Below are 115,343 nucleotides of genomic sequence, written 5' to 3'. Positions count from 1 at the left end.
GTGCCTTTTGGACCTTTAATTAATTCAACTACATCATCTAAACGCCAGCCAATGACATCAACAAATTTGTCATCACCTTGAGCAACACCAATTATGCGATCATTTGATTTAATTTTTTCTGACTTATCAGCAGGGCCGCCAGGGACCAAGCTACGGATAACTGTGTAATCTTCGTCATAACCTAATACAGCGCCAATTCCTTCAAGTTCAAGATCCATATCCATCTTGAATTGTTCAGCACGGCGTGGTGATAAATAAGACGTATGAGCTTCGATGCTACGAGCAAACGAATTCATTGCAATTTGAAAGGCATCTTCGCTATTAGTTTGAATCAATCTTTTTAACGTATAACTATAACGCTTTTCTAAAACTGTTTTAATTTCTGACCAATCTTTTCCGGTTAGCTTTAAACGTAATGCATCATATTTTACTTTTTGACGCCATATTTCATTTAACTCATCGGTGGTTTTAGGCCAAGGCAAGTCTTCACGATCAAATAGGTAGTCATCAGCTTTATCAAAAGTCATTTCATTTTCGAGTAATGCTAACGAATATTGATAACGCTCAAAACGGCGTTTTAAACTCAGATTAAATATATCAAAGGCAAAATCAAGCTTACCTGTGCTTAACGCATTATCGACAGAGGTTCGATATTTCTCAAAACTATCAATATCTGATTGTAAAAAAACACGGCGGTTATAATCAATCGATTCGATATAACGGTCTAAAATTTGAGAGGAAAGCTCATCATCTAGTTGGATGAGCTTATAATGAGCACGAGTAAAAAAGTTTGTCACCCTTTTGCTAGCGGTACTATGTTGACTTTCTTGTTTTAAAACAGGTAAATCAGCGAACGTAAAAGTGTCTACTTTGGCAAAAACATTAAATGCCAAAAAAGCGGCTGCAATAGGAATGAGTTTTAACTTTTTACTCATACATCATCTCCTTAGATTGAATACAGACTATCTGCCTTAATTTTAACCTGCATACCAGTAGCAAGAACTACGTGAATCTCTTCCTTATTGATTTGCGTAATTGTACCGTTAACTAAGGCCTGGCCTAATTTAACTTTTACTAAGGCGTTCACTTTGATATTTTCAGCTGGTAGCGCTTCTATTTTTGTACTACGTTTTGCAGGTTTGTCTTCTTTAGTCTTACTAGGAGCTACTTTAGTTCCTTTTGCTGCAGATGTATCTGCGTTAAAAGGTTTCTTTTTGTAAGATTTTTTGTCAGCGTCAGGTTTTGGACGTTGTTGTTTTTTACGCTGTGCAAATTTAGCACGGCTTTCTTCTAATGCTTTAACTGCGTGATCAATATGTTCTTGCTCAACTTTTTCACAGTCATTACCATCTAAATCGATACGAAAAGCATGTTTAGTCACAGCTTCAAGGTAACGCCAATTTGAAGTATATTTACGAAGAGCTTGACGAACTTGTGTTTTACTAACACGTTCATCACCTTCGATACGCTCAGCGACATCTTTAAAAATACCGACTTTTAAAGGCTTAATACCTTCTTTTTCAAAGAAACAGTTTGGAAACTGCTCATATAAGTAACTTAATACTTCGGTAACATCTTTTAGCTTGTTAATGGTGTCCATCATAAAACCTTTAATCACATTTTCTCATCAAGTGATGTGAAAACATATTGTTTAACCCAATCGATCAATTCTTCGAAGTCAGCTTCAATGATAGCAGTGTCACCACGAAGAAAATCCCAAATACCAGAAATTATCTCTTCAATTGTTTCGCACGGAGTGTCCTCAGGAATTTCTTGCCAAGCAATATGAATGAGTTCATTCAAATTTTCGGCAACCTGTTCTTCATCCCCTTCCCAATCACCCACATCGTGACTAGAATGCAAAAAATCTTGAACGTTTAATAAGTCTTTCATTAAAGTTGTTGCTCAAACAGTCGTATTAACGCTTCAAGCCCTTGCTGATCTTCTAAGTCAAAACGTGACAGTTGTGGGCTATCAATATCCAATACCGCCACTACTTTACCTGATTTGTGTACAGGGATCACTATTTCCGAATTAGAAGCTGCATCACACGCTATATGGCCATCAAATTGGTGAACATCCGCAATGAGTTGTGTTTCATCCAGAGCTGCAGCAGTACCACATACTCCTTTTCCCATTGGGATCCGAATACATGCAGGCTTACCTTGAAATGGGCCTAAAACTAATTCTGAGTCAGAATCAACTAAATAAAACCCAGCCCAATTAATATGCTCTAAGCTCATAAATAAAAGAGCACTAATGTTTGCCATATTGGCAATTACATTAGTTTCACCTGAGATCAAACCTTGCGCTTGTTGATTTAGCGACTGATAGAACGTATTTTTATCCATACGATACAACTTTTAAAAAATCATACAGTCGCTTAAGGTACTCTTTCGAGATAATAAATGAAACCTTTAAACGTGAAAAAATAGTATTTTTCATCGCTCTTTCTCACTCATTGACTATTTCTCAATCAAGTCAGCATCTATTGACTACAATTTTGAATTTAAATCATAATTTCTGAGGAGTTGTTCTTCGAAGTGTATATAAAAATAAACCAGCAGCGAATAAAGACATAACCGTATTAACTAAAAATATCTCCCCCATATTTGCGCTTAAAAAAGCCGAAAATACAGCGCCTCCTAACATGCCTACAGTTAAAATACTGGAGTAAGTTACTTTTTGGCGTTTTGCTAGATACAAATACAGCGGTACAACACACACAGCCATCGTTAGTCCGACAATATGCGCATTTGATAATGCAGTCATTAGAATACTAAAAAATAATTTACTATCGGCATTTTCAATACTTAAGCAGTAATAGATACCTATTACACTTCCAATAATTAGCGGGGATAATAGCGAAAAAAGAATACTTTTTAAAACAGATGATTTCATAGATTGCTCACTTTACATCAATAATTACTTGAGCATGACTGAGCTGATTGAATTTGAATACTCGACCAAAGTAGCAATTTTAAAACAGAAAAAACGAAAAAACCGCATTAAATGCGGTTTTTTCGTTTTGTAATAAGTGGCGGAGAGATAGGGATTTGAACCCTAGATAGGCTACAAACCTATGCCGGTTTTCAAGACCGGTGCAATCGACCACTCTGCCATCTCTCCGTCGTTTGCTTTACAGCAAAATTTTTATTTAAGTCGTTATTTTCCAACCACTTAAATTAAATAAGTGGCGGAGAGATAGGGATTTGAACCCTAGATAGGCTACAAACCTATGCCGGTTTTCAAGACCGGTGCAATCGACCACTCTGCCATCTCTCCGCTGCGGTGTGCATATTAGTGAAGTGATTTGCTTTTGTGAAGCATTTTTTTATTATTTTTGTTTGAGTGCTCAAATTTCGACTCATTTGACCAATAACACAACAATTTACTGTGTAAAATTGAACTCTGTTAAGTTTTATTCATCAAATAATTGACGAACAATCGGCTTTTATTGCTCGAGCGTGAAAGTATTGTTAGTCTAAGCACTGTTCACATAACACTATGAAACTGCCACAGGAACGAGTTTCAAACAAGGAGTCCTATTATGGGGTTTAATCATACTTATAGTAATGAACGTTCTGTTCATTCTGTTGTAGAAACGAATAAAGTTTTACGCAATACCTATCTTCTGTTAGGCATGACATTAGCATGTAGTGCTGTAACAGCCGGGATCTCAATGGCTTTACAACTTCCTTATTTTATGGGGTTGGTGTTTAGTATTATTGGGTTTGGTTTATTGTTTGTTGTAAACAAAAAAGCCGATAGCGCATCTGGGATTGGTTGGATTTTTGCTTTTACTGCCTGTATGGGCGCAGGCCTTGGCCCATTATTAAACCACTACGCTGCAATGCCAAGTGGCCCCATGTTAATAATGCAAGCATTAGGCTCAACTGCATTAGTATTTTTTGGCCTTTCGGCTTACGCTATGACCACTAAGAAAGACTTCTCTTATCTTGGAGGATTTTTAACAGTTGGTTTATTAGTGGTAATCGTCGCAAGCTTAGTGAATATCTTTTTAGGTAGTAGTACAGTGTTTCTAGCCGTAAATGCTGCTGTTATCTTCATTATGTCTGGTTTTATCTTGTTTGATACAAGCCGCATTATTAATGGTGGTGAGACTAATTATATTCGCGCCACTTTGTCGCTTTATTTAAATATCTATAACCTGTTTGTTTCAATCTTGCAGTTATTAGGTTTTGCAAATAATGATTAATTGCTAATTTCTGTTAAACTAGCCTCGATTATTCGGGGCTTTTTTATAGGTGAAATTTGGCCAGTTTTGTACTTTCGCTACACAGTAGCCCATCTCATAGTAATTCTGTGATTAATCTGGTGCAGTTTGCAAACACATGCTTGCAGCAAGACCATGAAATTAAAGCTATTTTTCTTTATCAAGATGCAGTTTGGCATGCCAGTTCAAATTTTATGATCCCCACTGATGAATATCAGTTTACAGCGCAATGGCACACATTAAGTGATGCAGCCATTCCGTTGCTTTTATGCGTGACAGCTGCGGAAAAAAGAGGGTTAGATTTGAGTAGCTGTAGTCCATTTCAAGTAGCCGGACTTGCTGAATTTGCAATGACGGCTGCAACAGCCGATAAATGGGTGCAATTTAAATGAAAAATGTATTGGTGATCAATTCAAGTAGTCCATTCTTACATTTAAATGGACGCGAAGCACTCGACATGGCGCTCATTTTTGCAGCAATAGATCAAAATGTTGCCCTACTCTTTCGAGATGCAGCGGTTTTGTGTCTTAAAACCACACAACATCCTGAGCAAGCTCATTTAAAAAATTATTTTAAAACCCTAAAAACACTTGAGTTATATGATGTTGATCAACTCTATGTCTGTGAGCAGTCTCTGAAAGAATTTGGTCTCAACCCTGATGAATTATTACTTGATGTTGAAATATTAGATTCAGATTCACTTCATCGTTTATTTAAACAATACGAACACATAGTAACATTATGACCCTTCATATCTTTAACCAAGCACTATCAGCTATTGAATTAAATAAAGTAAAATCTTTAATTAACGAAAAAGATACTCTGTTACTGACTCAAGATGCGTGTTACAGCGCAAAGTATTTTAAGTCGCTTCATTGTGAGCAAATGCTCCTATTAGCAAGTGATGCACAAGCTCGACTAAATCAGGATGAACTTGTTTCTCTTAGTTTAATCGAATTTTCTGACTGGGTTGAACTCACCCTAAGTCATCAATCTATTATTACGTGGTAAGCATGCTAGTTTTTAAAGAACAAATGATAGCAACCGATAAAGAAGGTTATCTACTTAACTCTGATGAATGGTCTAAAGAATTAGCGCCTCATATTGCCATGCTTGAGCAAATTGAATTAACAGAGCCACATTGGGAAGTAGTGATGTTTGTGCGAGACTTCTATCTTGAATTTAATACCAGCCCAGCCATTAGAATGCTAGTCAAAGCGATGGCAAAAAAATTAGGTGAGGATAAAGGAAACAGTATTTATTTGTATAAATTGTTCCCTAAGGGCCCCGCTAAACAAGCAACTAAAATAGCTGGTTTACCAAAGCCCGCTCGCTGCATTTAACTTTTATTTTAAAGCACTTTTCATAGCAAAAAAGCGCCAATGGGCGCTTTTTTATTGATGGTGAGGCGTCATTATTTACTAATAACGGTTACGCCACCCATATATCCTTGCAATACTGTAGGCACTACTATTGAGCCATCAGCTTGTTGATAGTTTTCTAAAATAGCAACTAACGTACGGCCAACCGCTAAACCTGAACCATTTAAGGTATGTAATAATTCTGGCTTTTTCTCGCCTTGACGACGAAAGCGTGCTTGCATACGACGAGCTTGAAAATCAACCATGTTTGAACATGATGATATTTCGCGATAGGTATTTTGTGCAGGTAACCATACTTCAAGATCATAAGTTTTAGCTGAACCAAATCCCATATCTCCGGTACATAAAATAACTTTACGATATGGTAATTCAAGGGCTTGTAGAATTTGCTCTGCATGCCCTGTTAATTCTTCAAGTGCTGCCATTGAGTCTTCTGGTTTTACCAATTGCACTAATTCTACTTTATCAAATTGGTGCTGACGGATTAAACCACGAGTATCGCGGCCATAGCTGCCCGCTTCACTACGAAAACAAGGTGTATGAGCAGTTAACTTGATTGGTAAATCTGCTTCATCATAAATTTCATCACGCGCGCAGTTTGTTAATGGCACTTCAGCTGTTGGGATAAGACTAAAGCCATCTTGTTCAACACCATCGTCGTTAACTAAGCCTTTGGTATGAAATAAATCTTCAGCAAATTTTGGTAATTGACCAGTTCCGAATAAGCTGTCTTTATTAACTAAATATGGTACGTACATTTCTGTATAACCATTTTTGTCGCTGTGAGTGTCTAGCATAAACTGAACAAGTGCGCGGTGCATCCGGGCAATTTGACCACGCATAACCGTAAAACGTGCACCACTTAATTTAACACCAGCTTCAAAATCAAGCCCTTTGTTTAAGCTTTCACCTAAATCAACATGATCTTTTACTTCAAAATCAAACTGTTTTGGCGTGCCCCATTTTAGTACTTCAACATTGTCTGACTCGTCTTTACCTGATGGTACAGAGCTATCTGGTAGGTTTGGTAATGACGCAGAGATATCATGTAATGTTGCAAGAATTTGGTCCTGAGCAATTTTCGCGGCATCAAGTTCATCACCTAAATGACCGACTTGCGCACGTAAAGGTTCGATATCTTCACCACGCGCCTTTGCCTGACCAATGGCTTTGGAGCGAGTATTACGTTCATTTTGCAAATCTTGAGTTTTGATTTGTAGCGCTTTACGTTGTTCTTCTAACGCATTTATTTGAGCAACATCAAGCGTGAAACCACGGCTCGCTAAACGTGCTGCGGCCTCATCAATATCTTGACGTAAGTATTTTGAATCCAACATGTTTTATTATTAACCTTTTTGCAAAACTAACTGTATGCCCAACCAAGCAACAAAAATACAGCAAACTAAATTCAATGTGACATTTAAACCCATTTTTAACCATTGTCCCTGCTGCATCAGCAGTAAAGTATCAAGGGAGAAAGTCGAAAATGTAGTTAATGCACCTAAAAAACCAATTCCAATTAAGCTTTTGGCAGGGCTAATGGCGATAATTTCTTTTTCAATTAAGCCATACAAAATGCCCATCATTAACGAACCCAGAATATTAACTGTCAAGGTGCCAAAAGGGAATCCCTTACCGAGAAGTTTTATCATTGAGTCGCTAATAAAATAGCGTAAACACGCCCCTGTTGCTCCGCCCATCGCAATAAAAAAATACAGTTTAATTGCTGTCATAGCGTTTATTTTCACTCTGATTATTTTGACTGGCTAAGTAATCCAATTTGTCTTTAATTTGCTTTTCAAGCCCGCGATCTGTTGGCTGATAGTAGTGTTTGGTTTTAAGTATTTCAGGGAAATAATTTTCACCTGCAGCAAAAGCACCCACTTCATCATGCGCATAACGATACTGCGCACCAAATCCGAGCTCTTTCATGATTTGAGTCGGTGCATTTCGTAAATGTTCAGGTACAGGATAACTTGGCAAATGTGCTGCATCGTGTTTAGCCTGATTAAAAGCGGTGTAAACCGCGTTACTTTTAGGGGCTGAAGCGAGATATAATGTTGCCTGCGCGATGGCTCGTTCGCCCTCAGACGGTCCAACTCGTTGAAAGATATCCCATGCATTAAGTGCCACTTGCATCGCGCGAGGATCGGCATTACCAATATCCTCAGTTGCAATAGCAAGTAACCTTCTGGCAACATATAAAGGATCCCCCCCACCCGCTAAAATACGACAGTACCAATAAAGTGCAGCATCGGGCGCAGATCCCCGAACAGACTTATGAAACGCAGAGATTAAATCGTAAAATTCATCTCCACCTTTGTCGTATTTTGCAAAATGACTGGGTAATACATGCTCAAGCACTTGGCTATCAATCACTTTTTTACCAGCAATGGATTGCGCTAAATCTACGGATTGTTCGAGTAAATTTAACGCTTTTCGAGCATCCCCTTGCGCGGCTGCGCACAACGCCCCTTTGGCTTTTTCATCCATGCTTATTTGCAATGTAGAAAGTATTGGGTCTTGTATTAAAGCCCGATTAATCACTTGCAATAAATCATCATCTGTCAAAGATTTTAAAACATAAACACGGGTGCGAGATAAAATAGCGTTATTGAGGGCAAAAGAGGGGTTTTCAGTTGTCGCTCCGACAAATAAGAATGTGCCATCTTCTATGTGTGGTAAAAAAGCATCTTGTTGCGACTTATTAAAGCGATGTACTTCATCAACAAATAAAAGCGTCCTTTGCCCATGTTGGAGCGAATTTTTTGCCTGCTGGACACTTTCACGAATTTCTTTCACGCCAGCGGTTACCGCTGAAAGTTGAATAAATTGTGCGGTTGCATGATGTGCAATCAGTTGCGCTAGCGTCGTTTTTCCGGTGCCAGGCGGGCCCCATAAAATCATAGAATGGCAATGGCCACTCAAAATAGCCTGATATAAAGGTTTATCTTGTGCCAATAAGTGCTGTTGACCGCAATATTCGGCCAATACATTGGGTCTCATTCGCGCCGCTAATGGCCTAACATCAGGGGCGAAATTAAAATCGAAATTACTCACCTTGACTTTGATCGTCTACCGCAACCCCTTCAGGGATTGTAAATTGAAACAGGCTGGCATCTAAAGGGGTATTAACTTTATTTTGCTCAAAATCAAACTGCGTTTGCTGACCAGTAGAATCTAAAATTAAGATTGTTTTAAAACCCAAGCCATTACCATCAAATACGAGTGTTAACTTCTCAACTTGGCTTTGTTGACCAAGTGCAGGCGTCAGTTCATAACTGCCATTAACCGCTGTCACATTATAATTATTCCACAAGCTCATATCTTGATGATGAGTTAATAAAACAAACGGCGTGCTATCAATTAAACTCTCGGTATTCATGATGGTCACTTGTTCAGCGAAAGCATCAAAAAAATACGTTTTTTCGCCGTGTGACACTAATAAAGTATCTTCTTGTTGCCAACGCATTTGGTTTGGTTGCTGCAACTGTAATTGCCCTTTAGCATGTTGCAGAGGCTGCTTTTGCTCATCAAACACGGTTTGCTTAAAATGGGCATCAAAACTGGTTAATTTGCTTAATTCTTTTTGTAAATCAAGCTTTGCGTCAGCCAATAAAAAAGGGCTAAAAAACAACATTGAAGACAATAATATTTTTTTCATTTAATACCTTAACTAATGCGCGCCATTATTTGGCGATAATACTTCGCGTGTCCCGTTGTGACCTGGCGAGCTTACAATTCCGGATGCTTCCATTTGTTCGACTAAACGAGCGGCGCGGTTATATCCGACTCTCAAACGTCGTTGTACACTTGACACCGAGGCTCTGCGGCTTTCAATAACAAATGCAACAGCTTCGTCATACAGCGGGTCGCTTTCGCTGTCGTCACCTTCTGCTACTTCACCCGGTAGCAATACTTCGTCACTGGCATCACCATTTAAAATTTCCTCAATATAATTTGGCTTACCGCGCGCTTTCCAATCATTCACAACCGCATGCACTTCGTGGTCGTCAACAAATGCACCATGAACACGAACCGGCACGCTTGTGCCTGGCGGTAAATACAACATATCACCCATACCTAATAAATTTTCGGCCCCTTGCTGATCTAAAATAGTTCGAGAATCAATTTTAGAAGACACCTGAAACGCCATTCGAGTTGGAATATTAGCTTTAATCAAACCAGTAATTACGTCTACCGATGGACGTTGTGTTGCGAGCACTAAATGGATCCCTGCCGCACGGGCTTTTTGGGCGATACGGGCAATCAGCTCTTCTACTTTTTTACCTACTATCATCATCATGTCGGCAAATTCGTCTATCACAACAACGATTGCAGGTAACTTACCAAGTTCCGATGGAAACTCCGCCATACTATCTGATTGCTTAAACAGAGGATCTAAAATGGGTGTACCTGCAGCAATCGCATCCGCTACTTTTTGGTTGTAGCCTTTTAAATTTCTAACACCAAGTGCTGACATTAACTTATAGCGGCGCTCCATCTCACCAACGCACCAACGCAATGCATTTGCAGCCTCTTTCATATCGGTGACCACTTCACACAACAAATGCGGGATCCCCTCATACACTGACAGTTCCAGCATTTTTGGGTCAATCATAATGAGGCGCACATCTTCAGGAGTCGACTTGTATAACAAGCTAACAATCATCACATTAACGCCCACTGACTTTCCTGAACCCGTGGTACCAGCTACAAGTAAATGGGGCATTTTAGCTAAATCAACAACGACAGGCACACCAGCAATATCCTTACCTAGCACCATGGCAAGAGCTGACTCGTTTTCTTCAAATTTAGGTGCGCAGATAACTTCAGAAAGTCTCACTACTTCACGGTATTTATTCGGCAATTCAATGCCAACGTAGGTTTTACCTGGAATAACCTCAACCACACGTACACTAATTGCAGATAATGAACGGGCTAAATCCTTTGATAAGCCAGATATTTTTGACACCTTAATTCCAGGAGCTAGGTCAAGCTCAAAACGGGTAACAACAGGGCCTGGATAAACGCCAACCACTTTAGCTTGCACTCCAAAATCGAGTAATTTTTCTTCAACTAACTGAGAAACAGCATCTAGTTCTTCTTGCGAAATAGGATTCATTTTCTTATCTGGTCGGTCGAGCAAATCAAGCGTCGGTAAACGGCTCATTGGCGGCTTTTCTTCAAGTAACGCTTCGAATTTTTCTTTTGCTGTTTGTGGCACGTGGGCCTGAGCTTTAACCGCAGGCATAGGTACAGCTTCAGATTGTTGCATCTGTGTAACTGGTTCTTGAAAATGAGAGACCACGGGTGATTGCTCAGAATGATGTAACTCATCTAATGCATTGAGGGCTGATTTTGTATCAATCGGCTCTTCATCAACCGCGCTAAACGATAAATCATCGTCCAAAAAGTTATCAAACTCTTGGTGGGCCGGATGCTGTAAACTTGGTTCCACACTTTCATTTTGCCAAGCAGAAGGAGCCAATTTAGCCGCAGCTTTTTGTTCATCTTTATTATGTGACTGAGGTTCTGCTTTAACCTCTAAAGCTGGTTTTTGAGTATTTTCAATGCGATGCTGAGCTTTGGCTAACTGATAATCTTGCCAACGCGCAGGTTGACGGTGCAACCATAACGCTGCTTTGACCACTAAACCACCTAAATAATCGACAAACTCAACCCATGAAATTCCTGTTAACAGGGTCAAACCGGCAAAGAAAAAACATAACAATAGAATGGTCGTACCAGTGAAGTTAAAGGCAGGCATCATAGCGTTCGCTATAACATCCCCAACTACCCCACCGGATGAAAAATAAAAAATATCATCAAAGTTAATACTGCTAATTGCTGATGCCGCACTGACAAAAAATACCATACCTAACAGGCGTAAGCCCAAGGTCATGTAATCAAGTTGCAATAATTTATGTGGTTTTTTAAAAAACAGATAGCCAAATAATTGAATCGCCGCAGGCACAAAAAAAGCGAGCCAACCAAAGGTAAATAATAAAATATCTGCGAACCAAGCACCGGCCGTACCGGTGATATTCTTGACTTTAATAAATTCACCGGTTTGTGACCAAGAAGGATCGGCAGGATCAAAACTAATTAAAGCACATAAGATAAAAGCAGCCAAAGCTGTGCTTATAATCAAACCCGTTTCTAATAATCTTTGCACACCATTTAGGCGCATAGTCTGTCTATCCCCATGCATTTATTAACTTTTATTCTTATCATGATACCTTATCAGGAAATGGCTTACCTTGCACCGGCTTTTAACGGTGACATATCCTCGTTTTTGACTTCTTCCATCACAACATAGGTACGGCTTTCACTCACTGCAGGCAATGTTAGCAAGGTATCGCCTAACAATTGTCGATAAGCAGCCATATCTGCAACACGTGTTTTTAACAAAAAGTCGAAATTACCTGAAACTAAGTGACATTCTAGTATTTCATCGTGCAACTTTACCGCTTCACTAAAATCTTTAAACACATCCGGTGACGTTTTTGTTAGTGTTATCTCAACATAAACTAATAATGACGCACCTATTTTTACAGGGTCTATAATCGCTTTATAACCTCGGATAAATTTTTCACGTTCAAGCTTTTTTACACGCTCTAAACACGGTGTTGCACTGAGCCCAATTCGGCGTGCAAGTTCAACGTTCGAAATTCGAGCGTCTTTTTGTAATTCCGATAAAATTTTTTTATCGATACGGTCTAATAGATGAACGCTTGACTCTTTAACCATACAAAACACTACCAATTAACATTTAACAGGATTAATCACTAGATTTTAACTCAAAATCAGTGAACAAATAAAGCATTTAACTAATATACTAGTCGAATACAAAACCATGTTCAAAGAGGCATTTTTATTATGATTATCGGTGTACCTAAAGAAATTAAAAACCATGAATACCGTGTAGGTATGGTACCTGGCAGCGTGCGTGAGCTAATTAACCACGGTCACAAAGTATTTGTTGAGCACAACGCAGGTATTGGCATTGGTTTTACCGATGATGATTATCAAGCAGTTGGTGCAGAAATTTTAGCTACTGCTGCTGAAGTATTTGCTAGCGCTGAAATGATCGTTAAAGTGAAAGAGCCTCAAGCTGTTGAGCGTGCAATGCTTCGTGAAGATCAAATTCTTTTCACTTATTTACACCTTGCTCCAGATTTACCACAAACTGAAGACTTAGTGAAAAGCAAAGCAATTTGTATCGCTTACGAAACAGTGACTGATGCACGTGGTGGTTTACCATTATTAGCTCCTATGTCTGAAGTTGCTGGCCGTATGGCGATTCAAGCTGGCGCTCAAGCACTTGAGAAATCAAATAACGGTCGTGGCATGTTATTAGGTGGTGTTCCAGGTGTTGAGCCAGCTAAAGTTGTCGTTATCGGTGGCGGTATGGTGGGTGCAAATGCAGCACAAATAGCTGTAGGTATGGGTGCAGATGTTGTTATTTTAGACCGTAACGTTGATGTACTGCGTCGTTTAGATGCACAATTTGGTAACAAGATTAAAGCGGTTTATTCTACTGCCGATGCGTTAGAAAAACACGTTCTTGAAGCTGACCTAGTGATTGGTGGCGTATTAATTCCAGGTGCTGCCGCACCAAAATTAGTTACCGCTGATCATATCAAACGTATGAAGCCAGGCTCAGCAATCGTTGATGTTGCAATTGACCAAGGTGGTTGTATTGCAACGTCAAAAGCCACCACACATGCTGAACCAACATTTATCGTTGATGACGTTGTTCATTACTGTGTTGCGAACATGCCAGGTGCTGTACCGTTAACATCTACCTTTGCTTTAAACAATGCTACATTACCTTTTATCATCAACTTAGCGAACAAAGGCTATAAAAAAGCCTTACTTGATGATGTACATTTCCGTAACGGATTAAACGTTTATAAAGGTCATGTAACATTCAAAGAAGTAGCTGAAGGTTTCAACATGCCTTATGTTACTGCGTTAGACGCACTAAACGCATAATTTAAAGCTCCCATAAAAAAGCAGCCTAGGCTGCTTTTTTTGTTTTAACGTTTTATTTGAATTAAATAAAACGTTTGATAATAAAATCAACTTTGACGCGTTTAGCTTGTCCTAAAATCTTTTTAACCGGATCTGGATAGTTATCAATTGTTTCAACATCAGCATAACTGGTCAACTGAGTGCAATGCGCTAAAATTTGCTGCTTTTCTTTTTCTAAATCAGGCTGTAACAGACCTTCTTTATCAGCTAATAAAATACCATTTTCTAAATCTAAGCCCCACGCTCGTGGATTCAAATTATGGCCTGTTAGCAAATGCAGTTGTTTATCGACACTTACGCCTTTTAAATGAAATGAATTATTATCATCTTTCCAAAGATAAACATTAAGTTGTTTAGATTCTATATACTGATGTTTACGCTCTAAAAAACGATGCAAAATGGTTTCATATAAATAAGGTAAGGCGCCAATTTTACTAAAGGGTTCTTCTGGCGGAAGATAAAAATCGTTGGCGGTTTTATCACCGACCACGATCGTCACTTTAACGCCCTGCTTTAATTTTTTTGCTAAGGTGCGAAGTAAAGGCGCAGGAAAATTAAAGTACGGTGTATATAAAATCAGTTCTGATTGAGCTGATTCAAACAACTGCTTAATAGTTCGGTTAAGTTGATTACCACGGCGAGCTAGTCCACAAAATAATCGCGCTTTAATTTTGCCATCAACTGCTGAATTAACATTCTCATACTGAAATGTTTTTAAATGCTTCACTAACTGCTTATGTGCTGCTTTCATTTCAACTAAACGCGGAATAGGACGAAGATCGAGCCGCGGCACAGCATCACTTTGCACAAAATTTTGCTCTAAAAATCCAACCATCGCATCAGCAAGCTTTTGTTGCTTTAATATAAAATAGCGATCAAGGCGATAACGTTGTTCTTGCTGTAAATACACGTTATTTAAACTAGCACCGCTGTATAACACGGTATCGTCAAATACAAATCCTTTAGCATGCAGCACCCCAAAAAGCTCTTTTGCTTTAACAGGCACCCCAAATATTTGCACATTCGAATCAAACTCTTTGGCAAAGTCGAAATAAAATTTAGCATTGCCCTCTTGTGAAGAGGCACCTATTAATCCTCGTTGCGCACGGTGATAATCGACAAAAACTTTGACTTCCATTTTCGGATTAGCTAATGAAGCTTCATGTAATGCAGTTAAAATTTCGCGGCCTGCTTCATCATCTTGCAAGTACAGTGCCGTTAAATAAATGCGGGTAGTTGCTTGCGCAATTAAAGAGAGCAAGCGCTGCTTATACTGCTTCGCACTAAAAAGCACTTCAATATCTGTTGAATTTAAACCAAATGCGGGCATTTGCTGCCATAAAACGTTTTGCACTGAATAATACCTTTGCTTACATAACTGTTTGTATTCAAACTATGATCAACAACATATCAAAAAAAATGCAGCGGGTCATGAAATAAAGTGAAAACCCTGTACAGCCGTTCAAATATAATACAATTATCAAGGGTCAGTTCAGTATTTAAGTACACTAATTTGCACACCCTGCTAATTTTACAAAAAAAGAATTTCGTAAAAAATTTTACATCCGCCTTGTTTTTCATAAAATCGGGCGCATTAAATCAGCCATAGGCAATTAGGAAACATTTCAATGAGCACTGCAAAACACTGTAAATTACTTATTTTAGGTTCAGGTCCTGCTGGATACACGGCTGCAGTTTATGCAGCACGCGCAAATTTAAATCCAGTTTTAATTACGGGCATGCAACAAGGTGGTCAATTGACCACAACAACTGAAGTTGAAAACTGGCCTGGTGATGCGCATGGCTTAACAGGTCCTGCATTGATGGATCGCATGAAAGAACATGCTGAGCGTTTTGAAACTGAAATTTTATTTGACCATATCCACACTGTTGATGTTAAAAACCGTCCATTTACTTTAACCGGTGACAACGGCGTTTATACCTGTGATGCGCTTATCATCGCCACAGGCGCTTCGGCAACGTATTTAGGCCTAGAGTCGGAAGAGAACTTTAAGGGCCGTGGTGTGTCTGCTTGCGCAACCTGTGATGGCTTTTTCTATCGCAATCAAAAAGTAGCTGTTGTCGGTGGCGGTAATACCGCGGTTGAAGAAGCGCTTTATCTATCTAATATCGCATCAGAAGTACATGTTATTCACCGTCGAGATTCATTCCGCAGTGAAAAGATTTTAGCTGAGCGCTTAAAAGACAAAGCGGCTAATGGCAATGTTGTACTACACCTAAATCGTACATTGGACGAAGTATTAGGCGACCAGATGGGTGTTACCGGGATCCGCATCAAAGCAACAGATTCTGATGCCACTGAAGAACTTGATTTAGCAGGTGTATTCATTGCTATCGGTCACAAACCAAATACTGATATGTTTGTTGATCAACTGGAAATGAAAGATGGCTACTTAGTTGTGCAATCGGGTTTACATGGCAATGCAACTCAAACCAGTGTTGAAGGTGTTTTTGCTGCAGGTGATGTTTGCGATCATATTTATCGTCAAGCTATCACATCTGCGGGTACGGGTTGTATGGCTGCGTTAGATGCTGAACGTTACTTAGATAACCTCAAAGCCTAACATGAAATTCAAGCACTTATTTTTACTTAAAATAAGTGCTTTTCCTCCATTACAAAAATCTGTCCAAGCTTTAGGGTTTTGTTATCATTAACATTACAATACCCAACAAAAGCAACTATGAATCGCATTTTATATCAGCTGTCAAACCATACTGTTGAATTTCCAGATCCTACTCTTGCATTGGAAGATCCTGATGGCTTACTTGCTATTGGAGGAGATTTATCAGCCACTAGACTCATTAACGCATATCAACATGGGGTCTTCCCTTGGTTCAATGATGACGATCCCATTATGTGGTGGAGCCCATCTCAGCGAGCCATTATCGAGCTTGAAGAGTTTCATGTTAGCCGCAGCCTAAAAAAAAGCTTAAACAAGCACCCTTTTAAAGTATTCATCAACCGAGATTTTGCAGAGGTGATGTATCAATGCCAGCGCCAACGCATTCACCATGAGGGTACATGGATAAGTGATGAGATGTTAGACGCTTATACAACGCTTCATAAAATGGGTCATGCCCACAGCATTGAAATATGGTTAAATGATCAGCTAGTTGGTGGATTATATGGCATTATGTTAGGCGCTGTTTTTTGTGGTGAATCAATGTTTCATACCATGCCAAATACTTCTAAGCTTGCAAGTTGGGCCTTAGTTAATTGGCTTAAAAGAAACCAAGGCGCGTTTATTGATTGCCAAGTACTTAATCCACATACTGCATCGTTAGGAGCTAAGGCCATCTCAAGAGACGAATATTTATCGCGATTATCAACCCAAATGACTCATATCGACCTTAAACGTATGTGGCAAAGCCAAGAGCTAATAAATATATATGAATACTAAAATACCTATTCGACTCGGTTTAAGCCAACCACTCCCTTGTAGTTATTTACCAGAGCAAAATGAGCAATTACTCGTTGCAATGGACGAAATTTGCTTTAACCCAATTTATTTTGAGCAATTGCTTGCAATGGGATTTCGCAGAAGTGGCGATCAGGTTTATCGCCCACACTGCCCCAGTTGCCAAAAATGTAAACCTCTTCGCGTTTTATGCTCCCTATTCTCGCCTTCAAAGTCGCAAAAAAGAAAGATTAATTACGCAAAAAATCATTATCAAGTCAAATATAGTCATATCGTCAAAGATGAATATTTTACGCTTTACGATCGTTATATCAGAGTTCGACATAACGATGGCTCGATGTACCCGCCAGATAAAAAACAATATGAGAGCTTTTTGCTTTGTAGCTGGTTACCCATTACCTATATTGAGTTGTGGTGTGAGGATAAACTAATTGCAGTTGCAGTGACTGATCAGCTACCTAATGCAATGTCTGCCATTTACACCTTCTTTGATCCCGAACACCAGCAAGCTGGACTTGGCGCTATCATGATCATGGAACAGATAAAACTTTGCCAACAAATGTCCAAAGCGTACTTGTATTTAGGCTTTCAAATTGATGAATGTGCAAAAATGAATTACAAAAATCAGTATAAGCCGCATCAAATATTCACTTTTGACCACTGGCAAGACAATTAATTTACAAATATCCACTCTGTCACTTTACTTATGGCATGGTTTTGGGCAAAATCTGCACCTTCAAACAGACTAAGAGGTGTTACGCTAAACATGGCGAAAGAAGACGTAATTGAAATGCAAGGTACTATCCTTGACACTTTACCAAATACTATGTTCCGAGTTGAGCTTGAAAACGGTCACGTGGTTACTGCTCATATTTCTGGAAAGATGCGTAAAAACTACATCCGCATCCTAACAGGTGATAAAGTGACTGTTGAAATGACACCTTATGACCTTAGTAAAGGTCGCATCGTTTTCCGCGCTCGTTAAGCACCTAAGAATTGATCCTTCTTAGCTTCGGCTAAATGATTAATAAAGGTTCAAATTAGACTGACGGTTTATAGTGAGCCAGCTGCCTTGCAACTGGCTTTTTTATTTACTCTCTTTTATTGAGTCTTTTTTATAGATTCACTCTGCACTATCAATTTTTACATCAGTGGCTAAAAAAGAATGACATACTTGATTACGTCCGGCTTTTTTCGCTTTATAAAGTGCTTCATCTGCCTGTTTTAATAAATGCTTTTTACATTGCCCTGTTTTTTTATTATTAAAATTAAGCAAAGCTGTCCCCATACTTAAAGTGACATGATCCGCAACAGCAGATTTTTGATGTACTATCGCAAGCGTTTTTATTGCTATCTGTATTTTCTCTGCAATCAAAATTATTTCATCTTCAGAGCTATGACTGAGCAGGACTACAAATTCCTCACCTCCGTATCGGGCTGCTAAATCAGTACTGCGGGTTATAGTTACTGCTAGTCCTTGTGCAACAGCTGTTAAGGTCTCATCTCCTTTTTGATGCCCATAAAAATCATTGTAAGGTTTAAAATAATCAATATCACATAAAATAAGCCCAACTTTAGATTGACTACGCGCCGCATTTTGACATGCTAACTCAAAAGTAGTATCGAAGGCTCTGCGATTTGAAATACCTGTAAGTGCATCAACGAGTGAAAGTTTTTCTAGCATTCTTTTTTGTTGATTTATTTTATCAACCAACAAATTAAAATCATTTACCAGCTGTTTTATCTCCGTAAACTTTCTCTGTGCTGTTAGTTTTACCAACTTATTAGCTAACAGCATCTCATTAATAGCACGAACACCTCTGCTTGCTGGTTCAACTAAGTAATAACGAACAAATAATGAAATGCTAAAACAAACCAAGCCAAGTAATGCTAAGGTCAATAAAGCATCTCGATTGATTAACTTCGGAACCCCGCTAAAGTTATGCTCAATAGTCAATAAAACAATCGGTTTCCCCATATGGTCAAGCAAAATACGTTCTCGCTGCTTGGCAACTTTTTCACCTTGTAAGCTACCTTTTAACGCTAAATAATGCTTATTTCTATTAGCATTTGATATAAAAGATGCAGTTAATTTAAGTTGTGAGAGTTCAGCTAACGTAACAAATAAGTTGGGGCGTAATTTACGGATAAATAATAATGCACCTACATCTTTGTCAGATTGATTTGAATAGCGCACCATTGACGACGAAAACATCATGGGGCCTTCAGAGGTGGTAATAAAGCCTGATACATGTCCGCTATGATCTTTTTTTCTATAAGGTAGTATATTTTGATTGCTGGGATTAGAGATTAAATCGAGCTCAGGAATTTTAAAACTTGTTCGCGTTTTATAATCATAACCTTTAGCAAAATGAGACTGATAATTTAAATCATAAAAATAAATGCCATCTATTTTTAGAGAACGAAAAGTATCGTCCTGTAAATTATCGATAATAAAATCTTCATTACTATTTTGCATAAAGGTATAACTGTCATTCCAAACTGCATAATCATGATTAATGATGCTTAAGAAACTCATTTCTTTATCTAAAGCTAACTTTAATGTCGATAACTCACGGTTTTGATAGGCAGTAATAAACGTTTCAATTGCAGGAAGGCTAAAGAAGTAACGATAGCTGAGTAGCATCACACTTACTAAACAAAATAAAAATAGTGCAGCTAAATAAGAGAATCGCTGAAGTGACATGCACTCGCCTTAACATTGAATTCTTTTATAAAAATAGGATATTTCTGCAAAAATGTAAGTTTATATTTTGGTCTGCATATTGAACAGGTGCTTAAGTGTACGTCTGCTAGGTGTGCGCTAGGCTGATCGCCTGTTTATCAAGAGCGATATCATATTGATTGTTGATTAATTCAAGTACAAATTCACTGATCCCAGAGCTTGGTATAATTAAATACACATGTTTTTTGGCTCGAGTAAGCGCAACGTAAAATAAACGCCGTTCTTCGGCAAACAAATAATCATCTTGTGGTGGTAAAAAGGCATCAAAGATCAGGTTGTGATTTTGTTTAGCCGGAAAACCGTATTTCCCTTCACTCAGGCCTACCAGTATCACATAATCAGCTTCTTTTCCTTTACTACTGTGCACAGTATAACTTTCAATTATAAGGTGTTTAAAACGTTGTGTTAACAGACCCATTTGCGCTGCGTTTGGTAGCAAGAAACTAAAACGCGCTAATATATACACACTTGCTTTCTGTGTTTTATCAATAAAGCTCAGCGCATCAATAATGGCTTGTACGTTAGCATTTTGCTTTTCAGTATTAAAATCTGTGATGATGGTGACGGAACTATGCGATTGAATTACTTTAGAGTTAAGTTCTTTTTTCATCTGAGCAGGATTTTGCATAACAAATCGATTCGCTACTTCAGCTATTTTATTATTAAAGCGAAATGTTTGGTCTAGATTAACCGTACAACTTGCACCAAAATAACGCTGGAATTGTGTAATAAAATGATGATTTGAGCCGCTAAAACGATAAATTGATTGCCAATCATCTCCAACTGCAAACAAAACACTACCGTGAGTATTGTCTCTGAGCGCTTTTAGTAACTGTGCCCTAGGCTCTGAAATATCTTGAAATTCGTCAACTAGAATATGCAACCAAGGTGCTTTAAATTTACCTGTGTGTATCATGTTGTGCGCTTGAAAAATCATATCATCAAAATCAACTGCCTGTTGTTGATGCAGTTTGCTCTGATAAGCATCTATTAAAGGTTTTACCAGCATGAAATAATGCTCGAGGGTAGCTTGTGTGCATTTATCATCAAAATACTGAGGTACGCCAGAAAGCGCGCTCGCAGCTGAGCGGATCAGATCAAATAAGCCCAGTACATGGGTTTGTAAATTTACAAAATCGCTGTGACTCAGCAATTGGTCAATAGTGGTTTTGTGAGAAAAACTCTTTTTAGCCTCCATATTTACTTGGTTAAGTAAATCTATTACCTGTTTTTTATAACTTAATTGTCGATTAATTAAATAATGAAACTGTTCTGTTAACCATGATTTTCTTGTAGCTGCATCGGTTGCAAAAACACTAATGTTTGGCATAACCCCTTGCACTTGGTTGATGATACTAAGTGCTAAGCTATGAAATGTCGCGCATTTAATATCATGACGTTGCAAAGAATTTTTAAGTCGTAGATCCATTTCTTGTGCGGCATCTTTACCATAAGCGAGCATTAATATTTGGGAAGGTTTTGCAAGACCGCTTTGTAATAAATAACCAACCCGCCCAACCATCACACTTGTTTTACCACTGCCAGCACCCGCTAAAACCAGATTATTATCATCATTTATTACACATGCTTGGCGTTGTTTAGGTGTCATAGGATGGCTGTTTTGCTTGTCAAAAAACAATTTGTATCGAGTAAGCTCATTTTGGACAAAATAGGCTCGAAATTGACGAGTTTTCTGCTCATCCAGAGGGTAAAGCGTATCAAGCTGTTTAATGCTTGCAACAATGTCTTGCGACAGAGTCATCTTGTCAGCGAGCCCAAGCCAAGTACTCGCTAACTGGCTAATTTTATGTTCTAAAGATGGTTTTTCGCTGCTTTTAAAATACCGTTTTGTCAGTTGTTGCGTAATATCTCTAAGCGATGTGTTTAACTTTATCTGATGAATATTAATCCAACAGTCTAGCAAAGCTTGCTGATGTGTTTGCTCTGAGTCATATCGTAACCATTTAAAACTAAAGGTTTGTGCTGCTGTTACTAAAGTTAAACGCCCTCCAAACCAACTGGTTTTAAGAGTTATAGGCTTAATGATGTCACACCATGCAATCGTTTGCGATTGGTTGCCTTGTAAGATTGTCACTGTCATGCTGTTGTAAGTGATAACCCGATTATTTTTTTGCAACAAACTGACAAGCTGATGACTGGTTATTTTAGGCTCTGTACTGACTGCAAGCATAATTTTAATAAGGGATAAAACGCGAGATTATACGCAACTACATTGATTTGTCGCCTAACAAATACATCATTGATCCAAACACTTGTTGGTTCTAATAAATACAATTTAATTTTGCTACCAATTTCATCGCCCAATGCTAAAATCCTGTCGCGCTTATTATTGAGAAAATAAAGAAACTTACCATGGTATTCAAAAACACTATTGTGATTATTGCTTTTTTACTGCTTGCACTGCCAGGATTTAATTCTGAAGCAACATCCTACAATACCTTGGTCACGATGCAGGCACAAAATCAGACCGATGCACCAGCTTTACAGGCCGTAGCGCCTACACAATATGCCTACCAGGACCAACTTCATCGAGATACACCACGTGGAGCGTTAGCAGGATTCATTAATGCTGCAATCAAACGAGACTACCAGCTTGCTGCTTTGTACCTTGATTTACGTTATTTAGCCGAAAACAAGTTGAATCAATCAGACACTGAGTATGCCCAACAATTACACGCCATTTTAGAACGTAATATTTGGATAAATTTAGAAGATATCAGTGATTCTCCTAATGGCATGCTTAATGATCAACAGCCAGAATATCGTGACTTATTTGGCCAAATAGAAGTCAATGGCCACGCAGTGACACTATGGCTACAAAAAGTACCCGATCAACAACTTGGCACAATTTGGAAAATCTCTAATGCAACGTTATCAAAAGTACCCAAGCTATATCAAGAATTAGGCTATAGCCCTATTGTCGAGTGGTTTATTCGCTACGTGCCCGATGGCTATTTATTTAAAATAAATTTATGGGAATGGGCGCTGCTACTGAGTTACTTTGTCAGTGCATTTATTATCACTCTGCCGGTGACTTGGTTATTTAAGTGGTTGTTACTTCGTAGTCAATATCAATTCAAACAACACATCGCCGCTATTATTACGGGCCCGCTTCGCTTATTTTTAACCTTGTTAATTGATAGAGCATGGCTTGCCAATACTACCTTGTCGGCTCTTGCTACTGAATTGGTCAATACTGGCGTACTTTTTGTACTAACCATAATGTGGCTAGTCTGGTCTTTGATCAGTTTATTCCAACACATGTTACGAGAACATCTAATAAGTAAAGGAAATAAACAAGGGGCTTCTCTACTTCGGCCTCTAATCAATTTTGTCAAAGTCGTGCTATTAATTTTAGCCATTTTAATTTGGCTTGAGCATTTAGGGTTTAATGCCAGTGCGATTTTAGCGGGTATGGGCATTGGTGGCATTGCCATCGCATTAGCATCGAAGCAATCTATCGAAAACCTGATTGGTACCATGACACTTTATTCAGCTGCGCCAATAAAAGTAGGTAATTTATGTAATTTTGGAGGGATGCGAGGCACGGTTGAAGAAATTGGTTTACGCTGCACCCGAATAAGAACATTAGATCGCTCAGTGATCCATGTACCAAATGCGAAATTAGCCGAAATGGAGATTGAAAATATTTCTGAGCGTGAAAAAATTCGTTTTAAAAGTGATATTCGTCTTGATTACGCGACAACCTCGGCACAATTAAAAGCCATCACCGAAGACATTAAAACAGTGTTTGAAGCGCATGAGTTGGTCGACAAAAGCCCACTGCGAGTGACATTTAAGGGTTTTGGTTTACATGGCTTAGAGGTCAATATTTTTGCTTATTTGGCGACCACCAGCTTACCAAAATATCAATTAGCGGCTGAGCAATTACAATATGACATCATGGATATTGTGGCAAAACATGGCTCAAAAATAGTGCCTGTAGCGCCATACGCTCAAGCGTAGATGATGCTAAGGCCTGTTTTGCCAGGCCTTAGCATCTTGGTCTTTATATTAGAGGCTTACTTTTGGCAAAATGTGACCGTCAAGGCGCCTAATCCTTGATATGAAATAGATATTTTCTCACCAAGGGGAACATCAAGTACTCCAGCATAAGAGCCTGTAATAATGCTATCGCCCGATTGGATACTGATCCCTTTTTGATGTAAAAAATTAACCAGCCAGTAAAGCGGTGCTTTGGCGTTATTATTTTGATGTTGCCCGCTAATAATCTGTGGGGGTTGCTCACCACATTGTAATGCTATGGTCAATTCACTCACATGGCCTTGCTGACTAATGTCGATGGCAGGCCCTATCACTAAACCTTGATTAAATAAGCCATCTGCAAATAACTCATAAAAACTGCATTCTGCGGGCAGTTCAAAGCGGCCACCAATTAGCTCCAAACCTAAATGTACAGAGCCTATTGCGGCATCGATGTCATCATTACTGATATTTGACTGCGCTGCGAGCAAAGGCTTGTTAAAAACAAACACTAATTCCGGTTCTATCCGTGCAGTCCCCGTATTTGTCCAAACAGCAATTGGGGGCACATCTAGGTTTAAAGAAGATAAATCATAGACTTCGCTTGCAAAAATCGGTGCCACAACTTGTTTTTCTGCGCTCGGTAATAGGCATTTCCATCCAGCGACCGAATCCTGATGGGTTTGACACCAAGTTGCGCTCATCGCCGATTGCAACTCAAACGCACTCGTTAAATTACATAATAAGGATGGAAGTTTAAGTGATGGGCCCTTTAAGCCAAGGGTTCTTCGCTCAACAAGCGTATTTATCAATGCATCTGTGGTGCTTTTTATTACCGGCTCTAAATTTGCTGCCATAAACTATCAACGCCTTTCGTTATATCAATGGGTTATAAATACATACAACTAAAATAAAAAATCTACATTGAGCAAATTACTTCGTTTCCTCAGAGCTTTTTATCGGTGTGATCTGTAAATTAAAGTCACGCTGATAAATATTTAATGCTTCTTGCGCTTGTGCGTGGTCAAACGCTTCAAAGTGAAATTTTTTGATAAACAGTTTAAAAGGATCAGTTTTAAACAAGGCATTTATTTTCGAAATGACATACTGACCTAGTTCAGATCGGCTACAGACAAAAAATCCGGCCTGATAGGCCCCAACATCGCTGATATTTCGGCTATACAAGGTTGTTTTTTGTCCATTTAAAAAATCGAACGCCGTCGCTCGATAATCAAAAATAAAATCAAAACGCTTTTTTAATAGCATATGAACAAGCTGATTATGATTCTCAAGACCAGATATAAAGATTAAATTTGGGTTAAGTCGATCTTCAGCTGTTAAAGTCTCTCCATAATAAGAAGGAACAAGGCCAACACTGTGTTCCTTAATTAATTCGTCAATTGATACTGTCTGGGGCAAATAGTTAAATTTTGGATCAATAAACAGAATTTTGCGCTCTGGAAAAATACTCGATGGATAAGCTGAAAAAATCATTTTTTGTTCACGTTGGGCACTTTTTAATACGTTGTAAGTACAATGATCCGGTTCTGATTCAATAAGTTTTAAGGCTCGTTCAAGATTTGATTTGTAACTATCGAAATTGATTGACGAGGCCAACGTGGCGTTTAGCAACATAAAAAGCTGTTCTTCAATGGGCGAAACTTCATTGTCATCTTCATTATTAGAACGAGAGATGAAAAAAACACTTTTAAACTCAGTTAATCCAGTTTCTATTGTTGAAATTGCCATGACTTGAGTACTAATAAAATTGAGCCAAAACAAAAACAGAAATGCTTTATTCATTAAGATCCTTTTAAGTATCTTTTGATTGCCAAATAATTACTTTATTTTCTCTTGTAAGCTGTAAATACTCTTTAAGCGTTCAAACCAAAATGGGGCTCCTAAAGAGATAAAAATAATGCAAACAAACATCCCCACTAAGCGCGATAGCAGTATTTTCCAGTCTAAACTCCCGTCTTTTAGCGGGTAATAATAGTGCGCACCTTTAGCAAAAATTGTAAGTTCAATAACTTGAGCTTGTATCAGGTGGTTTGTTAGGCATGCAATTTCAACATCTTTAAAATCTTTTGAAAGTTTACATTCTGCAACTAAGGTTTGGAAATTAACCTCGGCGCTAGATTCAAGGCTTTGTTTATATCCCGTTTCTAATAGCGAAAATGCATTTAGCTGCATCACAAAAGATAGAATGAATGAAAAAAGTAATGCACTGGCATGAGTTTTACGCCGATAGCGCCCTTTCATTTCTAATTCTAAACGAGCAAAACTCAGACTAATCTCGTTTTTTAAATCGCGCTCGACATCATAACTTAATGCCACATTTTTCTTTACATAAATCAATGTAACTTGTTGTAATTCTTGCAAACTAATATCGCTTCTCGCGTATTCAAAACCTAATGATTGGAAAAACGAATGTCCATTATTTTGGATCATTGGGGTTAGAAGCTGATGGTAAACGTCAGCTAAGTTTCGCTGCCAACAAATATTTTCCTCTGCTTGATTAAGCGTTAAATGCTGCTCAGCATAAGAAGTAATTTTATAACTCAGTGCTGTAAGTCCTAACCTAAGATTTTTTTGTCGCCAATGGCGCATTTTTTGGAGCAGCTCAACCAGACTACTTACAATCAAACTAAATAATAACATGACGGCACAAAACAGTAGCAACATCCCTATTAAAGTTAAAATCATCTTTTAAATCATATCCCTAGAATTTAAATAAAGTTGAAAATACCAAGTGTCTAAACTCACCCCATAAATCAGACCTAAGCATTTTAAGTTAATATTACAAATGATTACAGTTAAGTTTAGATTCCACTGTTATTGACACACAATGTTTGGCAAAATTAACACAAAGCAGAGAGCTTGAGGTATTAAAGGACTAACAATAGCGACATCAGGTTAGCCCTTTACTACTTTTTAGGAACTCTCATGTCAAACAAACGCCCAACGATTGTAATTGTAGGTGGTGGCGCCGGTGGTCTTGCGCTTGCAACACAATTAGGTCATAAATTAGGAAAAAAACAGCTCGCCGATATTATACTGATAGATAAAAACCGCAGCCATATTTGGAAACCTCTTTTGCATGAAGTCGCAACAGGTTCTTTAGATGCCGATTTAGATGGCGTTGTTTATAGTGCTCATGCCGCAAAACATCATTATCGCTTTGTATTAGGCACTTTGTTTTCACTCAATAATACTGCTAAAACAGTCTCTTTGGCTGCCCTATATGATGATGACAACCATCTAATTTTACCCGAGCGTACGCTAAGTTATGACAAGTTAGTTTTAGCCGTTGGGAGTGTCAGTAATGACTTTAATACCCCAGGCGTAAAACAGCACTGTTATTTCCTCGATTCTAATCAGCAAGCTGAACGTTTTCAGCATGCCTTACTCGATAACTTTACTCGCATTCATCATACCGAAGAAGCCAACAAAGCATTAAAAATTGCCATTGTGGGGGCAGGTGCTACCGGCGTTGAACTCTCTGCTGAGCTTTATCATGTAACAGAATTACTAAAAGTCTATGGGTTAACCAATATGACAGCTAATAAATTACATATTAGTTTAATTGAAGCAGGGCCCAGAATACTCCCAGCACTTTCAGAGCGTATTGCAAATTCCGCGCGAAGGGAGCTAAATAAAATAGGGGTTCATGTACTTGAAAATACCCAAGTAAAAGCAGCCAGTGAAACCGGGTTTGTGACCCAACATCCAGAGCCAATAGAAGCTGACATTATGGTGTGGGCTGCAGGCGTAAAAGCCCCTGATTTTATTAAAGACCTAAACGTATTTGAACTTACACGTAATAACCAAATTAAAGTAAATCCTTTTTTACAATCAACAGTTGATCAAACCATTTATGTGATTGGTGATTGCTGTGCCTTTATCCAAGCAGATGGAAGCCAAGTACCGCCAAGAGCACAGTCTGCTCATCAGATGGCACAATGTGTTAAACTAAATTTAATTGCTGAATTTGAGCAATACCCTCTTACTGAATTTAATTATCAAGATCATGGCTCGTTGGTGAATTTGTCCCGTTTTAGTACTGTAGGCAGTTTAATGGGTAATCTGACAAAAAATAGCTTTTTTATCGAGGGAAAAATTGCACGAATGATGTACATTTCGCTCTATCGGATGCATCAACGTGCTATACATGGTGTGTGGCGAACAATGGCTTTGTGGCTCAGCGAAAAAATGCTGCGCATAGTGCGACCAAAAATGAAACTTCATTAATATTGAACTGATTAAAACAGAAAAATCCAGCTATTAAGCTGGATTTTGCTTTTGATCACTTTAGTAATTTAATTATGGCTTCGCGTCTATTGTAAGGGTTACACCACTTGCAGCACTATAACCATAGAGGCTCATAAACCAGGTTCCCGTCTCTGGACGAGTAAAGGTGCATACTTCGTTATTACCATTTTTAAATGGTCGACACTGGTATTGATTACTACTTGGCTGAGTCCCCGCATTAACATATAAGTCAACATCCCCTGTTCCACCACTGATGGTAACCGTTAATTCACTATATTGTTGAGCAAGAACTTGTGAAAAATGTAACCAATTACCACGACCGACTGATAAATTTGGCTCTACACGATTGATAGGATCATTCCCCGGGATAGACTCGGAATATTTACCCAGTAACGTTACACCGCTTATGTCATTCCACGCCTCAACCATGACATGATAAACACCTGCTTGCACTGCATTAATAGTACACGTTTCATTACTCGTGGCTGTGGTGCTTTTACAATCGAAGTTATTAAGCGTTGGTTTTTGGCCAAACTTTACATATAAATCAGCATCACCGCTGCCACCTTGTGTGGTAAAACTTAAATTACTAGCCCCTATGGGGACCGTTAAAGTAAAAAATAACTGCTGTTTAGCTAATGCAGTCAATCCCGTTTTAGGAATAGAATTGGTTAGTTCATTATCAGGCTCTGGCGGCTCAACAATCTCACCCGTTTTAGCCATCTCAGCTGCATAGGCAACCGCCAATTTGGCAAATTTTATTCCATGGCTGGCATCAAATACGCTGTCTGAACTGGTATGAATGCGATTGTTGATATCAGCCATCGATGATTCAAATGGCATCGATGCCGGATAACCGAGGTTATGCCATGATGCATGATCTGAGCAGCCATAACCACATTGATCAAATCCATAATTAATCGTCGGAAAGTAAGTATCAAGTAATTGGCTCATAAACTGATTTTGCGCACTATTAGTATAATCGGTCATAAAAACAATATCGTTAGCCGAACCATGATTTCCGGTCATATCAAACTGCGCTACACCAATTACATTTTTACCGCTGTCTTTAAATGATTGGGCAATCGCTTTAGAGCCTCGAAGACCGACTTCCTCTGCTGCATAACCAATTAATTTAATGGTCCGGCTCGGTTTATAGCCACTTTGAACGATTGCTTTGAGTGTTGCTGTCACTACCGCTATCCCAGATGCATTATCATCCGCGCCAGGAGCGCGTCCAGCCGTAGGGTTAGATTGATTAATAGAATCTAAATGGCCACCAATAACAACTATATCTTGCGCCGCTGAGGTGCCTGTTATTGTTGCAATAACCGACGGTTGTGACCAAGTATGATTAAACAACTCAATACTAATATCAGAGCGAGAGCTTGCTACACTTTGCCAATGATTTTTTAACCAGTTTGCCGCATCTTGCCCCGTTTGCTGAGTGTAATAACGATTATGGTAGTTACTCAATTGCGTTACTGTTGCAGTTAAATCGGTTTGATTTAATGAAGCAACCAATGCATTAACCGTTGGCGCATTATCAATGCTATAACCATTAAAATTTTGCGGTGTCACCTCACTCACCATTTGATTATATGCAACTGCAGCTTGATAACTATCATGAGCAATAAAGCCTGCACAGCGGTTAAATTCACTATGCATAACCGCACTGAGTTCAGCTAAATTTTGCTCATTAATATTCATTATTCTACTGTCTTGCAAGCTACTAAACGATAATAACTCCGAAGGCTGATAGTCTTTGAATAAATGTGGAAGTTGTTTATTTACAACAGGCACAGCATCTTTGCCTATGGTGATCCATACATCATTTTCTGCATAACATACTTGAGTCATTAGCAGCAAAGAGATTGAAATACATGATTTTTTTAACATATTAATTACTCAATAAAAAAAGAGGCTTTACGCCTCTTGCCATTTAAAAGATGATTAGTTCGCTTCGATGGTCAAAGTGACACCTGATGCTGAGCTATACCCTCTTAAATCGATATACCAAGTACCCGCAGCCGGATTAGTGAAGGTACATGTTTCTGAGTTACCATTTTGATATGGACGACAATCATAATTTGAAGTGGTTGATTGGCTACCTTGTGTGACATAAAGATCTGCATCACCGCTACCACCTGAGATTGTTACCGTCATAGTGTTATAGCCTGTAGCTAAATCTTGTGTAAATCGTTGCCAACTATTACGAGCAACTGAAACATCATTATATGTTTTATTAATTGGCTCATTATCGTTACCACCAGATGTGGTATAGCTACCAGTAAGTGTCACATTACTAATCGCATTCCAAGCCTCAACCATTACATGATAAGTACCTGCTTGCGCCGATGTAATGTCACAGTTTTCTGTGCTCGTTGCGTTGGTGCTACTGCAATCAGAATTTTGTAATGTTGGTTTGCTGCCATATTTAACATATAAATCTGCATCACCTGAACCACCACTTGTTTGGAAGTTCAAATTGCTTGCTCCTGCTGGCACATCTAAAGTGAAAAATATTTGTTGTTTTGACGAACCAGAAATACCTGTATATGGCACACCGTTTTGAAGTTCTGTATCAGGCTGCGTCACGCCACACGGACTTCCTGAAGACACTGAAGAGTTAACGCCAACAGCATTAAGCGCTGCTTTTACATCATCAACGTCAAACCCCAAGTCACACGCTGCATCCATTGCACCGCCACCAGCCTGATCCCAGTTTACATTTGCCGACCAATATTGTTGGTTTGCTTTAGCAAACACTTTAAATGCTTTTTGTGTATTCCAGCCGGATTTGTTCGCAAGCAAATAAAAAGCTTTATTAAACACACCTGAACTGTGATGTACATCCATGCCCGAAGAGTAATCAGATTGATGACCAATAGAGCGACCATCTTTAGTAGGGTCATCCATATAACGTAATGCACCGTTACCTTTAAATATTTGTTCACCCACTAACCAATCATTGGTGCCATTCATATAATTTTCAGCAGCTTCCCCCGCCATATCAGAAAATGCTTCGTTTAAGCCCCCTGATTTACCTGAATAAACTAAACCTGAATTTTGTTCAGTAAAACCATGACTAACTTCATGGCTTGAAACATCTAAGCTTACAAGAGGATAAAAAGTAGTCGCACCATCACCAAAGGTCATTGCCGTGCCATCCCAGAAGGCATTTTCGTAATTATTTTGATAATGCACACGCATTTGCAATTGGAAACTCAGAGGCGGCGTACCTACCCAATCGTTATACATATTGTAAACAACGTTACCGAAATAATGAGCATCATTAAGGGGCGAGAAAGCACCATTGATTTCTCGATAGGTATTTTCAGGGCAAGTAAAACTATATGCACTGCTACCGCTGGTACCATTATTTAAGTTAATGGTTTTTACATTTGGGCTATTCATCACGCAGCTATTACCCGATTGGGTAACATTTAAGCTACCAAAATCTGTACCATAAAAATACTTACCCGTTTTCTGGTTACCACCAGGCCCTGTTGCATTTGCAGTTTGCAAGTTGTCATATTGATATAGAATTTCACCGCTAAACGCATCAATGATCATATAAGGGCGTGAAGGTTTTGAACCGTGAACAACATAACTAACTTCATAAACCAGATGCGCTTTACCTTGAGGATCTACCCAAATTGCAAGGCGCGTTTTTTTATCTTTTTTATCTTGCTCTTTAGCATCGGCAACACCTTCAATTGAACTCAATTGGCCCGCAGACATAGCCATTTTTTCGTTAATAAATGGATTAACCGACGGTACATCTTGTTCAATACCTTTTACAATTGCGCCATTTGCATATTTAAAAGCACCGTTTGAACGATAAGATAAAATAACATCATCACCAATAACCGGTATGCCTTGATAAAGTTGTTGGTATCGAATTGTGGTATCGCCATTAGCAGAAACATAATGCTTACGTGGTGCGAGTGTATCGTGTGCACCTAACCCTAATAGTTGTGCTTGTGGTGCACTCAGCGCTGCTTGACTAAGCATAGGCATAGACAATTGTGAATTTTGATCACGTAAAAATTGTCTCTCGGCCGCGTGAGCTCCGACGGTTGCTAAGACGCACGCACAAACCATGCTTAATTTAAATAGCGTTTTTGAATTCATTCTGTTCTCTCCAAATTGTTGTCGTTCCCGAAATAGTGGGAATATTGTTATATTTAGAGCCTTAAATTCGTTCTCTGACACTGCATAACCAAAGAGTTTAAGTTAAAATAGGAACATAAGACTCAAAAGCAATCCTAGTACCCAATTTACATTTATCAACTTTTTATTTACAAAAAATTAACCATATTGATTTAATTAATTCAACGGCAGAAAAAGCTAGGTTCGACACGATAGTAGGAACTTAACAGAGGTTTAATTCTATGGAATTTGTATTGAATTATTTACAAAAGCAACACTTTTCCACCCTAAATAAGAAACAAGATGAAACTATGTAACTTTGCCACTGTTTTAGATAAGAGATTTACCAACTTATTGAATTAAAAATAAATACTCAAGCTATTCATCTCTAGGTATTGATTTTCAAAAATAACAACGTTGATTGTCGCGTCAATAGTAGGTCAATTAAACATTAACATCGCTTTAGCGTTGAAAATATAGACCTGAGAAAGATTTATTATCCAGTATTGAGGTTAACTTAATAACGATAATCAATTTTCAAATCAGTGAAAAAATCTGAAGAACCTATGGTTGCAAGCGGGATTTTTCCATAAAATCCAGAGTGATTTACCTACCCCAACACAAGTTTAGGAAAAAATAAATCAGCCTTACGAATTCATAAAACACTATTTGGGATCGATTTAGTATTCAAATAATATAGAGTTAGTCGAGGAGCTTAAATACTAAATTACCAGTATTTAAAAGGGTTTTTCGCTAACACAGCGAAAACGGATTGAGTGCTCAAAATATATACATTTATCTTCAAAATATCAATAAAGTTACATTTAAATAGAATTTTTTTGACAAAAAAGCCCAATTTAATATTGGGCTTTTTTAACTGTACATAATGTTAAACATTAAACAGTTTCGAGATTGCCTTCGAAAGTAAAATCAAGTTTATCATCTTTTAGCTTAATTCTTACCGTACCACCTTCTGAGAGCTCACCAAATAAAATTTCATTGGCTAATGGTTTTTTCAAGCGCTCTTGAATAACTCTTGCCATTGGCCGTGCGCCCATTGCTTGGTCGTAGCCCGCATTGGCAAGCCATTGACGCGCTTCGTTGGTAAGCTCTAAACAGACTGATTTTTTATCCAGCTGAGCTTGTAATTCAACAATAAACTTATCAACAACTTGTAAAATCACCTCTTCGTTTAGATGGTTGAACCAAATAATATTATCAAGTCGATTTCTAAACTCTGGTGTAAAGGTTTTATTAATTTCAGACATTGCATCATGTGAATGATCTTGTTGTTTAAAACCAATCGACTTACGAATTGTTTCTTGCACACCCGCATTTGTGGTCATTACTAAGATAATATTTCTAAAATCAGCTTTTCGACCATTATTATCTGTAAGTGTGCCGTGATCCATTACTTGCAGTAAGATATTAAAAATATCTGGGTGAGCTTTTTCAATTTCATCAAGTAATACAACAGCATGTGGTTGTTTAATAACAGCTTCAGTAAGTAATCCACCTTGTTCAAACCCCACATAACCTGGGGGCGCACCAATCAAACGGCTAATAGCATGTCGTTCAAGGTATTCAGACATATCAAAACGGATAAGCTCAACACCCATACATTTAGCAAGCTGCTTAGTAACTTCGGTTTTACCAACACCCGTGGGTCCTGCAAATAAGAATGAACCAATTGGTTTATCTTCACTTGATAAGCCAGACCGAGATAATCTAATTGCAGCAGTTAATGCATCAATCGATTCGTCTTGGCCAAATACCACCATTTTTAAATTACGATCAATATTTTTAAGGGTTTCTTTGTCAGATGAAGAAACACTTTGCTGAGGAATACGCGCCATTTTTGCAATAATTTGCTCAATATCTGCAACACCTATCGTTTTTTTGCGTTTTGAAGCCGCAAGTAAACGTTGGCTTGCACCCGCTTCATCAATCACATCAATCGCTTTATCGGGTAAATGACGCTCGTTAATGTATTTTGCGCTTAGTTCAGCAGCAGCACGTAAGGCTTTTTGAGTATAACGAATGCCATGATGCTGCTCATAACGTTCTTTTAAGCCGTTTAAAATTTTAGTTGTATCTTCAATTGAAGGTTCTGCTACATCTATTTTTTGAAAACGACGCACAAGCGCTCTGTCTTTTTCAAAAATATTTTTAAACTCACCATACGTTGTAGAACCCATACAGCGTAACTTACCGCTCGACAGTAATGGTTTAATTAAATTTGATGCGTCCATTACACCACCCGATGCCGCTCCTGCACCGATGATGGTATGAATTTCATCAATAAATAAAATTGCATCAGGTTCTTTTTGCAGCTGTTTTAATAACATTTTAAAACGTTTTTCAAAATCGCCACGGTATTTGGTACCCGCAAGTAATGCCCCCATATCAAGCGAATAAACAACGGCATCTTGAATAACTTCAGGCACATCTTTGTTGATGATGCGGTATGCAAGGCCCTCTGCGATTGCCGTTTTACCAACCCCAGCTTCACCTACTAATAATGGATTATTCTTTTTACGACGACAGAGCACTTGCACTGCACGCTCAACTTCTAAGTCACGACCGATCAAGGGATCAATATGACCTGCTTTGGCTTCTTTATTTAAGTTCGTTGTAAAGTTAGCTAACTGATTATTTTCATCTTGTGGAGACTCTAACGCCTCATCAGACATTTCTTCATGATCTTCATCATCATGGTGAGAATCTAGCTTTGATATTCCGTGAGAAATAAAATTAACAATATCCAAGCGTGTAACGTCATTTTTCTTGAGTAAGTAAACTGCTTGGCTTTCCTGCTCACTAAAAATTGCCACTAAAACATTAGCACCTGTTACTTCATTTTTACCTGAAGATTGAACATGAAAAACAGCTCGTTGTAAGACGCGCTGAAAACCAAGTGTTGGTTGTGTTTCTCGTTCTTGTTCTAATTCTGGAATTAACGGTGTTGTTTCATTAATAAAATCAGATAATGAAGCTTTTAAATTACTCAAATCAGTACCACAGCCAGTTAAGGCTTCAATAGCAGCTGGGTTATCGAGTAAGGCTAATAATAAATGCTCTACCGTCATAAATTCATGACGACGTGATCTCGCTTCGCGAAAAGCGGAATTTAGGGTGATTTCAAGATCTTTGTTTAGCATAGGCAACTCCTAACAGCTCAGATTTGTCTCTGGTTATACCTGCTCATAACTACAAAGCAGTGGATGCTCATTATCACGTGCGTATTGATTGACTTGAGCGACTTTTGTTTCAGCAATTTCTGCAGAATAAACACCACACACTGCTTTACCCTCATAATGAACTTTGAGCATAATTTCTGCCGCTTGTTCACTTGTTTTGTTAAAAAATTTCATAATGACCTCAATGACAAAATCCATTGGGGTGTAATCATCGTTATTTAAAATTACATGATACTGTTTTGGCGGTCGAAGTTTTTGCTTCTCATTTTCCCGAACGGTATCGATTAAATCTGACTCTTTTAAACCACTCATAATATTAATATAGTCATCTCATTGGTTCTCAAGCAAACTCGAGAAAGAAAAATAATTAAAATTTATTTGATTAAAAAAACAACCAAAAAACACTTGACTGATTGTACAATTAAACTACAGTCGTTATGAACATGGTTACTCGCTAACCAGTTTACCAATTAATAGTTGTTTAGAATAACTAAATTAGTCAACTTATAGAAGGATGTAGAAGTATGGCTTGCGGAAAAGTCAAATGGTTTAATAACGCCAAAGGTTTTGGGTTCATAGTTGCTGACGGTCGTGAAGAAGACATCTTTGCTCACTTTTCGACAATTGTGATGGACGGTTACAAAACGCTAAAAGCGGGTCAAGATGTGACATTTGAATTGCAAGCGGGTCCTAAAGGGCTGCACGCAACCAATATAGAACCTAATGGAGATCTGCTGCAATAGCAGTATCACTCTGAACACTTTAAAGCGGGTTATCCCGCTTTTTGCATTTTTAGATATTTATCTTTTTCAAAGCAAAATATGCCTTTTCTGTTATGTCAGTTACCTTTGAGTTATACCATTCGATAATAAGCCAAACCTGTTTTATTTGATATTGCGCTGATATACTGCGGTTCGAAATTTTGCATTACGAATATTGTCTGTTTATTGATATATTTTCGTATCAAAGAGAAATATGGTCATGTTAAGCCTTTAAAAATCAGCTTAACGCCCCCATTGACTTAGTCGTAAAATGAGTTTCAATAAACAAATTGCATTGTTGATTAAGGCGGACTCGCCCAAACTTTAGGAAGAATGATGACTACAAAAACATCAAAAATCATATATACCAAAACTGACGAAGCACCAGCTTTAGCAACATACTCGCTGTTACCAATCGTTCAAGCATTCACAGCAGTATCTGGTGTAGAAGTTGAAACACGTGACATTTCTCTTGCAGGTCGCGTAATCGCAAATTTCCCTCAATATTTGACTGAAGAACAACGCATTGGCGACGCACTGACTGAGCTTGGTGAATTAGCAAATACACCTGAAGCCAATATTATCAAACTTCCTAATATCAGTGCTTCAGTACCACAATTACAAGCGGTGATTAAAGAGCTCCAACAAAAAGGATATGCACTTCCTAATTATCCTGAGGAAGCGAAAACAGACGAAGAAAAATCAGTTAAAGCAACCTACGATAAAATTAAAGGCAGTGCTGTAAATCCTGTACTTCGTGAAGGTAACTCAGATCGCCGTGCACCAGGGTCTGTAAAGCAATACGCAAAAACAAATCCACATTCAATGGGCGCTTGGTCTAAAACATCACAATCTCATGTTGCAAGTATGAATCATGGTGACTTCTTCGGTTCTGAAAAATCAGTTACAATTGATGCGCCAACAACGGTTCGTATTGAACATGTTGCAACTAACGGTGAGACCACAGTATTAAAAGCAAGCACACCGCTCTTAGCTGGTGAAGTGATTGATGCATCTACTTTAAGTGTAAGCGCATTACGTGAGTTTTTAGAAACTGAAATAAACAATGCAAAACAAGAAGACGTTCTATTATCGGTGCATTTAAAAGCAACGATGATGAAGGTTTCTGACCCAATTATTTTTGGTCATGCTGTTACTGTTTTCTTTAAAGATGTATTTGCTAAACATGCTGATCTATTTAAACAATTAGGTGTTGATGTAAATAACGGTCTTGGTGACGTTTACAGCAAAATCCAGACGCTTTCTCCAGAGCAACGCGCTGAAATTGAAGCTGACATTGCAGCGGTTTATGCAGCTCGCCCTGAGCTTGCAATGGTAGATTCTGATAAAGGGATCACTAATTTACACGTACCAAGCGATGTCATCATCGATGCATCGATGCCAGCATGTATTCGTTCATCAGGACAAATGTGGGGACCAGACGGTCAGTTAAAAGATACTAAAGCGATTGTTCCAGATCGTTGTTATGCTGGTGTTTACCAAGCAACAATTGATTTTTGTAAAGAGCATGGCGCATTTGATCCAACAACCATGGGCAGCGTACCAAACGTTGGCTTAATGGCACAAAAAGCGGAAGAATACGGTTCACACGATAAAACATTTGAAATTGCATCTGCGGGTGAAGTTCGTGTAGTCGATACAAATGGCACTGTATTATTACAACACTCTGTTGAAGCGGGTGATATTTGGCGCATGTGCCAAGTGAAAGATGCACCAATTCAAGATTGGGTAAAACTTGCTGTTAATCGCGCTCGTTTATCAAATACACCGGCTGTTTTTTGGTTAGATGCAAACCGTGCACATGATGCTGAACTGATCAAAAAAGTGAATGCCTATTTACCAGAGCACAATACTGATGGTTTAGAGATTCATATCTTAGCACCTGTTGAAGCAACTAAATTTTCACTAGAGCGTATTAAACAAGGTCTTGATACTATTTCAGTGACTGGTAACGTTTTACGTGACTATCTAACTGATTTATTCCCAATTCTAGAGCTTGGCACCAGTGCTAAAATGCTATCAATCGTTCCATTAATGAATGGTGGTGGTTTATTTGAAACTGGTGCAGGTGGTTCAGCTCCTAAGCACGTGCAGCAATTCGAAAAAGAAAACCATTTACGTTGGGATTCTTTAGGTGAATTTTTAGCACTTGCAGCTTCACTTGAGCATTTAAGTGTCACTGCCGGTAACTCAAAAGCAAAAGTTCTTGCCGATACGCTTGATTTAGCAACCGCTAAATTCTTGCAAGAAAACAAGTCACCTTCGCGCCGTGTGAACGAGCTTGATAACCGCGGTAGCCATTTCTATCTTGCAATGTATTGGGCACAAGAATTAGCAGCTCAAACTACTGATGCGGAACTAGCTGCGATTTTTGCAGCACCTGCTGCAGAACTTGCTCAAAATGAAGCGAAAATCGTGTCTGAACTAAACTCAGCTCAAGGTGTAAGTGTTGATGTAAACGGTTATTACCTTCCAAATGATGACCTTGCAAGTCAAGCAATGCGCCCAAGCGCAACGCTTAACGCAATCATCGATAAAATCTAAATAAGTTACTTATTCGATTTTTCAGGGCACTTCGGTGCCCTTCTTATTTTGCCAAGTTATAATCCGTTAATTGAATACCTAATCGAGCAAGCCATGCCCTCACCTGTTAATAAAACCTCGTCACAAAAACGAACTAAGCCCTTTAAAAAACCAACTCAAGTTGCTAAAAGCGAGCAAAAAATTGTTTTATTTAACAAACCATTTGATGTCTTATGCCAATTTACTGATGAAGCAGGTCGACAAACATTAGCAGATTTTATTGATATAAAAGATATTTATGCCGCAGGCAGATTGGACAGAGACAGTGAAGGCTTATTAGTATTAACAAACGATGGTCAACTTCAAAATAAACTCGCATCACCTAAACATAAAACCAGTAAAACCTATTGGGTGCAAGTTGAAGGGATCCCAAGTGCAGAAGCGATTAAATCACTATGCCAAGGTGTTGAGTTAAAAGATGGACCAACCTTACCCGCGCAAGTTGAGCTTATGCATGCCCCTGATATTTGGCCGCGTAATCCACCTATTCGTGAACGAAAAAATATTCCAACCTCATGGTTGTCTATCACACTTACTGAAGGTCGTAATCGTCAAGTAAGACGAATGACTGCTCATATTGGCCATCCAACACTTCGTTTAATTCGCTACCGAATAGGCCACTGGACTATTGATGGTATCGAAAATGGTCAATTCAAAAGTGTAGCTAAGGGCTAATGTATGCATAAACCCAATGTCACTGTTGCAGCTGTGGTTCAATACCAAGATCAGTTTTTATTTGTTGAAGAAAAAGATAAAAGCTTAGGTAATTTAGTCATCAATCAACCCGCGGGCCACCTTGAGCTTAACGAAACATTAATTGAAGCCTGCCAACGTGAATTATTTGAAGAAACCGGCTTACAACTGAGTCCTTCTGGTTTTATTGGTACATACCGCCATCTTGCAAATAACGGCACTGACTATCTGCGATTTTGCTTTTATTTCAAGCTCGAAGAATTATCGCCATTAAAACCAAACGATCCTGACATTGTTCGTGCTTTTTGGGCTACTCTGGCGCAAATCGAGCAATCTGTATTTCGTAGTCCTTTGGTTTTGCGCTGTATTTTAGATTCTCAGTCTCGCCCGCTTATCGCTTTAGATTATATTTGTGGCTAAATTGCTATAACTTACCATTTAGCCAACCTCAATTGCGTGCTATAATGTGCGCCTTTAAAAATCATTAGTTAGTATCAGTATGAGTGATAACAGTAACATCAAAGTCATTGTCGGTATGTCCGGCGGTGTGGACTCTTCAGTTTCAGCCTATTTATTAATGCAGCAAGGTTATCAGGTTGAAGGTCTTTTCATGAAAAATTGGGAAGAAGATGATACTGATGAATACTGTGCTGCGGCCGATGATTTAAAGGATGCGCAAGCTGTATGTGAAAAATTAGGGATCCCCCTACATACAGTTAATTTTGCCTCTGAATATTGGGACAATGTATTTCAATACTTTTTAGAAGAATACAAAGCGGGTCGCACCCCAAATCCCGATATCATGTGCAACAAAGAAATAAAATTTAAAGCATTTTTACAATTTGCTGCAGAAGCACTGAATGCTGATTTTATTGCCACAGGTCACTACGTGCGTCGTGAATTACGTGGTGATAAATATGTCATGATCCGTGGCGATGATGATAATAAAGACCAAAGTTATTTTCTTTATACCCTAAGCCATGAGCATTTAGCACAAACGCTATTCCCAGTGGGTGAAATTGAAAAGCCAGAAGTTCGCCGCATTGCTGAAGAACAAAATCTCATTACCCACGATAAAAAAGACAGTACGGGTATTTGTTTTATTGGTGAACGTAAATTTAAAGATTTCTTGCAAAAATTCTTACCTGCACAACCGGGAAAAATTGAAGACACCGATGGTAATGTTGTCGGTGATCACGAAGGCTTGATGTACCATACACTGGGCCAACGTAAAGGGTTATTAATCGGCGGTATGAAAGAAGGTTCTGGTGAACCTTGGTATGTGGTCGACAAAGATTTAATCCGTAACGTGCTTGTTGTTGGCCAAGGTAAAGATCATCCACGTCTTTACTCGAATGGTTTAATGGCAAATCAGCTGCATTGGGTTGACCGTGTTGGTCCAAAAACAACTCTTCGCTGCACAGTCAAAACACGTTACCGTCAAACCGATTTACCTTGCACCTTGTTAGTCGGTGATGATGGTTATGCGCGCGTATTGTTTGACCAACCAGAAAAAGCGGTGACGCCAGGTCAATCGGCTGTTTTTTACTTAAACGAAGTGTGTTTAGGTGGTGGTATTATTGATTCGGTGATCAAATGAGCATGACCTATCAAGTTATGGCACTGGCAGCGATGTGCCAAGTGGCTAAAAATGTTCAAAAAGTAGCGCAATATGGTCAGGTAAATGATCATGACTTTAATTTGATGCTATTGAGCCTTATTCAAACCGACCCACAAAGCCCTGAAGAAATTTACGGTTCTTTTGGTAACTTGCGCGAAGGTTTTCGCCTTGTTGTACAACAACTTGAAAGTGGCCAAGAAAAAGATGTTGAAATGGTTAAGTACGTCGGTGGCCTTATTCAACTCGAGCGCGCGCTGAATGCAAAACCACAGCAACTTGCATTACTTGCAAGTCGCCTAGATGATATCAAGCGTCGTTTAAACCACTTTGAAATCAATGATGAAACCATCATTGCTAGTTTTGCCGATATTTATGCTGAAATTGTCAGCCCCTTAGGCCAGCGTATTCAAGTATTTGGTAAACCAAACTTACTTGAGCACAAGCCAATACAAAATAAAATTCGTGCCCTATTACTTGCTGGGATCCGCGCTGCGGTTCTTTGGCGTCAAATGGGTGGCAAACGCCGCCACTTTTTTTTGGCAAAAGGTAAAATTGTTACAACTGCAAAATCAATGTATTAACTAAAGATCTTACATTATTATTAGGAGCTATTATGGAGCTTTCAGCGTTAACCGCTATCTCCCCTGTTGACGGTCGTTACGGCAGCAAAACATCAGAACTTCGCAGCATTTTCAGCGAATTTGGTTTAATCAAATACCGTGTAACGGTCGAAGTTCGTTGGCTACAAGCACTTTCTCGTGCAGAGGCGATTGCTGAAGTTCCTGCGTTCAGTGATGAAGCAAATGCACTTTTAGATGCAATTGTAACTAACTTCTCTGAAACTGATGCAGCGCGCGTTAAGGAAATTGAGCGCACCACTAACCACGACGTGAAAGCGGTTGAATATCTTCTAAAAGAAAAAGTAGCTGGTAACGCAGAACTTAATGCGGTGAATGAGTTTATTCATTTTGCATGTACTTCTGAAGATATCAATAACCTATCTCATGCATTAATGTTAAGTGAAGCTCGCTCTAACGTTTTACTCCCATACTGTGATCAGTTATTAGATGCAATTAAAGGCTTAGCTTCAGCATATCAAGCAATGCCAATGATGACTCGTACGCACGGTCAGCCAGCTTCACCTTCAACGATGGGTAAAGAAATGGCTAACGTGTATGCACGTTTAAAACGTCAACGTGATCAAATTGCCAACATTGAAATGTTAGGTAAAGCAAATGGTGCTGTGGGTAACTACAATGCACATCTAAGCGCCTACCCAGATTACGATTGGCATGCACATGCCGAAACCTTCATTACTGGTTTAGGGATTACATTTAACCCATTTACGACACAAATTGAACCTCACGACTATATTGCTGAGTTATTCGATGCTGTTGCACGTTTCAATACTATTTTGATTGATTTTGATCGTGATGTTTGGGGTTATATCGCATTAGGTCACTTTAAACAAAGAACAATTGCGGGTGAAATTGGTTCATCAACAATGCCACATAAAGTTAACCCAATTGATTTTGAAAACTCTGAAGGTAACTTAGGCCTAGCAAATGCTATTTTTAATCATCTAGCACAAAAGCTACCTATTTCTCGTTGGCAACGTGACTTAACGGATTCTACCGTTTTACGTAATTTAGGTGTCGGTATGGGTTATGCGATTATCGCGTATCAATCAACACTTAAAGGTATTAGTAAACTTGAAGTGAATGAAGTCAAATTACTTGAAGAACTAGACCAAAACTGGGAATTACTGGCAGAACCAATTCAAACGGTTATGCGTAAATACGGTATTGAAAAACCATATGAAAAATTAAAAGAATTAACGCGTGGTAAACGTGTAAATCAACAAATTATGGCCGATTTTATTGATGGTCTTGATTTACCAGCCGACGTTAAAGTTGAAATGAAAAAACTCACTCCGGCCAATTATATTGGTTGTGCTATTGAGTTAACCAATTCATTATAATCAACACCTCACCTTCTAAAAGCGAAAGGTTGCCTTTCGCTTTTTTTTGCTCTAAAGCGGGATATATTCATGTTTCAATTGTCGATTAATGACCTAAGCCAAGCCGAATTTTTAAGCCAATACTGGCAAAAAAAACCTTTATTAATTAAACAAGGGTTTCGTAATTTCCAAGACCCTATTTCACCTGATGAATTAGCTGGTCTGGCACAAGAAGAATGCATTGAGTCTCGGATCATCACAAATACAAATGACAAGTGGAAAGCGCATCACGGTCCATTTGAAGAATTTGATTTACTCACAGCAACCCATTCAACATTATTAGTCCAAGCAGTTGATCATTGGCATCCTGATTCGGCGCAATTACTTGAACCATTCAGATTTATTCCAAATTGGCGTATTGATGATCTGATGATTTCATTTTCAACGCCAGGTGGTGGTGTTGGCCCGCATTTAGACCAATATGATGTTTTTATTATCCAAGGTGAAGGGAAGCGTCATTGGCGTGTTGGCTTAGCAGAGCAATCACTTGAGGAAGTAATCCCATGTAAAGATTTACTGCAAATAACCGCTTTTGAAGCAGTGATTGATGCCGTATTAGAACCTGGTGATATTTTATATATTCCACCAGGTTGCCCACATGAAGGTTACGCAGTTGAGAATGCACTCAATTACTCTGTCGGGTTTCGCGCGCCAAATCAAATCGATATGCTCTCATCATTGAGTGATTATTTAATTGATCAAGAATTAGGTAAACAACGCTATAGCGACCCAGCTATTGAAGTGCCAAAATCGATTGGTGAGTTAAAAGCCAATGAATTTGAACAAATAAAACAATTGCTGTTAAAACAAATTGAAGATGAAAGTAGTTTAAAACTTTGGTTAGGCCAATTTTTATCTACCGCTAAACATGATATGGATTTAATTGCACCTGAAGACGCCTACACTACAGATGAAGTACTTGGACTTATTGAAGAAGCAGGCACAGTGTTTTATCGCATTGGTGGACTGCGCGCAATCTATCAAATTCAAGCAGAAAATATAATTTTAAGTATCAACGGACAAAATTATATTCTTCCAATAGATCAATTAGATGATGCAAAATTGTTAACAGATTTCCCATTAATGACATCCGACCAGTTAAAAAGTTCAATGGAAAGCCCTATTTTTATCGATACCTTGACTACACTTATGAACGAGGGTTATTGGTTTATCGAATAATGTGAGGGTTTCCATGTCTTATCATGTTCAGCAAGTTAATTGGCATAATAGCAATAAAATACTAAGAGCGTTACGCGAAAAAGTATTTGTTTGTGAATACCACATTCCGCAAAATGTTGAATTTGATACGTTAGATAGCCTAGCAAAACACATTATTCTAACTAACGAAAACGATGCGGTGATTGCAACAGGACGCTTAAGTGACGATGGCTTAATGAGCCGTGTTGCTGTGCTGGCAAGTCACCGCAATCAGCAAGTGTATCATTTAGTATTTAGTTACTTAGTTGAAATTGCAAAGCAGCAAGGGATAAAACAAGTATCGTTTAACTGTATTTTGCAAGAAACAGAACGGTTTTTAAACGCGGGATTTACCGCTCAAGGCCATGTTTTTATGGAAGCAGGGATCCCAAGACTGCGCTTGAGTTGCCCTGTTTCAAATTTTAATCCTGAGCCATTTACTTTGGTTCATTAGCCCAAAGCTCATCTTTCTCGTAAAACTCATATAAACCATGAGCACGGTTTATCAGTAAGTTTGCAAAATCAAGTTGTGTCTTATCACGAACACCAGCATGAACAATTTGATCTGCCTTTAATTGCCACTGCAGTGAAAAATAACGAATTGCTTCTCGCGCCGTAGCAGCTGCAGATATTTCAGCATGATCAGTCGGTAAACGCCCTGCAATGACCCAATAAGTTCGACCATTTTGCGCTTTGATTTTCCACACCGCAAAAAAAGGCGCTAAATAACGACTTTCTTTATCAAAAATAGACTGTGGCACAATACCACGCTCAGCTAGATGTTTTTGTGAGCTCGCTAATGTATCGCGCTGCCAATTAGCAATTTGTTGTTCTGTTAATTGTTGTTCTTGTGTTGCTTCACTCATCACTTTCCCCTTTTAGCGTTTTCGCTACTCTAAGATGTTATCAGGCTGTTATCAAGTAATTGCAGCTATTGAACCATACAATACAGCGTGTTTGCTCAGTATCTAAACAAATCGCTCAATTACTGAGAGGTATTGCTTTCCTTCTTGAGTTATCAGTGAGTTCAAATGGCTTTAACGCCTTTAAATCTCTTAAATATTATTGGCCCAGCACCTTAGCAGGATCGATTCGACTTGCCTGCCACGCAGGGTAGATAGTCGCAATACTCGTCATAATAAAAGTAACCAGTAACGTGACCGCAATATCAGAAACGACCAGCTTTGAAGGTAAAAATTCAACAAAATAAACCCCCGCTAGCACATTTGTACCTGATAATTGATTCCACCATAAAAAGATATCGGGCAAGCTTAAAGCTAAACCAACACCAAGCAATGTGCCGCCAAGCATCCCAACAAACGCTTGAAACATACCATGGAGCATAAATGTCATAATAATCATGCGATCAGTTGCCCCCATGGTTTTTAAAATAGCAATATTGCTTTGTTTTTCTTTCACTTCCATCACTAACGTCGAGACGATGTTAAAGCTTGCAACGGCAATAATTAAAAAAACCACTAAATAAATAATCGTTCTGACCATTTGGATATCTTGATACAGGTTGCCTTGGCTACGAAACCAAGTATTGACATAAACATAGTCATTTAATTCACTGCCAATAGACATCGCAGTACGGTGAGCGTTAAAGACATCATATAATTTCAACCGTAAGCCCATAACTTGATCTGCGCTTAAATCGAGTAAGTCTTGTGCTTGAGACAGATGAATTAAACCTGTGGAATGATCGACCGGGCCACCCATCGCAATTTGGCCCACCACGACCAAACGCAACTTTTTAGCCGCAGCAAGGTGATCACTTTTAGTGTTTAAATTAGGCAGGAGTACCGTAATACTGTCACCGATGTTGACACCTAGCGCTTCAAAAATTTGCTTACCTAAAATTATTTGCCCTTTTTGCAGGGCTTGAAGTGGTGTTGGACTAATGAATTTACCAATATCAGAGACTTCAGTTTCAAAAGCGGGATCGATTGCACTGACTTCGACTGCTTTTAATTCATTTTTAAACTGGGCCATGCCATTGAGTTTAATAAAAGGCGATGCAGCGGCAACTTCGCTATGATCTGCAAGTTGTTTTACTTTGCTTGGCCAATTATTAATTGGGCGATTAGGTGCTTCATATTCAACATGAGGTACAACTGCAAGTAAGCGTTCAACTAGTTGCTGCTCAAAACCATTAAAAACAGACAGAGCAACAATCAGCACCGCAATACCAAGCCCTATCCCAGCGCTCGACGCTTTACCAATAAAACCGATAAAACCATTATCGCGCTTGGCTTTTCGAAAGCGCTGGCTTAAAAAAAGACTTAAATTCAAGCGATTGCCTCTTGAGTCTGAATTTTGAGCACCCCATCGTCTAAAAATGCTGTTTTATTAAGCTTGGCAGCAAGTTCCAAATCATGGGTCACAACAATAAAACTAGTTTTTAACGATAGATTAAGCTCTTGAATTAAATTATAAATATTGAGAGCATTTTGTTTATCTAAATTACCGGTTGGTTCATCAGCCAAGACCAAATCAGGTTCACTCACTAACGCACGAGCAATCGCTACCCGCTGCCTTTCACCGCCTGAGAGCTCTGATGGTTTATGGTTAATGCGATGGCCAAGACCAACACGCTCAAGCATGGCACTGGCTTTTATTTTGGCCTGTTCTGCTTTCATTCCACCGATTAATAACGGCATAGCCGTATTTTCAAGCGCGGTAAATTCCATCAGTAAATGATGAAATTGATAAATAAAACCAAGATGTTGATTACGAAACTTTGCTTGAGCATTACGACTAAGTTGACTGATATCTTGTCCCATAATGGTCATAGAGCCACTTGAAGCGTTATCTAAAGTCCCCAAAATATGTAATAACGTACTTTTACCCGAGCCTGAGCTGCCGACAATTGCCAATGTTTCGCCTTGCAGCAACGTCAGATCGACGCCTTTTAAAACATGAGTACTTTGATTACCATCTTGATAAATTTTATCTATGTTTTGACATTGAACAACACATTTACTCATACCTTAATACCTCTGCTGGGCGAACTCCTGCCGCTTTCGCGGCTGGATACAGAGTGGCCAAAAAACTCATTGCTAAACTGGCCACAAAAATGATTGCAAGTTGATCTGGTTCAAATAACACAGGCAATGCAACCCCACCTAAAAAATGAATACCCACGGCTGATAAAATTGGATTAATATTCGCGGCCAACAACAATCCTAAAATGCCGCCAATTACAGTACCAAATACGCCGTTATAAAGACCTTGTACGATAAACACAATTTGAACTTGGCCCGGTGTTAGGCCTATGGTTTGTAAAATTGCCACTTCAGACTGCTTTTCACCTACCATCATGATCAGTGCTGAGACAATATTAAATACCGCAACTAAAATAATTAGGCCTAGTAACAACGACATAATTCGTTTTTCCATTGCCACAGCGCTGAATAGTGCCCCTTGAACACTGCGCCAATCTGTAACATTAAAACCGTCAATCAATTCGGGATGACGTGTTAATAATTCGTCGACTAAAAAAGCATCATCTAGTTGAATGGCAATATCGGGGATGGTATTTGCATCTTGTTTAAGTAAACGCGCAACATATTCACCGCCCGTGAATGCGATAGCCGTATCAACTTCTGAGCCGGTCGAAAAAGTCGCCACCAAAGTAAACAAGCGCTGGCTAGGAACACGCCCTGCAGGAGTGTAATTGGCCGCACTGGGTACAAGCACTCGTATTTGCTCGCCCACCCGCAATTGCAATTTACTTGCAAGATACTGACTCATTGCAATGCTGTAGCGCTGCTCAAACAAGGCTTGCCAGCGTCCTTGCGTCACTGTATTAACAATGGCTTCAAATTGGGTCGGTTGATACAACCCTTGTAACAAAATTGGCCGAATATCGGCACTACTTTGCAATAACGCCTCAGCTTTAATATAAGGTGCTATCGATTTTATCGGTGATGTCGCCTGCCATTTTTCATTAAAAGCAGTAATTTCAGCCAGGCTTTGATCGTTTTTTGCTAGGGTTAAATGCGGAATATAACCGAGCATGGTCTGTTTCAGTTTATCTTCAAATCCATTCATTACTGAAACCACAGTAATGAGGGCCATTAAACCCAGACTTATGCCAGTGATCGAAAAAAAAGAAATGAAAGAAATAAAGGCGTTGCCTTTGGCTGCGCGACTATACCGTAAGCCAATAAACAAACTAACAGGTTGAAACATGCGTATAAAATCCTGTGTATAAACAAGTACAAGGCAATAAGATTTGATTCTAACATTAAACTAATTCTAAGCTCACTAGTTAAAAGGCGCTAACGTGTAAAATTGTGTAACACACCTCTCGTTTACTGCCATTTGCCCGTATGAAAAATTATTTAGGCTTTAATGCACATTTTTACAGTGCTCTGATCAGTCGTAATTTTTGGTCTGATTTAGCTCCAAAGACTACCATCATCGAGTAAGGGTGTTAAAATGCCCGCGCTTTTATTCTAAGAGGTAAGAACATTGTCATTTCAACGGTTTAAAAAATTAAGTATTAAAGGCGATTTATTTGGTGGTGTCACCACTGCGATAATTTCTTTACCGTTAGCACTTGCGTTTGGTGTGGCATCTGGAGCAGGCGCTGAAGCCGGCATTTGGGGCGCTATTTTAGTCGGTTTATTTGCCGCTTTATTTGGCGGCTCAACATCGCTTATCTCTGAACCGACCGGCCCAATGACTGTTATTATGACAGCCATTTTAACCACTATGGTGGCAAAATACCCAGAACAAGGCGCAGCTATTGCCTTTACAGTCGTTATGATGGCTGGCGCATTTCAAATTTTGCTTGGTGCACTCAAACTTGGCAAATACGTTACTTTAATGCCTTACAGTGTTATTTCAGGTTTTATGTCTGGCATTGGTGTGATTTTAATTATTTTGCAACTTGCACCTTTACTTGGGCACGCAGCCCCTGCTGGCGGTGTGCTTGGCACCATCAAGCATTTACCAGACATTATATTAGACCTTCATTTTGCAGAATTACTACTCGGTGCCATGACGCTTGGCATTTTATTTTACCTACCTAAAAAATATCGCCGCTATGCTCCACCTCAATTAGTCGCATTAGTCTGCGTCACGTTAGTGTCAATTATTTTATTTGATCATGATTCAATTCGTCGCATTGGTGAAATTCCAAATAGTTTGCCCGCGTTAGTTTTTCCGGTTTTCACCTGGGATTTACTGACCACCATGTTAATTGATGCCTTAGTCCTTGGGACCTTGGGCTGTATTGATACATTACTGACTGCTGTTATTGCTGATAGCTTAACGCGTACCGAGCATGACTCAAATAAAGAGCTAATTGGTCAAGGCATTGCCAACATGACTTCTGGATTATTTGGTGCACTGCCTGGCGCCGGTGCAACAATGGGCACTGTTGTTAATATCCAAGTTGGGGCACGCTCACCGCTCTCGGGGATCATTCGGGCTCTGATTTTAATGCTAGTTGTTTTTGTTGCTGGCAGTTTGACTGAACCTATCCCTATGGCGGTTTTAGCGGGTATTGCTGTTTATGTAGGGCTTAATATTTTAGATTGGAGCTTTTTACAACGCGCTCATAAAGTGAGTATTCAACAAACAATTATTATGTACGGTGTAATGTTTTTAACTGTGTTTGTTGATTTGATTGTTGCTGTCGGATTAGGCGTCTTCATCTCCAATGTATTGGTGATAGAACGCCTAAGTCGCGAGCAAGCAAAAAACGTCAAAGCTATCAGCGATGCAGATGACGACGACGTGCCTCTGACCCCAACACAACGTAGCCTTCTTGATAAAGCAAATGGTCAGGTTTTATTCTTTTACTTATCGGGGCCTATGATTTTTAGTGTCTCCAAAGCAATCACCAGACAACATAGTAGCGTCAGTCGATATCAAGTAATGATCTTAGATTTAAGTGACGTTCCTATGATTGATATGACCGTTGGACTTGCTCTTGAAAATGCAATCAAAGATGCCATTGATGCACAGTGCCAAGTTATAATTTATTCGCCAAATCCAGATGCAAATGACAAATTAAAACGGCTACGGGTTGATGAACTCATTCCTTCTGCGCATTTTGTTGATAGCCGTACGGCAGCATTAAAATTGGCTTTATCTAAATTAGAAAGCACACCAGAGTTCAACATTTAATTAACAACTAATTGAATTTGGGCTTGACCTATCAGTGATTTTGCCAATATTGTGTACGTCCAAGCAAAGGAGTACACATGTTGGCTTTTAGAAACACTATTGCAGTTTTTTTTATCATTGCATGGCCTCTTAGCGCCTCTCAAACTATCCACTTTGTTGCTGAAGAATTACCGACTTTTCATTATTACGATGCCAATCATGAAGCTAAAGGTGCATTGGTTGAGGTAATAAATAGCTTAATACGCCATACGCCTTTTCAAGCCAATATAGAATTAATGCCTTTTGCCCGCGCTTACCATTTAGCTCAGCACCAACCAAATACATACTTATTCTCGGTATTAAGAACTCCTAATAGAGAAAATCAATTTAGTTGGATTGGGCAAACCTATAAATCGACCGCCTTTTTAGTTGGCATGAAAACCAACAAAATACAGTTAACTAGCTTAGAACAAGCCAAACAATATACCTTAGGTACTATCAGAGGTTATTACAGTGAAACATTTTTAAAGAATAATGGCTTTGAAGAAGATAAAAATTTAGTACTGAGTGTTAACTTTGACTCAATGTGGCATCAATTATTTAAACACCGTATCGATTATGTCCTTACTAACAATATTGCGCTAGAGCGTGAATTAAAAAGTGCTAATTTGTCTCCCTATGAAATAGAACAAAAACTAGCTTTGGTCGATTTTCCTCATGATTTATTTATTGCCACCGACTTAAATTCAGACCCAAATATAAATAGCCAACTAGCAAGTGCGCTTGAGACCATAAAAACCAATGGAGAGTATCAAGTAATTTTAAGCAAATGGCAGTTGCAACCATAACAAAAAAGTCATTTTTTCATCAATTTCTATCTGTAACTCCAGCAGCTTAGACTTTTTCAATTTTAATGTGTAATTTAACCTAACAATCATACTTTTTATCTTGTTATTATTTCGTTTTTACCTGAAAAAGGTCAATATTCAGGTAAATAGAACTTTGGATTTAGATATGGATAATTCAATAAAAGAAAAACCGAGTTTAATAAATCGATTTTTAAACTCAATCGAACGCATTGGGAATACCTTACCCGATCCTGCCATGATATTTTTAATGGCCATGCTACTCATTTGGCTATTATCTGCCCTATTTTCCAATACCCAGTTTGATGCCATAGATCCGAGAACAGGAGCACCTATTGTCATTCATAACTTACTCAGTGGCGATGCGTTAGCTTCATTTTTATCCTCAATGGTTAAAACTTTCACTACCTTTGCACCACTGGGTGTAGTGCTTGTTGCCATGCTTGGTGTTGGGGTTGCTGAGCACTCTGGTTTTATCAATACCAGTTTGAAATTAATGCTCAAGCGTATCCCTAAATTTTTATTAACTCCCTCTATTATACTCATCGCGATTGTCAGCCATACTGCAACCGATGCAGGATACGTATTAGTTATTCCATTAGCCGGGGTTATTTTTTATGCCATGGGGAGACACCCCCTTGCCGGTATTGCAGCGGCGTTTGCCGGTGTTAGCGGTGGTTTTGGCGCCAACTTTATTCCATCAGGTATTGACCCATTACTACAAAGCTTTACGCAAAGTGCTGCCCGAATTATCGATCCTGAAATTATTGTAAATCCACTAAATAACTGGTTTTTTGCTTCAGCATCGAGTCTATTTATTGTGCTCTTAGGGTGGTATATCACAGATAAAATCATCGAACCTCGCTTAGCTAAAACAAAAGTGGATGGTGATACCAATGAACTGCCATCGTTTGATGAAGCAACTCCGCTTGAAAAACGTGGCTTTATAATTGCTGTTTCAGTGATGCTAGCCGGCATTGCCCTACTTGCTTATACCTCATCTTTACCAAACTCGGCGCTTCGCAGTGCTAATGGTTCGTTAACTGAATTTAGTGCGCCACTGATGCAATCTATTGTGCCACTCATATTTTTACTGTTTTGGATCCCTGGTGCTGTTTATGGTTTTGTCACCGGTAGCTTCAAATCAAGTAAAGACATGATTAATGCGATGAGTAAATCAATGGCTTCGATGTCGTACTATATTGTTATGGCATTTTTCTGTGCGTTATTTATTGCGGCATTTGCTACATCAAACCTAGGTGCCTTAATGGCAATCGAGGGAGCTGAAGTATTAAAAGCACTTGCATTACCAAGTACGGTAACCATAGTTGGGATTATTTTCTTAACCGCATTTGTGAATTTATTTGTTGGTTCAAGTTCTGCAAAGTGGGCGTTACTCGGCCCAATTTTTGTGCCTATGTTAATGCAATTGGGGATCTCACCTGATTTATCACAAGCGGCTTATCGCGTAGGTGACTCTAGTTCTAACATTATCACGCCGCTGATGCCTTACTTCCCGCTCGTTGTGGTGTATTGCCAAAAATATGTTAAAGATACTGGCATTGGAACCCTAATTTCGCTGATGTTACCTTATTCAATTGCGTTTCTGATTGGTTGGACTTGCTTTTTACTCGCTTACTGGGCAATTGGAATTCCACTTGGCTTACAAGCTAGTTATCAGTATTAATTAAATCAAAAAAAAGGGCTAACCGCCCTTTTTTGTTTTATATCACAGCTTTTTACTATAAATGCTTGGTGCCAAATATCTTATCACCAGCATCACCTAAACCAGGAATAATATACCCTTGCTCATTCAAATGGCTGTCTATCGCTGCGGTTAACACAGTAACGTCTGGATACGCTTGGCTGACTTTTTTAATCCCTTCAGGTGCTGCAACTAACACCAAAGCTTTTATTGAGGTGCAACCTGCTTGTTTGAGTAAATCAATCGTTGCTATAAGCGAGCCTGCAGTTGCAAGCATTGGGTCAATGATAAACGCTGTGCGCATCGCCAAATCTGGTACTAACTTTTCGAAATAAGAGACTGGTTCTAATGTTTCTTCATTACGGTAAATACCCACTACACTGATTTTTGCGCTAGGAATAAGCTCTAGTACACCATCGAGCATGCCAATGCCTGCGCGTAAAATAGGCACAACTGTCAATTTTTTCCCGCTGATCCGTTGCCCTGTCATTGGCCCATTCCAACCTTGATACTCAAAAGTTTCAAGTGGTAAATCTTGGCATGCTTGATAGGTTAATAAGCTAGATATTTCATTACTAAGCTGGCGAAATTCGCGAGTACTTATATCACTATGGCGTAATAAACTCATTTTATGAGCAATGAGAGGATGCTCAACTAACTGTACAGTCATACTGTATTCCTATAATTTTGAACGGGTAAAGCACAAAGGCTAGTATGGCAAAAGTGACAGCACCAATAAAGTTTGTGCAAGATAATAACTGACCAATACCACACCATGAGAATAGCGCCAATTTTTTACAAAACGAGAAAAACCCAGCACCGAATCTGAAAACATAAACAGCACGGCCCCGATTAAAGCCATGCGCCCTGCTGTTGTTGACTCAAAGGCAAAATAAAAACTACTCGCGGCAATAACCATCAGCTGTAGTACCGAACCATAAGCTAACACCGCCCATTTTAATGAACCCGCTTTTGGCCAGACTTGTGACATATAAACAGAGCCAATGATCAATAAAGGAATTATAAAATAAAACTCTAAGGTGAGTGATGTATTTGTTGTAAACCAAGCGATATAACATAAGTGCGCAGCAAAAAAACTTTGTAATCCTGCTAAAAATCGGTCTGACTTTAACATTAAAAAGATATCACCTAGTAAAGAAAATCCAAGAGCGACCAATACCAGTAGGGTTAAAGGTTGTGCGGAATTATATAAACTGAGCGCTAAAGCAATAATACTTAAGGTTGTTAGCGGTTTAAAAATATAGCAAAGCTTCCAATATGACTTATGATCAGCCCAGATATGAATAACAGCCAAAATGGTTGTCAAAATAAAATATAAAATCATGATGTTAGCTTTATTAGAGTAGACATCCTAATTGTAACAAAACTTATTAACAGGCACAAAAAAAGCGGCACTAAGCCGCTTTAATCTAGCTTAACTGCTAATACTTAGAAGCTATAAGCAACTTGAGTATAGAAGAAACGACCAATATTATCGTAACTTGCAGTTCCTGCGCCTGTACCATTTGTAACACCTGGTAAATCACGGTCAAACAAGTTATCAATACCCACAGTAACTGCTACATTCGAATCGAACGTATAACCTGCACTGATGTCAGTAACTACGTAGCTGCCATATGACATAATATCAGATGGATCTGGGTTTGTTACTAGGTCTTGCGCACTGTTTAAGTCCACTGCACTTAAATAACGAGTTTTCCACGTACCATTCCAGTTATCACGTGAATAAGCAACCGTGAAGTTATGCTGCCACTGAGCTTCACCCACAGTACCTGCATTTTGTTCAAAATCGTCAGGGTTATTTTGGAATGAGAATGTTTTACGCGATTTTAAATATGTACCAATTAATTTAGTCTTAAATGCACCACCAAAAGCATCAAAATCATAACCTAATTCAAAATCAACCCCTTGTGCAGTTTGAGCTGCAACGTTTTGGCTGATAGAAGTAATTAACTTAAGTTCTTTTGTGGCTGTATCACGTTGAATAAGCTTACAGAACTGATTATCGATACCATTTGAGGCGTCAACACAACGGTCTAGCACATCTTGGGCCGATACAGCTGAAATTGCATCATCAATATCAATTGACCAGTAATCCACAGTTACGACAAAACCATTTATAAAGTCAGGCTCATACACTAAACCAGCGGTAAAACTAGTTGACTCCTCTGGTTTTAAATCTGGATTACCGCCATTTAGACCTTCAATGCTAGATGCTGTAGCAGTAGGATCAAAATCAGCCGGAATACCTAATGCAGCACAGTTAGCAACACGAATAGCTGATTGCGCATACTCTGCACCACATGGATCGTTTACACGGAAATAGGTTTGGTTTTGTGGGCCAAATAATTCACCGATATTCGGGGCACGTAATGCGATTGAATAAGTGCTGCGAGCGCGCACTTCATCATTCACTGTCCAATCAAGACCGGCTTTCCAGCTTGTTGCTGAACCAATTGAGCTGTAATCAGCATAACGAATAGCAAAATCAAATACTAAATCTTGGATCAAGAATTGATCAACCAATAAGGGAACCGTTACTTCAGCAAATACTTCTTTAACATTAAACTGGCCGTGCTCTTCTTGTAATGCATTTAAGAATGTGGCGCCCGTTGCTGCAAACTCATCTGGCACACTGTCACTTTGCTCTTTACGGTATTCAACACCCGCGGCAAAACCAACAAAACCTGCTGGTAAATCAATTAGGCTGCTGTTAGCAATACTTGCATTAAATACGGTTTGTTTAATCGTTGATTCAGAAACAGAGCTGGTATTAAACCATGCTTTTGCCGCATCGTTTACCGCACCGTAACCAAAAATACTGGTTGGTACACAACCCGCTGCACGTGCTGCAACATCACGACATACCGCTTGACCATCGACTAATACCGCATCAATACTTTGCGCAAAGTTTTTACGAATTAGATTGTTGTAGTTAGTTTGAGTCAGCTTAGTTTCACCATGCAAACCATAAGCTTCAAAGCTCCAATCATCATTCATGAAACCTTCAACACCTGAAACAATTCGCACTGTTTCACGCTCATTATTTTCAATACGACGGCCTGCATCTTTGTTAAAACGATGAATATCAATCGAATCTAGGCCATTATTATTCATCAAGGCACGTAAGCTGCTATCAATATAGGCGTTATCTTTTTTGATATTTAATGCAGAACCATATTCAAAAAATGATGGTTGGCCCACACTGTCACCTTGGCTGTTTACATATTTGGCATCAGCATACGCAGAAACTTGGTCAGTAATGTCGTAGTTAGTTTTAACGTTTACATTGTAACGCTTAAATTCTGGCTGTAAGTCACTATATTCAACCAAATTTAAAATTTCACAGTTTGTGCAACGCCCCCACTCACCATAAGTAGTACCCAAATTTTGTGGGCGTACAGAACCATCCGGGTTAAAGATATACCAATTTACATTGTCACCATCTTCTACGTAAAAGTTACCTGCGATTGAACTATCGTACCAACCCGTATTTGCTACGGTAATACGATCTGGAATGCCATCATGGATAGTATTACCATTTTCATCTTTTGAGTCTTTATTGGCAGAATTTTTAACTTCCATATAAGGTGTGCGTGTTTGGTCACGCTCAGTAGCATTAATTGAATTTTGACCTGAAAATTCTACTGCAATTGCTGCATTACCACGACCATCTGCGTAATCAGAACCATAAGAAAAGCTGAATTTATGATTTTTGTACGGGCTATCTTCTGCCTTACCCGCAGTCACGCTCACGTCTAATCCCGTGATGTCTTTTTTCAAACGAAAGTTTACAACACCCGTTACAGCATCGGCACCATAAACAGCTGACGCACCACCGGTAATGATTTCAACAGACTCAACCCAAGCAGTTGGAATAGTATTAGTATCAACTGATGCAGAGCCTGCACTACTTGAAACATGACGTTTACCATCAACTAAAACCAGTGTACGGTTTGCACCCATGCCACGTAAATCAAGTAAGCTTAAACCTGCAGTACCAATATAATTACCTGAATTTGCAAGTGAATAAGTATTAGCAAGCGCAGGTAATTCATTTAATGCTTCACCTAAATTCATTGCACCTGTTGCTAAAAGTTCTTTACCGCTAATAGAAGTCACTGGTGATGGCGCAATTGCACCTTCACGTAAAATACGTGAACCCGTTATTTGAACACGTTCGATATTGGCTTCGGCTTCAGCGGCAAAAGTCGTTGTGCTGGTTGTTGCTGCAGCAATAGTTAATGACGCAAGACTAAATTGGATAGCGCGAGCTATTGAAGTTTTTTGTAACATAATTCCTCGAATAAATAACAAGTGTTAAATAATAAATGCAAAGTTGTTAACTTTAAAATGCTAATTTTATTGATTAAATCACCCTTATACTGGGTATAAATATCTTACATTAAAATGCGACTTTACTAGATTTAAATGCACTTTTTTTAGTTTAATTACCATAAAAAAGATTGAAAAACACACAGAAACATATCTAAACTGCTTTACTATAAAAACTTCTGATTAATTAACAACCAAAAACCATCAGAGAAATTTATTTCCATTTGTTAATTTTGAAAATAAATTTCTTATATTATTAGCCACAAAAACACTACATTAATTAACACATCACTCAAAATTAGCTTAGATTATTGACAATATTATTAACTTATTAGATTAAAAAAGGATATAAAAGCAGTTATAAAGTTGTAGTCATATGGTTTTTTGTAAATAAAAAAACAAAATAAAAACCAATTATTAACATTGTAGATAATTTATCAATTAAAATACTATAACCTCAACAAGATGATTAACCTTAACCCTAGCTAAAAATTTTCTAACGCCATGAATTAAAGATAAATATCAAATAGTCTCTTGTAAAATCATGGATTGTAACCAACAAAATTGCGGATTTAATCGACAAGGGTGAATCTCTCACTCATCATTAAAATAAAAATAATGTTCAAAATAGTGAATTGAGCCAGCTTTATTATTCAAATTTCGTGTAAATGGTATTAAATAACCTCAATAATGGATAATAATTTTTTGCAATTATTTTCATCGCTAGCAGCCTTCAAAACCGCTAGCTAGAGATGAAAACTTAGATATTTACTTCTAATTGTATGTATTGCTAAACCTCTTATGCAGAAATGAGGTTAAATAAGCATTTAAAAATGTATACCTTTTTTATTTATCAGAACAGATGGGTATTTATTCAAGCTATCAGCTGATAAAACGATGGCTAAACACAGTTAAAGTAAATTATGTGTTATAAATTAATATAATGTGACAAAGATTGGATATAGCTAGAAATGGTAGGGCTATTTAAGGCTTGGGTTACTTGGGATTCAAAGTAACCCAAATATTAACTATTGCTTTAAACCTTTTTCGAAAAATAAACAGGTTTGATTAATGAGGTGACTGAGCTCTTCCTCGTTGACTTGATGTTGCCAACGAATAGCTTGATCCCAAAATGTCATTTTTTTGATCCCACCAAAAAATAACGAGGCAGTTAGCTTTGCATCAAATAGCCCAAGTGCACCAGCAAGCTCTGCTTGTATAAACCAGCTATGTAAACCTTGCTCACACCCTTTAAATTGCTCATCGAGCCTTTTGGCCCTACTTTCAGAGCGCATTGATTCAATTATAACTATCTTTGATAAACGCATATAATCAGGATCGGCCGATAAACCTATCGATAATTGCGCAAGTTGTTTTAGCTGCTCACGCACGGGCACGTCCGATTGATATTGCACTTCGGGCAAGTTTGCCAAGCGTTGAAATAATAAAGCAACAACCGCATCAAATAATGCATCTTTTGATGAATAGTGTTTATATAATGTACGTTTAGAAACGTTTGCTCGAGTGGCAATCGCTTCCATTGTCGTGGCGACCATGCCTTTTTTTGCAAATTCCGTTATTGCAGCGCATAACACATCGTTATGTTTATCGACGCTTCTAACCATGACAGCCCCTTTTTAAAAGTGTGGCGATTATAACAAATAAAAAAAAGAAATCTTGTTAATTTGTATACGGTATCGTTTACCTTCTTCTTATAAGCGTATACACTATCGTTTACTTTGTCGACTTAACGTTCAAATTTATCTGGAGCTTTTATTATATGAATTCAGTTACACAAGTTCGTCCTCGTACGCTACTCGCTTTGGCCATGGTGGGTCTGCTAAGTGCGTGCTCCGAACAAGCGCCAGCACCAGCTCATTCGATGCCACCAGCTCAAGTTACTGTATTAGAAGTAAAACCTACTACAGCCTCTTTTACGATTGAACTACCTGCAACCTTAACAGGTTCAAAAGAAGTCCAAGTCCGCTCTCGTGTTGCCGGTATTTTAGAATCTCGCAATTTTGCTGAAGGTGAACGCGTTCAAGCAGGTCAATCACTTTTTACCATCGATTTACAACCGTTTAAATTAGCCTTGTCTTTAAGCCAAGCCGATTTACAAGGTGCTAAAGCTAGACTTGCTCAAACTGTTCGCGAAGTTGAGCGTCTTAAAACATTACGTGCAGAAAAATCAGTATCACAACGTGATTATGATACAGCAGTGTCAGATTATGAAATCGCTCAAGCACAAGTAAAGTCGAGTGAAACTCGCTTACAAGAAGCTGAGTTGAATTTACAATATGCGCAAGTTCAATCACCAATTAAAGGGGTATTAGGCCGAGAGTTTGTTTCTGAAGGGACTTATGTTCCTGGTCCTGAATTATTACTCACGCAAATCACTCAACTTGATCCTATGTTATTACGATTTGGTTTTTCAGAGCGTGAGCAACTGCAAATGCGTGATGATGTTACCACAGGTCAACTCACCTTACCCAAAGATGGTCATTGGAAAACAGACATTCAATTACAAAATGGCCGCGCTTATCCGCTTTCAGGTACGGTTAACTTTAGCGATGTACGTATAAATCCAGCAACCGGTACAAGCGAATTTCAAGCCGTTGTGCCAAATCCAGATTATCAACTTCGCTCAGGTCAGTTTGTTAAAGTAATTCTAAGTGGTGCAGAGCGTAATAATGTCTTTGTGATCCCACAACGTGCAGTACTTGATAATGGTATGGGTAAATTTGTTTATCGTTATATCAGTAATGAACAAGGCCAAACGATTGCAAGCCCAACACCAGTAGAAGTAGGTGAATGGACTAAGTTCAACCAAGACCATCAAGCCGAAAATAGTTGGATTATTCGTAAAGGCTTAAATGCTGGCGATAAAGTAATTGTTGATGGTGTCGCTCGGATTTTCTTCCCTGGCATGCCCGTTCAATTAGCCGCCACAGATAGCGCTCACAAGGAATAAATATGTTTTCTCGTTATTTTATCGATAGGCCCATTTTTGCCTTTGTGATTTCAATTGTGTTGGTGCTTGCAGGCCTTGCGGCCATGCGTGCCTTACCCATCGCACAATATCCTGAAATCGCTCCTCCCGTTGTTCAAGTAACGGCGGTATATCCTGGCGCGTCGGCTCAAGTGCTTGAGCAAACAGTTGCTGCACCAATTGAAAATGCCATCACAGGTGTGGAAGGCATGATGTATATGTCATCAACATCAACCAGTTCAGGTGTCACAACCATTGAAGTAACCTTTGAGATTGGCACTGATGTTGACCAAGCTGCGGTAAATGTAAATAACCGTGTAAAACAAGTAGAAGCGCGCTTGCCCGAAGAAACCCGCCGCCAAGGTGTGATTGTTCAAAAAGGGTCTTCGAGCTTTTTACAAGTACATGCGTTTTATTCACCGGATGGTAGTCGTGAGTCATTGTGGACATCAAATTATGTCACTATGAATATTCTTGATCGCATCAAGCGTATTCCTGGTACGACCAACGTACAAATTTTTGGTGCCAAAGATTATGCGATGCGTATTTGGCTGCGCCCAGATTTAATGAGCCAGCTTAAAATTACAGTTGATGATGTTACCCACGCGGTACGTCAGCAAAACTCGCAATATGCGGCAGGTAAAATTGGCTCAACACCAACATCGTCAAGCCCACAAGAAATAGTCTACAGTGTCACTGCACAAGGTCGATTATCAACTCCAGAAGAGTTTGCTAATATTATCGTTCGTGCCAATCCTGATGGCAGTAATTTACGTTTAAAAGACATAGCGCGTGTTGAACTTGGCTCAAAAGACTATGACTTTGAAGGTACGATTAATGGTAAGCAAGCTGTCTTACTCGGTATTTTCTTACAACCTGGCGCTAATGCGTTAGATGTTGCGGCTGAAGTAAACCAAACCGTTGCTGAAATTAAAGAGCAATTCCCTACTGGCTTAGCGCATCTTACACCATACGACACCACGCGTTTTGTTGAAGTATCCATTCGAGAAGTAATGAAAACCCTAGTAGAAGCCATGGTATTGGTATTCTTAGTGGTGTATTTATTCTTACAAAACTGGCGTGCCACGTTAATTCCAACCCTTGCAGTGCCAGTATCATTACTAGGCACATTTGCGGGTCTTTATATGCTTGGCTACTCAATTAATACCTTAACATTATTTGGTATGGTGCTTTCAATTGGTATCGTGGTTGATGATGCAATCGTTGTGCTTGAAAACGTTGAGCGTTTAATGCACGAGGAAAAACTAAGCCCGCGTGATGCTGCCATTAAAGCCATGCAAGAAGTAAGTGGTCCTGTGGTCGCAATTGTATTGGTTCTGTGTTCGGTATTTGTGCCAATTGCATTTTTAGGTGGCTTAACAGGCGAATTATTCCGCCAATTTGCGATTACTATTTCGATTGCAGTCAGTTTGTCTGGAGTCGTTGCACTGACCATGACACCAGCGCTATGTGTATTAATCTTAAAACCTGAGCATAAACAAACGGCTGGATTTTTTGTTTGGTTTAATAAACGCTTTCATGCCATGACAGGTGGTTATGTTAATGCGGTAAGCTTTTTTGTTCGCCGCGGCATTTTAGGTTTTGTGCTTGTTGCTGGCATGGTGTTCATTACCATAGGATTGTGGCAAAAAACGCCTGGCTCGTTAGTACCTGATGAAGACCAAGGTTTCTATATTTCAGCAGTCTTTTTACCTGATGGTGCATCGCTTGAGCGTACTGAAAAAGTAGTCGCAGAAGTGATTGCAGCAGCAAAATCAAATCCAGCTAATGAAAATGTCATTGCTTTTACTGGTTTTGACTTTATTGGTGGTGGTTATAAAAGCTCGGCTGCAACCTTGTTTGTGACGCAAAAACATTGGGACGAACGTCAAGTTACCTCGCAGCAACTCGTTGGTGAGTTGTTTATGAAAACAGCTTCGATTAAAGAAGCCTTAGTGCTTGCCTTTAATCCACCACCCATTTTTGGTTTAGGTAGCACAGGTGGTTTTGAGTTTTATATTCAAAACAAAGGCGCTGGCGGCCCTGAAAAGCTTCAGCAAGCCATGGGAGCCATGATGGGGGCTGCGCAACAAAGCCAAATTGTTTCAGGCATTCAAACCTTGTGGCGCCCAAATACACCGCAGCTCAAAGTAAATGTAGACCGTGAACAAGCCCATGCAATGGGAATTGAACTCAACGATGCATTTAGCGCCCTTGCGGGTACTTTAGGTACAGCTTACATTAACGATTTTAATAAGTTTGGTCGTGCTTGGCAGGTATTAATGTCGGCTGAGGCTGAGTTTAGAATGTCACCTGAGGACATTGGTCGCATTTATGTTAAAAATAAACAAGGCGATATGGTGCCGATTTCAGCCTTTACCAGCATCGACCATAGCCGAGGCCCAGATAGCTTAAATCGTTATAACAATTTACCTGCGGTTAAATTATTTGGTAATGCAGCACCAGGATACAGCTCAGGTCAAGCGATTGCTGAAATCGAACGCTTAGCCAAAGAGGTACTTCCAGCTGATATGACCTATGACTGGACAGGCACTGCCTTTCAAGAAAAACGCAGTTCTGGTACCACCGGACTTGCGTTAACGCTGGCAGTTATTATGGTGTTCTTAATTTTAGCCGCCTTGTATGAGCGCTGGTCTTTGCCATTGTCAGTATTACTTGCCCTACCATTTGGTACGTTTGGTGCGCTGATTGCCATTTGGATTGCAGGCATGACTAACGATGTTTATTTCCAAATTGGTTTAGTTACACTGCTTGGTCTTGCCAGTAAAAATGCCATCTTAATTGTTGAATATGCGCTAATGAAGTACCAACAAGGTTGGTCTGCAAGTGCCGCAGCACTTGAAGCGGCTCGTTTACGTTTTAGACCTATCATCATGACCTCACTTGCATTTATTTTAGGCGTTGTGCCTTTGGTATTAAGCTCTGGTGCCGGTGCAGGTGCCCGCCATAGTGTTGGAACTGGGGTGATGGGCGGTATGATGGCCGCAACATTCTTAGCTATCTTTTTTGTACCTTTGTTCTTTTATTGGTTAACCCAACGTCGTTTGTTTGAGCCTCGTTCAAAAACGGAACTACAAGCAGAGATAGTTGAGCATCATAAAAAAGAACACGTTGAAATTGACTAAAGCCAATTTTTAAACAAAATAATGATTAGTCTTAAAGAGCAGGCAAAATGCCTGCTCTTTTTTTTAATTTTTAACGTATTGAGGTGTTTAACCTACCGTGTTTGTATAAGGTAACTGTACTAATACAACTGTGGGCACGTTCATAGGCCGATGAAATCAGTTTTAATCAATTGGCCAAATCCTTTACACTAAGATTTCGCGCTACGTGTTTATCTTTCACCTTATTAAGGACTTAATAATGGAAAATCAATTCATAAAATCAAAGGCAGCTATCGCATGGGGTCCAAATCAACCTTTATCTATTGAAGAAGTTGATGTTATGTACCCAAAAGCTGGTGAAGTATTAGTTAAAATTATCGCCACTGGTGTTTGCCATACCGATGCATTTACCTTATCGGGTCAAGATCCTGAAGGTGTTTTCCCAGCAATTATGGGTCATGAAGGTGCAGGAATTGTTCATGCAATTGGTGAGGGTGTAACAAGTGTTGCTATTGGTGATCATGTGATCCCACTTTACACCCCTGAGTGTGGCGAATGTAAATTCTGTACTTCAGGAAAAACAAACTTATGCCAAAAAATACGAGCAACTCAAGGCAAAGGCTTAATGCCTGACGGTACTACGCGTTTTTATAAAGATGGCCAACCTATTTTTCATTATATGGGTACCTCTACATTTTCTGAATACACCGTTTTACCTGAAATCTCACTTGCAAAAGTAAATAAAACCGCCCCACTTGAAGAAATTTGTTTATTAGGCTGTGGTGTCACAACCGGTATGGGCGCGGTAATGAATACCGCTAAAGTAAAAGCGGGCGATACAGTGGCTATTTTTGGTTTAGGAGGCATTGGCCTTTCTGCCATTATTGGCGCACAAATGGCTGGTGCCAGCCAAATCATAGGGGTTGATATAAATCCATCAAAATTTGAACTGGCGAAAAAACTAGGGGCGACTTTATGTATCAATCCAAAAGACTACGATAAACCGATCCAAGAAGTGATTGTTGAATTAACCGATGGCGGAGTCGATTTTTCATTTGAATGTATTGGTAACGTCGATGTGATGCGCTCTGCACTTGAGTGTTGCCACAAAGGCTGGGGTGAATCTGTGATCATCGGTGTTGCCGGTGCAGGACAAGAAATCTCAACCCGCCCTTTCCAACTTGTAACTGGCCGTGTATGGCGCGGTAGTGCTTTTGGAGGCGTAAAGGGTCGCTCTGAATTACCACACATTGTTGAGCGCTATCTTGCTGGTGAATTTAAACTGGACGATTTTATTACCCACACCATGGCACTTGAACAAATCAATGAAGCGTTTGATTTAATGCACAGTGGTGAAAGTATTCGTTCTGTTATCCATTTTGATCATAAATAAACGGTCATGTTATGAGTGAATTAACCTTATTAAGTGAAAATAAAGTGGCGGGGGGTTGGCATCGCCAATTTAAGCACTATTCAAATACACTAAATTGCGAGATGCGTTTTGCTATTTATCTGCCACCAAAAATTGAACTCGGTCATCGCGCACCGGTGCTTTATTGGTTATCGGGCCTTACGTGTACTGATGAAAACTTTATGCAAAAAGCGGGCGCCTTTAAACGTGCAGCAGAACTTGGCATGATCATCGTCGCACCCGATACCAGCCCTCGGGGTGATGGCGTACCTGATGATGAAAATCAAGCCTATGATTTTGGTTTAGGTGCTGGCTTTTATGTCAATGCGACCCAAAGTCCATGGCAACAGCATTATCAAATGTACGATTACATCGTCAAAGAGCTGCCCGATTTGATAGAAGCAGAATTTGCGGTTACACCACAGCGTGCGATCAGTGGGCATTCAATGGGTGGTCATGGTGCGTTGATGATTGCACTTCGAAATCCAAGGCGCTATAGCTCTGTCAGTGCGTTTAGTCCAATTTGCAACCCAAGTGATTGCCCTTGGGGAGTAAAAGCTTTCTCTGGGTATTTGGGTGATGATAAAACGAATTGGTTAAATTACGACAGTACACATTTAATCAAACAGATTTCGCACCATGATTTTATACCTGCGTTAGTTGACCAAGGTGAACAAGATCAGTTTTTAACTGCGCAGTTGAAACCTGATGCGTTAATTCAAGCGGCGCAGTTAAATAACTACCCATTGGTTTATCGAAGTCATCCAGGATATGATCATAGCTATTATTTCATCAGCAGTTTTATTGATGATCATTTAGCGTTTCATGCTGAGTATTTTAATTAGCCTCTATTCTGGTTAAGAGATTTACCAACGTATTGAATTAAAGGTAAATATCTAGCCAGACATAAAACAAGAAAAAGGCCAATTAAATTGGCCTTTTTCTTTATATAATATGAACTTAGATTATAACACTAAACTAACGAGAGTAAGAAAGTCCTTCAACTGCGCGCATAAATTTATTACTTGCCTCTTCCATCGCAGTTAATAGTTTAGCGGTTAAATTCTCATCCCCCTTGCGAAAAGCAGCCACTAAATCCAAAGCCGTTTTTTGCATTGTTTTTTGTGGTTCATTCAATTTCTGCAATGCCGCTGAGTGAGTATTATTGCCTGATTTATTTTGGCTCGTTTCTTTTAACCAGTCCGAACCTTGATTTAACATCGCATCATCAGCCTTATGATTTAGGCCCGCTAAAACACCATAAATTTGCGCTTTAAAAACAAAATGATCCAGTGTAATTGCCTGACTTAAGCTTGCAAGTGAGGCATCAACAATGGTGGTTTTCATTTTGTTGCAGCTTTTGATAATTGCCGAGTAGTCAGTATTGAGTTTTTCAATACCACTTGATAACTGGGTATTACTATGCTGAATGTCATTAACAGAACTCACGGTTTCAGTCGTATTATTAATAATTTTATTTACTAACTCAGCCACTTCATTGGCTGAAGTATTGGTATTATTGGCAAGTGCTCTTACTTCATCAGCGACCACACTAAATCCACGACCTGCTTCACCCGCCCTTGCCGCTTCAATGGCTGCATTTAATGCAAGTAAATTGGTTTGATCTGAAATCTTAGATATAGTCGAAACAAAGGTATTGATGCTATCGGCCATCACAGATAAACCCGAAATATTATCATTCATGCCACCCATTTTGGCGGTAAGACCTTGGATCCCCGTTACTAAATGGCTTAATGACTGGCCAGATTCATCAAATAATGCATCCATTTTATTGCCTGCTTGGCTTTCGTGCTGAATTGTTTGATATGAATTTGCCACTGCTTCTCTTAAAATCTCGATGTACTTAAACGACTCAATCATGGCTTTTAATAAAGGCTTAGTGATTGCAGCGGCCTTTTTTTTGTTGAGTGTGTCAATTTCATCTTGCAGGGTATCAATTTGCTGCTGCATCTCTTTTGTTAGTTTTGTTTGTTGTTTTACTTGTTGCTCGAGTGTTTGATTTGCATTTTGTAACGCCTGAAATTTAGATTGGAGAACAAACATAATGGTCCTTATGGCAAAAGAGGAAAAGCCCTTGATAGGTTATAGCATGAAGTATAAAAAAAACCTCTCTGATCTTAATTTAATCTCAAAATAACGTTCTGATGTAACAATAAAAAAGGAGCAAAAGCTCCTTTTTTATATTTCTTATTTACCGCTTAACCATTTTGCTTTTTGACTTGTTTATATTTAGCGATAACTGACCAGGCTTCAAGCATCACTAAAACGCAAACTATTAGCACAATTGCATCGATGATCACCAATAACCAATTGCCTTGTTGGTAATATTCTGCAAGTTTTAATAAACCAGCAAAAAATGCCATAGTTAAAACAAATACCATTGGAATAAGGGTATATTTGGCTGGTTTGCCCATTTTAATTAACATAACTGACAGCACCAACAAAGTTAAACTCGCGAGGATTTGATTGGTCGAACCAAATAAAGGCCAAATAATCATGCCACCGGAACCTGAAGAGCCACCTGCACCAAATGCTAAAAGTAAACAACAGGCTACCGCCAACAATGTCGCCACCACACCATTTTTAATCCATTTGATGTCATAAATATCACCCCACTCTTGGATGATATAACGCTGTAACCGCACGCCTGAGTCCATCGTCGTACCCGCAAACAATACCACCATTACGGCTAATAAAGTTGAAGCAAGTTCTTTTGGAATACCCCAGCCGGCCTGAATAAGATTCGAACCACCCGTAATAAATGCCCCAACACTTCCTGCACCTAAGTGACTATATACTTCGTGCCACTCAGCAGGTGATAGCGCTAATGTAACACCACTTACGGCCACAATGGTAATGAGTGCTAAACAGCCTTCGCCAACTGCGCCTAAATAACCAACAAAACGTGCATCAGTATCTTTATTGAGTTGTTTTGAACTCGTGCCCGATGAGACTATACCGTGAAAACCAGATACTGCACCACAGGCAATAGTCACAAAAAGAAGCGGAATAATACTTGGAGTATCAAGTGCCATTTGGGTATTAAATGCAGGTGCGGTAATGTCTGGCATAAACATAAAGACCGCACCATAGAGCAGTAATAACCCCACTAATAGTTGCACACCATTAATAAAGTCGCGTGGTTGTAATAAGACCCAGACTGGCAATAAAGACGCAATTGCGGCGTAAATAAATAAAATAATAATCCAATTGGCTTTATCGCTCAGACCAAACATTTCGCTTGGTAACGCAAGTGGCATCGCACTACCGGCATACACACTCAAATACAGTGCCACCACACCAAATAAACACAGCATGATAATATTGAAATTGCGATGTAATAACTGACCAATTATAAGTGCAAATACAATGGCAGCCCAAGCAGGAAGGACTGCGGTGGGTTGGCTCACAAAAGAATTAGCAATGACCACACCAAATACCGCATTGACCATCAGTAATACTAAAAACACCACAATCATAAATAATGATCGAGTGCGTTTGCCAATCACAGATTCAGACAAAGCGCCCATCGATTTACCTTGATGACGACTACTGGCCCAAAGTGCGCCCATGTCGTGAACACCTGCAAAGAAAATTGTGCCAAACACGACCCAAAGTACCGCCGGTACCCAACCCCAATACACCGCAATTGCAGGGCCTACAATCGGCGCGGCGCCTGCAACTGAGGTGAAATGATGTCCCCAAAGAACCAACTTGTTCGTTGGGACAAAATCAACGCCATCTTTTAAACGGTGTGCGGGGGTAATGATACTGTCATCCATTTGGAAAATTTTACTGGCTATAAATTTCGAATAGACGAACCAGCCAAACAACATTCCAACGATGCCAAATAATACAATAGCAATAGATTGCATTTTGATATTCCTTTTTTGCTAGATCAGTAGCTTCAATCGTTAAGTTATTATTAGTATTACAACGTCTTAACTACTTTATCAGCTTTTTTGTTGCTCATCTGTTACTCAAAAGTCGTAGATCAAAAAAAACTGTAATTAAATTACAGTTTTTTTATAAAGAATAGCGTGAAAACCTATAAAGAAAGTTTAAATCCTTGCACAATAATTTGTAATTTTTTAGATAAATCGGTTATCTCTTGGCTTGAATTTGCAGTATGTGCAGCACTGTCCGCTGAACGCTCCGAAGCATGGGCAATACCGATAATATTTTGATTAATATCTTCGCAGACACTCGACTGCTCCTCAACAGCAACAGCCACCTGATTATTCATATCATTAATCGTACTGATCATCGCTAATCTATCGGTTAAACTACTGCGTGTTTGTGCCGACAATTGCACTGAATTAATCGCGCTTGCCGTATTATCAATCACCACTAAACCATCATCAGCGGCTATTTTGGCTTCGGAAGCTGCTGTCGCTGAACCAGAAGATAATTTCACAACCTCTGAAATACTGTAGGACATTTCATTTATAGCGGTGGCAATTTGCGAGGTACGTTCACGTTGGTCGTTAACCGAATCGTTTGTGGCTTGTGCCATATCATTCGACTTTTGAGCTGCTTGAGTGATCAAACTGCCATTGTCCACGATACTAGCAATAATTTTTTTAAGACTTTCAGACATGGTCGATACTGACTGGTAAATCCCTATCGCTTGGTATTGGTCAAATTTTTGTGTTAAATCACCTTTTGCAATACGCGCCGTAATTAAAGCAATCTCTGTCGGCTCTCCACCTATCGGTTTACGGATCAAAAGAGGTAAATACACTGCAAACATAACCCCCAAGATTAAGGCAATAATTGACACGAGTTGAACTAAAAACTCCATTTCATTGGCAGTAACTTCAACCACAGGACCAAGCGTATCTTGCTCAGCCTTAATAGAGGTTTTTACCTGTTCCAATAATTGTGTCACATCAGGGCCAATCACATTTAATTTTGAGTTAATAATGTTATTGCGATCAATGATTGTTTGTTCGATTGACTGAAGTGCATTTTCATATTGAGAGTTAAGTTTCATCAACTCATCAAGCTTGGGATCAAACGCAGACATATTTGTGATAAGCCGTATTTTACTAATTACTTTTGGTACATTGATATTGAGTTCCAAATGAGCCCGCTTTGCATCTTCAGCTGCGTTTGTGACTAAAAATTTAGTAACAAATAAACGCCCCAATAAAAAAGACTCCTGTAATTTAGCCAGTTGATATAATAACGCGATATTGTCTTTATGATTTTGGTCAATCAAAGCAGTGATCATCACTCTAATTGATTTGCCAACTGGGTCGAGCGTATTGTCTACCAAAGCATGGCGTTGATTAATAAGCTCAATAACTTGATAAAATGACTTCTCATATTCAGTTATCAACTTATCACTTTTGTTTACAAGCTCAGAGCGAGACGGATCGGTTATTAGCTGCTTGGCTTTGAGTAAAATATCATTTTCAACACGGATTTTTTCTTCAACATCGCTTAGAAGTTGGCTATTAGCATTATCATTTAAATACTTAATAACACTGAGTCGTATCACTAATAAGTTTGCTTGTAGACTAGAGGCTAAATTAGTCGCGCGCGCTAAAGCACGATAATCCTCGATCCCTTTTTGTGCGGTACTGAGTCGAAAAAACTAAAAATAGACACAATCAACAACAAACCAATAATCAAACCGAATGACATTCTGAGTTGATTAGCTAATTTCAATTTTGCAACAAATTGCATCGCCATTACCCTCTTTTTACGAATAAAATGAGTTTAGTTCAGCAATTTGTGTAATTCATGTAATGTGAGAAAAAATCATTTTTAAAGTAAGATATTGCCTCAAATTCATCCTGCTCAATCGATATTTTTTCGCGCAACAAACTCAAGTACCGTTGCATTAATACAAAAACGTCTTGCGCCATTTGGGCCATCTTCGAATACATGACCTAAATGAATACCCGATGTTTTTGAACGTAATTCGACGCGCTGCATACCAAATCGATTGTCTGCACGTTCAATAACACTATCAGGCACGGCTTGAGTGAATGAAAGCCAACCAGTTCCTGAGTTAAATCTGTCTTTAGTATCAAATAATGGCGCGCCACTTAATTTATCAATAAATACGCCATCGGGTGTATTTTTAAATATTTCATATTCTTTACAAAAACGTCCATCGGTTCCTTCATCAAATGCCACATTAAATGCTTCACTTTTACCGAGTTTAAATAGGCCAAGTAAACGATAAAATTGCCCAGAGTCTAAATAACCTTGGCGACCCATCACCTCCTGACCATCTTCAATGAATAAAATAGTCGGTGTTGCCCATGTAGGGGTTTGAATATTTAAACCATCTAATTCATTAGCAAAGCGAAAATGCAGGGCAATACTACCTTGGTAATCATTGAGCACATCTTTTTTTAATTTTTCACAGTAAGGGCAGTATCCAGCAGATTCAACAATCACGATGTGTTTGCCCTGTAATAAAGCAGCGTTTTGGCGAACTGATTTTTCATCTGTGCTAGGTGCAAATTTGACCCCCGTACTATGATCTGGACAGTAGCCGTTTGGATTTTTAACCAAATAATCTTGGTGATAGTTTTCAGCCGGAAAAAACGTTTCAAGTGGTTTGATATTAGTTTTAATTTCACCATATCCTGCCTGAGAAAGTAGTGTTTGATAACGTGTTTTAATTGCTTGTGCAATGCTTAGCTGCTGCGGTGATGTTGTTAAAATAGTAGAGCGGTATTGGGTGCCAATATCATTACCTTGACGATTTAATTGTGTTGGATCATGCCCTTCAAAAAAAGACTCAAGTATTTTAGTTAACGAAATCTCATTACTATTAAATGTCACTTCAACGACTTCAGCATGATTGTTAGGATCGTTTTTATATTTTGCTTGTGTAATTGTCCGATAATTTGCTGCAACGTTACCGTCAGCATAACCCGACACAGCATCAATCACCCCAGGGATATTTTGATATCGTTTTTCTGCGCCCCAAAAACAACCTGCACCTAAGACTACTTTTTCAATATGAGCTGTTGCAGCCATACTTGTTTGCTCTTTGGCCGAAATAGTAAAACTCAATAAAGCGGTAACAAAGTATGCAGCGAGTAGCCCATACTTTTTCTTGTTTATCAAAATCATGTAAACCTCATAAAAATCGGTATATTGTGCGTGTTAATTAATAAGACCGTATTAAATTGGCTAAACTTTCAAATTCGTGCTAGCAAAATTAATTTGATACGGTTAATAAAACCAAAATGTTCAACGATAAAATACCAATAAAAATAAACAAGCGTTTAAATCTGAACTAACCTCAATAACAGCAATTCTCATTTTTATTTCAATATGACTGCATTCAATTTTGCTTATTGTTCTTTTTATGGTGCACTGTTGTTGGTGGCAATACTAAACGGTATAGCCCTTGCCAACGAACCTGATCCAAAAGATATTAACCCGCTTGAAATTTCGTTTTGTTACGAAGATAAAGAGCTACTGCCATTTTTTACTGGCTACGGTCATGCCCCCCCAGAACAAATGCCCGGTGCATCTATTGAAGTTTTAAACAAAGCATCGCACGACCTCAACTCATTTAACTTCAAATTTGTTCGTAAACCGTGGAAACGCTGCTTACAAGATTTACAAAGCAATAAAGTGGACGCTCTAATAGCCAGTTATTCTCCTGAACGAGATCCAATTGGCGTATACCCAAAACAGAATAATAAAATTGATTCATCTTTAGCGATGAATGCACTTGGTACTTGCTTTTTAGTGCACAAAGATTCTGATTTTAGTTGGGATGGTAATGCATTTAAGTCTGAAGAAGCCAAAACATTAGCTGTTCCTGCCGGTTACTCTATTATTGCGCGGTTAAAAAATCTGCCAATACAAATTCATCAAACAGATTCTGCAGCTACCTCTCTTTTGATGCTAAAACAAAAACGTATTGATTTAGCCTTAACCCTTTGCAGTATTACTGAGCAACATACCTATTTTCTAGACAGACGTTATCACGACCTAAAAGTGCTACTGCCACCTTTGGCTGTTAAAGATGGTTTTTTTGTGGTGTCGCAACAATTTTATGAACAAAACCAAGCACTCACTTGGCAAATTTGGCGCTATTTAGCCAAAGTGAATGCGCAGGATATTTATCAAAAATATTTAGAAGGTAAAATACAAGATTAAACAGGGTTTAAACCTAATTCTTTTTCCATGTAGTATTTTATCCCTGTCGTGGGATATTGATGCAATTGATGAACGACTTTATAACCACACTTTTCATAAAACGGTTTCGCCTGAAAATCCAAGGTATCAAGTAAAACATAACGACAACCTTGTTCTATTGCTTGTTGTTCAATCCGCGCTAATAACTGCTCCCCAATTTTTTGACCACGCAAACTCTCATCAACCCAAAGCCAATTGAGCATAAACCAATAACCAAAAGCAATACCACTTGCACCACCTTGCATCTCATTTACCTGACGAGTGAACGTCACTGCTATGGGGGTACGCTTATTAAGGCCAAAAAATGGCGAGTTAAAGGCTATTATTTTTTCACGTAAAGACACTGCAACCAGTTCACTGCTTGCTTCATTATGTATTTTAAATCCCATGGAAACGCTACGTTTAAATTATTTTTTGCCATGCTAAAGACCTGTTTAAACAAAGTAAAGCGATGCTTTAAGCTAGCTATTTTGATTACTGCTCGCTAACATAAAGAAAATCCTATAAATAATCTTGCTGCTGAGAAACAACGCTATGTCTACTGCTAAAGTTGATCTTTTTAACCAATATTTTCAAATTGATGAAACTGTTGATGTTAATTTAAAAACCATTGCAGATCATTTAGTGCCTATAGACAATGATGCGCTCGAATTACGTATTCCACCGCTGTTTAAACTCGCCAATGAAGTTAATGCCCTTGAACAAAGTGCCCTACGACCTTTACGCCAATTGGGCGACCTTGCTGAAGAGCTGGCTCAATTTTTAAAGGCCCAATCTCGTAAAATCGATTTAATCATGGCCCATATTTTAGCTACTGAGCATCAAGACGAGCAAAAAACGCAAGCCCACTCTTTTGGTGGTGGAGGTTTAATTCTTAATGATTTAGCAGATCATTCAATTGGTCAGCAATTTTGTACCAAGATTTTTTTACACCACGAAGCCGCAGCGGTATTTTGTTATACCGAGGTCATTTTAAAAGAACCTCTAACACAGGGTTGGCAATATACCATGGCTTTTAGTCGTATTCGCCCTGAGGATCAGGAGCTCATGGTACGCGCAAGTTTACACAGTCAATCACGACAATTGCGTAAACGTCGTAAAAATGAACAAAATTAATACAGTTAATAGCGTGGCAGCTGTTAAGTACGACAAAAAGGCTGACAGCCAAGCATGAAGTGCTAAAATATCTGCCTATTTGAATTTGTATGAAATCCCATGAGTTATACACTTCCTGCAGAATGGGCATTGCAAGATGCCATTATGTTTACATGGCCCCATAGCGAAACTGATTGGGCGCCCATTTTGGCTGACGTTGAGCCGGTTTATTTAAATTTATGCCGCCACATTTTACGCTATCAATCGTTAGTTCTTGTTGTCCATAGTGAATCTGAACAAGCTCGCGTGCGTGCACTGTTATGCGAACAACAACTTGATTTAAGTAAAATACAGTTTGTTATCACCCCATTTGAAGATACCTGGGCACGGGATCATGGCCCAATTACCGTTACTAATGCCCACGGGCAGTTAAAATCACTTGATTTTACTTTTAATGGTTGGGGCAATAAATTTGATGCAAGCCTAGATAATTCAATCAATCAAGCGGTATTTGCTCAGGTACTTAATCCATTAGCACAATCAGAGCAGGTTAATTTTGTACTTGAAGGCGGTGCAATTGAATCTAATGGCCAAGGTACTTTATTAACCACTGGTAGTTGTTTACTCAATACCAATCGCAATCCGCATTTAACACAAGCGCAAATCGAACAACTGCTGAGCGACACACTTGGTATTAGCCATTTTTTATGGGTTAATCACGGTCACTTAGAAGGCGATGATACCGACAGCCATATTGATACCCTAGTGCGTTTTGCGCCTAACGATACGCTCGTTTATGTTTGTTGCGATGACCCTAGCGATAGCCACTACCATGAACTTGAACGTATGGCTTTAGATGTTAAAGCACTGCGAAAACCCGATGGTACAGCCTACAACCTAATTAGCTTACCGTGGCCAAGTGCAAAATGCGCCGCAGATGGCAGTCGTTTACCTGCTACCTATGCCAATTATTTGATTATTAATGGCGCCGTATTAGTGCCAACCTATCAAGATAAAAATGATGCGTTTGCCCTGTCGCAAATCGCCAAAGCATACCCTGAACATGAAATTATTGGTGTTGATTGTTTACCACTAATTCATCAATTTGGTAGCCTACACTGTATTTCAATGCAATTACCTAAAGGCTTTTTGAGGTAACCCAATGAGTAAATTATTACCCGTTGCCCTAGTGCAACACAGCAACAGCACAGATTTAGCCCATAACTTTGCTAAAACCCAAGACGGGATCCGTAAAGCGGCTGCCCAAGGTGCTAAATTAGTGGTACTGCAAGAGCTCCATCGCAGCTTATATTTTTGTCAAACCGAAGATACCGAACGTTTTGATTTAGCCGAAACCATTCCTGGGCCAACATCAGACTCATTAGGCTTATTAGCAAAAGAGCTCAATGTGGTGATCGTATCATCAATATTTGAAAAGCGTGCTACGGGCCTCTACCACAACACGGCTGTTGTCCTTGATTCGGATGGTACAATTGCGGGCAAATACCGTAAAATGCATATCCCGGACGACCCCGGTTTTTATGAAAAATTCTATTTCACCCCAGGTGATTTAGGCTTTACACCCATTCAAACCTCAATTGGTAAACTGGGTGTTTTAGTGTGTTGGGATCAATGGTTTCCTGAAGCTGCACGCCTTATGGCAATGGCGGGGGCTGAAATCTTAATTTACCCAACAGCAATCGGTTGGGATACAACCGATGACATTGATGAACAAACTCGTCAATGTGATGCATGGGTTATCTCACAGCGCGCTCATGCGGTTGCCAATGGGGTACCCGTTATTAGCTGTAACCGTGTTGGTCATGAAAGTGATCCAAGTGGCCACAGCGAAGGTATTTTGTTCTGGGGTAATTCATTCATTGCAGGCCCGCAAGGCGAAATCCTAGCTCATGCTAGTGCAAAAGATGATGAAATATTAACTGCAATACTCGATTTAAAGCGCAGTGAAGATACCCGTCGCATTTGGCCATATTTGCGTGATCGTCGTATCGATCATTATCAAGATTTGCTAAAAATTTACCGCGACTAATACACGCGCCATGACAGCATGGCAATTGTTTTTTCAATAATAATAAAAATGGGTGCAGCTGCGCCCAGCTTAATGGAGTTTTAAATGGCATTAACACAATGGGCACAATTACCTTGGATCAAATCTGCAAAAGACAAGATACATTGGGGTCAATTGCCAGGCAGTGCGCTGAGCATCGCCATCGCACAAGGTGTTAAAAGCCATAACTCCTTAGTGGTGCTTGTCACCCAAGATACGCCAAGTGCTCTGAAACTAGAGGCAGAACTAGAGTATTTATTGCCAGAGCAAAGTGTGATGGTTTTCCCTGATTGGGAAACCCTGCCTTACGATCACTTTTCTCCGCATCAAGATATTATTTCGCAGCGTCTGGCCACCTTAAACCGATTAAAACAAAGTAAAACCGGTATTTTAATCCTCCCGGTAACTAATTTAATGCTGCGCACCTCGCCACCAGAATTTATTTATGGCAGCACGTTATTATTTAAAAAAGGCGATAAGCTCGACGCCCATCAACTGCGCACTAATTTAGATGCCGCCGGTTATTTAAATGTGCAGCAAGTAATGGAGCATGGTGAGTTTGCCATTCGAGGCTCATTGGTCGATATTTATCCGATGGGCAGTAAAGACCCTATTCGTCTTGATTTATTCGATGATGAAATTGACAGCATTCGATTATTTGATGTCGAAACCCAACGCTCCAGTAAAGAAATCAGCCACATCGATTTAATGCCTGCCCATGAGTTTCCGACGCGCGAAAAAGACATTGAAACCTTTCGTATTGCCTATCGCGAAAAGTTTGGAGCCAACAGCGCCCAAGACTCAATTTACATGCAAGTCTCAAAAGGTGCTTGGCCTGCCGGTATCGAATACTATTTACCGCTGTTTTTTGATCAATTAGCCTCAATTTTTGACTATTTACCAAGCGATGCAGTGGTAATGACGCTTGGTGATATTGAGCACAGCGCTAAGCAATTTTGGCAAGACGTTAATAAACGTTACGAAAACCGCCGCGTTGACCCACTTCGCCCGCTGCTTGAACCTAAAGCACTGTATCAACCCATTGAAGAGCTTTTCTCAAATATTGGCAGCTTTGCGCGTATTCAGCTCTCTTTAGCAAAATTGGGCACTAAAGCAGGCCATAGTAATTTAGGCGCCGAATTGATTGCTGATATTCGGGTTGATCATCAAGCTAAAGCGCCATTTGCTGCAATTAGCCAATATTTAGTGCAGCAAAAAAAGCTCAAAAATCGGGTGTTATTTTGTGTTGAAAGTGAAGGTCGTCGCGAATCACTGCTGACATTATTTAAACCCGTTGGCATAAAAGTGACCACCGTCAGTCATTTTGAAGAATTCAGCCAAAGCAGTTGTGATGTTGCTCTACTTGTTTGCCCACTTGAACAAAGTGTATTTCTTGCTGGCAAACCAGCACTGAGCATTATTACCGAGCAAGAATTACTTGGTGTTAAAGTTTCCCAGCGCAGAAGACGCAAACATAAATACGAAGCCAGCCAAGATGCAATTATTCGTAATTTGGCGGAGCTTAAAGTGGGCCAACCAATTGTGCATCTTGATCATGGTGTTGGCCGTTATCAAGGGCTGCAAACCCTCGATGCTGCTGGAGTGCAAACTGAGTTTGTCACTATCAGCTATAACGGCGAAGCCAAACTCTACGTGCCAGTTTCTGCGTTACATATGCTCACTCGTTATTCGGGTGGTGAAGAAGCAAGCGCACCGCTTCATAAACTCGGCTCTGATGTATGGGAAAAAGCCAAGCGTAAAGCCGCTGAAAAAGTACGTGATGTTGCCGCAGAGCTACTTGATATCTATGCGAAACGAAAAATTAAACTCGGCAATGCCTTTCGCCATGACAAAAAAGCCTATCGCCAATTTGTCGATACGTTTCCATTTGAAGAAACAGAAGATCAAAAAAATGCCATTTCGGCGGTACTCACTGATATGCAAAGTCCACAAGCGATGGACCGTTTAGTCTGTGGTGATGTCGGTTTTGGTAAAACAGAGGTTGCGATGCGCGCCGCCTTTGTGGCGGTCAATGAAGGCAAACAAGTGGCTATTTTAGTGCCAACGACGTTATTGGCCCAGCAACACTTCGAAAACTTTAAAGACCGTTTCGCTAATATCGCCGTTGAAGTCGAAGTATTATCGCGCTTCAAAACCACTAAAGAGCAAAACGTGGTACTTGAAAAGCTCGCCAATGGTCAGGTTGATATCGTAATTGGCACTCATAAACTCATTCAACCGAGTATAAAATTTAAAGATTTAGGCTTATTGATTGTGGATGAAGAGCATCGCTTTGGTGTGCGCCAAAAAGAAAAAATCAAATCGCTGCGTGCCGATGTTGATATTTTAACGCTCACCGCCACCCCTATTCCGCGTACACTCAACATGGCGATGAGTGGGATGCGCGATTTATCCATTATTGCCACGCCACCAGCCAAACGTTTAGCGGTAAAAACATTTGTGCGTAAAGGCGAAGATGATCTCAAACGCGAAGCTATTTTGCGTGAAATCAAACGTGGTGGCCAAGTCTATTATTTACACAATAACGTTGAAACCATTGAAAAAGTCGCAGCCGATTTAGCAGTTTTAGTACCAGAAGCAAGTATTACCACAGCTCATGGCCAAATGCGTGAAAGTGAACTTGAGCACCTAATGGCCGAGTTTTACCACAAGAAATACAATGTATTAGTCTGTACCACCATTATCGAAACCGGTATTGATGTGCCAACCGCTAATACCATCATTATTGACCGCGCCGATAAACTTGGTCTTGCACAACTGCATCAATTGCGTGGACGTGTTGGGCGCAGCCATCACCAAGCTTATGCGTATTTACTTATTCCAGATCCAAAAGGCATTTCAAAAGATGCGACAAAACGTCTTGAAGCCATTGAATCGCTTGAAGACCTTGGAGCCGGTTTTGCGTTAGCGACCCACGATTTAGAAATTCGTGGTGCCGGTGAATTATTGGGTGATGATCAAAGTGGTCAAATTCAATCGATTGGTTTTACCTTATACATGGAAATGTTAGAGCAAGCCGTCGAAGCGCTCAAACAAGGCAAAGAACCAACGCTTGAGAATTTATTACAACAACAAACCGAAGTTGATTTAAAAATCTCTGCATTATTGCCAGATGACTATATTTTTGACGTTAATACACGCTTAAGTTTGTACAAACGTGTGGCGAGCTGCCACGATGCTGAGCAAATTGATGAGTTACAAGTAGAGCTAATTGATCGTTTTGGCATGCTGCCTCAACCGGCTAAAAATTTATTTGCCATCCAAGGGCTTAAATTAGAAGCACAAGCACTTGGGATCAGTAAAATAGAAGCTAATGCCAAAGGTGGTTTTATTGAATTTACCGCTAAAACCAAGGTAGACCCTCGTTTTATCATTGGTCTTTTACAAAGTAATCCAAAGGTTTATAGAATGGAAGGCGCAAATAAGTTACGATTTAGCATCGAAGAAGCCGACTCGCTCGCAAGGCTTCAATTAGTCAGCGCCATGTTGCAACAATTTGCGCAAAAGGTTAGCCATTAAATGAAATTACGTTTTTTACATCTTTGTTTTATCGGTTGTTTAGTGCAAAGCGGCCAGCTAATGGCCCAGAGGTGGTTTGAAGCTGAAATTATTTTATTTGAGCAAAAGGCCGATTCAGAATTAAAAGAAGACTTTTCGTTTACCTTAAACACCATTGATGTAAGCAAAGCGCAATCTTTGCAAATTGACCAATTACAACAAAATGGTCTTGAAAACTGTCTTAGTCAACAAAATAAGGTACTCAAACAAAATGAGTTTTTATCTCAGCAACAGGTTCTTCAATCTGTTGATTGTGATCCGAATACCGATTATTTAAGCCAGCTCGAGCGTGTGCCACTCAACATTCCAGCGCTTGAGCAAGATCATCAAGATTTTAACTACTTGCTTGCCCCATCACAGTTACAATTTAACGATGTGATCACTCGGTTACGTAACCAAGGGTTAAAACCATTGTTACATACTGGATGGCGTTTTTCAGAAGCACCCGAGAAACGTGCCCCCACTTATCGCCTGATTGCAGGGAAAAATTTTTCTGCCAATTACGATTATCTAGGTTTTTTACGCGCAGGGGCAGTATCAAGCCTCGGTGGTGAACGTGCGATTGTACAAGACAATCGCTCAGATTTAGCCCCCTTTTTAATCAGCAATTCAGCGCTACAAAACAATGATGACAAAAAAGAACAATCCACCTGGCAGCTAGACGGTACGATTAAGCTGTACGTGCAACATTATTTGTTTATTGATGCCGAATTTAATTTCAGAGATGAAGATGGCCAATTATTACAACTCAATAATGCCCACTTTCAACAATTTCGACGGGTTTATAGTGGCGATGTGCATTACCTTGACCATCCAAAATTTGGCATGATCATTCAAATTCGCCGCTTTAAACAATAAACACTAAGGAACAACAATGAAAAAAGTATTAACCATTGCAGCCATTACGCTGTTACTTGCCGCTTGCAGTAAAGTGGATTTAGAGCACTACGAAAAAATTACTGTCGGTATGGATAAAACTGAAATCGAAACCCTACTAGGCAGTGCCGATAAGTGCGAAGAAAAAACCCTTCATACCAATTGTATTTGGGGCAACGACAGCAAAAATATTGCCGTAACCTTAGTATCAAATAAAGTGACCTTGTATAGCAAAAAAGGGTTTTAATCCTGACCTTTTCGGTTAAGTCATCTGATTTGAAAAAGAGCTATATGGCTCTTTTTTATTGCTTTTAATCTGAATAATAAAATTGTCTTGTCTATTACAGCGCTGTCAGTAAAGTAATCGAACAATAATAACGAGAGGTTTCTTTAAATGCATAAACATGGTCACACTTTTTATAAAGCCCCTATTGCCTTGGGCGTGCTGTTTTCGTCGTTTTATCTGCACAGTGCAGATTTTAATGAGAAATCAATCAGTCAGTTACACGCTTTAGTAGAGGGTAATCAAGCAAGCTATCAAGAAATCAATCAGTTTTACCTTGATGCTATCGCCAAAAATAATAAACAAGGCTTTAACCTTAATGCTGTGATCAGTATCAATCCCCATACGCTTGAGCAAGCCAAACAAAAAGATTTACTGCGTAATCAAGGCCAAGTTGTAGGCCCTTTATTTGGTATGCCCATCATTGTTAAAGACAATATCAATACCCTAGATGGCATGGCGACTACAGCGGGCGCTTTAGCATTAGCTAATAATTACAGCCAAAACGATGCATTTCTGGTTGAAAAACTCAAACAAGCGGGAGCGATTATTATTGGTAAAGCTAATTTAAGTGAATGGGCCAATTTTCGCTCAAGTATTAGTTCAAGTGGCTGGAGCGATGTTGGCGGTCAAGCTAAAAATCCTTATGTGCTTAACCGCACGCCCTGTGGTTCAAGTTCAGGCTCTGCGGTCGCAGTGGCTGCAAACTTTGCAGTTGCAGCAATTGGCACTGAAACCGATGGTTCAATTACTTGCCCTGCTTCACATACGTCTTTGGTTGGCATAAAACCTAGCGTTGGGTTAATTTCTCGCAGTGGCGTGGTGCCCTTGTCGGCCTCACAAGACTCACCTGGACCCATGACGCGCACCGTTGCAGACGCTGCGCTGCTTCTTACTGTACTTGCTCAACCAGATCCCAAAGAAGCCACCTTCGCAACCCACCCAGGTTATATCGATTATCGCCAATTTTTAAAACAAGATGGGCTCAAAGGTAAACGAATTGGTATTGCTCGCAATATCAGTGATTTTAATGCTGTCAGTACCGCTGCATTTAACCAAGCCCTTAGTGTACTAAAAGCCCAAGGTGCGATTATTATTGATAATTTGGAGTTACCAGACCAAGAAGCGTTATCTCAGGCGGAGTTTGATGTATTGTTATATGATTTTAAACATGACTTAAATCAGTATTTAGCGCAGACACCTAAAGAGGTATCTGTTAAAACACTTGAGCAACTCATTCAATTTAATCAATCAAATACAGATTTAACTCGCTTTAACCAAGCTTTGCTCACGATGGCAAACGAGAAAACCGATTTAACCTCACCTAACTACCAACAAGCTCAGACACTGATAGAACTAAAAGGCCGTAAAAATGGGATTGATGCCTTGATGCAAGCGCATCAACTTGATGCCATTGCAGCCCCAACCAATAGCCCTGCTTGGGTAATCGATACCATCAATGGTGACCATTTTGCAGGTGCAAGTTCAGCACCATCAGCCATTGCTGGCTACCCGCTCGTCACAGTACCAATGAGCTATCATCATGAATTACCTTTGGGTATTTCATTTTTTGGCACTCGATTAAGCGAAGGTAAACTGATTGAAATCGCTTATGGCTTTGAACAAGCCAACCCTATTAGACAAGCGGCTAAGTTTATTCCATCGATAGATTAAATTTTTTAACGCTCAAAAGAGCGATGCAAGGCATAAGTACTTAAGTGCCCAGACTGTAGCAAAATAGTTACAGCTGGGTGCTTGCTTCTTCGGTTTAATGTTTAAAAAATCGTACTACACCATGTTACACTTTTATCAAGCTTGCCATCCCCCTGAAAGCTTAAGAGAACTGCAGTTTGACTACGTTTTATTACTTAACTCAAAGTCATAAAACGTCGTTTATTCCCCCCTCTGACGGCTTGGCTGTTTACCTCATGATACAACCTTGTTGTGGCATAACTCATATCACTTTGTGAACACTAAAACTGCATTAATTATCTATTTTTTATGGAGATATTTTCATGAGCAACATCCTCAAGGTGCCTCATACCCTGATTTTATTATTAGCTATGATGGTCACAGCGCTAATTGCGACTTGGCTTGTACCACAGGGATTTTTTGATACCACACTGTCGGAATCTGGTCGCCAGATGGTGGTAGCAGGTACCTATCAAACGGTAAGCGAACGCCAATACCTCACACCTTGGGATTTATTAACCGCGATCCCTCGAGCCTTCGCTGCAGCGCAAGATGTTATTTTCTTTGTTTTAATTGTTGGTGGGGTCTTATCCATTGCCCGTGCAACTGGCACCGTAGATGCGTTAATTGGCCGTTTACTTGAACGCCATGGCAGCGCGCCACAACGTTTAATCTTTATGGTGGTTTTTTGTTTTGCTCTTGCCTCTAGCACCATAGGCACAGCGGGCGAATACATTCCGTTTGTAATTATCTTGGTGGCTCTGTGTAAGGCGATGCGTCTTGACGCCATGACAGCTGTCGGCATGATAGTTGCCGGTTACGGCATTGGTTATGGTGTGTCTGCATTTAACCCGTTTACCGTGCTTATCGCGCAGCAAATAGCTGAAGTACCCGTTTATTCTGGAATTTGGTTGCGTTTAGCGATATTTGTTCCATTTGTACTCATTGGTTTTCACCATGTATGGCGCTATGCACAAAATGTTGCCAATGATCCAAGTCGCTCAATGATGATAGGCGTACCCTGTATTTTAGCCGACAAAGCCCAACCTGATTACCCCGCGCTTAATTCTCGCCATAAACTCATTTTAAGCAGTTTTATCCTTGTGCTATGTATCGCTGTTTGGGGCATTGCGACGCAAGGTTGGTATTTGTACGAATTAGGTGGTGTGTTTATCGCTTGGGGAGCATTGATTGCAATCCTTGGTCGCTTAAGTGCGGATGAAACCGCAGAACGTTTTATCGAAGGTGTATCAGACTTAGTAACAACCGCTATTTTAATTGGTGTTGCCCGTGGTATTGCATTGATTTTAGAAGATGGTCAAATATTGCATAGCCTAGTCCATGGAATGTCTTTACCGCTTTCATATGTGAGTGCTGAAATTTCAGCTGTTGGCATGCTAGTAATTCAAACTTTACTCAATACCTTTATTCCGTCAGGTTCAGGCCAAGCCTATGTCACGATGCCTTTAATGGCTCCGCTTGGTGATTTAGTTGGCGTCCCACGCCAAGTTGCGGTACTTGCTTATCAGTTTGGTGATGGGTTTTCGAATATGATTATTCCAACAAATGCGGTATTAATGGGTATTTTAGGGATGGCCGGAGTGCCATATGGGCATTGGTTCCGCTTTTGTTTACCATTACTGCTTAAGCTGATGCTTGCTTCTGCGTTGGTATTAGTACTAGCAGTCATGTTTGGTTACGGACTTGATGTACAACCTGTGGCACAAATGTCTTAAATCAGTTTGTTACGCCGATTGATAAACATCTCAACTTAGTCGATGTTTATCAATCAATGAACGCAGATAGATTTAATCTCCAAGACTCAAGTTATTTCGCGTCACCTAAGATCACCGAGTAATAAACTGCTTGGTGATCACCAAACTGGTCTTGATGCACGTAGTGTTTTACACATTGCATACCTAACTTTTTCATCACAGCAATCGAACCCAAGTTTTCAGCCAATGCAGTGGCAGAAAACTGGCTAATACCACGTTGCACAGCCAATGCATTAAGTACCGCACTTGCAGCCTCTGAGGCATATCCTTTACCCCAAAACACTTGTTTAAATCGCCAACCTAACTCAAGGTTTTGATATTGAGGGTGCTCACTAAAAAAATCCATTGGCCTTACTAATACCCAGCCTAAAAACTCATCCGTCTCAATTAGCCTCACCTGCCACAGGCCAAAACCTTGCTGCTGATCGGCATATTTTGCCAAACGCGGTAAAAAAACAGTGTGGATATCCGTCAAAGACGTTGTCGTACCTCCTGTTAAATATTGCATTACAGCGGGATCTTGATCGAGCTCATACAATAAATTGGCATCAGCAGCAGTCATAAATGAAAATTTTAAACGACTGCTTGGTGTAATAGTGACATTATTTGTCTGCGATGAGGATAAAGGCATAACAACTCCCTTTGATTACGACTAGTAAAAACCTTATTTGATGAACGCTAGTTAAGCGACCATTAAATAAGGCTCTTGGCCTTGATGTTTTGCTTTACGTGCAAATGATCCTTTGCCTTTTTTAGCTTTAACTACTTGTAACTTAAATAATTTAGAAGTCACTAATGCGGCTAATGCATTATCGTTAATCTGCCCTCTTCCAAGCTCAATTTTATTTGGCTTATGTTGCTTATTCTTTTTCATAATAGTTATTTACCTTCTTAATGATTGGCACCTTGCCAATCACGCCACTATAAAAATCTTTTTATTAAATAACCAGTATTTATTAAAAAAGACTGATCTTTATTTTTTATTTGCCCGTAATGGTGTGTGAGGGGCATAAAACACCGACTATATGTTTTAATTAAACCCCCTCGCCAAGCCTAAATCAGCGACTTAATTCTTTTCAAGATTAAGTCGCTGAGTTTTTTATATAACCTGATGCACTACGCTTATTACAGCTTTTTCGATTTTTAAGCGCCTAGAGCCTAAAAAATATATTAATATCAACAAGTATGCTTATAATGCAGCTGTCCTAAATTTCGCTTTGAAGGAATCATTTGTGTCTCGATTTTCTGCTATTACCGATAACCCCCATGAACAGCGTTTTAATCAAAAAACGGGCATTTTACTAACAAATTTAGGTAGCCCTGATGCGCCTACCACGCCTGCGGTTAGGCGTTATTTAGCTGAGTTTTTGTCTGATCCCCGAATTGTAGAAATCCCAAGACTAGTTTGGTTGATGATTTTACACGGCATCATTTTGCGGGTGCGGCCAAAACGTTCAGCCAAACTTTATCAAGGTATTTGGACTGAAAATGGCTCACCACTGACGCATATAACCAAACAACAGCAACAAAAACTGCAACAGGTGCTTAATGCGAATCATTGTGAGCATGCCGAAGTCGTAATGGCGATGCGTTATGGTAATCCATCGATTGAAGCCGGTTTAGAGCAACTGCGAAACAAAGGGATCACTAAAATTATTGTATTGCCGCTTTATCCGCAGTACAGCAGCCCAACCACAGGTTCAACGTTTGATGCTGTGGCTACGGTTTTAAAAAAATGGCGTTGGGTGCCTGAACTTCACTTTATTAACGGCTACCACAAACAAGCCAGCTACATTACTTCTTTAGCGAATAGTATCACTGAAGATTTAGCTCAAAACGGCACACCTGAACGACTTGTCTTTTCATACCACGGTATGCCAAAACGCTTTTTGGATCATGGCGACCCATATCATTGTTTTTGCCAGCAGACTACCCGCTTGGTAATGGAAAAAATGGGGCTAGATAAAGAGTTGGCTATCACCACTTTCCAAAGTCGCTTTGGTAAAGCAGAATGGCTAAAACCTTACACAGATGCAACACTTGAAGAGCTGCCAAGCCAAGGCTTTAAAAACATTGCGATTGTAAGCCCTGCTTTTAGTGCCGATTGCCTTGAAACACTTGAAGAGCTTGAAGTCGAAAATCGCGAAATTTTCATTGATGCCGGTGGTGAGCAGTATCGTTATATCCCAGCTTTAAATGATAGAGACGATCATATTGAAGCAATGTTTGATTTAGTCAAACCTATGCTGTAATTGAATTAATAAGATCAAAGGTGTATCTGCTGATACACCTTTTTTTTGCCATAAAATCAGGTTAACCTTCAATACTGCGACCCATGACATATTGATGCACCAATGTTTTTAATCGAACAACTCACTAACCTAGCAGTCCCTTACTCTGTTTTACTTATTGCGATGGCGATCACGGTGTTTAAGCCTAAGTACTGGTTTTTCGCAATGTTAACGACCTTGATTTTGGGCTATCTGTATCAAACGATCCAACTGATCGGCATGGTCTATTTGGGAGTCGCTTTTGCAGTGAGTTTTTGGCAACAAAAATCCTCTGGCGTTTTACAACATGTGCTACGTTTTATCATCATCGTTTTTTGTATTGCATTGGCAATTCACCAAATTCCAGGATTTAATAATTTACCAGTTATCGTCAACAGTCAAAAAGGGCCATTAAGCATGCCCTTTACGCTCTATTTAAACTGGGATAAACCCTTTATCTTATTTTTATTGCTCGGGTTATTTCCCACATTATTTGAACGTTTAAATCCTCAATTGCCAGCTTGGCTTAAACAAAAAACAGCGCAATCCCTGCTATTTTTATTTATTCCAGTGGTTATTTTTGGGCTTGCGATGGCTGCTAATTTAATTACTTGGGAATTGAGATTACCTAATTGGTGGTGGTTATTTGCGTTAAATAACCTTATTTTGACTTGTGTGGTGGAGGAGGTATTCTTTCGCGGTTTTATTTTAAAATCGCTGACAGAAAAAGCCCCTGCTGTGCTGGCGTTGCTTATCAGTAGTATCTTATTTGGTGCGGCACATTTTGCAGGTGGTGCAGACTACATGCTTGTTGCAACTTGCGCAGGAGCCTTATACGGGCTGGTGTATTTAATTTCAGGCCAATTACGCTATGCTATTTTTGCACATTTTTCCATTAACTTCATACACCTAGCCTTTTTTACTTACCCTATGCTTAATCATACGCTTTAACAATTTGAAGGCTGCTGTATTTAATTTCAGGCCAATTGCGCTATGCTACTTTTGCCATTACCTTCATACAGCTAGCAGCTAGCCTTTTTTACTTCCCCTATGCTTAATCATTCGCTTTAAAAACTTAAAGGGTAACGACCTCAATTGCGCCACGCTTTTGCATTGTTACATACAAACGGTCTTGTGCTTTATTTAAAGCAACATTGGTTGGAAACTGACCTTTTAATTGAAAGGTTTTAATTATTTTCCCATCCGGTGACACTTTTATAACTGTACCGCTGCCATAACGCGCTATGTACAAATTCCCTGATTTATCAGTGCGCATTCCGTCTAAACCATGATCATCGAACTCTATAAACAGACGTTTATTACTAAGTTGATGCTCTGCATCTAAATCATAGACCCAAACTTTACGCTGAATACTTTCATTCACGTATAACCGAGTTTGATCTGTACTGACAGCTATCCCATTGGTCGTACCCATATGCGCTTCTAATAAACGACTAGTGCCATCGGTATTAATACGCCATAACTGGCCTGTGCTTTGCGCCCAATTTGGATCACTGGCAAATAAAACCCCCGAAGCAGTGATAGCGATGTCATTTGGTTGATTAAAAAGACTATTATGAGCAAATACACTCACTGTTTGGCTATTAGCAGCAATTTTTAAAATATTATGGCCACTGTAATCAGCAACATACAGGTTATTTTGGCTATCAAACTGCAAGCCATTACCTGTACTCCCTTTTGGCAAAGTGACAAATAATTCGGCTTGGCCTTGCGCGCTGACTACGCCTATGGTGCCCTCTTCTTTAAAATTAACCGCATATAAGCGATTATCTGTGCCAAACACCGGCCCTTCAACACCTTGGGTAAAGGTTTGATCAGGGACAAAATCCACGCTATCAATCGCCATTGCTGAGAATATGGGAGAAACAAGCATTGCACTAACAGATAAAGCTAAATAGTTTTTAAAAAAAGGTTTCACAACAAGTACCTAAAGTTATTTTTTAACTAGCAGAACATATCGCAAACAAAAACTAAAGTAGTCTTTAGTCGCATTGATGTGCCCAGCAAAGCTCACTCAACTGGGCATTTACTATGGAATAGTTTTACTGAAGTCACATAATGGATGAGAGCTACAGGTATAAATTCGTGCGCCACTAGCAGAGTCTTTTGTTTCAACCACAGTTGATAAACACTGTGGGCAGAACGAAATTGCTTGTTGAAGAATCTGATCCATTTCGCTATCACTATCACTTATTGCATACTCAATCGTATTTTCTGGTTCAATCGTATTTTCTGGCTCAATCGTATTTTCTAGCTCAATCGTATTTTCTGGCTCAATCGTATTTTCTGGCTCAATCGTATTTTCTAGCTCAATCGTATTTTCTGGCTCAATCGTATTTTCTGGCTCAATCGTATTTTCTGGCTCTGGAGTATTGGGTACACCCCAATTTGGATCTAACGATAGATTAGCGAATAAATATTTCTTCTCTTGCAGCTCATTTTCTTCGGGAGAATATAAACCTTTTGGTTCATTACGCACTAAAGGTTTTAGATCTTTTGCTATTGGTAAAGGTTTAAATTCTAAACTATCGCTCGTATCATCATTACTGATAACTGCTGCGGGCTTTTGAGGTGTTGCATTTACTGCTTTTTGGTCTTCTGGCTCAATACTGATTAGAGTTTCAGGTGGCGTAACAGCCTCAACGACGGGATCTTTGGTAACCTCAACTTGGGCTTTTTGTATCACGTCATCAACACTTGGTTCATCAGGTTTATATTCTCTTACCACAGGCTCTTTGAATTGTGGCTCAGCAAGATAAGATGAGCGTTTTGACCGCGCAAGCTCTTCACCCACTTGTGATGATAAAAATGCAGAAACTTCATCTAGTTGTTCTGCATTGTTTGTAGGTTCATTTTGCATATAAATTGAGTGCCGTTCATCTTCATCTGTCTCAGTATTTAACACTGAAGGCGTTTTGTCTAAAGGGGCTTTTTCTAACGGCTGAGCAGAATCACTAAAGTCTTCTTTTTGAGCAACATCACTGTCTTGATGTTTAATAAGCTCATCTTGCACTTCATTGTTGTTTGTTAAGTTATTTTCTGACTCAAATTGCGGTAAATAATCAGCTCTAGGCTTGGCAAATAAATCGCTATTACGCGATTGCTGGCTAAATTGACTTTCATTTTCATCGAATTCGTCGTTCAAAAGGCTGGATGAGGCAATATCTTGTGGAGTATTTTTATCAAATCGATTCTCAACACTGGGGCCATCTATCTGCTCAATAAATTCAGCTGGGCTGATAAACGGCTCTAGTTCTTCTCGTTGTTCACTGGCATGGTGTGGTGAATTAACTTCAGAATCGTTTGCTAAAAGCTCTTGGCGGATTTCTGAATCGGACACAACCGCTTCGGTCTGCTCGGCAAAGTTATCTGAACCCTCATTGCGTGTTGGCTCCACCTCAGCAGGTGCAATCACATCGTCCAAAACTTCAGGCGCAGGAACTATAACTGGAGCGGTATATAACGGCAACTCAGGTTCTGGTACGGTATTTTGCTGATTAAACTGCTGAGTTAATATCTCATTATACTGTTCAACCTGTTCATCCATATAAATAAAGTGTTTAAAACTCTGGATATAATCAAACATATCAGCACGATGAATTACATTTTCAGGCATTGGAGATTTAAAAACCACAGCATCGTTAAATACTACAATGGTTTTTATTCCTTCATTTAAATCAAGTAAACGGCCTAAAGCAAAGGTTTGTCTGGTTGCAGATTGAAGTGGATTTTCAAATGGTAGAGTTTCACCATTAATTTGTTCTGACCACTGCGCCGCAGCCTGCGTGCCAAAAATAGCACCTTGCTGAGAAGGAAATATCACCACAAATACGCCATAGCTTGAAACAATTACCCGTTCAATTTTACTCTCAGCGCCACTTTCAAGTGACACTCCAAGTTGCTTGTATGAACTATAGATATCTCGATCAAGCTGGTTTTTCGTACGTAGACGTCCTGATTTTGGCTTTCTGGTTTGTTCTGCTTTTTCTTTCAATTGCTGCGAAGCTTGAATGGTTTTTTCTTTTAAAAGGCTTGCTTGCTGCTTGAATTGTGACATGCGGGGTCTAACCCACTTAAGTAAAACCAAGATAATAATGATCAAAATCAATACTATGATAGAGGGCAGCATTAACTGATCAATTAAACTGATTTGCTCAACTGGCTCGGCCACAAAAACAGGAGCTAATTTTAAAGCAGTTTGAGCCTGCTGTTTAACAGCGGCTTGCTCAGCTTTAGGCTGTTCTTTTAGCTGCTTCTCGGCTTCATAGCTTTCTTTTAACTGGGCTTGTTTTAATGCTGTTTGCTGAGCAAGCTCTTCTTGTTCAATTCGAGCTTGAGCTTGCGCTAATTCTTCTTGTTCTTTCTTTAACGCGGCCTGTTTTTGTGCTTCAAGTAACTTTTGAGCTTCTATTTCTGCATTGCGTTTACTTGATAACTCAACTTCAGCACTACTGTTTACAGTTGCTTGATCCGCAGTGGTTTGAGCTGCTTGATTAGTTAAATTTTTACACTCTCGATCATAAGCACGTTTTGCTTGTTTGTAAGGCGAACTATTAGGCGCGTAACTAAACTGATTCATTTGTTGGTTTAACAACAAACATTGGGCTTCTTTATTTGGTGCGGCATAAAGGCAAAAGCTCTGGTTTAAAATGAGCATGAAAAGCAAGAATTTAATTAATCGCATGTTAAAACTGTAGAAATTATAAAATTTTTATTAGCTTACGCTGTTAACAGTTATTTTTCCATCTTAACGCTATGTTGATAGGCATTAAAATCCAAATCAGTAACTTAATTTTTGAATATGTGATACACCGAATGCACCATTTTGGTCTTGATCAAGCGTGATCATAGCAGCAAAAGGCGTAGCTGAAGGCTCAATATGAATACCATTACATAAAAATGAATAATTATTTAACCCATCTTTTGCTGCACACATTGCAACAGGTTCATAAATAACGTTGTCGATGGATGCTACTGCACTTTGAAATAAACTTTTCGCTTCAGGTGTAATCTCATAAGAAAACTGCAACTGACTATAGATATGTGCGTTTGACATGAAAGGTCCTTTTCAAAAATGACTTAGGGCAAACTTAGATGTTTGAAATACTACACCTAAGTAAAACTAAAACTATTACATCCAATAACAGCAACTAAAATATAGCTTTATAAAGATACAAACTGAATAATAAATCGACCTTATACAGCCTTTTCCAACGTGAATGGCCTTGTATTAACATGCAATAGAGTCTTGTTACCCTTGCAATCTTTGGTAGCAATAAATTACTTAAATATTAATTTTAAATTCAATATATTGGTAAATCTGTGAACTAGATAGAAGTAACTATAAATCTACCATAGCCTTATCGATACCATATTCATCTTAGTACTTTTTCGGGAAAAATTATTTAATAACAAAAATAAAAAGCACAGCATTGGTTGGATGCTGTGCTTACAAATTATCTAAAAATAACAGTGCAAAAATAAGGCTGACTTAATAAATTGAGCCTTAATATAAACAAACCCAGAATTGGAAAATCGTTGATAACATCCAATTGTTATCGTCAACACGTTTGTCTCGAGGTATCTTATTCTGATGAGTAATCTCTTGTATAAATAAATGATGAACGGTTAAAAACAGGGATGATTGGTTTAACCGAAAATTAAAATACTATAAACGATACTCCCAATTGATATACGTTTTATCAATCGACATATAAGAAAAATAGCTGTAGCCCAATTTCACCCCCCAGTTGGGGCTAAAGTCATATTGCAGACCAAAACCAAGTTTACCACCTAAAGTCACTTCTGTACTTTGAGCAACATTGGTCTGAATATAGGGGACAGTATCACCCTTAGACTTATATACTTTTGCGTCGATTTTATGAACCGCTAGCCCGCCTAATACATATACAGACCAAGTATCTTGATATTGATAGGGATAATAAATAGCATCAAACTCATACATATCCATTTCGATATCGTAACTATCTCGCTTATCATCTTTTACGAAGCAATCAAAACACAAAAAGTCAAAATCACCTAAAAAGTCTATTTCAATGTCAGCGGTATAGTTGAATCTCAACGCTAAATTATCTTGGAGGTAATAACCCATAGCAAAACTGTAATTAATATAGTCAGATTCGTTACCCGTAACCTGATAATCTTTTAATCGGCTGGTTATTTTGTCTGGTAGTTTTTTTCGAACATCATCATTTTCATACTCAAAGTGATTTGTCAGTGCAGCAAAATTAAAAAAATACCTACCTTCCTTGGTGTGTGTTTGTTCAATTTGAGTACTATTACCTAACGCGCTAAAACTATTAATAGTAAGGAGTAAACTACCTACACTAGTTAATAACACTTGTTTCATTCCATCCACCTTCCCTACGTTCCTAAATTTGCTAAATAATACGTTACTTCGCTAAAGTTTAACCTCCATTATTTGTTAAAAATTGTTTTAAATCAGCATTGAACTATGAATCAGGTAACGAGTCGATTAGATCACTTTAAGTCTTTTTTAGGCAAAAAAAAACCTGTTGAAATCAACAGGTTTTATCAAAAATTTATTTTTAATTCATTAATTTAGCAAGTGTCGTTACTTGATCTAACATGCGGTTTGAAAAACCCCATTCGTTATCGTACCAAGCCATCACTTTCACTAATTTACCATCAACTTTTGTTTGCGTTGCATCAAAAATTGATGAAGCTGGATTGTGGTTAAAATCGATTGAAACCAACGGTAACTCGTTGTATTCCAAAATATCAGCCATTGCGCCTTCGGCAAAACCTTTAATGGCAGCGTTCACTTCCGCAGCGGTGGTTTCACGCTTTGCGATAAAGGTTAAATCAACCAAAGAAACATTAATCGTTGGTACACGCACCGCCATGCCATCAAGCTTACCAGCAAGTTCTGGTAATACTAAACCAACAGCTTTTGCCGCGCCGGTTTTTGTTGGGATCATTGATTGTGTTGCACTACGAGCACGATATAAATCAGGGTGATAAACATCAGATAAATTCTGATCGTTTGTATAGGCATGAATAGTGGTCATGCTACCTTGCTCAATACCAATGGCATCATTAAGGATTTTTGCAATTGGCGCTAAACAGTTTGTAGTGCACGATGCATTAGAAATAATATGACACTCAGGTGTTAATACGTCTGAGTTAACACCGTGTACAACGGTTGCATCCATATCTGTGCCTGGCGCTGAAACGATAACACGTTTTGCACCCGCAGTAAGATGTTTACCCGCAGATTCACGCGTGGTGAACAAGCCTGTACACTCTAAAACGATATCAACATTAAGCGCTTGCCATGGTAAATTCGCCGGATCGCGCTCTTGCGTTAAAACGATTGAATCATCTGCAACTATCATTGCATTTTCAGCTAATGTCACAGGAAAACCAAAACGACCATGTACTGAGTCAAATTGGGTTAAATGCGCGTTAACATTTGCAGGTGCTAAATCATTAATTGCAACGATTTTAATCTCGTTTTGACGACCTGACTCATATAATGCACGCAATACATTGCGACCAATTCGGCCATAACCATTAATTGCTACTCTAATCATCTCATTCCCCTTATCTATTTAATTCGTAAGCTTGACGCGCAAGTGTTTCAATTGCAGACCAATCTTTGTTTGCAATTAAGGTTTTATCTAACATCCATGTGCCACCTACACATACAACGTTAGGCAAAGCTAAATAATTTGGTGCTGTTGCTAAACTTATGCCACCTGTTGGGCAAAATTTAACTTGTGGTAATGGGCCATGGATTGACTTCAACATAGCAGTTCCCCCTGCAGCTTCTGCCGGGAAAAACTTTAAAAATTTAAATCCGTGCGCAGCAAGTTTCATGACTTCGCTAGGTGTTGCCGCTCCAGGTAAAAAAGGCGTATCGCAATTGGCAGCAAGTGCTAATAATTCATCATTTACACCAGGACTAACCATAAAATCAGCGCCCGCTTCGATCGACGCTTCAAATGTTTCACGGTTAATCACTGTACCAGTACCCACATAAGCATCGGGCAAAGCTTGTTTCATTAGTTTAACTGCTTGCGCTGCAACAGGTGTACGCAAGGTAATTTCTAAGGCACGTAGGCCGCCGTTGTATAATGCTTGAGCCAAAGGCACTGCATCATCCAAATTATCAATTACAACAACAGGTACAACAGGTGCTGAACGTAAAATATTTTCAATACTCATTTTTATTATCCTTATTAAATTTCAACACGCTGTTTATTTGTTTTCTGGGTAAATCAAACCAAATGCACTGGCACCAAGGTCTGCGCTACTCACTGTATTTCTAAAACCGGCAAATAACTCACGTCCAGTGCCAAACGTATTCGTTTGCACACTAAATTGAGCTTCACGCGCTGCTAATTCTGCCTCACCAACATGTACAATTAATGAACCATTTGGTGCATCTAAGGTAATTAAATCGCCTTCACGGATTTTAGCAATCACACCACCTTCTATGGCCTCTGGTGCTAAGTGAATGGCAGCTGGTACTTTGCCTGATGCGCCCGACATACGTCCGTCAGTCACAATGGCCACCTTAAAACCTTTATCTTGTTGCGAGGCCATAATTGGCGTTAATTTGTGCAGCTCAGGCATGCCTTTAGCTTTTGGACCTTGCTCTTTAATAACCGCAATGAAATCAGTTTCTAGTTCACCGCGTGCAAACGCAGCTTGTAAACCTGATTGTGAATCAAATACTTTGGCAGGTGCGGTAACAACTTGATGCTCTTTGGCAACCGCTGAGACTTTAATTACTGCTTGCCCTAAATTGCCTGTTAATAGCTGCAAACCACCTTGTGGGCTAAATGCGTCAGAAACTGAACGAAGTACTTCAGGATCGAGCGAATCTGCTGGGCAATCTACCCATTTTATTTTCGCAGGACCTTGCTCAGTCGTCATAATTAAGCTGCTATCAGATGCAATCATTGGCTCTGTGGTGTAAGCATCAAGCCCTTCACCTAAAATTGTTTTAACATCGTTATGTAAAAAACCAGCCGAACGTAGTTCACGCATTAAATAACCCATACCACCCGCCGCTTGGAAGTGATTTACATCTGCATGACCATTAGGATAAATGCGCGCAAGCAGTGGGACTACTTCCGATAAATCTGACATGTCTTTCCAAGTCAGCTCAACGCCCGCTGCTTTTGCAATCGCCACCAAGTGAATGGCATGATTAGTTGAACCACCCGTTGCAAGTAAACCAACTAAGCCATTGATAATGGTTTTTTCAGATATAACTTCGGCTAAGCATGGTGCATTTTTTGAGTCTATGAGTTGCTCAAGCATGGTTTGAACTGCGTGCGCTGTTAAGCCCTCACGCAAATCTGTATATGGATTAACAAATGAGCTACCTGGCAAATGCAGACCCATAATTTCCATCAGCATTTGATTACTGTTAGCTGTACCGTAGAAAGTACAAGTACCTGCACTGTGATACGACGCACTTTCTGCCGCTAACAACTCTTCACGACCTACTTTACCTTGCGCAAATTGTTGTCTTACACGCGCTTTTTCTTTATTTGGTAAACCCGACTGCATTGGGCCTGCAGGTAAAAACATGGTAGGTAAATGGCCAAACGATAACGCGCCAATCAATAGGCCTGGTACAATTTTGTCACACACGCCTAAACAAAACACACCATCAAATACATCGTGTGATAACGAGATTGCAGTCGACATGGCAATCACATCACGTGAAAACAATGATAACTCCATACCGTCACGACCTTGCGTAACGCCGTCACACATTGCTGGCACACCGCCTGCGACTTGTGCAGTTGAATTATATTTTTTGGCGATATTTTTAATTAAATCTGGGTAATCTTTGTAAGGTACATGCGCAGAAAGCATGTCGTTGTATGAATTGATGATGGCAAGGTTTGGTTGAATATCGTCTTTTAATAAATCTTTTTCGTCTTTGCTGCATGCTGCCATGACATGAGCAAGATTGCCACATCCTAAACCGGCTCTAACTCGTGTTTGGGATTTAGCGTAATTAATTCTGGCCATATAGGCGTCGCGAGTCGCTTTGCTTCGGAGAATGACACGTTCAGTAACTTCTTGAATACGAGGATGCAGCATAAAATTCAACTCTTTTTGATTTAAGGATAAAAGGCTCAGTACCGACTCACTAGACTCCAGGGCGAGTCACAGTACTGAGCGCATTTTGATTTACCCGTTCAAAGGTTCGGTATTAAGTTGCGTCTCTCACAATCACAACCTGACACCGGTGTCACAGTATTAACTCATAATTCTGACACCGGTGTCAACCATCTCATTTAAATTTAGTCTATTTTTTTTATTTAGCCAATTTGGTTGGGAGGTTTCATGAAATTGTCAAATAACAGGGATAAAAAAAGCATCCGATTAAGATGCTTTTTATACCAATAAAATCAATGAGATAATCTTAGCTAGATCGATAAGGGCCCGTTGATTCGCGCGTGATCAAACGTGCAGGTAAATTCTCTTGATAATTTTCTAATTCTGGATTTTTGATTTGTTCGATTAATTTAGTCACCGCAATATGTGTCATTTGCTCAACGGGCTGAGCAATGGTTGTCAACCCAGGCCAAATATGGCGAGCAATGGGCGCATTATCAAACCCAGCAATCGATAAATCATGCGGTACAGATAACTTTAACTGTGAGGCCACCTTTAAAACTGCTGCAGCCATGTAGTCATTTGATGCAAATACAGCGGACGGACGAGGTGTTAAATTTAAAATTCGCCGTGCACTGTCTTCCCCTGAGTGATAACTAAAGTTACCTTCATCAATTAAAGACTCTTTAAATGGCAAACCACTTTCTTCAAGTGCTTGTTTATACCCAAGTAACCGTTGCTCAGTCGCACTATGATCAGGATGACCTTTGATAAAGGCAATTTCGGTATGACCAAGAGAAATTAGGAGCTTGGTAATTTCATAAGCAGCATAACCATCGTTACTCCCAATCGAAATAGAATCATCTTCAAGTAACACGGAGGCAACGCGGGAATACGGAATTTTTTTCGCTTTAAGAAAATCAACTAACGGCTTTTGATCCGAAAAAGGAGGGGTTAAAACAATGCCATCGAGCTGAGAAGTATGGAGCAAGGTATCAATGTTATCTAACAACGCCTGCCCCCTTAACTCACAAGGATGGATCAATAAGTTGTATTGTTGTTCTTGGCAAGCTGCAAGTGCGCCTGTTTGCACACGAGTAATGTAACTTTTACTTGGATTATCATAAAGACATCCAATAATAAAACTACGATTATTAGCCAAACCACGAGCGATAGGATTTGGTTTATAATCAAGCTCTTTAAATGCAGCTAATACTTTTTCACGTGTTGCGTCACTAACATTAGCTTCATTATTTAAAACCCGTGAAACTGTTTTTTTAGACACACCAGCGTGTTTAGCCACACTATTTATCGTAATTTTTTCCATCACTGCTCTCTAAAATGGGCAATACCATTGCCCAAATCCATAATTAGTGCACCAACAAACTCGCTGCTGCTCCAATAAATGGAATATTGTCCTGTGTTACCAGCGTCACCGGAATGTCTTGTACGTAATGCGTCATAATCCCTTTTTGCACAAAACGCTGACTAAAATCACAATGCAATAATACCTCTTGCATGCGTGGTAATATGCCACCACCAATAAATACGCCGCCTCGTGCGCCAAACGTCAAGGCTAAATCCCCTGCGACACTGCCAATCCACTCACAAAATTGCACTAAGGTTTTATGGCAAATATCACTTTGCCCTGATAAAGCAAGCTGACTAATATCTGCTGCTGTATAGGGTTCAACAGGTAAATTATTGACCTTGGCCATGGCACGATATAAACGCTCAAGTCCGGCACCTGAAAAGACATTTTCTACCGAAACATGGCTTACTTCTTTATTAATTTCAACCAACAATTGACGCTGTAAATCGGTAACCGCCGCCAAGCTAATATGCCCAGCTTCACAGCTAAGAACGGTACGAGACTCACCATTAAAGACTAATGCAGCGGCGCCAAAACCCGTTCCCGGCCCCATAACAGCGATATTCGCATTTTGTTCTGGTGTACCTGCTTTTACCAGCAAATTTTGTTCAGCTTGTAAATACGGTGCGGCATAAGCAAAAGCGGCAAAATCATTAATGACTTTAAGTTGACTCAATTGAAATTGGCTTTGTAATTCTGTAAGCGTGAAACACCAACCTAAATTGGTTAAGTTTACCGTTTGGCCTTTCATTGGACCTGCGACAGCCAGTGCTGCACGTTGAGGTTGTGCAAAAGGTAGCGCTTGGATATATGCAGCTAATAAAGATTGCATTGAATCAAATTGCGCACTGACAAAGGTCTGGTGGTGTGCAATAACAAACTGTGAACTTGTTGCATCAAAATCAGTGACCACAGCAAATCGGGCGTTGGTTCCACCGATATCCGCGACAATGATAGGCTCAAATTTAGTGATACCACTCATAGTGTTTCTCTCTATTGATAGCGCTTAGCTAATGTATCGATTATGCTACCCTTTTATTATCTTGACTAAGACGCTTAAGTCACACTAGGTTTAACTTCTCGCTACAAAAAGTGAAACGGTGCAAAGTAATAGGGTATTCTTTTTAGATTGACAACAAATCAATAAAACTGCCACATTATGACACCGGTGTCAGGTATATTTCAATAAATAACATGAATTCTATTGATATAATATGCAAAAAAACTTTTAATCTGAGCCGTCTGGCCAATTTTACTCAGGAAAACTCATGAAAGGTAAAGCAACGTCGTTTGACATTGCCCATTATGCTGGTGTCTCGCAATCTACCGTATCTCGGGCATTGCGTAATAGCCCATTAGTGAATGAAGAAACCCGAAAAAAAGTACAGGAAGTTGCAAAACAACTCAACTACAAAGTTGATAAAAATGCCAGTAACCTCAGAACGCAGCAAAGCAGCACGCTCGCGTTACTTTTATTTGAAGATCCCACAGCTGATGACTCGCAAATTAATCCGTTCTTTTTAGCCATGCTTGGCAGCATCACCCGTGCTTGCGCACGAGCGGGTTATGACTTATTGGTATCGTTTCAACAAGCCTCTGAAGATTGGCATGCCGATTATGAAGATAGCCACCGTGCCGATGGCTTGATTTTACTTGGCTATGGTGACTTTATTGATTACCAAGAAAAGCTCGACAAATTGATGAGCACCGCCACCCATTTTGTCTGTTGGGGTGCACAAGTAGCCGGACATCCTGACTTATCACTGAGTTGCGATAATGAACAAGGCGGCCGTTTAGCCGCCGAGCACCTGATTTCACTTAATCGAACACACTGCGCCTTTATTGGCGATGCATCAGAGCACAGTCCTGAATTTAATGCGCGTTTTAACGGTTTTAAAGGTGTGTTTACTGAGCACGGTTTTACCATAGATAATCGAAAAATAGCGAATGCGATTTCAACCGATGAGTCGGGCTATCACGCTACAAAGTCATTGATCAGCAATAATGTGCAATTTAATGCCTTGTTTGCAGCCAGTGATTTGATTGCTATTGGCGCCATTCGTGCACTAAAAGAAGCCAATTTGCGGGTACCGGAAGATGTTGCCGTGATCGGGTTTGACGATATTCCGATGGCCTCTTTTATTAATCCCCCCCTGACTACGATTTCTCAAAGTACCTCAAAAGCAGGAGAAATGCTGGTTGAAAACCTGCTTAAACTCATTGCCGGCCAACCGGTTGAACATAAAGTATTACTGCCAGAATTAGTGATCAGACAGTCATGCCACTAGAAGGTATATCTATACCCTATGTATTTCAATATGCTCGTAGGCGGCAAGCACCTGAATCCTCATGAGCATAGAGGTACTATGTGATTGAGGTGAAGGCGCGCGGCCAACACCCGAGCATCTTGAAAGGCGACGGGTATATTGCCTGATGTCCGACTGCTTTAACAATATAACAATAAAAAAACCTGCAACTTTGCAGGTTTTTTATTGTTAACCTAATTGGCTCAATTCAATTATTGTTTTAATTGCTCAGCCACGATTGGGTAATAATCCCATACAGCTTGATCGGTCAGTGATTTTATTAATTTAACGTATTCTGCATGCGTCCAAGCAAGGGGGGTCGCTGAATTTGTGCCTTCACCTGAGGTATAGCCCTGCGGATTAACGCCCACATTGTCCCAGACTTGCTCGGGCAACATCATGCCTTCGTTAGCAAATAGCTCCATCGCTTTAACGTAGTTCAGTTTTAACTGTGACATGGTTTCATCACTCAAGGCTTTTTCACCTGCGACTTGTTTAGCACGCGCTAACTCATAATGACCACGCTCACCGGTAAAAAACGGCCAAACTCGACCACGTTGACCTGGGGTATTCCCACCTGTTGCAGCATAATTACTGCCTGTCGTTTCATCTTCACCGTAACCGTCGTTACCATATCGACGCCAACCGGCAAAGCTGCCCTCCTGCCCTGCAAATTTAAAACTGTACTTAACACGTAAATTCTCAGGTAAGGTTTCATCGTCGTATTCATTTAAGCTGGCAACAACATGACTATCATCAGCACTTCGCACGCCATAACGTACCAATTCTAAGAAGCCGCCATCAAGAATTTGTTTTTTGTCGAGGCCTGTCCGACCGTTATTATCACCAAGCTTACTATCTGAGTTGGCATCTTCGTTTTGATTAATGCGAATATAATAATGACCATCACTGCCCGGTAATGTGCCTTGTGTGGTCACCATTTGCGCTTCAATGTGAGCTGAGTATCCACGAGCGGTTGCTAAATAAAGCGCACTGTTTTGCACATCACCCGCCGCTTTTGCAATATCGGCAGCAGTAATAAGGCCTGCAATAACCGCAGCGGTAGTGGAAGGCGAGTGCCCCGCTTGTTCTTCCCAGCGCTCTTGTTGCGTCATCGGCGGTGTAATGTGAGTATCATTCCATAAAATTTTAGCTCGCCCGCCTTTAACTAAAAAATCAGCGGCAGGTTTAAGCATTTTTTGATACCAGTTAATTAATTCGCTATCGCTTAACTGCTGCGCTTGCCATAGTTTCCATGCCAACATAATTGGCATCGCGGTTTGATCAAGTTGTACCCCAACCCATTCAAGCTCACCATCAACATGGGTTTTTTGTAAGAACCACCCCGTATCGCCACCATTACCTGGGGTATTGGCTGATACTTGTACTTTTTCTAGGTATTCAAACGCAATTTTTGCCGTTTCGTTATCACCCAGGGCTAAAAACGCCATAGCGACTTGATAAAAATCGCGTACCCAAACCGCTTTATACCCTGTTGATCCTTCAATGGCTTTTACGGTATCACCCCACGGATTAGACAATGATGCAATCACGGCACCTGCATGAGTTTTATCTTCTTGTGCTTTTAATACCAAGGCGCTGGTGTAGAGCAACTTGCCATTATCAGTAGTTTGATTCGTCATGTTATTCAGTGGCTTAAGGCTCGCTAAATAATCTTGCCAACCGATAAAGTCGCCTTCGCCATTGTATTCACTCAACGTGGCGTCATAACCGCGTTTTAACGTAGCATTTGCGCTCTTTAAACTGGATTCTTTGCTTTTACCAAAGCTCAGTACTAAATCAAATTGAGTGGGAGCTGCGCCTTTAGCAGCAACACTGCCAAGTTCGGCAAATAAGCTGACATTGCCAGGCGTGCTTCCCGTTTGTTGATAAAGATTATTAAGCGCATCTGTCTCTTGTAATTGTGTCAGACCATCAGAGATCCCAGTAAAACCAACCATGGCGTGTTTAAACCCACTGGCCGCTTTAAGCGTAATTACGTTATCGCCTTCCCATGCCACTAATGCGCCGTTTTCAACCGCCGCACTGTCGCCTACGCCATTGTTATTAACATACGGATTAGCCGAGACATACGCCGTTAATGGGCCTGAAAAGCTCTCAATAACCACACGGACAAACAAGCTTTGATCGCTTGGGTCGGTAAAAACATGCTTTTCAATTTTAAAGCGCCCCTGTTTATCCAGCGTGGTAATTTTGTAGGCCAGCGATTGTGGACGTCCTTGTTCATCGGTCGATAAATACTCAATGGTATCAGTGGTATCATCGCGCTCTGTTGCGATAAAATCAGCACCTTTGACTACAAACTGCATATCTTTAATTTGCGCTTGGTGAATTAAACCAAACATGGTCTCGGTGATAAGGCCTTGTGCGATGCTAAACCATACTTTTGATACCGCTTTAGTGGGAGCATTATCGCTATATTGACCATTAAGATATTGCTCAAAAGACGTACCAATCCCAGTTTTACCTGAATAAGCCCAATAAGGGGTCACACCTGGCGCACCGGTCGCGATAGGCACTGTCACAACTGGCGCTTCAGCCTGACTTGGTTGCTTATTGCAACCCATTAATGAGGCCGCTAAAACCGACAGTGCTAACGTTGACATTACTTTCATCTTCATACCCTTATTGATTTTGATACTTGACACGCAGCATACAGGCCGCTGCGATTAAAAATGACAGACCACCGAGTAACAAAGCGTAAATAGCTTGGCCTTGAAACAAATTTTTCACTAACACACCTAAAATACTCGCTGCAAGTAACTGTGGAATAACAATAAAAAAGTTAAAAATCCCCATGTACACGCCCATTTTAGCGCTGGGTACTTGGCTGCTGAGTAGCGCATACGGTAACGATAAAATCGACGCCCACGCAAAACCAATACCAACCATGCTGAGTAACAACAGTTGTGGGTCATTAATGATTAAAAAAGACATTAAACCAAGCGCACCTAGACCAAGGTTCAGCATATGAGTGGCTTTTAAGCCCATTCGTTTAACACAAACCGGAATAACCACCGCAGCTAAGGCTGCAAAACCATTATAAGCGGCAAATAAGATACCGACCCAGTCAGCGCCATCGTTGAACAATTGGCTGGTTGCATCGCTCGAACCATAATGATAACTGGTGACCGCCGAGGTGGTGTAAATCCACATCGCAAATAACGCAAACCAGCTAAAAAATTGCACCCACGCCAGTTGTTTCATCGCCTCTGGCATAGTGAATAAATCGCCCATCACATGATAAAACCCATTGTCTGTTTTTGCGCTTTGGCCCATTTTTTTAGCGAGCAATTGCATAGCAGTAAACAGAGCCAAACCAATACCCGCTAAATAGAGTTCTTTTTCTAATTCAAATACAAACACACTGGCTAAAATGGCCAGCGCAATAGCGCCATTACGTACTAAACCTTGAGTAAAAATAGTCGGTTTTACGCTTGCGTGAACTGGGCTATCTTGTTCTGCTTGCTCAAAGTGCGCGAGTTCTTGCGGGCTATATTCTTTGGTTTTAATAATGGTCCAACCGACTGCAATAAACAGCACTGCCGCACCAAAATAAAAGGAGAACTTCACCGAGTCTGGTATTTGGCCCTCTGGCGCCACGTTACTGATCTCAAACCAGTTGGTCATCATCCACGGCAATGCCGATGCCACCACAGCGCCAATGCCAATAAAAAAGCTTTGCATGGCAAACCCAGTTGCGCGTTGTTTTTTCGGTAAATTATCGCCCACTAAAGCACGAAACGGTTCCATCGTGACATTGATTGAGGCATCCATAATCCACAACATGCCCGCAGCAATCCAAAGCGTGGGCGAATTGGGCATAATCACTAATGCCAGTGTTGTTAAAATGGCACCCCATAAAAAATAAGGACGACGGCGCCCCAATTTCCCCCAGGTTTTATCACTCATATAACCAATGATAGGCTGCACAATTAAGCCTGTGAGCGGCGCAGCAATCCACAAAATCGGGATATCATCAATCGATGCCCCAAGGGTTTGAAAAATTCGGCTAACATTGCCATTTTGCAAGGCAAAACCAAACTGGATCCCAAGAAATCCAAAACACATATTCCAAATTTGCCAAAATGACAATTGGGGTTTTTGATCTGCCATTATTTACCCTTATTTTTTAGTTGTAGTTCTAATACGGCACTATCAAGTGGCGCCAAATGAATGCCAAATTCAGCTTGACCTTGTTTTACGCTCAGCACACTTTGGTAAAAACCAAGGATATCTTTAAGCTGATATTCACCATCTGGCAGCTGCCATTTGGCGATTAACGCTTGTAAACCAGAGACCTGTACCGATTGAGCCTCTGATTTAGAAAAATTACTGATCACCAATAACTGCTGCTCATTTGTAAAGCGACTAAAGAGCAATACATTGCGTTTGTCGCTGGCAGGCAGGTCAGTAATAAATTGATTAAGCGCTACGTATTGGCCTTGTGAAATAGCAGGTAGAGGCGAAAGACCAAGTAATGTACGATAAAACCCGAGCAACTGGCGCTCATCGCTACTTGATTGGCCTGCATCAAATAAACCATTATTCATTACTCTTTGATGGGCTGGTACGCCAATATAATCAAAAATACTGGTGCGGCTCAGCTTGCCAAACCCTGCATTTTCAGCGCCCTTCTCACCAACTTCTTGACCAAAATACAGCATGGTTGGTGCAGTGCCTATCAAGGTTGACACCACCATCGCGGGCTTGCCTAACTGTGCATCACCGGCAAACTCAGGGCTTGCAATGCGTTGCTCATCGTGATTTTCTAAAAAGTGCATTAAATGCGGTTCGATATCAGCAACACTTTGATACACGTCAATTAAATCTTGGCTTGGCTGCATACCTTGCATCATGCCTTTTAAGGTGTCGTAAAACCCTACTTTGTCGTACAAGTAATCCATTTTGCCAAGCTGAATATAAGGACGATATAAATCTGGGTTATACACTTCGGCTAAAATAAACGCATTGGGATTTTTCATCTTGATGGCGGAATTTAAAAAACTCCAAAACTCAACCGGCACCATTTCGGCCATGTCATAACGAAAACCATCAACGCCCTTATCTAACCAGTAATAGGCAATATCGCGAAATTTATACCAAGAGTCAGGTAATTGATGTTGTTGCCAAAAAGCGTAATGAGCTTGATATGACTGAGTGGCGAACTGCGCAGGTAATAGGGGAAAATCATAACTGCCGTCGGGTTTAACACCATAATTCACTTTAACGGTTTCATACCAGTCGTGAAAATGCGGCTGCGCTTGACGCGCACCATTGCCAGTCCATTTAGCCGGAAACTCATTAAATTTTCCATCAATTAACGGATGAGCTTGCCCACCTAAGGGTTGATAACCATCAAGTGGCTCTGGCACTGCAAAGGCTTGCCCAGGCACATAATAAAAGTTGTTATTTTTACTGTATTCGAGGCTTGTCTTGTCATCAGCGCCAAAATCGCGCTGTGCGTTTGGTTTGGAGATTGATTGATAGTTACGTGCGATATGATTGGGCACAATATCAATGACGACTTTTAAATCATGTTGATGCGTGCGCGCAATTAGCGCTTCAAATTCAGCCAAGCGATTGACAGGCTCAAGAGCTAAATCAGGATTTACATTGTAATAGTCTTTTATCGCATAAGGAGACCCTGCGCGGCCTTTAACCACATCGGGGTCGTCATTGCTAATGCCAATATCACTGTAATCGGCGACTAAGGCATGATGCAAAACGCCGGTGTACCACACATGGGTTGTGCCTAATTGTTTAATGTAACCCAGGGCTTTGTCATCAAAATCAGCAAACTTACCAACTCCATTTTGCTCTTTGGTACCCCACGGAATATTGGTGGTATTTTTATTACCAAATAACCGAGTAAATACTTGATATACCACAGGCTTACCTTGAGCAACGCTCGCGGCTTCGCTTGATGGCTCAGGCGGTTTGCTACATGAAGTAAGCGAAACAATTGCCATTAATAGGGCCAATTTTTTTACGGTTTTGTTGTGTTTTGAAGTGTGCTGCGTCATGGGCGCTCATCTTTTTATCATTCTGACAAAAATACTAAATGACAACAGCATGAAAGCTCTAGCAATTGCATACGTATTCAGTCTATAAAACACCAGTAATTGCATCTTATTGCTGCAATTGTAACAAGGTAAACGAATTAGGACTCAGTTCAATTGGCTTATCTAAGTCGCCTTTGAGCTCTAACTGCAAGGGTGATTGATAGTGGCGATAACCAATTAAACGCTCATTAAATCGTGACAACTCAAGCGTCAAAGGGCGCGCATTATTATTGAGTATCATCATTAGGCTCTGATCATCGTTATACCTAAAATAAACATATACGCCGTTTTGCGGGCTAAAATGCATCAAGTCGCCTTGGTGCAATACAGCTTGCTGTTTACGGAAATTAAGCAGCTGTGTTAGCCACTGTTGCATGTCCTTTTGGGCGGGTGTCAGGCCTTGGCCTGTAAAAGCATTGACGGTGTGATGGGCAAAACCACCGGGAAAATCAGCCCTTATCACCCCATGAGCATCACTTGGGGTATTATCGAGTAATATTTCACTGCCGTAATAAAGCTGAGCTATACCACGAGTGGTTAACAAGAGGCCAAGCGCCATTTTAGTTTTTGCCACATCTTGTTTTAACGAGGTAAATACCCGACTCATGTCGTGATTGTCGGCAAAAACCAGCAATTTTTCAGGATGCGGGTAAAGAAAATCATTCGCTAATGATTGATAGATTTTTATCAGCCCAGTGTTCCAACTCTCGGGTTCTTGTAAGCCTTCAATCACAGCTTGTTGTAATGAAAAATCCATCACACTGGGCAAATATGACTCATAACCATCGTGGTTGTGCTTACCTTGCTGCCAATAGCTGGCAATGGCTGGGTTAGTACTCCACTCCTCACCGACAATGCCTAACTGTGGGTATTCATCAAGCAAGGCTTTGGTCCACTCGGTTAAAAATGTTTTATCTGAATACGAATAGGTATCGACCCGAATGCCCGATAAATCAGCATATTCAACCCACCAAATCGCATTTTGAATTAAGTACTGTGCCAAAAGTGGCTGGCGCTGATTTAAATCGGCCATGTCAGGTACAAACCAACCATCACTAAACGCACGTTTATCATTACTGCTTGCATGAGGGTCTTGAATGGTTTGCCTTGCATGACTGGTAGCGCTAAATTGGCCTAAATGAGTTTTCGGATTAAGCCAATCGGGCGTTGGCGGCGCACTGACCCACCAGTGGTGACTGCCGCTATGATTGAGCACCATATCCATCACTAAACCCATGCCTTGTTTTTGAGCGAGTAACGACAACGTTCTGTACGCTTCATTTGACCCCATCCGACCATCAACCTGATAAAAATCAGTAATCGCATAACCATGATACGAGTATTTAGGATGATTGTTTTCAAGAACCGGAGTCAGCCACAATTGTGTTACCCCTAATTGGGCTAAATAATCAAGGTATTGAATAATGCCGGCAATATCGCCGCCGTGGCGTCCATCGGGATCTGTTGGGGTTACACCTTCAAGTAAATTGGCTTGGGTATCATTGCTAACATCACCGTTGGCAAATCTATCGGGATTAATTAAATAAATCACATCTGAGTTATCAAATCCTTTTCTAGCAGCACTTGCCTTTTTACGTGCGCCAAGGGCATAACTAAGAATACTCTCCTGACCGTCTGGCCAAGTGACCTTAAACTGTAATTGACCCGTTGCCGCGCCTTCATTAATTAGTAAATTAACAAATAAATAATCCGAATTGGCCACCGATTGCTGCGATAGCATTTTAACGTTTGGGTATTGCTGTAATTGAATCGTCGCAGCACCAATATCTTTGCCGCGAAGCAATAATTGTAACTTAGGCTGCGCCATGCCCACCCACCACATGGGTGGCTCAACAATCACTTCAACCGAACTAGCAAACACTCGAAAAATACACAGCCAATAAAGGGCCATGCCAATCATTATTTTGGGCACTGATTGACTCCTAATGCGCTATTTGAGCTAAAAAATCGCTGTGGCTAACAATACCTGCCACATTATGATCTACTAAGGTTTTAAGGTTTTCCATGAGCTCACTTAATTGTAGAGGGCTTAGCATGGTAGCAATCGGATGGATATCAGCAGGCACTAGATTTTGCCCTAGCATCACTTGCTGCCAGGCAATTTCGGTAAACAATTCGTCTTGCTCACGAAATACTTTGCCCGACTGGGCAAACAGCGCGATTTTTTGCGCCAAAGTGTGGGGTATCTCCATGCGCTGACACGCTTGCCAAAAAGGGCTATCCACTTTTTGATTTACCTTGTAATGCAAAATGATGAAGTCGCGCATTTGCTCAGCTTCAACCTGAGCTTGGCGATTAAATTCGCTCACTTCAGCATCTTTAATGCCAAAGTGTGGAAAAAACTTTATTAAACGGGTTGCTGCGGTTTGAATAAGGTGAATATTGGTCGATTCCAACGGCTCAAAGAAGCCATTTGATAAGCCAATGGCCACCACATTTTTATGCCATTGTTTGCGTCTGCGTCCGGTTTTAAAGGCGATGATTTTAGGCTCGCCCAATGGCTTGCCATCAAGGCTATTTAGTAATTGCGCTTTTGCAGCCTCATCACTTAAATATTTACTCGAATACACTAACCCATTCCCTGTGCGATGTTGCAAAGGTATGCGCCACTGCCAACCACAACTGTGTGCCGTTGAGCGGGTATAAGGCACAATTGGTTCAACTTTTTCACACGGCACCGCAACAGCGCGGTCGCACGGTAACCAATGTGAATAGTCCTCAAAGCCTGTATTAAGGGTTTGTTCAATCAACAAGGCTTTTAACCCTGTGCAGTCAATAAATAAATCACCGTAAAGATGTTCGCCATTGGCTAAGCATAAGTGGCTCACATCACCATTGTTTTGATTGACCACCACCTCAGTCACTTTACCTTCGAGGCGTTTAACCCCTAAACCTTGGCTAAATTCGCTTAACAGCCCTGCATACAGTCCCGCATCAAAATGATACGCATATTCAAGGCCTTGAATATTTGTGCTTGCTATTTTTTGACTGGGGCCAAATTTCCCAGCCATTGCGGCTTGGTAATTTAGCGAAAAATCCCAAAAGTCACTGTTGCCGCCTTGTTGTTTGCTTTGCAGCCATAAATGATGAAAGTCACAAAAAGGTAGACTTTTGCCAATGCCACCAAAGGCATGCATATAACTGTCGCCAAGTTGGCCCCAATCATTAAATTCAATACCGAGTTTAAAGGTACCTTTAGTGTGGGCTAAAAAGGTTTTTTCGCTGATCCCAAGGGCGTTATTTAATTGCACAATCGGCGGAATAGTCGCTTCGCCGACGCCGATAGTACCAATTTCATCGGATTCGACTAAGGTAATATTGATTACACGACCAAGCACTTTCACTAGTAAAGCTGCGGTGATCCAGCCGCTTGTGCCGCCGCCAACAATCACAACATTACTTATTTTTGTTGGTGTCATGATGATCTCCTTAATAAAATGATGAAATAATTAGCAGCATTGCAATAGACTCAATTAACTTAAAACTATTGCAATGCTTATATAGCCAAACCGCCTCAAGATGCGATTTTCAGTTGGTTTGGCTATAAATAAAAGCCCTTGAAATCAAAAACTTCAAGGGCTTTAAATAACATTGGATAAATCAAATTAGAACTTGTAGCTCACGCCTAACAAATAAGTACGGCCATAATCTTGGTAGTCACGTACTTGAAGCTTGTTATCACCACTTAAGGAGGTGAAAGGTTCTTCAGTTATATTTTGTACTTGGAACGACACAGTTAAGCCTTGTAACGCTTGAACTTGTGACTCTTCAAAGCTATAACCAATTTGCGCATCCCAAATGGTTTCGCCTAAGATATCAACTTGTTGTGAGTCAAAACCAAGGCCATAAACATCACCTTTAAAATCACTACGTTTGCGCATGCTGACACGCGATTGAATACCGTAGTTTTCATAATAAAGTGTAAAGCTCTGAATTTGGTCTGATAAGCCCGGTAATTCAAACTCATTACCTTTTTGGTCTTCCATATCCGAGTTAATACCGGTATGGCTGGCCATAATACCAAACCCTTCGAGTGACTCATCAATCAATTTGAATGGGAAAGTAACCGCAAGCTCATAACCCCATAAAGTACCGCCACCGCCATTGACTTTACCAGAACCTGTACCTGTTGAATGAGGTGGGATCTCGCCAGTTGCCGGAACAGCGACGCCTGTCATGTCCACTTCATAGGCACCATCAAAGATCCATTGATTTAAATCTTTGTGGAAGAAGGCTGCAGAGAAATAACCTTCATCTGAGAAGTAGTTTTCATATGATAAATCAATGCCTGTCGCTTCTTTTGGCTCTAGTAAAGTATTACCACCACTTACTATCCAGTAGTTGCCATTATCGTCTGGTTTAGTTTTGTAGTCTGCATCAATCGACGCATTCATGTCATCCATGCGAGCACGAGAAATAGTCTTCGCCACACCAAAACGCAGAGACTGTTCATCATCTAACTTCAACACTAAGTTTAAGCTTGGTAATAAATGTGAATAACTGTGTTCCATATCTGTTGGTGAAGCCAACACTAGACCCGCACTGTTAGTTGTAAATGCTGAACCTTGCGACGATTGCTCAGTATGCACATAACGTAAGCCCGCACCACCGGTTAGCGCTAAACCGGCCACTTCGGTATTGATGTCTGCTTGCACAAACGCAGACGTAATTTTTTCTTTAACAGTCCATGATTTAGTCGCATGCTTTGTATCGGTTAAACTTTCCGCCAGCAGCGTGTAATAACCATCATCAATTAAGCCTTTTGAATCATAGGCAATCATGTCGCCCATACCGATAAAATCAAGTGACACTGAACCTAAACGATATTCTTCTGGCACTACAATCGTATCTGGGAACGATTTAAGCGTCATGAAGTAACCTTCTGATACTTTTTGCTTTTCACGTTCACGACGTGAAACACCGTAGGTTAATGCACTGATAAAATCAGACTCAATCACTTGTGTTGCAGCAAATTTAATCGCTTTTAATTCATCATCAATATTTGGTGTATTAATAAAGCCATCTTGACCTGTATCTTTAAGCGGCGTGTCCTTTATGCCTAAACTTTCGTTCAGTGCCGAGCTACCACCCCAACTAAGCGGACCACCTAATTGAATTAAGTTGTAATCGCTATAATCAAGTTGATGAGTAAACATTGCACCTGTATTGCCTGAGTTAAACTGATAACCAATGTTATCTGCAATACCTACGGCACTACCACGCCCTGTACCCGAGTAGCTTTCCATACTCCAAATTTTGCGTTCTACTTTTGAATAGCTGACATCAAGGTCTAAAGACCACGTATCATTCACTTGGTACTCAGTATTTAAACCAAATGATTTAAGTGTTGCGTCACGCTCTTCGTGATCATTGCGCACCACAACACGCTCGCCTTCAGTTAACGCACTGGTGACAAAACCTGTTGCTGGATCAACGGTCGCATTCTCTTCTTTAATTGAACCTTGACCCCATGCAAATGGAATTTCAATCCCACGCAATGTTTTGGTATCTAAGAAATCTACATAAAGCGCATCGAAGGTCAGTTTTAATTTATCGGTTGGAGCCGCTTCAACAACTAGCATCACAGAATCACGTTCAAGTTCTGACGAACGTACAAATGGTTTAGCACCACCTAAAATAGAAAGTGGTTTTCCATTGTGGGTAAACTCAGGGTAACCCCAAGAATTCCAACGTTTTTCTTGGTTTGGCGACGACATGCTTGAATAAGCAAATGCCACACCTAAGGTATTATCAGCAAACTGGTCAACGTACGAAAAAGTACCACGAAAGCCAGAGTCTTCGCCATCTGGGTTAAGCTTATCAAAACTTGTTTGTTCAAACTGGGTATTGATTTGCACTGTTTGGCCGTCTTTTGATAACGGTTTAATGGTTTGCATATCAATTACACCGGCAATGCCTTCACCTTCAAGTGTCGCATTGGGTGTTTTATACACAGTCACACCGCTCATGATTTCTGATGGGTAGAGGTCAAACTCAACCCCACGGTTGTCACTGATAGAAACTTGTTCACGGCCGTTAAAGGTGGTGCCACTTTCGTTTTCACCAAAACCACGAATTGATACGCGGCTAGCACGACCGTCTAGGCGTTGGGCCGCCAAGCCAGGTAAACGGGCAATTGATTCCGCAATTGATGAATCTGGTAATTTACCGATATCTTCAGCTGAAATCGACTCAACCACGTTTGTTGCAAAACGTTTAACGTTGATTGACTCAACAATACTGCGGCGCATACCACGTACTTCAATAACTTCTACGTTTTCTTGATTGAGCGCTTCGTCTTTTTTCACTTCATCAGCAGCAAATGCTGATAAAGAAGAGAATCCTGCAGAAACAAGTGCCAGTGTTAGCATACTTGGCTTAAATTTAGACATAATGTTTTATCCCGATTGACTATTTTGTAATAGCCCCATGATTGATGCGGTTTAAAGCGTAGCGATTGCACCAATCTGGGTCGCCTTTGTTGTCATTAAAAATAGTAACGCCTACCACATTTGTCATACAACTGACTGCATACGTATTCAAAAAAACAAAGGTGAATTATTTTACACTTTGTTTACACAGAGTAGCTTAAGTGACCGTAATATAAAGGAACACAGCCATGTTTGAGTTATAATCTTATAGAATGGGAACTTGCGAGGGTTTTTCAGACTAAAATAGCGTTAAATTTATTTTTTCTTGGCAAGCATGCACCTACCCAATGTTAATAAAACGATAAAAATTAACTTCATTTAGATTTTTGTAAATTGGTCATACCAAACCAAAGTTCTTGCACCAAACTCGTGCACTGCCCGCACCAGCTTGAATCGTTAGCAACGTAAAGATAAAAATAAGACCTTTAAGCACAATAATGCGGCTAACAGTGAAAAATTGGTAAAGCAGATGGTCGTCACCATAAAAACTAAGCCAAACAGACGATTTTGCTTCCCTTCAAAATCCTTATTTATACTCTTTTCAAATGCATACGTATGCATGCCTTTTACAGAAAAAATTGGATAACGTATGCTTTTTACTAATTTCGCGGCGCAGACCGCTTATCTGTTTTATTAAATTAAAAACCCTTTACGGTTTTGGAGAGATCATGGCCAAGCTTCAATGGTGGCAAGGTGCGGTAATTTATCAAATCTACCCTCGTAGTTTTCAAGATTCAAACCATGACGGTATCGGTGATATTCCAGGGATCATTGCCGAGCTTGACTACATAAAAGGGCTAGGTGTTGATGCAATTTGGGTATCGCCTTTTTTTAAGTCACCAATGAAAGATTTTGGTTACGACATCAGCGATTACCGTGATATCGACCCTCTTTTTGGCACTTTAGCCGATTTTGATGAGCTGATTGATAAAGCGCACCAACGTGATATTAAAATCATTATTGACCAAGTATTAAGCCATACCTCAGATCAACATGCTTGGTTCAGTGAGAGCCGCGTTGATAAAACCAACGATAAAGCAGACTGGTATGTTTGGGCCGATGCAAAACCAGATGGCACAGCACCCAATAACTGGTTATCAATTTTTGGCGGCCCTGCATGGCAATGGGAACCACGTCGTAAACAATATTATCTGCATAATTTTTTAACTGAACAGCCAGATTTAAACTTTCATAACCCAGATGTGCGCCAACATGTACTCGATAATGTCGAGTTTTGGCTCAAAAAAGGGGTTGATGGTTTTAGACTCGATGCGATTAACTTTTGCTACCACGATGCGCAATTGCGTGACAACCCAGCAAAACCAGTGGATAAACGCCAAGGTCGCGGCTTTAGCGAAGATAATCCTTACGCGTTTCAGTACCACTATTACAACAATACACAACCTGAAAATCTTGCCTTTATGGCAGAAATTCGTGCCCTACTTGACCGTTATCCTGGCACAGTTTCTCTTGGTGAAATTTCATCTGAAGATTCGCTAGCGACCATGGCCGAATACACCCAAGGTGGCAATAAACTGCACATGGGGTATAGCTTTGAGCTACTGACCAAAGACTACAGCGCCGCTTATATTCGCCAAACAGTACAAGGTTTAGAAAAACAAATGACTGAAGGCTGGCCATGCTGGGCCTTTAGTAACCACGATGTTGAACGCGTGGCATCACGCTGGGCAAAAAATGGCGTACGCAGTGACGCTCAAGTAAAAATGCTGACCGCGTTACTTGGCTCATTACGAGGCAGCGTATGCATGTATCAAGGTGAGGAGCTTGGCTTAACCGAAGCTGATGTCGCATTTGAAGATTTACAAGATCCATACGGCATCACTTTTTGGCCAAATTTTAAAGGTCGTGATGGCTGTCGTACGCCGCACCCTTGGCAACATAATGCAGAGTTTGCCGGCTTTTCGACGCAAAAACCTTGGTTACCTGTGGCAAAGCAGCATCTTAGTAACAGTGTCGACTTGCAAAATGCCGACCTCAATTCGTGTTTAAACCGCTTCCGCGAGTTTTTACATTGGCGTAAAAACCATCAAGCTTTAATTGTGGGTGATATTGAGTTTATTGATACCCCTGAGCCGTTACTGGCGTTTTGGCGCAGCACGGGCGATGACACTATTTTGTGTTGTTTTAACTTAAGCGAACAAAGTGCATCGCTTGATTTAACAACAGTTT

The 115,343-nt window shown here is 39.9% G+C and carries 92 protein-coding genes and 2 tRNA genes (2 of these 94 cut by a window edge); 41 read left to right on the top strand and 53 right to left on the bottom strand.

All coding sequences use genetic code 11. The annotated features are described in order from the left end of the window. The 7 genes from prc to PTUN_RS08320 all read right to left on the bottom strand — a co-directional run. Positions 1-935 carry the start of a carboxy terminal-processing peptidase gene (gene prc, locus PTUN_RS08350; protein ID WP_009839801.1) on the bottom strand. 1,090 nt of this gene lie to the left of the window's left edge, so the window shows 935 of its 2,025 coding nt (coding positions 1-935); its start codon is at positions 933-935; its stop codon lies off the left edge, out of view. An 11-nt stretch (positions 936-946) separates the two neighbouring features. After that, positions 947-1,600, bottom strand: a complete 654-nt coding sequence (proQ, locus tag PTUN_RS08345; RefSeq protein ID WP_040644129.1) for an RNA chaperone ProQ — start codon at positions 1,598-1,600, stop codon at positions 947-949. 14 nt (positions 1,601-1,614) lie between these two features. Then, complete coding sequence (locus PTUN_RS08340; RefSeq protein WP_009839799.1) at positions 1,615-1,893, bottom strand: hypothetical protein; 279 nt, start codon at positions 1,891-1,893, stop codon at positions 1,615-1,617. After that, on the bottom strand, positions 1,893-2,351 hold the full coding sequence (locus PTUN_RS08335; protein ID WP_009839798.1) for a GAF domain-containing protein: 459 nt from the start codon (positions 2,349-2,351) through the stop codon (positions 1,893-1,895). Before PTUN_RS08335 ends, PTUN_RS08340 begins: the two co-directional genes overlap by 1 nt. 163 nt (positions 2,352-2,514) lie before the next feature. Then, positions 2,515-2,901 carry a hypothetical protein gene (locus PTUN_RS08330; protein ID WP_009839797.1) on the bottom strand — a complete coding sequence of 129 codons (387 nt, stop codon included), beginning with the start codon at positions 2,899-2,901 and terminating at the stop codon, positions 2,515-2,517. Between the two features lie 137 nt (positions 2,902-3,038). Beyond that, positions 3,039-3,129 (bottom strand) — tRNA-Ser (locus PTUN_RS08325). A gap of 65 nt (positions 3,130-3,194) precedes the next feature. Continuing rightward, a tRNA-Ser gene (locus PTUN_RS08320) sits at positions 3,195-3,285 on the bottom strand. 265 nt (positions 3,286-3,550) lie between these two features. Here PTUN_RS08320 and PTUN_RS08315 point away from each other — a divergent pair. Genes PTUN_RS08315 through PTUN_RS08295 form a run of 5 tightly spaced genes read left to right on the top strand, consistent with a single transcriptional unit; the run spans position 3,551 to position 5,580 of the window. Beyond that, positions 3,551-4,219, top strand: a complete 669-nt coding sequence (locus tag PTUN_RS08315) for a Bax inhibitor-1/YccA family protein (RefSeq protein ID WP_009839796.1) — start codon at positions 3,551-3,553, stop codon at positions 4,217-4,219. A gap of 56 nt (positions 4,220-4,275) precedes the next feature. Next, a complete protein-coding gene (gene tusD / locus PTUN_RS08310; RefSeq protein WP_009839795.1) occupies positions 4,276-4,629 on the top strand; it encodes a sulfurtransferase complex subunit TusD in 354 nt (117 codons plus the stop codon). Next, positions 4,626-4,982, top strand: coding sequence for a sulfurtransferase complex subunit TusC (gene tusC, locus PTUN_RS08305; RefSeq protein WP_009839794.1), 357 nt, complete (start codon positions 4,626-4,628; stop codon positions 4,980-4,982). Before tusD ends, tusC begins: the two co-directional genes overlap by 4 nt. Next, positions 4,979-5,248: a DsrH/TusB family sulfur metabolism protein gene (locus tag PTUN_RS08300; protein ID WP_009839793.1), complete on the top strand. Its 270-nt coding sequence runs from the start codon at positions 4,979-4,981 to the stop codon at positions 5,246-5,248. The genes tusC and PTUN_RS08300 overlap by 4 nt, the downstream gene beginning before the upstream one ends. Before the next feature lie 2 nt (positions 5,249-5,250). Then, positions 5,251-5,580: a TusE/DsrC/DsvC family sulfur relay protein gene (locus tag PTUN_RS08295; protein WP_009839792.1), complete on the top strand. Its 330-nt coding sequence runs from the start codon at positions 5,251-5,253 to the stop codon at positions 5,578-5,580. 71 nt (positions 5,581-5,651) lie between these two features. Here PTUN_RS08295 and serS read toward each other — a convergent pair whose 3' ends face one another. The 6 genes from serS to lrp all read right to left on the bottom strand — a co-directional run bounded on the left by serS (position 5,652) and on the right by lrp (position 12,372). After that, entirely contained in the window at positions 5,652-6,956 is a 1,305-nt protein-coding gene (gene serS / locus PTUN_RS08290) for a serine--tRNA ligase (RefSeq protein ID WP_009839791.1), read from the bottom strand. Between the two features lie 9 nt (positions 6,957-6,965). Next, positions 6,966-7,352, bottom strand: a complete 387-nt coding sequence (gene crcB / locus PTUN_RS08285; protein ID WP_009839790.1) for a fluoride efflux transporter CrcB — start codon at positions 7,350-7,352, stop codon at positions 6,966-6,968. Next, the gene (locus PTUN_RS08280) at positions 7,339-8,679 is read right to left on the bottom strand and encodes a replication-associated recombination protein A (protein ID WP_009839789.1); all 1,341 of its coding nucleotides are present in this window, start codon (positions 8,677-8,679) and stop codon (positions 7,339-7,341) included. The genes crcB and PTUN_RS08280 overlap by 14 nt, the downstream gene beginning before the upstream one ends. Continuing rightward, entirely contained in the window at positions 8,672-9,283 is a 612-nt protein-coding gene (gene lolA, locus PTUN_RS08275; protein ID WP_009839788.1) for an outer membrane lipoprotein periplasmic chaperone LolA, read from the bottom strand. Before lolA ends, PTUN_RS08280 begins: the two co-directional genes overlap by 8 nt. 12 nt (positions 9,284-9,295) lie before the next feature. Next, entirely contained in the window at positions 9,296-11,812 is a 2,517-nt protein-coding gene (locus tag PTUN_RS08270) for a DNA translocase FtsK (protein ID WP_009839787.1), read from the bottom strand. Between the two features lie 65 nt (positions 11,813-11,877). Next, positions 11,878-12,372, bottom strand: a complete 495-nt coding sequence (gene lrp, locus PTUN_RS08265; RefSeq protein ID WP_009839786.1) for a leucine-responsive transcriptional regulator Lrp — start codon at positions 12,370-12,372, stop codon at positions 11,878-11,880. A gap of 129 nt (positions 12,373-12,501) precedes the next feature. Here lrp and ald point away from each other — a divergent pair, with 129 nt between their 5' ends. Next, positions 12,502-13,620 carry an alanine dehydrogenase gene (gene ald, locus PTUN_RS08260; protein ID WP_009839785.1) on the top strand — a complete coding sequence of 373 codons (1,119 nt, stop codon included), beginning with the start codon at positions 12,502-12,504 and terminating at the stop codon, positions 13,618-13,620. 61 nt (positions 13,621-13,681) lie between these two features. Here the strand turns inward: ald and pssA are convergent, their stop codons facing one another. Then, positions 13,682-15,013 carry a CDP-diacylglycerol--serine O-phosphatidyltransferase gene (pssA, locus tag PTUN_RS08255; protein ID WP_009839784.1) on the bottom strand — a complete coding sequence of 444 codons (1,332 nt, stop codon included), beginning with the start codon at positions 15,011-15,013 and terminating at the stop codon, positions 13,682-13,684. Positions 15,014-15,287: 274 nt separating this feature from the next. Here pssA and trxB point away from each other — a divergent pair, with 274 nt between their 5' ends. From trxB to infA, 4 genes are all read left to right on the top strand, one after another. Then, a complete protein-coding gene (trxB, locus tag PTUN_RS08250; RefSeq protein WP_009839783.1) occupies positions 15,288-16,244 on the top strand; it encodes a thioredoxin-disulfide reductase in 957 nt (318 codons plus the stop codon). A 117-nt stretch (positions 16,245-16,361) separates the two neighbouring features. After that, complete coding sequence (gene aat, locus PTUN_RS08245; RefSeq protein ID WP_040644127.1) at positions 16,362-17,081, top strand: leucyl/phenylalanyl-tRNA--protein transferase; 720 nt, start codon at positions 16,362-16,364, stop codon at positions 17,079-17,081. Further along, positions 17,071-17,775 carry an arginyltransferase gene (locus PTUN_RS08240; protein WP_009839781.1) on the top strand — a complete coding sequence of 235 codons (705 nt, stop codon included), beginning with the start codon at positions 17,071-17,073 and terminating at the stop codon, positions 17,773-17,775. The genes aat and PTUN_RS08240 overlap by 11 nt, the downstream gene beginning before the upstream one ends. A gap of 90 nt (positions 17,776-17,865) precedes the next feature. Further along, positions 17,866-18,084: a translation initiation factor IF-1 gene (infA, locus tag PTUN_RS08235; protein WP_009839780.1), complete on the top strand. Its 219-nt coding sequence runs from the start codon at positions 17,866-17,868 to the stop codon at positions 18,082-18,084. Between the two features lie 138 nt (positions 18,085-18,222). Here the strand turns inward: infA and PTUN_RS08230 are convergent, their stop codons facing one another. Together PTUN_RS08230 and PTUN_RS08225 are read right to left on the bottom strand one after the other, a co-directional pair. After that, on the bottom strand, positions 18,223-19,806 hold the full coding sequence (locus PTUN_RS08230; RefSeq protein WP_009839779.1) for a diguanylate cyclase domain-containing protein: 1,584 nt from the start codon (positions 19,804-19,806) through the stop codon (positions 18,223-18,225). A 106-nt stretch (positions 19,807-19,912) separates the two neighbouring features. Then, on the bottom strand, positions 19,913-22,036 hold the full coding sequence (locus PTUN_RS08225; protein WP_009839778.1) for a UvrD-helicase domain-containing protein: 2,124 nt from the start codon (positions 22,034-22,036) through the stop codon (positions 19,913-19,915). Positions 22,037-22,218: 182 nt separating this feature from the next. On the opposite strand from PTUN_RS08225, the gene PTUN_RS08220 reads away from it, so the two are divergent. Then, a complete protein-coding gene (locus PTUN_RS08220; protein WP_009839777.1) occupies positions 22,219-23,832 on the top strand; it encodes a mechanosensitive ion channel family protein in 1,614 nt (537 codons plus the stop codon). A gap of 56 nt (positions 23,833-23,888) precedes the next feature. On the opposite strand, the gene PTUN_RS08215 is transcribed toward PTUN_RS08220, so the two are convergent. From PTUN_RS08215 to PTUN_RS08205, 3 genes are all read right to left on the bottom strand, one after another. Continuing rightward, a complete protein-coding gene (locus PTUN_RS08215) occupies positions 23,889-24,707 on the bottom strand; it encodes a fumarylacetoacetate hydrolase family protein (RefSeq protein WP_009839776.1) in 819 nt (272 codons plus the stop codon). Between the two features lie 76 nt (positions 24,708-24,783). After that, positions 24,784-25,653, bottom strand: coding sequence for a hypothetical protein (locus tag PTUN_RS08210; protein ID WP_009839775.1), 870 nt, complete (start codon positions 25,651-25,653; stop codon positions 24,784-24,786). Between the two features lie 36 nt (positions 25,654-25,689). Then, a complete protein-coding gene (locus PTUN_RS08205) occupies positions 25,690-26,556 on the bottom strand; it encodes a hypothetical protein (protein WP_009839774.1) in 867 nt (288 codons plus the stop codon). Positions 26,557-26,796: 240 nt separating this feature from the next. Here PTUN_RS08205 and PTUN_RS08200 point away from each other — a divergent pair, with 240 nt between their 5' ends. Then, a complete protein-coding gene (locus PTUN_RS08200; protein WP_009839773.1) occupies positions 26,797-28,101 on the top strand; it encodes an NAD(P)/FAD-dependent oxidoreductase in 1,305 nt (434 codons plus the stop codon). 72 nt (positions 28,102-28,173) lie between these two features. Here the strand turns inward: PTUN_RS08200 and PTUN_RS08195 are convergent, their stop codons facing one another. The 4 genes from PTUN_RS08195 to clpS form a co-directional block, all read right to left on the bottom strand. After that, positions 28,174-30,021: a M20/M25/M40 family metallo-hydrolase gene (locus PTUN_RS08195; RefSeq protein ID WP_009839772.1), complete on the bottom strand. Its 1,848-nt coding sequence runs from the start codon at positions 30,019-30,021 to the stop codon at positions 28,174-28,176. A 54-nt stretch (positions 30,022-30,075) separates the two neighbouring features. Continuing rightward, complete coding sequence (locus tag PTUN_RS08190; RefSeq protein WP_009839771.1) at positions 30,076-32,259, bottom strand: M4 family metallopeptidase; 2,184 nt, start codon at positions 32,257-32,259, stop codon at positions 30,076-30,078. Positions 32,260-33,173: 914 nt separating this feature from the next. Then, positions 33,174-35,438 (bottom strand): ATP-dependent Clp protease ATP-binding subunit ClpA, encoded by a 2,265-nt coding sequence (gene clpA / locus PTUN_RS08185; protein ID WP_009839770.1) that lies wholly within the window; start codon positions 35,436-35,438, stop codon positions 33,174-33,176. 33 nt (positions 35,439-35,471) lie between these two features. Beyond that, positions 35,472-35,789, bottom strand: coding sequence for an ATP-dependent Clp protease adapter ClpS (clpS, locus tag PTUN_RS08180; RefSeq protein ID WP_009839769.1), 318 nt, complete (start codon positions 35,787-35,789; stop codon positions 35,472-35,474). Positions 35,790-36,001: 212 nt separating this feature from the next. On the opposite strand from clpS, the gene cspD reads away from it, so the two are divergent. From cspD to PTUN_RS08135, 9 genes are all read left to right on the top strand, one after another. Then, positions 36,002-36,220 carry a cold shock domain-containing protein CspD gene (gene cspD, locus PTUN_RS08175; protein ID WP_009839768.1) on the top strand — a complete coding sequence of 73 codons (219 nt, stop codon included), beginning with the start codon at positions 36,002-36,004 and terminating at the stop codon, positions 36,218-36,220. Between the two features lie 354 nt (positions 36,221-36,574). Continuing rightward, the gene (locus tag PTUN_RS08170) at positions 36,575-38,803 is read left to right on the top strand and encodes an NADP-dependent isocitrate dehydrogenase (RefSeq protein ID WP_040644125.1); all 2,229 of its coding nucleotides are present in this window, start codon (positions 36,575-36,577) and stop codon (positions 38,801-38,803) included. Positions 38,804-38,896: 93 nt separating this feature from the next. Continuing rightward, positions 38,897-39,517 carry a pseudouridine synthase gene (locus PTUN_RS08165; protein ID WP_040644236.1) on the top strand — a complete coding sequence of 207 codons (621 nt, stop codon included), beginning with the start codon at positions 38,897-38,899 and terminating at the stop codon, positions 39,515-39,517. Between the two features lie 3 nt (positions 39,518-39,520). Continuing rightward, positions 39,521-39,955, top strand: coding sequence for an NUDIX hydrolase (locus tag PTUN_RS08160; protein ID WP_009839765.1), 435 nt, complete (start codon positions 39,521-39,523; stop codon positions 39,953-39,955). A gap of 79 nt (positions 39,956-40,034) precedes the next feature. Beyond that, on the top strand, positions 40,035-41,135 hold the full coding sequence (gene mnmA, locus PTUN_RS08155) for a tRNA 2-thiouridine(34) synthase MnmA (protein WP_009839764.1): 1,101 nt from the start codon (positions 40,035-40,037) through the stop codon (positions 41,133-41,135). After that, a complete protein-coding gene (gene hflD / locus PTUN_RS08150) occupies positions 41,132-41,737 on the top strand; it encodes a high frequency lysogenization protein HflD (RefSeq protein ID WP_009839763.1) in 606 nt (201 codons plus the stop codon). The genes mnmA and hflD overlap by 4 nt, the downstream gene beginning before the upstream one ends. A 32-nt stretch (positions 41,738-41,769) precedes the next feature. Continuing rightward, the gene (gene purB / locus PTUN_RS08145) at positions 41,770-43,137 is read left to right on the top strand and encodes an adenylosuccinate lyase (RefSeq protein WP_009839762.1); all 1,368 of its coding nucleotides are present in this window, start codon (positions 41,770-41,772) and stop codon (positions 43,135-43,137) included. Positions 43,138-43,206: 69 nt separating this feature from the next. After that, on the top strand, positions 43,207-44,355 hold the full coding sequence (locus PTUN_RS08140; RefSeq protein ID WP_009839761.1) for a cupin domain-containing protein: 1,149 nt from the start codon (positions 43,207-43,209) through the stop codon (positions 44,353-44,355). 13 nt (positions 44,356-44,368) lie between these two features. Next, positions 44,369-44,827: a GNAT family N-acetyltransferase gene (locus PTUN_RS08135; RefSeq protein ID WP_009839760.1), complete on the top strand. Its 459-nt coding sequence runs from the start codon at positions 44,369-44,371 to the stop codon at positions 44,825-44,827. Here PTUN_RS08135 and PTUN_RS08130 read toward each other — a convergent pair. The 4 genes from PTUN_RS08130 to PTUN_RS08115 all read right to left on the bottom strand — a co-directional run bounded on the left by PTUN_RS08130 (position 44,811) and on the right by PTUN_RS08115 (position 48,570). Then, positions 44,811-45,239 carry a DUF4826 family protein gene (locus PTUN_RS08130; protein WP_009839759.1) on the bottom strand — a complete coding sequence of 143 codons (429 nt, stop codon included), beginning with the start codon at positions 45,237-45,239 and terminating at the stop codon, positions 44,811-44,813. The genes PTUN_RS08135 and PTUN_RS08130 overlap by 17 nt on opposite strands. Before the next feature lie 196 nt (positions 45,240-45,435). Then, positions 45,436-46,668 (bottom strand): lipoprotein-releasing ABC transporter permease subunit, encoded by a 1,233-nt coding sequence (locus PTUN_RS08125; protein ID WP_009839758.1) that lies wholly within the window; start codon positions 46,666-46,668, stop codon positions 45,436-45,438. Beyond that, on the bottom strand, positions 46,665-47,363 hold the full coding sequence (gene lolD / locus PTUN_RS08120) for a lipoprotein-releasing ABC transporter ATP-binding protein LolD (protein WP_009839756.1): 699 nt from the start codon (positions 47,361-47,363) through the stop codon (positions 46,665-46,667). The genes PTUN_RS08125 and lolD overlap by 4 nt, the downstream gene beginning before the upstream one ends. After that, positions 47,356-48,570 carry a lipoprotein-releasing ABC transporter permease subunit gene (locus tag PTUN_RS08115; protein WP_009839755.1) on the bottom strand — a complete coding sequence of 405 codons (1,215 nt, stop codon included), beginning with the start codon at positions 48,568-48,570 and terminating at the stop codon, positions 47,356-47,358. The genes lolD and PTUN_RS08115 overlap by 8 nt, the downstream gene beginning before the upstream one ends. A gap of 282 nt (positions 48,571-48,852) precedes the next feature. Here PTUN_RS08115 and PTUN_RS08110 point away from each other — a divergent pair, with 282 nt between their 5' ends. The 3 genes from PTUN_RS08110 to PTUN_RS08100 all read left to right on the top strand — a co-directional run bounded on the left by PTUN_RS08110 (position 48,853) and on the right by PTUN_RS08100 (position 53,049). Beyond that, positions 48,853-50,517, top strand: coding sequence for a SulP family inorganic anion transporter (locus PTUN_RS08110; protein ID WP_009839754.1), 1,665 nt, complete (start codon positions 48,853-48,855; stop codon positions 50,515-50,517). A gap of 77 nt (positions 50,518-50,594) precedes the next feature. Next, positions 50,595-51,344, top strand: coding sequence for a substrate-binding periplasmic protein (locus PTUN_RS08105; RefSeq protein ID WP_009839753.1), 750 nt, complete (start codon positions 50,595-50,597; stop codon positions 51,342-51,344). Positions 51,345-51,510: 166 nt separating this feature from the next. Then, positions 51,511-53,049 carry an AbgT family transporter gene (locus PTUN_RS08100; protein WP_009839752.1) on the top strand — a complete coding sequence of 513 codons (1,539 nt, stop codon included), beginning with the start codon at positions 51,511-51,513 and terminating at the stop codon, positions 53,047-53,049. 55 nt (positions 53,050-53,104) lie between these two features. Here the strand turns inward: PTUN_RS08100 and upp are convergent, their stop codons facing one another. The 4 genes from upp to PTUN_RS08080 form a co-directional block, all read right to left on the bottom strand. Beyond that, positions 53,105-53,737: a uracil phosphoribosyltransferase gene (gene upp, locus PTUN_RS08095; RefSeq protein ID WP_009839751.1), complete on the bottom strand. Its 633-nt coding sequence runs from the start codon at positions 53,735-53,737 to the stop codon at positions 53,105-53,107. 39 nt (positions 53,738-53,776) lie between these two features. Further along, on the bottom strand, positions 53,777-54,412 hold the full coding sequence (locus PTUN_RS08090; RefSeq protein ID WP_009839750.1) for a lysoplasmalogenase: 636 nt from the start codon (positions 54,410-54,412) through the stop codon (positions 53,777-53,779). Between the two features lie 104 nt (positions 54,413-54,516). Next, the gene (locus PTUN_RS08085; protein WP_009839749.1) at positions 54,517-57,384 is read right to left on the bottom strand and encodes a TonB-dependent receptor; all 2,868 of its coding nucleotides are present in this window, start codon (positions 57,382-57,384) and stop codon (positions 54,517-54,519) included. Between the two features lie 1,067 nt (positions 57,385-58,451). Then, positions 58,452-59,048 (bottom strand): TetR/AcrR family transcriptional regulator, encoded by a 597-nt coding sequence (locus PTUN_RS08080; RefSeq protein ID WP_009839748.1) that lies wholly within the window; start codon positions 59,046-59,048, stop codon positions 58,452-58,454. A gap of 155 nt (positions 59,049-59,203) precedes the next feature. Here PTUN_RS08080 and PTUN_RS08075 point away from each other — a divergent pair, with 155 nt between their 5' ends. The 4 genes from PTUN_RS08075 to fghA all read left to right on the top strand — a co-directional run bounded on the left by PTUN_RS08075 (position 59,204) and on the right by fghA (position 65,793). Next, positions 59,204-60,394 carry an efflux RND transporter periplasmic adaptor subunit gene (locus PTUN_RS08075; protein ID WP_009839747.1) on the top strand — a complete coding sequence of 397 codons (1,191 nt, stop codon included), beginning with the start codon at positions 59,204-59,206 and terminating at the stop codon, positions 60,392-60,394. A gap of 2 nt (positions 60,395-60,396) precedes the next feature. Continuing rightward, positions 60,397-63,558, top strand: a complete 3,162-nt coding sequence (locus PTUN_RS08070; protein WP_009839746.1) for an efflux RND transporter permease subunit — start codon at positions 60,397-60,399, stop codon at positions 63,556-63,558. A gap of 238 nt (positions 63,559-63,796) precedes the next feature. Continuing rightward, on the top strand, positions 63,797-64,930 hold the full coding sequence (locus PTUN_RS08065; protein WP_009839745.1) for an S-(hydroxymethyl)glutathione dehydrogenase/class III alcohol dehydrogenase: 1,134 nt from the start codon (positions 63,797-63,799) through the stop codon (positions 64,928-64,930). A gap of 11 nt (positions 64,931-64,941) precedes the next feature. Continuing rightward, positions 64,942-65,793, top strand: a complete 852-nt coding sequence (fghA, locus tag PTUN_RS08060; RefSeq protein WP_009839744.1) for an S-formylglutathione hydrolase — start codon at positions 64,942-64,944, stop codon at positions 65,791-65,793. A 133-nt stretch (positions 65,794-65,926) separates the two neighbouring features. Here the strand turns inward: fghA and PTUN_RS22420 are convergent, their stop codons facing one another. The 4 genes from PTUN_RS22420 to msrA form a co-directional block, all read right to left on the bottom strand. Then, positions 65,927-66,652 carry a methyl-accepting chemotaxis protein gene (locus PTUN_RS22420; RefSeq protein WP_415906960.1) on the bottom strand — a complete coding sequence of 242 codons (726 nt, stop codon included), beginning with the start codon at positions 66,650-66,652 and terminating at the stop codon, positions 65,927-65,929. Between the two features lie 515 nt (positions 66,653-67,167). Further along, on the bottom strand, positions 67,168-68,844 hold the full coding sequence (locus PTUN_RS08050) for a carbon starvation CstA family protein (RefSeq protein ID WP_009839742.1): 1,677 nt from the start codon (positions 68,842-68,844) through the stop codon (positions 67,168-67,170). 173 nt (positions 68,845-69,017) lie between these two features. After that, positions 69,018-70,475: a methyl-accepting chemotaxis protein gene (locus tag PTUN_RS08045; protein WP_009839741.1), complete on the bottom strand. Its 1,458-nt coding sequence runs from the start codon at positions 70,473-70,475 to the stop codon at positions 69,018-69,020. Between the two features lie 302 nt (positions 70,476-70,777). Next, on the bottom strand, positions 70,778-72,070 hold the full coding sequence (gene msrA, locus PTUN_RS08040; protein WP_009839740.1) for a peptide-methionine (S)-S-oxide reductase MsrA: 1,293 nt from the start codon (positions 72,068-72,070) through the stop codon (positions 70,778-70,780). Between the two features lie 204 nt (positions 72,071-72,274). Between msrA and PTUN_RS08035 the strand changes: the two genes are divergently transcribed. Further along, positions 72,275-73,111 (top strand): substrate-binding periplasmic protein, encoded by an 837-nt coding sequence (locus PTUN_RS08035; RefSeq protein ID WP_009839739.1) that lies wholly within the window; start codon positions 72,275-72,277, stop codon positions 73,109-73,111. On the opposite strand, the gene PTUN_RS08030 is transcribed toward PTUN_RS08035, so the two are convergent. Next, a complete protein-coding gene (locus tag PTUN_RS08030; protein WP_009839738.1) occupies positions 73,108-73,539 on the bottom strand; it encodes a GNAT family N-acetyltransferase in 432 nt (143 codons plus the stop codon). The two genes, PTUN_RS08035 and PTUN_RS08030, sit on opposite strands and share 4 nt — an antisense overlap. Positions 73,540-73,684: 145 nt before the next feature. Between PTUN_RS08030 and PTUN_RS08025 the strand changes: the two genes are divergently transcribed. The 8 genes from PTUN_RS08025 (at position 73,685) to PTUN_RS07990 (ending at position 84,479) form a co-directional block, all read left to right on the top strand. Beyond that, entirely contained in the window at positions 73,685-74,266 is a 582-nt protein-coding gene (locus PTUN_RS08025) for a hypothetical protein (RefSeq protein WP_009839737.1), read from the top strand. A gap of 99 nt (positions 74,267-74,365) precedes the next feature. Further along, positions 74,366-75,403 carry an agmatine deiminase family protein gene (locus PTUN_RS08020; RefSeq protein ID WP_009839736.1) on the top strand — a complete coding sequence of 346 codons (1,038 nt, stop codon included), beginning with the start codon at positions 74,366-74,368 and terminating at the stop codon, positions 75,401-75,403. Positions 75,404-75,407: 4 nt separating this feature from the next. Next, positions 75,408-76,295: a carbon-nitrogen hydrolase gene (locus tag PTUN_RS08015; protein ID WP_009839735.1), complete on the top strand. Its 888-nt coding sequence runs from the start codon at positions 75,408-75,410 to the stop codon at positions 76,293-76,295. An 84-nt stretch (positions 76,296-76,379) separates the two neighbouring features. Beyond that, positions 76,380-79,853, top strand: coding sequence for a transcription-repair coupling factor (gene mfd, locus PTUN_RS08010; protein WP_009839734.1), 3,474 nt, complete (start codon positions 76,380-76,382; stop codon positions 79,851-79,853). Then, complete coding sequence (locus PTUN_RS08005; RefSeq protein ID WP_009839733.1) at positions 79,854-80,750, top strand: putative orphan protein; 897 nt, start codon at positions 79,854-79,856, stop codon at positions 80,748-80,750. It begins immediately after the preceding gene. Positions 80,751-80,766: 16 nt separating this feature from the next. Then, the gene (locus PTUN_RS08000) at positions 80,767-81,015 is read left to right on the top strand and encodes a hypothetical protein (protein ID WP_009839732.1); all 249 of its coding nucleotides are present in this window, start codon (positions 80,767-80,769) and stop codon (positions 81,013-81,015) included. 147 nt (positions 81,016-81,162) lie between these two features. Further along, entirely contained in the window at positions 81,163-82,725 is a 1,563-nt protein-coding gene (locus PTUN_RS07995) for an amidase (RefSeq protein ID WP_009839731.1), read from the top strand. Between the two features lie 341 nt (positions 82,726-83,066). Next, positions 83,067-84,479, top strand: a complete 1,413-nt coding sequence (locus PTUN_RS07990; RefSeq protein WP_009839730.1) for a YfcC family protein — start codon at positions 83,067-83,069, stop codon at positions 84,477-84,479. 91 nt (positions 84,480-84,570) lie between these two features. Here PTUN_RS07990 and PTUN_RS07985 read toward each other — a convergent pair whose 3' ends face one another. Then, a complete protein-coding gene (locus PTUN_RS07985; RefSeq protein ID WP_009839729.1) occupies positions 84,571-85,149 on the bottom strand; it encodes a GNAT family N-acetyltransferase in 579 nt (192 codons plus the stop codon). 51 nt (positions 85,150-85,200) lie between these two features. Beyond that, positions 85,201-85,392 (bottom strand): ribosome alternative rescue factor ArfA, encoded by a 192-nt coding sequence (gene arfA, locus PTUN_RS07980; protein WP_009839728.1) that lies wholly within the window; start codon positions 85,390-85,392, stop codon positions 85,201-85,203. A gap of 358 nt (positions 85,393-85,750) precedes the next feature. Between arfA and hemH the strand changes: the two genes are divergently transcribed. After that, positions 85,751-86,770: a ferrochelatase gene (gene hemH, locus PTUN_RS07975; RefSeq protein ID WP_009839727.1), complete on the top strand. Its 1,020-nt coding sequence runs from the start codon at positions 85,751-85,753 to the stop codon at positions 86,768-86,770. Positions 86,771-86,872: 102 nt separating this feature from the next. Then, the gene (locus PTUN_RS07970; protein ID WP_009839726.1) at positions 86,873-87,739 is read left to right on the top strand and encodes a CPBP family intramembrane glutamic endopeptidase; all 867 of its coding nucleotides are present in this window, start codon (positions 86,873-86,875) and stop codon (positions 87,737-87,739) included. Between the two features lie 124 nt (positions 87,740-87,863). Here PTUN_RS07970 and PTUN_RS07965 read toward each other — a convergent pair whose 3' ends face one another. From PTUN_RS07965 to glk, 9 genes are all read right to left on the bottom strand, one after another. Then, positions 87,864-88,727: an SMP-30/gluconolactonase/LRE family protein gene (locus PTUN_RS07965; protein WP_009839725.1), complete on the bottom strand. Its 864-nt coding sequence runs from the start codon at positions 88,725-88,727 to the stop codon at positions 87,864-87,866. 111 nt (positions 88,728-88,838) lie between these two features. Beyond that, positions 88,839-91,493, bottom strand: coding sequence for an NERD domain-containing protein (locus tag PTUN_RS07960; protein WP_096035244.1), 2,655 nt, complete (start codon positions 91,491-91,493; stop codon positions 88,839-88,841). A 96-nt stretch (positions 91,494-91,589) separates the two neighbouring features. After that, positions 91,590-91,865: a hypothetical protein gene (locus PTUN_RS07955; protein WP_009839723.1), complete on the bottom strand. Its 276-nt coding sequence runs from the start codon at positions 91,863-91,865 to the stop codon at positions 91,590-91,592. Positions 91,866-92,477: 612 nt separating this feature from the next. Further along, on the bottom strand, positions 92,478-93,179 hold the full coding sequence (locus tag PTUN_RS07950) for an outer membrane protein (RefSeq protein ID WP_009839722.1): 702 nt from the start codon (positions 93,177-93,179) through the stop codon (positions 92,478-92,480). 199 nt (positions 93,180-93,378) lie between these two features. Beyond that, positions 93,379-94,386 (bottom strand): type I glyceraldehyde-3-phosphate dehydrogenase, encoded by a 1,008-nt coding sequence (gene gap, locus PTUN_RS07945; protein WP_009839720.1) that lies wholly within the window; start codon positions 94,384-94,386, stop codon positions 93,379-93,381. A gap of 10 nt (positions 94,387-94,396) precedes the next feature. Next, positions 94,397-95,020: a bifunctional 4-hydroxy-2-oxoglutarate aldolase/2-dehydro-3-deoxy-phosphogluconate aldolase gene (locus PTUN_RS07940; RefSeq protein ID WP_009839719.1), complete on the bottom strand. Its 624-nt coding sequence runs from the start codon at positions 95,018-95,020 to the stop codon at positions 94,397-94,399. A gap of 33 nt (positions 95,021-95,053) precedes the next feature. After that, positions 95,054-96,919: a phosphogluconate dehydratase gene (gene edd, locus PTUN_RS07935; protein ID WP_009839718.1), complete on the bottom strand. Its 1,866-nt coding sequence runs from the start codon at positions 96,917-96,919 to the stop codon at positions 95,054-95,056. 325 nt (positions 96,920-97,244) lie between these two features. Continuing rightward, entirely contained in the window at positions 97,245-98,264 is a 1,020-nt protein-coding gene (locus tag PTUN_RS07930; RefSeq protein ID WP_009839717.1) for a LacI family DNA-binding transcriptional regulator, read from the bottom strand. Between the two features lie 43 nt (positions 98,265-98,307). Continuing rightward, positions 98,308-99,291: a glucokinase gene (glk, locus tag PTUN_RS07925; protein WP_009839716.1), complete on the bottom strand. Its 984-nt coding sequence runs from the start codon at positions 99,289-99,291 to the stop codon at positions 98,308-98,310. A 286-nt stretch (positions 99,292-99,577) separates the two neighbouring features. Here glk and PTUN_RS07920 point away from each other — a divergent pair, with 286 nt between their 5' ends. Beyond that, positions 99,578-100,597, top strand: coding sequence for a LacI family DNA-binding transcriptional regulator (locus tag PTUN_RS07920; RefSeq protein WP_009839715.1), 1,020 nt, complete (start codon positions 99,578-99,580; stop codon positions 100,595-100,597). A gap of 230 nt (positions 100,598-100,827) precedes the next feature. Here the strand turns inward: PTUN_RS07920 and PTUN_RS07915 are convergent, their stop codons facing one another. The 6 genes from PTUN_RS07915 to PTUN_RS07890 form a co-directional block, all read right to left on the bottom strand. Next, positions 100,828-103,251, bottom strand: coding sequence for a glucan 1,4-alpha-glucosidase (locus PTUN_RS07915; protein ID WP_009839714.1), 2,424 nt, complete (start codon positions 103,249-103,251; stop codon positions 100,828-100,830). 10 nt (positions 103,252-103,261) lie between these two features. Further along, positions 103,262-104,752 carry an MFS transporter gene (locus PTUN_RS07910; protein WP_009839713.1) on the bottom strand — a complete coding sequence of 497 codons (1,491 nt, stop codon included), beginning with the start codon at positions 104,750-104,752 and terminating at the stop codon, positions 103,262-103,264. Continuing rightward, positions 104,752-106,662, bottom strand: a complete 1,911-nt coding sequence (locus tag PTUN_RS07905; RefSeq protein WP_009839712.1) for an alpha-amylase family protein — start codon at positions 106,660-106,662, stop codon at positions 104,752-104,754. Before PTUN_RS07905 ends, PTUN_RS07910 begins: the two co-directional genes overlap by 1 nt. A 106-nt stretch (positions 106,663-106,768) precedes the next feature. Next, positions 106,769-108,613, bottom strand: a complete 1,845-nt coding sequence (locus PTUN_RS07900; RefSeq protein WP_040644230.1) for a glycoside hydrolase family 13 protein — start codon at positions 108,611-108,613, stop codon at positions 106,769-106,771. Between the two features lie 31 nt (positions 108,614-108,644). Continuing rightward, a complete protein-coding gene (locus PTUN_RS07895) occupies positions 108,645-110,141 on the bottom strand; it encodes a tryptophan halogenase family protein (RefSeq protein WP_009839709.1) in 1,497 nt (498 codons plus the stop codon). A 186-nt stretch (positions 110,142-110,327) separates the two neighbouring features. Further along, a complete protein-coding gene (locus tag PTUN_RS07890; protein WP_009839708.1) occupies positions 110,328-113,114 on the bottom strand; it encodes a TonB-dependent receptor in 2,787 nt (928 codons plus the stop codon). A gap of 707 nt (positions 113,115-113,821) precedes the next feature. Here PTUN_RS07890 and PTUN_RS07885 point away from each other — a divergent pair. Next, positions 113,822-115,343: the 5' portion of an alpha-glucosidase family protein gene (locus PTUN_RS07885; RefSeq protein ID WP_009839706.1), read on the top strand. Its footprint extends 104 nt past the window's final position; the window shows 1,522 of its 1,626 coding nt (coding positions 1-1,522); it begins with the start codon at positions 113,822-113,824; its stop codon lies beyond the right edge, outside the window.

Source organism: Pseudoalteromonas tunicata, from assembly GCF_002310815.1.
GTDB lineage: Bacteria > Pseudomonadota > Gammaproteobacteria > Enterobacterales > Alteromonadaceae > Pseudoalteromonas > Pseudoalteromonas tunicata.
Note: the sequence above shows the minus strand (reverse complement) of the source record. Positions and strands in the feature narration are given on the sequence as shown.

What these genes read in the sequence shown, in the direction of transcription:
- proQ (WP_040644129.1), bottom strand. Translation starts at nt 1,600, where the DNA reads ATGGACACCATTAACAAGCTAAAAGATGTTACCGAAGTATTAAGTTAC.
- PTUN_RS08340 (WP_009839799.1), bottom strand. Translation starts at nt 1,893, where the DNA reads ATGAAAGACTTATTAAACGTTCAAGATTTTTTGCATTCTAGTCACGAT.
- PTUN_RS08335 (WP_009839798.1), bottom strand. Translation starts at nt 2,351, where the DNA reads ATGGATAAAAATACGTTCTATCAGTCGCTAAATCAACAAGCGCAAGGT.
- PTUN_RS08330 (WP_009839797.1), bottom strand. Translation starts at nt 2,901, where the DNA reads ATGAAATCATCTGTTTTAAAAAGTATTCTTTTTTCGCTATTATCCCCG.
- PTUN_RS08315 (WP_009839796.1), top strand. Translation starts at nt 3,551, where the DNA reads ATGGGGTTTAATCATACTTATAGTAATGAACGTTCTGTTCATTCTGTT.
- tusC (WP_009839794.1), top strand. Translation starts at nt 4,626, where the DNA reads ATGAAAAATGTATTGGTGATCAATTCAAGTAGTCCATTCTTACATTTA.
- PTUN_RS08300 (WP_009839793.1), top strand. Translation starts at nt 4,979, where the DNA reads ATGACCCTTCATATCTTTAACCAAGCACTATCAGCTATTGAATTAAAT.
- PTUN_RS08295 (WP_009839792.1), top strand. Translation starts at nt 5,251, where the DNA reads ATGCTAGTTTTTAAAGAACAAATGATAGCAACCGATAAAGAAGGTTAT.
- serS (WP_009839791.1), bottom strand. Translation starts at nt 6,956, where the DNA reads ATGTTGGATTCAAAATACTTACGTCAAGATATTGATGAGGCCGCAGCA.
- crcB (WP_009839790.1), bottom strand. Translation starts at nt 7,352, where the DNA reads ATGACAGCAATTAAACTGTATTTTTTTATTGCGATGGGCGGAGCAACA.
- lolA (WP_009839788.1), bottom strand. Translation starts at nt 9,283, where the DNA reads ATGAAAAAAATATTATTGTCTTCAATGTTGTTTTTTAGCCCTTTTTTA.
- PTUN_RS08270 (WP_009839787.1), bottom strand. Translation starts at nt 11,812, where the DNA reads ATGCGCCTAAATGGTGTGCAAAGATTATTAGAAACGGGTTTGATTATA.
- lrp (WP_009839786.1), bottom strand. Translation starts at nt 12,372, where the DNA reads ATGGTTAAAGAGTCAAGCGTTCATCTATTAGACCGTATCGATAAAAAA.
- ald (WP_009839785.1), top strand. Translation starts at nt 12,502, where the DNA reads ATGATTATCGGTGTACCTAAAGAAATTAAAAACCATGAATACCGTGTA.
- trxB (WP_009839783.1), top strand. Translation starts at nt 15,288, where the DNA reads ATGAGCACTGCAAAACACTGTAAATTACTTATTTTAGGTTCAGGTCCT.
- aat (WP_040644127.1), top strand. Translation starts at nt 16,362, where the DNA reads ATGAATCGCATTTTATATCAGCTGTCAAACCATACTGTTGAATTTCCA.
- PTUN_RS08240 (WP_009839781.1), top strand. Translation starts at nt 17,071, where the DNA reads ATGAATACTAAAATACCTATTCGACTCGGTTTAAGCCAACCACTCCCT.
- infA (WP_009839780.1), top strand. Translation starts at nt 17,866, where the DNA reads ATGGCGAAAGAAGACGTAATTGAAATGCAAGGTACTATCCTTGACACT.
- PTUN_RS08230 (WP_009839779.1), bottom strand. Translation starts at nt 19,806, where the DNA reads ATGTCACTTCAGCGATTCTCTTATTTAGCTGCACTATTTTTATTTTGT.
- PTUN_RS08225 (WP_009839778.1), bottom strand. Translation starts at nt 22,036, where the DNA reads ATGCTTGCAGTCAGTACAGAGCCTAAAATAACCAGTCATCAGCTTGTC.
- PTUN_RS08220 (WP_009839777.1), top strand. Translation starts at nt 22,219, where the DNA reads ATGGTATTCAAAAACACTATTGTGATTATTGCTTTTTTACTGCTTGCA.
- PTUN_RS08215 (WP_009839776.1), bottom strand. Translation starts at nt 24,707, where the DNA reads ATGGCAGCAAATTTAGAGCCGGTAATAAAAAGCACCACAGATGCATTG.
- PTUN_RS08210 (WP_009839775.1), bottom strand. Translation starts at nt 25,653, where the DNA reads ATGAATAAAGCATTTCTGTTTTTGTTTTGGCTCAATTTTATTAGTACT.
- PTUN_RS08205 (WP_009839774.1), bottom strand. Translation starts at nt 26,556, where the DNA reads ATGATTTTAACTTTAATAGGGATGTTGCTACTGTTTTGTGCCGTCATG.
- PTUN_RS08200 (WP_009839773.1), top strand. Translation starts at nt 26,797, where the DNA reads ATGTCAAACAAACGCCCAACGATTGTAATTGTAGGTGGTGGCGCCGGT.
- PTUN_RS08195 (WP_009839772.1), bottom strand. Translation starts at nt 30,021, where the DNA reads ATGTTAAAAAAATCATGTATTTCAATCTCTTTGCTGCTAATGACTCAA.
- PTUN_RS08190 (WP_009839771.1), bottom strand. Translation starts at nt 32,259, where the DNA reads ATGAATTCAAAAACGCTATTTAAATTAAGCATGGTTTGTGCGTGCGTC.
- clpA (WP_009839770.1), bottom strand. Translation starts at nt 35,438, where the DNA reads ATGCTAAACAAAGATCTTGAAATCACCCTAAATTCCGCTTTTCGCGAA.
- clpS (WP_009839769.1), bottom strand. Translation starts at nt 35,789, where the DNA reads ATGAGTGGTTTAAAAGAGTCAGATTTAATCGATACCGTTCGGGAAAAT.
- cspD (WP_009839768.1), top strand. Translation starts at nt 36,002, where the DNA reads ATGGCTTGCGGAAAAGTCAAATGGTTTAATAACGCCAAAGGTTTTGGG.
- PTUN_RS08170 (WP_040644125.1), top strand. Translation starts at nt 36,575, where the DNA reads ATGACTACAAAAACATCAAAAATCATATATACCAAAACTGACGAAGCA.
- PTUN_RS08165 (WP_040644236.1), top strand. Translation starts at nt 38,897, where the DNA reads ATGCCCTCACCTGTTAATAAAACCTCGTCACAAAAACGAACTAAGCCC.
- PTUN_RS08160 (WP_009839765.1), top strand. Translation starts at nt 39,521, where the DNA reads ATGCATAAACCCAATGTCACTGTTGCAGCTGTGGTTCAATACCAAGAT.
- mnmA (WP_009839764.1), top strand. Translation starts at nt 40,035, where the DNA reads ATGAGTGATAACAGTAACATCAAAGTCATTGTCGGTATGTCCGGCGGT.
- hflD (WP_009839763.1), top strand. Translation starts at nt 41,132, where the DNA reads ATGAGCATGACCTATCAAGTTATGGCACTGGCAGCGATGTGCCAAGTG.
- purB (WP_009839762.1), top strand. Translation starts at nt 41,770, where the DNA reads ATGGAGCTTTCAGCGTTAACCGCTATCTCCCCTGTTGACGGTCGTTAC.
- PTUN_RS08140 (WP_009839761.1), top strand. Translation starts at nt 43,207, where the DNA reads ATGTTTCAATTGTCGATTAATGACCTAAGCCAAGCCGAATTTTTAAGC.
- PTUN_RS08135 (WP_009839760.1), top strand. Translation starts at nt 44,369, where the DNA reads ATGTCTTATCATGTTCAGCAAGTTAATTGGCATAATAGCAATAAAATA.
- PTUN_RS08130 (WP_009839759.1), bottom strand. Translation starts at nt 45,239, where the DNA reads ATGAGTGAAGCAACACAAGAACAACAATTAACAGAACAACAAATTGCT.
- lolD (WP_009839756.1), bottom strand. Translation starts at nt 47,363, where the DNA reads ATGAGTAAATGTGTTGTTCAATGTCAAAACATAGATAAAATTTATCAA.
- PTUN_RS08115 (WP_009839755.1), bottom strand. Translation starts at nt 48,570, where the DNA reads ATGTTTCAACCTGTTAGTTTGTTTATTGGCTTACGGTATAGTCGCGCA.
- PTUN_RS08105 (WP_009839753.1), top strand. Translation starts at nt 50,595, where the DNA reads ATGTTGGCTTTTAGAAACACTATTGCAGTTTTTTTTATCATTGCATGG.
- PTUN_RS08100 (WP_009839752.1), top strand. Translation starts at nt 51,511, where the DNA reads ATGGATAATTCAATAAAAGAAAAACCGAGTTTAATAAATCGATTTTTA.
- upp (WP_009839751.1), bottom strand. Translation starts at nt 53,737, where the DNA reads ATGACTGTACAGTTAGTTGAGCATCCTCTCATTGCTCATAAAATGAGT.
- PTUN_RS08090 (WP_009839750.1), bottom strand. Translation starts at nt 54,412, where the DNA reads ATGATTTTATATTTTATTTTGACAACCATTTTGGCTGTTATTCATATC.
- PTUN_RS08085 (WP_009839749.1), bottom strand. Translation starts at nt 57,384, where the DNA reads ATGTTACAAAAAACTTCAATAGCTCGCGCTATCCAATTTAGTCTTGCG.
- PTUN_RS08080 (WP_009839748.1), bottom strand. Translation starts at nt 59,048, where the DNA reads ATGGTTAGAAGCGTCGATAAACATAACGATGTGTTATGCGCTGCAATA.
- PTUN_RS08075 (WP_009839747.1), top strand. Translation starts at nt 59,204, where the DNA reads ATGAATTCAGTTACACAAGTTCGTCCTCGTACGCTACTCGCTTTGGCC.
- PTUN_RS08070 (WP_009839746.1), top strand. Translation starts at nt 60,397, where the DNA reads ATGTTTTCTCGTTATTTTATCGATAGGCCCATTTTTGCCTTTGTGATT.
- PTUN_RS08065 (WP_009839745.1), top strand. Translation starts at nt 63,797, where the DNA reads ATGGAAAATCAATTCATAAAATCAAAGGCAGCTATCGCATGGGGTCCA.
- fghA (WP_009839744.1), top strand. Translation starts at nt 64,942, where the DNA reads ATGAGTGAATTAACCTTATTAAGTGAAAATAAAGTGGCGGGGGGTTGG.
- PTUN_RS22420 (WP_415906960.1), bottom strand. Translation starts at nt 66,652, where the DNA reads ATGAATGATAATATTTCGGGTTTATCTGTGATGGCCGATAGCATCAAT.
- PTUN_RS08050 (WP_009839742.1), bottom strand. Translation starts at nt 68,844, where the DNA reads ATGCAATCTATTGCTATTGTATTATTTGGCATCGTTGGAATGTTGTTT.
- msrA (WP_009839740.1), bottom strand. Translation starts at nt 72,070, where the DNA reads ATGATTTTGATAAACAAGAAAAAGTATGGGCTACTCGCTGCATACTTT.
- PTUN_RS08035 (WP_009839739.1), top strand. Translation starts at nt 72,275, where the DNA reads ATGACTGCATTCAATTTTGCTTATTGTTCTTTTTATGGTGCACTGTTG.
- PTUN_RS08030 (WP_009839738.1), bottom strand. Translation starts at nt 73,539, where the DNA reads ATGGGATTTAAAATACATAATGAAGCAAGCAGTGAACTGGTTGCAGTG.
- PTUN_RS08025 (WP_009839737.1), top strand. Translation starts at nt 73,685, where the DNA reads ATGTCTACTGCTAAAGTTGATCTTTTTAACCAATATTTTCAAATTGAT.
- PTUN_RS08020 (WP_009839736.1), top strand. Translation starts at nt 74,366, where the DNA reads ATGAGTTATACACTTCCTGCAGAATGGGCATTGCAAGATGCCATTATG.
- PTUN_RS08015 (WP_009839735.1), top strand. Translation starts at nt 75,408, where the DNA reads ATGAGTAAATTATTACCCGTTGCCCTAGTGCAACACAGCAACAGCACA.
- mfd (WP_009839734.1), top strand. Translation starts at nt 76,380, where the DNA reads ATGGCATTAACACAATGGGCACAATTACCTTGGATCAAATCTGCAAAA.
- PTUN_RS08005 (WP_009839733.1), top strand. Translation starts at nt 79,854, where the DNA reads ATGAAATTACGTTTTTTACATCTTTGTTTTATCGGTTGTTTAGTGCAA.
- PTUN_RS08000 (WP_009839732.1), top strand. Translation starts at nt 80,767, where the DNA reads ATGAAAAAAGTATTAACCATTGCAGCCATTACGCTGTTACTTGCCGCT.
- PTUN_RS07995 (WP_009839731.1), top strand. Translation starts at nt 81,163, where the DNA reads ATGCATAAACATGGTCACACTTTTTATAAAGCCCCTATTGCCTTGGGC.
- PTUN_RS07990 (WP_009839730.1), top strand. Translation starts at nt 83,067, where the DNA reads ATGAGCAACATCCTCAAGGTGCCTCATACCCTGATTTTATTATTAGCT.
- PTUN_RS07985 (WP_009839729.1), bottom strand. Translation starts at nt 85,149, where the DNA reads ATGCCTTTATCCTCATCGCAGACAAATAATGTCACTATTACACCAAGC.
- arfA (WP_009839728.1), bottom strand. Translation starts at nt 85,392, where the DNA reads ATGAAAAAGAATAAGCAACATAAGCCAAATAAAATTGAGCTTGGAAGA.
- PTUN_RS07970 (WP_009839726.1), top strand. Translation starts at nt 86,873, where the DNA reads ATGTTTTTAATCGAACAACTCACTAACCTAGCAGTCCCTTACTCTGTT.
- PTUN_RS07960 (WP_096035244.1), bottom strand. Translation starts at nt 91,493, where the DNA reads ATGCGATTAATTAAATTCTTGCTTTTCATGCTCATTTTAAACCAGAGC.
- PTUN_RS07955 (WP_009839723.1), bottom strand. Translation starts at nt 91,865, where the DNA reads ATGTCAAACGCACATATCTATAGTCAGTTGCAGTTTTCTTATGAGATT.
- PTUN_RS07950 (WP_009839722.1), bottom strand. Translation starts at nt 93,179, where the DNA reads ATGAAACAAGTGTTATTAACTAGTGTAGGTAGTTTACTCCTTACTATT.
- gap (WP_009839720.1), bottom strand. Translation starts at nt 94,386, where the DNA reads ATGATTAGAGTAGCAATTAATGGTTATGGCCGAATTGGTCGCAATGTA.
- PTUN_RS07940 (WP_009839719.1), bottom strand. Translation starts at nt 95,020, where the DNA reads ATGAGTATTGAAAATATTTTACGTTCAGCACCTGTTGTACCTGTTGTT.
- edd (WP_009839718.1), bottom strand. Translation starts at nt 96,919, where the DNA reads ATGCTGCATCCTCGTATTCAAGAAGTTACTGAACGTGTCATTCTCCGA.
- PTUN_RS07930 (WP_009839717.1), bottom strand. Translation starts at nt 98,264, where the DNA reads ATGGAAAAAATTACGATAAATAGTGTGGCTAAACACGCTGGTGTGTCT.
- glk (WP_009839716.1), bottom strand. Translation starts at nt 99,291, where the DNA reads ATGAGTGGTATCACTAAATTTGAGCCTATCATTGTCGCGGATATCGGT.
- PTUN_RS07920 (WP_009839715.1), top strand. Translation starts at nt 99,578, where the DNA reads ATGAAAGGTAAAGCAACGTCGTTTGACATTGCCCATTATGCTGGTGTC.
- PTUN_RS07915 (WP_009839714.1), bottom strand. Translation starts at nt 103,251, where the DNA reads ATGAAAGTAATGTCAACGTTAGCACTGTCGGTTTTAGCGGCCTCATTA.
- PTUN_RS07910 (WP_009839713.1), bottom strand. Translation starts at nt 104,752, where the DNA reads ATGGCAGATCAAAAACCCCAATTGTCATTTTGGCAAATTTGGAATATG.
- PTUN_RS07905 (WP_009839712.1), bottom strand. Translation starts at nt 106,662, where the DNA reads ATGACGCAGCACACTTCAAAACACAACAAAACCGTAAAAAAATTGGCC.
- PTUN_RS07900 (WP_040644230.1), bottom strand. Translation starts at nt 108,613, where the DNA reads ATGGCCCTTTATTGGCTGTGTATTTTTCGAGTGTTTGCTAGTTCGGTT.
- PTUN_RS07895 (WP_009839709.1), bottom strand. Translation starts at nt 110,141, where the DNA reads ATGACACCAACAAAAATAAGTAATGTTGTGATTGTTGGCGGCGGCACA.
- PTUN_RS07890 (WP_009839708.1), bottom strand. Translation starts at nt 113,114, where the DNA reads ATGTCTAAATTTAAGCCAAGTATGCTAACACTGGCACTTGTTTCTGCA.